The sequence below is a fragment of the Hymenobacter tenuis genome (assembly GCF_054780495.1).
Genome location: NZ_BAAGWF010000008.1, coordinates 56,953 through 156,631, shown reverse-complemented (window position 1 = coordinate 156,631; position 99,679 = coordinate 56,953). Strand labels below are relative to the sequence as shown.

Genomic DNA, 99,679 nt, shown 5'->3' with positions numbered 1-99,679 from the left:
GGCAGCCGCCAAGCAAACCGGCGTAGGGCCGAGTCGGAGGTTTTACCCTATTTGTTTAACAACACCCTTACTACCGTAGTGGCGCCGGGCTACTGCTACCACCCTCTGCAGCCCTGTTGCGGAAGGAGGCCACCCCTTACATGCCCATTAAAACCGTTATGGCGGACTTAAACAAGAACGATTACCTAGGTTGCGTGCACCGCTCCTACGGCATCAACCTGGAAGAAGACCTGGTTGAGGATAACGAAAGCCTGGCTGACCGCTACCGCAAAAAGCGCGACAAGGTGCAGGCCGCGCTGGAAAACAAATTCGGTAGCAACATCCGCTGCATTCAGCATTCGGGCTCCTACGCCAAGCACACGGCCATCAACATCAAGTTTGACATGGACTTGTGCGTGAACTTTAAGCGCAGCGCCTTCACCACCCTGCGGGTGATGTACGACGACGTGTTGGAATACCTCGAAAGCGACGAGTTCAGCGACGAAGTAGGCGACCTTACCGAAGTGCGGGCCCAAAAGGTCTCGGTCGGCTTGTTCTTCTTGGTCGACGACGAGGTACTCAACTTCGACATCACGCCTGGCCGGCGCATCAGCGACGATGACACGAGCTGCTTCGACCTGAACTTATGCCTCAACGACGAGGACTCGTCGGGCCGCATGAAAACCAACATCGCCAAGCAAATCGACCACATCAAGGGCCGGAAGAAAGAGCGCGAAACGGTCAAGCTATTGAAGGCTTGGAAATTCGAGCACTTCACCAAGCTAAAGTCGTTTCTGTTGGAATTGCTTACCATCAAGTCGTTCGACGATAAGGGGGAAGCCAACGTGCCCAGCGGCCGGTGGGACCGGCTGAAGCTTACGATGGAGTTCATCAGGGACAACATCGAAACCATCAACCTGCTTGACCCCGGCAACTCCGGCAACAACGTCACCAACAGCCTCACCGACCGTCAGAAAAAGAAGCTGGCCAAGGAAATGAAGCGGGCACTGAAACAGATTGAGGCCGACAGTAATAAGCTCAAATTCTATTTCCCGGTCAATCCCAAGTTCCCCTGCGAGGATAAGCCCAAGGACAAGGAACCCGCAAAGGCATCCAGCCGCTACGAGCAAAACGCGGCCGTGAAGCAGACCACCTATCCCGCTACTACCTATGGTTGATAACGTTGCGGATACACGGTTCTTCAACACGTTCTTCGCAGCTGAACCCAACGTAACCTTGCTGGAGCCCTTCGTATTCGAAGCGGCTCCAGCCCGGCACGTCGGTGGCATCAGGGTAGAAACGGCCAAAGGCCCCGTGCATTTCACCGTGCACGTGCCCGAAGCCTACCCGCAGGGAGAAGTATTGTTTTGGCCCAAAGAAATAGTGGGCTACGCGCACCAAGGCGTTGCCAAGCTCCCGCTGCACGGCGGTTTTCTCTGTCTGACCACTCCCACCATCAACCATCTGCCTACTCGCCTGGCGCAGGAAATACAGCAGCTGCACGGCTGGCTGACGCGGTATTACGTGCAGGAGGAAATTGACGAGCACTACGAGTATATTCCCATTCGCGGAGCCAAATGCGGCCATCTCCTGTTCGACGAGGAACCCACGGACAATACTGCGGACCGTTTCGCCACCCAGCAAAGCGGCACGTTTGCTTATTCACTGCTTCGCCCCGCCAATACCGCCGTTGACCTGCCCACACAAGCGCCTGCTTTTCTTGGTTCCGGCTTAGGCAATGTTGCAGCTCGGTGGGCTGCCAACGCTCAGCAGGCCCGTTACGCTGGCATGTGGACATTGCTGAGCCAGGAGCCCGTCCTGCGGCACAAGCTGCGTGTCGAACACTGGAAGGACCTATTGCCGTTGCTACCGGAAGACTTCTACACGCAGTTGCGTCAGCTAGGATTGGACCACGGGTTTCGTCGTCAGTCGCCAATTACCTTGGGCAACCGATTCATGCTCGCTGTCGGCTACCCAATACCGGGCAGCGGTGGGCAGGAAATAACGTGGGACACTTTGTTTCTCCCCCTCAGTCTGCTTCGGCGGGACTCATCGACCTTCGCCGTTCGAAGCCGTTTTGAGGCTTTGAGCAAGCAAAGACTGGTCTGGGGTGAAGCTAGCAATGCCGCCTACTCTCGCTTCTTTGGGCGTGGGCAACTGACGGAAGCGCTTGTTGGTAGTCGAGTTCTAATTATTGGTGTTGGCGCAATAGGCAGCTGCATAGCAGAAACCTTGGTGAGGGGTGGCCAGCGAAAACTAGATTTTGCTGAATCAGACTTGGTTGCGCCAGGTAACATTTGCCGAAGCCGCTACCGGTTCCGGGATGCCGGCGCGGCCAAAAGCTTGGCCCTGCAGCAGCACCTGCAAGCTCTTTCTCCCTACGTCTCAGTCCAAATACACGACAGCATACCGAACACCGCGCCCGGGGCCCACAACTGGGCGAAAACCACCGCATGGCTGGATAAATACGACCTGATATTCGACTGCTCCGCCAACAATGAGGTGCTCACCACGCTCCATCACGCCGTGCCAGCTACCCGGGTCGTTCATATCTCCGTCACGGAAGGAGCCGAAGAATTGATTGCAGTAGCTGGGGGTGACGAATGCTCTCTGCAGGAGCGGCGCGAGCAGTTATTGGCTCATGTGGGCCGACCCGCCTATCCTGAGTTTCGCGAAGGGGCAGGGTGTTGGCATCCTACGTTCCGGGCGGCCGGCGCCAATATCGAAGCAATGGTTGGACTTGCTGTTAGTGAATTAGCCGAAATGGCCCGTCAAAGAAAATCATTCCGCACCTTCAGCTTGCACCATGTGCCGGGTCGTGGCATCCAGGTTAGCGCCGACCAGCATTACACTCAAAATCAGCTAGGTCTGCGGCTGGTTATCACCGGCGAGTGCCTAGAGCAAATTAAACAACTAACCCTGCTGCATCATCCGAAAGAGTTTGGAGGGGTGCTGGTAGGAAATTATTCGGAAGACGGTGGTTGCGCCATCGTCAGCCGAATTATTATTCCGACCAAATTCAAGAATTCCCCTGCCTCATTCGCTCCTGACCCGGCCTGCATTAACCGGCAGTTGCAAGCACTACCCGAGCAACTGCAATACCTCGGCGATTGGCACTCGCACCCGGATGGTCCTTCCCAGCCTAGCTCAACGGATAAAGCCACCATTGCCCGACTGGCGGCCCACCCTCAGGTGCGAGCCAGTACCCCACTGCTACTCATCGCCCAAACCAAACAGCATCAGGTGGTGCCCCATTTTTTCGTCCAACACAAAGGCAAGCTCCACAATTATAGTCAGTCCCCAGCATGAACCATTTCGACTTAAAAGCTGCCTTCAATAGTCTGCAGAAGCAGATGTCTCTCAAACTAACCACCAACCGCCAACTCGTTGCCCATGCACCCTCAATGGGCGACGTAACTGAAGAGAGTTGGCGCTCCTGGCTCCAGGAGTACCTGCCGAAACGGTACTGTGTCAGTAAGGCATTCGTGGTAGACCATAATGGCTTCATGAGTCACCAGATAGATTTAGTGATTCATGACCGGCAGTACTCCCCTTTCGTGTGGACCGTGAATGGCATGGACCACATTCCAGCGGAAAGCGTGTATGCTGTGTTTGAAGTCAAACAAAACTTCGATAAGAAGACGCTGGAATATGCGGGTGAGAAGATAAAATCAGTACGATTGCTCACCCGTACTAATGCCCCCGTATATCACGCTGATGGTTGTATCCAAGAGCCGCGCGAGCATTTCAATATCATCGGCGGCATGCTAAGCTTGGATTCAACATGGAGTGAGGCATTTGGTGAACCGTTCATTAATGTAATTGATAGTCTTGACTCCCGTAGTCACATTGATATCGGGTGTGTGCTGGATAAAGGAGGCTTTAACATCCATTATAATGCGGATGCGGACAACATTAGGGAAATCAGCACTCCTGAAGAAGCGTTAATTTATTTCTTCCTAAAGCTCTTGTCCAGGCTTCAAAAACTAGGCACCGTTCCTGCAATTGATATCGAGAAATATGCTCGGGCCCTCGAGTCGATGTAGCAATTTTCAAGTAGCAACTACCACGTCTGGGCTATACAATACTTCCTTCCACCGGTGGGGATGTACTAGTGTCTGAACTATTAGCTAGTGTTAATTTGAGAATTACAGACCTAACTTTTGAGCGGCATTGTGTTGGCGCACATTATCGAGGCGTGTATAACGGCGAATCATTTCACTCGTCTTGTGCTTTGTCTGGTTCATCACCTCGCTATCGTCGGCGCCGTTGAGCTTGGCCACCGTCACGAAGGAAGCCCGTAGCGAGTGAGCTGTAAACTTCGGGCCCAGGTGCCGCTGCACAATTTTGTTGAGGTGCACATCGGTCAGCCGCCGGTCTGTGAGCCGGCTGCCCTTGCGGAATGAGACCAGAATCGGTCCCGACGTGCGTTCTAGCAACCGTAGCCAAGCCTGCAGCGTGCGAATGGGGCACAGGGTGGGGTCCGGCGAGTAGAAAATGGCCTTTTCTTCCGCTTCCCCCAGCTGGTTGGTCTTGCTGCGTTTGAGGTTGATGGTGAGCCCGTCCTCGGAAAACGTCAAGTCGTCCAGGTCTAGCGCCGACAGCTCCGACCGCCGGAAGGCGCCGGTGAAGCCCAGCAGCAAAATCACCTTATCGCGCAAGCCCGCTGGCGTGGTCGCGTCGAGGTGCTTGAGGGTGCGCTTGAAGCTGGCCAGCGAGAACGCCGGGGCCTGCTTTTGCCGGACGCCTTTCACCCGGCTGATGCCGTCCATGAGCACCTTGAATTTCTTGTCATCCGTAGGCGAGGCCAGGTCCCGGAGCGCATGGGCCTTGCTGATGGCCGCGCAGCTGCGCTGAATGGTCGACACCTTATTGCCCGCTTCGGCCAGGTGGGTCACAAAACCCGCGAGCGTATCCACCGACGCCGGCAGCGCCACCTGCCCATGGGCGGTGCACCACTCGGTGAAGCGGCGCCAGTCACCAGCATAAGCCCGGGCCGTGTTTGGTGCTCCTTGCAGGCCGGCTTCGACATACCGAGTCGTGTGTTCGGTCAGGTGCGCCAGACCGGCGGAAGCGGGCAATGAGGGAATGACGGGGACGGAGCTCACGGCAGCCTATATATAAGGTGTGAAAACACGAAAACGGAGCGTTTCCCAAAAGTAGTAAATAAGGTATGATAACTAAGACTTATCATACCTTATTGATGGCCTATGCCGAGCGGCCTGGTTCACCTAGAATAGTCTTGAGCTGTCGCAGGTCTGCTTTGATGCGTGGGCCAATACTTTTGCCGTGACAGTTTCTGTAGCGGTCAGGTCCTTTGCACAGACAATGCTTCTTGGGCGTACCGCCCATGTAAATGAATCCCTGCAAGACATTTTTCAACGCGTCGTAGTATTGGTGAAGCTCCATGGCAGCGTCAGGAAGTTGCATGTACATGTCATCTGCTCGCGTACCGTAGGCGTGAATCTTGGAAAGCGTTTCGTTAACTCGAATGAAATCGTCTACCACTGGGTTGCCGGTGATGTTGATTCGCACATTGTCCGTGTCTTGGCCGGTATACTCGAACCCTTCGTGGTCTGAAACGAAAAGCGTGTGTTCGGCCTGCACTTCAGTTGGGGTGATGTCCGTGAACTCTTCCTGCTCATCTTCCCAGACCGCATGCCTTTCCGCTTCGCACAGGATAGTTGTTTTGTGGATAGCCCATCCGTAGTGAATTCGCCCGCCATCCCGCTTCACCTTTTCCATAACATTGGCAAAGCAGTTTAGCGATTTGGCATAAGGCTCCGGCCGTATAGGTACCAACTCGGGTTCGAACTCAGCCTTCAACTTATCAAGTAGCTTGGTAACGAAAGCATCATTCTTGTCTGGAGGGGTAGTAGCGTGTAGCATGAGCGCAAGTAAAGGGTAATAGGGGGTGGAATTAGCCTACCAAAATACGTGGCCAGCTACTGACCATTTTATTGGGCGGCATTAATTAGTGTAAAAGCATCTAGTTAGTACTTTTACCGACCGCCCTTCCGCTTATTCTAATAGCAAAGTCTCTATGGCAAAACTTTACATTCTTCAATTTCTACTTCTGATTGTCAGCATTCCCACGCTCGCCCAGCGACCCAAGCCCGCCGCGGTTTCGCTGCCGCCCGCCGATACAGTATACTTCGACCGGGACTGGGAACGCACCGAAACGCTGGAGGAAGTGGCCTACGCCCGCATTGCCCGGCACGACGACGCTGGCAAAACCATTGGCACGGTGCGGGACTACTTTTATCCGTCCTGGAAAAAGCAGTGGGAAGGCAAGATGGCCAGCGAAGCCCCCGACAAGCCCACCGGACTGTGTTGCGGCTGGCACGAAAACGGCCAGGTTAGCTTTAAGGGCACGTACGTCAACGGCGTGCAGCAATCCGACTTTCGCAGCTGGCGCGACGATGGACGGGAAATCAAGTGCAAGTCGGTCATGCAGGAGGCGTTGCCGCTGAGTACCGCCTCCATTCACTGCAGCAACTGCATGCACATCAGCCGCAAGGTCTTCACCGTGGATATTCCCGAAGGCACGGTGGGCATCGTCTACAAGCTGGATGTGCGCGACGAAGGCCAGCCCCCGGTGTCGTGGTCCACGGCCCTGGCCCTGGCGGGCGTCGTCGGGACGGGCGGCATGTCCGCGCCCGCCCTACTAACCACGGCGGCTACGGCCCTCACGAAGCAGGGCAACAATGCGCCGCCCACCGTGAGCACCAAATGCCACTGGTACATCACGCCCGACGAAGCGTCGGCGCAGCAGTTTCTAGACACGAAAGGCTACATCAAGGACGTGAAGAACTGCCTGCGCGTGGCGTCCAACACCCCCCAGGAAACCCGTCCCATCAGCCTGCCGCCCGGCATCCGCCGGCTCTACGTGTGCGTGAACAACGATAACTACACCACCGACGCCACGGCGACGTTGAGCGTGACGGCGCTGGTGCAAACCTGCAAGTAGGAAGCCGGCTGCCCGTTAATAGTGGAGCGTCAGGCCGGCGCCCCACTTGTAGTCGCTGTCGTAGTTGGTGCTCAAGGACACGTACTTGCTGACCATGTAGCGAAAGGCCACGTTGTACTCGCGGTCGGTGTTCACCAGTAGGTCGGCGAAGAAGTTGTTGCTCAGGGGCAGGTCCGTGCGCTCCAGCTGCAGGCGCACCTTGCCGTTGCTGTCCAGGCGCAGCTCCGAGCGCACGAGCAGCGGCAGCAGGTAGTACAGGCCCACGTCGAACACCCGCCGGTTGTTTTTGGTGTTCCGCTCCCCTTCCGCCAGCAGCGTGCGGTTGTTGCGGTAGTCAAAGCCGACGAAGGCAGCGAGAAACTGCCGGTTGTCGAGGTAGCGCAGCAGGTGGGTTTCGGTTTCGAAGTTGCCCTGGTAGTTCACGCGGCCCTCAAATTCCAGCGCGTTGCGGTTGTTGGAGAGGGTGGTTTCCAGAAAAGCGCCCTGCGAGTGCGCCATCAGGTCGGCCCAGAGGTAGGGCCGGTTATCTTCCTTTTTCAGCTCCTTGTAGTCGGTGCGGGCGTACTGGTTCTGCGGGGTGCCCTCGTAGCTCACGATGCGGGCCATGCCGGCCATCATGTGGTAGAGGATGTGGCAGTGGAAAAACCAGTCCTGCTCCTCGTTGGCGTCGAACTCGATGGTGACCTTGCCCATGGACTGAATGTCGAAGGTGTGCTTCATCGGCGAGTAGGCGCCCTGGGCATTGACGAGCCGGAAAAAGTGCCCGTGCAGGTGCAGGGGGTGGCGCATCATGGTGGTGTTGGTGAAGGTCATGCGCACGTTCTCGCCCTTGCGGATGGGAATCTTGTCGGCCTCGGACAGGGTCTTGTTGTCGAACGACCACACGTAGCGCAGCATGTTGCCGGTCAGGGTCAGGTTTATTTCCCGCCACTGCTTGGTCGAGTCCAGCGTGGTGGGGTTCAGGGCCCGCAGCATGTTGTAGTTGAAGTCGCCGGCGCTGCCGCCCATGCTGCCCATCCCGGCCATGCCCCCCATGTCCATGCCCGACATGCCGCTCATGTCCTGCATGGTGCCCATGCTTTTGCCGGCTTTTTCCTGGGCATTCGCGGGCCGGTTCTGCGGCGAGGGGGCCGTGGTAGCGGGCGCCGTGCCGTGCTGCATGTCCATGCCCGGCATCGGCGAGCCACTGGCCGGCTTCTGGTCCGACATGTCCATGCCGTTCATTTCCCCACCGCCCTGCTGCTTGGTCATGCCGGCCCCGCCCATGTCCATGCCGCTCATGTTGCCCATGCTGCCCATTTCGCGCATCATCTGGAAGTAGTTGATGCGGGGCAAGTCCGGCGCTTTCATCGGCTCACCCTCCCCGATGTAGGTGGAGGTGTAGCCCGTGATGTCGTTGGCCGTGGCCCGAAACTCGGCCGCGCCCATGGCGGGCACCGTGACCAGCAGGTCGTAGGTTTCGGCCGTGGCAATTTCGAGCTTGTTGACCGGGAAGGGTTCCACGTTGATGCCGTCGGCGGCGATGACCTGCATGGGGCCGCCGGCGTACTGCAGGAAAAAGTACGAGGAGGCGCTGCCGTTGATGACGCGCAGCCGCACCACCTCCCCGGGCTTAGCGTCTTTGAAATAGCCCTTTTCCTGCCCGTTGGTGAGGAATTTGTTGTAGTAGATGTCGGTCAGGTCCATGGCCGGCATGCGGCCCCACTCCTGCTTGAGCTTGTCCTTGAAGTAGCCGGCGGCCAGGGCCTCCCCGTAGCTCTGGGTGGCGCCCTTCTGTACGGCAAACCACTCGCCCGTGCGCTTGAGGTAGCGCAGCACTTCCTTGGATTGGTGGTCGGTCCAGTCGGAGAGCACCAGCACGTACTCCTTCATCTCGTAGGGAATCCGCTTGGGGTGGATGACGATGGAGCCGTACACGCCGTCCTGCTCCTGCAGCATGGTGTGGGAGTGGTACCAGTAAGTGCCGCTCTGAATCAGGGGGAACACGAACGTGTGGGTGCCGCCGGGCTCGACCGGGGCCGTGTTGAGGTAGGGCACGCCGTCCTGCTCGTTGGGCAGCAGGATGCCGTGCCAGTGAATGGAAGTTTCCATGTGCATCTGGTTGTGCACCCGAATCACCGCGGTGTCGCCCTCGTTGAAGGTGAGCGTGGGGGCCGGAATCTGGCCGTTGATGCCGATGGCCCGGCGGGTGCGACCGGTGAAGTTGACCAGGCGCTCGTCGACGTATAAGTCGTACTCCACCCTTTTGCCCACGTAGCCGGAGCGGGGCGTCACGATTTTGCCCTGCAACTCGGCGGCCGGGGGCGCGGACTGGGTTAGGTGAGGCTCGGTGCCCTTGCCCATGCGCATGCCCGGCATGCTCTGGGCCCAGGCGGGCAGGGTGGCCAGCAGCGCAGCCAGCAGAAAGATTACTCGCATCGTCACTTAGTTATTGCTTTTGGGTTGGGTGCGCGCCGGGTTGTTGTCCTCGAAGCGGTACTTGTCCATCGGGCTGGGCATAGCCATGCCCGGCATTGTCCCGGCGCCTTTCATATCCATGCCTTTTCCATCCTTGCTTTTCATGTCCATCCCCTTCATATCGCCCATGCCGGGCATGGACTCGCCCTTTTTCATGCCCGGCATTCCCGACATGTCGTTCGGTTGTTGGCGAGTTGCGCCGGGCTTTTGACCGCCGGCGGGCTGCATGCCGGGCATGTTCTCCATGCCCTTCATCGTGCCCATATTGCCCATGGCAGGCTGATTCCGGGACGTGTTTTTCGGGCGGGTGGGCCCCATGTCCATGCCCGGCATGTTGCCCATGTCCATTGGAGCGGGCTGCGCTTTGCGGCCGGGCGTTTGGGCAGAGGAGCGCGGCGTGCCCATGCCGGGCATGTTCATCCCCGGCATATCCGCCATGGTCCCCGGCCGCGCGGCCCTACCGGCCGGTGCCGGCTGCGATTGGCCGCCCCGCGGTTGATTGGGCATGTTCATACCTTCCATCTGACCCTGGGGTTGACGGCGCTGGCCTGGCTGAACAGCCTTGGGGTCCATGTTCATGCCCTCCATTCCGGATTCGGCGTTGTCCGGCATCGTGCCCGCTGGTTGGCGAGTACCGTCGGTTGTGCTGGGCTCCTCATTATGAGCATCCGCATCGGAAGGTGGCATGTCCATGCCGGGCATCTCTTCTTCCCCGCCGTGGCCGTGGCTTTTGTCGAGTAGGTTGCCCTTAGGCCCCACGCCCTCCACATACACCAGCTGCGCGCCCCGGTGCCCGGCCACGGAAAGCGCGCCGGCCGCCGCCACCGCCGCCACCAGCACCAGCACCTCGTAGGCCCGGCGCTGCACTTTGAAGTAAAACCCGATGCCGGCCAACAGCAGCGTGATGCCCGAGAGCCAGGTGGTGTAGCTGGCAAACTGTTCGTGAGCCGCGAATACCGCCGCTGCCTGGGGTGACAAGCCCAGGGGCATGGCATGAAACACCGTGCTGGCCGCCACCGCCCCGGCGAAGCCCCCGGCCATTACCGCCAGCGCAATCCAGCGCACCTGGGGCCAGTCCTTGAATACCAGCAGGGCCTGCAATGCCGCGGCCAGCATAATAAGGACGATGGGAAGGTGCACCACCAGGGGGTGCAGATTGGGAAAATCTGAAAACATAGAGCCGAATTGAATAAGGCCGGTACACGGAAAAACCCCGGCTCACCGCAAGCAGCAGCGCCAGGGCAAATCCCAATGGGTAATGGAGAGGCCGCGCCAACCACTGGTCCTAGCCAAGTGGTCAATGCTTTCCCTGTTGGGTACCATACGTAGTCAAACCGCGACAATGTTTATACGCAAAGGGCCGCACGGTTGCATAATTTCAAGCACCACGGTAGCTGAGTAGGTGCCTCAGTCCTGGCTGCAGGCCGCTCAAGGGGTGCCTAAACGAAAAACGCCCGGCCACAGGGCCAGGCGTTTTATAGCAGCATCGGGTAGCTTACTTAGCGGCGCAGCAGCTAGGAGCTCCCGCCGTGCAGGCCGGAGTGCCGGCCTGGGCACAGTTTTGCACCAGCGGGCAATCGGGGGTTCCCTTCAGTGGGCAGTCAGCCGCGGTGGCTGTGGGGCTGGTGAAGCCAAACAGGGCGCCGCCGGAGAGCAGCGCCGCGGCGCCGAACATCATCATCTTGCGTTTCATCGGTTCTACTGGTTAAGATGGGCCCGCCGGTACGGCCGCGGGGTCGTTCAAGAAGCCACGGTCCGTACGTCGTGGGTAGCACTCAAAAGAGAAGTTAGGCCTTGGTAGCCTTGAAGCCGGCATCCTCCACCAGGGCTAACACCTGCTCTTCGGTCACGTCACCGGTCACGGTCAGCACTTTGTTGGGGTTGGCCGTGTCGACCTGCCAGGAAGTGATGCCCTTCTCGCCATTGAGGGTGGGCGTTACGGCTTTGATGCAGCCGCCGCAGTTAATGTTGGTGTTGAAATGGAGCGTTTTCATGGGAGTAAATGCGTGGCGCCCTTGGTGGGCGGGTTCGGGATTAAAACACCCAAAAGTAGCGGCACGTGCCCGGGAAGGGGTACAGAATTAGGCTTCAGGCTTGCATGATTTGTAGCTGCTATTCCACCGACAGCCCTCGTTGCAACGGCGCAGGCCGCGCTTTAATGGTGACCCATGCCCCCGTTTAACAGGTGTTTGCCTACGACAAAGAGCAGCAACAGTACCAGCCCGGCGACGAGCAAATAGCGGCCCCAAGGCATCGGCAGCGCAGTTGCGTGGCCCGCGGCCACAGCCTGGGCGTGAGCCTGCTGTTGCTGCCGCCACTTGCCAATGCGCCCCCAGGGCTTGTACACTGAAATGGCCGTAGCCGCCAGCAGGACCACCAGCGCGGCAGCTGCATCGGCCAGTAGCTGCAGGCGCAGCCCCCGCAGGTCGTTTGCCGAGAGGTTGGTTTTCGCGGCTACCTCGGCCAGGTAGGTAACGGGCTGCATGTGCAGCAGCAACAGCAGCGTGGCGCCCACCGTGAGCACCAGCTTGACCAGGACCCAGTAGTGCTTGAACAAGCCCCAGGGTGTGCCCAATGCCTGCACCACGCCGGTGGCCAATGAGCCCAGGCTGGAGGGCACGATGACAAACCAGCCGCTCAGCCCCATGGCCAGGTAAGCCGTGCGCACCAGCAGCGCGTCGGAACTGGTCAGGCCGGTGATGGCCAGGGCCAGAAACACGGCCACCGCACCCAGCCAGCCCACCGAAAAGGTGATGTGAGCGGTGAGCATGAATTTGCGCAGGGCGGGAGCCATCGTCATCAGCAGGGCGGTTGAGGGGGTAAACGACCCCGTAAAAGTAGGGGCGTCGCTCAGGACAGGCGTACAGAATTAGGCCGCGAAACAGCATAATTTCCCGCCGTTGCCCACGAAAAAGCCAGCCCGTACGTGACGGGCTGGCTTCACATGGTTTCCGGAATAATTAAGCGGCAATGCCCTGACGGCAGGCCTGCTCGCAGCGGCGGCACGCCTCAGCGCACTCGCGGCAGTGCTCGGAATGAGCTCCGTGCTTCTCGCACTCGTCGGCGCAGGCTTTGCAGATTTCAGCGCACTCGCGCAGCAGATGGGCGGCGTGCTCCGAGCCGCGGGCGGTGAAGCGGGCCGTGAGGGCGCAGATGTCGGCGCAGTCGCGGTCCAACAGCACGCAGCGGGCCATCATCTTCACGTTGTCTTCCTGCAGGCAGGCCGTGGCGCAATGCTCACAGGCGGCGATACAGGCATTGAGGGCGTCGAGCAGGCTTTGGTTTTGGGTATGCATGGGAAATGGGTGTAGGTGAACGAACCAGACAACCCAACCGGGTCGCTGCCTAAGTATACCTGCTCTGTGGCCTACGGTTTTACATATTACTCTCCTTCCCTTGCATGATTTGGGGCCTCCTCGCTCACTACTGGAATCATTTCGGCCCGCAGCAGGCGGCGATACGCGGAAGGCGAGCAGCGGGCCAGGCGCCGGAACTGGCCGGAGAAGTGCGCAAGGCTGGCGTACCCCAGGCGCCGGGAAATGCGGCCCACGCTCAGGGAAGACGAAGTCAGTAGCTCCTGCGCATAGGCCAGGCGCTGGCTGAGGATGTAGGCCGCCAGCGTCTTATCGCCCACCAAGCGGGCATAGGCCGCACTCAGCTGCCCGTACGTCAGGCCCAGTTCCTGGGCTACTGCCGCCCCAAAGGCCCGGTGACGCAGGCTTTCGCCGGGCTCGCGCAGCAGGCGGTTCACCGCCACACTGACCCGTTCCACCAGGGTTTGGTGGAAGGTTTCGAGCAGCGCAAACCGGGCCGCTTCCAGCGTGGCCCGCAGGCGGGGCCAGTCGAGCTCTTCGGCCGTGCCCGCTACCGTGGCGGCGCCCAGGCGCACGTCGAGTACCTGCAAGCCCAGCCCTTCCAGCTCCTGCCGCACTACCCGAATACCGCGCGCGCACACCATGTGCTTGATGTAAAGCACGGTGGTGGGCAAAGCAGAATCGGGGCTATTGGGCATTAGCAAGAAAGATTAAGGCAGGTAAATGCCGCGCTGCCAGCATTCGGTGTAGTCCAGCACCATGTGCAGCAGAAAGCCCACGGCCCAGATGCGCGTGCGGGCGGGCAGCAAGAGCAGCGCGTAGCCGCCGATGGCCCAGTAGGTGTGAAAGGTGTGGAAGTTGATGCTGCAGCGGTTCGGGTCATAGAAGGGCGTGGCCCATAAGTGGTCCAGGTCCAGCAGCAGGGCAGCGGCCAGCACCGCCCAAATCCGCCGCCAGTGGGGGCGGTGAAAGGCCAGGGCATACAGCCCGGGCACCGTGATGTGCAAAAAGGCGTGCATCATGGCCTAGCGGGTGGGCAGCACCGGATTCAAATCCGAGGGCGGCGTCAGCGGCTGCGCGTCGAGCTCCTGCGGGTGGTCGTCCAAACCCGTTTCCTGGTGCGAGGCGAAGTATTGCGCGAGGGCCTTCTCCCCTACCAGCCAGAACACCACCGGCGTCACGATGATATCGAGGAAGGTGGAGGAAAGCAGGCCGCCGAGGATGACGGTGGCTACCGGGTAGAGGATTTCCTTGCCCGGCGCGTCCTTGGCCAGCGTGAGCGGCACCAGGGCCAGGGCCGCTACCAGGGCCGTCATCAGCACGGGCACCAGCCGCTCCAAGGAGCCGCGGATAATCATCGGGATGCCGAACTTCTCCCCTTCGTGCTCCACGAGGTGGATATAGTGCGAAATCATCATGATGCCGTTGCGCGAGGCAATGCCGGTGAGGGTAATGAAGCCCACCAGCGAGGCAATGCTGAACGTGCCGCCGGTGAGCAGCACCGCCACCACCGAGCCGATGAGGGCCAGCGGAATGTTGAGCATAATCTGTCCCACCATGTAGCTGGACTTGAAGTGCGAGAACAGCACCAGGAAAATGCCGGCCAGCGAAAACAAGCTCAGCCAGAGAATCTTCTGCGAGGCCGACTGCTGGCTCTCGAACTGCCCGCCGTAGGTGAGGTAGTAGCCGGGTGGCAGCTTCACCTGCGAATTCACCTTAGCCTGAATTTCCTTGACCGTGGAGCCCAGGTCGCGCTCGGCCACGTTCAGCGAGATGGTAATCCGGCGTTGGGTGTTTTCGTGGTTGACGGTGTTCGGGCCCGGTTCGTAGACGATGTCGGCCACCTGGCTCACGGGAATCATGGCGCCGCTGGGCGTTTCGATGCGGGTCTGGCCGATGGCGGCAATGTCGTTGCGCTGCTGCTCGGGCAGCTTCACCACCAAGTCGAAGCGCTTCTGCCCGTCGAGCATCTGCGATACTACTGCCCCCTGAAACAGGGTTTCGAGGTCGCGCACCACTTCGCCGCGGGCCATGCCGTAGGCGCGCAGGGCGTCGTCCTTGGGGCGGATGAGCAGCTGCGGAATCTGCACCTGCTTTTCGACCTGCAGGTCCACCACGCCGGGCACGGTGCCGGCGGCCGTGCGCACCTCGTTGGCGTAGCGGCGCAACTCCAGTAGGTCGTTGCCGAACACCTTGATGGCCACCTGGGCCCGCACGCCCGAGAGCAGGTGGTCGAGGCGGTGGGAAATGGGCTGACCAATGTTGACGTTCACGCCGGTAATCAGGCTGAGCTTCTCCCGCATATCAGCCAGGATTTCGTCGCGGCTACGCATGGTTTTGCCCTCTTTTTCCAGCTCCTCCTCGGTTTTGAAAGCCACCTCAATTTCCGAGTTGTTTACCGACTCGGCGTGCTCGTCCAGCTCGGCGCGGCCGGTGCGGCGGGCGGTGTAGGCCACCTCCGGTATCTTGAGCATCTGCGCTTCGCCCAGGCTACCCAGGCGGTTGGATTCCGTCAAGGAGGTGCCGGCGGGGGCCGAGAAGTTGACCGTCAATGACCCTTCATTGAAAGGTGGTAGGAACTCCGTGCCAAAGAAGGGAATCAGCGCCATAGCCGCCACGAACATCACCCCGGTCACCCCAAGTACGGCTTTAGGGTGCTTGAGCCCCCAGCCCAGCAGGCGGGTGTCCTTTTTCTTCAGCCAGCGCACCAATCCCCCATCCGTTTCGGGGTGGTCCATCTGCTTCATCTTGGGCAGCAGGTAGTAGCACAGTACCGGGGTCACGGTCAGCGAGACGAACAGCGAGGCCACAATGCTGGTGATGTAGGCAATGCCCAGCGGCGCGAAAATGCGGCCCTCCATGCCTTCCAGCGCAAACAGCGGCAGGAACACCAGCACCACGATGATGGTGGCGTACACAATGGAGTTGCGCACCTCGGAGCTGGCCGCGTAAATGACTTTCAGAACCGGCTGTGGGTTCGCCCTCTGCTTATTTTCGCGCAGGCGGCGGTACACGTTTTCCACGTCCACGATGGCGTCGTCGACCAGCTCGCCGATGGCAATGGCCAGGCCGCCGAGCGTCATGGTGTTGATGCTAATGCCGGCAAAGCGAAACACCAGCGCCGTGACCAGCAAGGACAGCGGAATGGCCACCAGCGAGATGAACGTAGTGCGCACGTTCAGCAGAAAGGCAAACAGCACGATGACGACCAGAATGGCCCCGTCGCGCAGGGCTTCCTCCACATTGCTGATAGAGGACTCGATAAACTCCGACTGCTTGAACAGGCGCGTGTTCACTTGCACGTCCTTCGGCAGGGAGGGCTTGAGCTCCACCAGGGCTTTTTCTACGGCTTCAGTCAAGCCCACGGTAGCGGCGCCGGGCTGCTTCTCGATGCTCAGAATCACGGCCGGCTTTCCATTCACGCTGCCGTCGCCGCGCTTGAAGCGGGCCCCGAACTCTACCTTGGCAACGTCCGCTACGCGGATAGGCGACTGCTCGCGGTAGCCGACGATGATGTTCTCGATATCGGTGACCGAGCGCAGGCGGCCCAGGTTGCGAATCAGCACTTCCGAGCCGTTGCGGTCGAAGAAGTTGCCGGTGGTGTTCAGGTTGGACTGGCGCAGGGCTTCTTCCACCTGGTTCACGGTCAAGCCGGTGGCGTTCAGGCGGGGCATATCCAGCAGCACCTGGTACTGCAGGTTGTCGCCGCCGATGGGAATGACCTGGGCCACGCCGGGGATGGAGAGCAGGCGCTGGCGCACGGTGTAGTTGGCCAGGGTGCGCAGGTCAGCGGCGTTCGTCTCCTTTCCACCCGACAGCCCGACCAGCATTATTTGCCCCATGACCGAGGAAATGGGGCCCAGTACCGGCGTAACGCCCTGGGGCAGTTGCTCGCCAGTGGTTTGCAGCTTCTCGCTAACTATCTGGCGGGCGGTGAAGATGTCGGTGCCGTAGTCGAATTCCACGAACACCATGCCCAAGCCGATGGCCGAGTTGGAGCGCACGGCCGACACGCCCGTGGCCCCGTTCAGGGCCGTTTCCACGGGCAGCGTCACCAAGGCTTCCACTTCTTCGGGGGCCATGCCCGGCGCTTCCAGGAAAACCGTCACGCGGGGGCGGTCCAGGTCGGGCAGCACGTCCACGGGTAGTTGATTTGCGGTGTAGCTACCCGCAATGAGCAGTCCCACGGCAAAAGCCAGCATGAGCAGGCGGTTCTGCAGGGCAAAGCGAATTATCTTGTCTAGCATCGGTGGTTAGCGCAAAGAGGAAGAAGCGAGAGCGGCCGGGTGGGGCCCCTCTCCTCCCGGAATAGGCAGCGAACCGGGCAGTCGCCCAGGCCCGCCGAACAGCTTATTTTTTGACGCGGGGAGTGCGGGCCGAGGTATGAGTGCTCATGATTTGCCACTGACCGGCGGCGTTTTTGCGCAGCACGGACGTGGCCACCCCGCGGCGCACGATGGGCGCCTTGGCCTCTTTCTCCTTGGGGTCTTTCTTGAGGTTGATGGTGTAGGTGTAGGTTTCCGTCGCGAAGGCGTAGGGACCGTCTACCTGCACAGCGGCTTTGTAATCGCTGAAGGTGAAAGCACTGAACTCGCTCAGCTCCGGGGCCAGGTGGTGCTCGGCGTAGTGCCGGTAGGTGCCTTCCACCCCACCCGACTCGAACACCTGGGAGTTGGCCGTGAACAGGCGGGCGGTGCCCGTGGTATCGAGCTTTTGCACGGCCTGCTGGTACTTGGTCAGCACCGCTTTCACGGCGGCCTCGTCGGCGGAGCTGGCGGCCGGGGCCGTCTGAGCTTGCACGCTGGCAGTGGCAAGTGAAAGCGTGGCGGTCAGCACCACGGGAGCAAAGAGGTTTTTCATGGGGAGGGAGGAAGCAGTCACCGCGGAGCGGTACCTATTGATTGAGGTAAATGGATTTGAGCTGGTAGGTGCCGGTGGTCACCACCCGGTCGTTTTCGTTGACTTGGCCCTGCACCAGCACCGTTTGCTGGCCATTGACGGCGCCGGGCTGCACGAAGCGAATCTTGAACCGCTCGGGCTCGGTGTGCACGAACACCACCGGTTTGCCATTCAAATCGGTAATGGCCGAAGTGGGCACCACCAGCTGCGGGGTGCCGCCGCCGGTCTGCCCCACTACCTGCACATTTACAGCCTGACCGGCCCGGTAGGCGCTGCCCTCCTGGGCGTCGAGCTCCAGTACCAGCTGGCGGGCCTGGTTGACGGGGTTGACCACGTTCGAGAATACCACGAGACTGGCGGGTACCCCGGCCTGGCCCTGCAAGCCTTCGACCCGAAACCGGGCCCCGGGCGTCACTTTGGCCAAATCCTGGGCGAACACCTGAGCTTCCACCCGCAGCTTGCCGGGGTTGATGACCCGGAACAGCTCGTCGCCCTGGTTGACCTGTTGGCCTACGGCGAGATTGAACACGTCCACGGTGCCGCTCACCGGTGAGGTGATGGACACGCGGCGCTGGCCGGCCTGGCCGTTCTGGATACTGGCGTTTTGGCGGGCCTGGCGCAGGCGCAGCTCGGCGGCCACCACGTCCTTGCGGGCGGCGATGTCGGCGATGCTTTGCAGGCGGGCGTAGTCCTGCTGAGCCGCCCGCAGCTCGGCCTGGGCATTAGCCCGCTCGGTGCTGAGCCCGATTTGCTGGGTGGCGTCGAGCGTTTGCTCGATGACGGCCAGCGTCTGCCCGGCGCGTACGGTCTTGCCCACCTGGGCAGCGAGACTCACGATGCGCCCGGTTTGGGGCACCACCACGCGGCCTTCGCCACCAGCCGCGGCCGATACCGTGCCGTAGAGCGTGGCCCGGCTGTAGGTGGTGGAGAAAGCGGCCAGCGAAGTGCGGACCTCGAACAGGAACTGGCTTTCCTTGGGCAGCAGCACCTCGTCGGTGGAAGCCACGCCGGTGCTGGCCTTGGCCTCGCCGCCGTGGTCCTCGCCCCCGTGGGCCTGCACCAGGCCGGGGGGCGGGAGTAGTACCGTCAGGACCAGTCCCGCGGCGGCCGTGGCCGCCAGGAATTTATGCTTGGTTTTCATATCGGAGTAGCATTAAGGAAAGGGGGTGCGGCGGCTGGCGGTCAACGCCTGCTCCGAGGTCTGCAGCGCGGGCTCCGCGGGCTGGCGCCGGCGCCGCATGAGCAGGGCCGTCAGGCCGATGCCCAGCACAAAGGCGCCGACCAGAGCCAAAATGGTCTTCCAGGACGAGAAAAGCGACGTGGCGGCGGCGGGGGCCGTAGCTGCTACGGGCAGCTTCTCGCCTACCTTGATGCCTTCGAGCAGCAGCAGGTCGGCCGTCTCGCCGGCCACGACGTTCAGGGCGAAGCTGTAGGCCTTGTTGGCGGGGAACTGGCCTTCCACCAAGTACACGCCCGGCTCCTGCTCGGTCACCGCCCACTTCAGGTTGGCGTCTTCCGGGGTGGTGAGCGTAAGCTTTGCCCCTTTGATGGGGGCGTTGGTGGCGTAGTCGGAGAGGAACAGGCGCAAATCGGCGGGCTGCCCCCCTTCCAGCGGCTCGTAGCGCAGCAGCGCCTCGAACTGTTCCGAGAGCGCAGCCACCGAAAACGACGTCGCGCCCGCGGCCGTGCCCGCTTTGGGTCCGTCGCCGTGGTCCTCGCCCCCGTGGGCGTAGGCCGTGCCGCCCAGCAGCAGGCCCAGCAGCAAAATCAGGAGTTGTTTCATGATGGTTGACGGTTATTCGCCCCGCAGGTAGTTAAGCTCGACCAAAGCCTGGCGGTAGTCGCGGATGGTGGTCAGGTAGGTATTCTGGATGGCAAAGGCCTGGTTTAGGCTCAAAATGAGCTGCAGGTAACTCACTTCCCCCGCCCGGAACAGGCGCTGGGACTGGCTGATGATGGCCCGCGACTGGGGCAGGCCGGTTTGCTCGTAGTAGCCCAGCGAGGCCGAAAACTTGCGCGTATCGGCCAGCGCCTGCTGGTACTGGGAACTGAGCTCCAGGCGCTGGGCCTGCAGCTGGTAGCTGGCGGCCTGGGAGCGGGCCGTGGCGGCCTGCAGCTGGGAACGGTAGGTCCAGAACCAGATGGGCACCGACAACCCGAACTGAAAGCGGTACTTGATGGCAGAGTTCTCAAAGGCCTGGTTCTGATAGCCCACCGTGAGCGCCGGGGTGCGGCGGGCCCGAACTAGGCTGATGCCCGACTGGCTCAGGGCCACGTTCTGGGCGGCGGCGGCCAGCGTGGGGCTGCGCACCAGGGCCGAGCTGTCTTCGGCGGGCAGGCCCGCGAGCAGGGCTGTGCCCGTCTGGGCCAGCTCCGCGCCGGTGCGGCCCAAGTCGGTGCTGGTAGCCAGGGCTTCGTTGGGCCGTCCTAGCAGGAGCCCCAGGCGGCGCTGGGCGGCCTGCCGGTCGGCGGTGGCTTGCTGCAGCTGCACACTCACCTGCCGGGCTTCGGCGTCGGTGCTGATGCGCTGCAGCGAGGTGACTTCGCCGGCCGTGAACAGGCGCTCGGTGGCCAGGCGCAGCACCCGAAACAGGCTGTCCTGGTAGGTGAGCTGCCGCACCTGGGCCTCAGCGAATTGCAAGGAGAGATACGCCAGGCGGGTGTCGCGCAATACGCTGGCCCGGCTCACGTCGCGGTTGCGCTCGGCCAGGGTGATGCCCGCCTGTGCCACGCGGGACTGCTGGCGATACACATTGGGCAGGTCGATGGTCTGCACCACGCCCGGGGCCCACATCTCGCCCGTGGGGGCTGAGAATAGAAGGTCCGGGTTGGCGGGGGCAAACGAGCCGCGCTTGAGGGCGCGCTGCTCCTCAATCTCCCGGTCCGACTGCCGCAGCCGGGGGTGGCGGCGCAGGGTCTGGGTTTCGGCGCTGTCCAGGCTCACGACCGTTTGCGCGCGCACTGCGTCCGGGCTCAGGCCGCGCAGCACCAGAGCGAGCACCAGCAGCCAACGCCCGCCATTTGTCATTTTCAGATACTTCATATAATCAGGTTAATGCCAGCCAAAGGGCCGCCCGCCGTTGCAGCAGCAGACGACCCAAGACGGAGAAGGGCCCGGACGCACGGCGTCCGAAAAACAGGCTCCGCCTAGGCTTTTTTGACCAGGGCCATGCCGCACTTGGGGCAGCTGCCGGGCTTGTCGCTGGCCGAGCCTTCGCAGTTCATGGGGCAGGTGTAGGCAGCCGACACGGACTTACCGGCTTTGGCGGCCGTGTCCAGCTTGTCGAAGCGCACGTTCAGCGCCTGCTCGCCGTTTTTCAGGCTCACGATGGCGGTGCGGGCTTTGGCGCCGGCGGGCAGCTTGGCCACCACGTAGTCGGTGCCGCCAGCCGTCAGCGGCACGGTGGCCGTCTTGTTGTCGGTGGTTTGCACCATCACCGAGCCGGTGAGGGTCTTGTTTGGTACGGCGGCCATCTTGTCGCCCAGCAGGTAGATGCGCAGCTCGGTAGGCTGCTGCACCAGCTCCATGTGGTAAGGCTTGGCCGAACGCACCATGCCGCCGTGCGGCGAGGCGTGGGCGTGGGTTTCGCCGGGGGCGATGTGCTTGTCCGCGGCGCCCGCGCCGTGGGCGTGCTGGGCCTGCGAGGCCAGGGGAGCGAGGGCGAAAAGCGCAGCGGCAACAAACGAAATCTTTACAATCTTCATGGGAAACGAGAAAACGGGTTAGGGAGAATGGGTGTAAAGGGGCAGGACGTTACCGCCAGCCGGCGGCGTGGCCTGCCCCATAGGGAATTACATCTTGTCGGTGTTCTTGTCGTGCCAGGCCTTGAAATCCGCGATTTCCTTCTCCTGGGCTGTAATCATCATCTGCGCCATTTCCTTGAGCTTGGTGTCCTTGCCGTGGGCCAGCTCGGCTTTGGCCATGTCCACGGCGCTTTGGTGGTGCACCGTCATGAGCATGTTGAAGTTCATGTCCGGGTTAGCCACGGGCTTGGGCATGTTCTGCATCATGCCGTCCATCGAGGCCTTCATCTTGCTGGTGAAGGGGTCGGCGGGGTCGTTGGGCTTGTAGTTGGTGGGGGCGCTGTCCAGGCGGGTGGCCACGGCTTCGAGCTCGGTGATTTCCTTGAGCTGGTCGGCCTTGATTTTCTCGGCCATCTGGCGCATGGTGGCGTCTTTGCCGTCACGCAGCTGGATGTCGGCCATGGCCACGGCGCCCTTGTGGTGCTCCAGCATGTGGTGGGCAAAGTCGTGGTCAGTGTTGCCTTTCATTTTCATGGCGCTCATCTTGCCCATCATGTCGTTCATCGAGGCCATCAGCGGCGAGTCACCGGCCATGCTGCCATCGGCCATTTTGGAATGGTCCATGCCGGCCATGTCGCCGGAAGCATTGGCGTCTGGAGTGGTCGTTTCGGTGGTCGTCACCGTGGTATCAGCGGTTTTGTCGCTGCTGCACGAGGCTACCAGCAGGGAGCCCGAGCAGAGGGCGGCGAGGAAAAAAGCGGACTTTTTCATGGGTTTGGTTGGGGTTAGTGGAAAAAATGAAAGAAGGAAACAGGGGCGGAATTAGGCCTTCACGTTGACAGTGAAGTCCCCGGTGTGAATCTTGCCGGCGTGGTTAAACTGCAGGAAGACGCGGTAGAGGCCGGGCTTTTCGAAGTTGGTGTTGAAGCCGATGTTGGGGCCCTTGTCGGCCTGGTCGTTGGGGTGCACGTGCAGGTACTGCTCGGTGTCCTCGCTGATGACCACCACGTGGCCCAAGGCCCCGAGGTAGTTGGCCAGGTCCGTGACCGGCTGGCCGCCTTTGCTGATGGTGATTTTCATGCCCAGCAGCTGGCCCACCTTCAAATCTTTATCAAAGGCAAGCGTGGCCTTGTAGCCGTCCTTTTCCCACTGCATGTCGTCGTTTTTAAACCTGACCGGGGCATAGGCCGCGCCCTTTACCGTGAGGGGCTGGCGCCCCAGCTGGTGGCCCGCGCCGGTGGGCGTATAGTCCTGAAACAGCACGTACTTGCCGCCCTTGGGGAAGGTGTACTGCACCTTGTAGTCGCCGGCCGCCGTGTACTCGGGGTGCTCGTGGTAGAACTGGCCCAGGTCTTTAGAAACGATGATGAGGTGAATCTTCTTCTCGTGCACCACGTCCAGCGGCACAGGGGCTGAGCCCTTGCCCGTTTCCACGGGGGTGAAGGCCAGGGTGGTGGGCTGCCCGGCCGTCACCTGCGTGGGCGTGGGCACGAGCTTCATCTCGTAGGTTTTGCCGTTGGCCACCTTGTCGTTGTGCTCCAGGTTCATGCCGCACTTGGGGCACTTTTCGCCCTCCTTGGTGCTGGTGACCTCGGGGTGCATGGGGCAGGCGTAGGTGTGCCCGCCGCCGTGCTCGGCGGTGCCTTCGGCCGGGCCGTTGGTGGGCGTGGTGACGGTGTCGGTGGTTTTGCTGGACTCCGATTCGGACGAGCAGCTGGTGACGGTAAGGATGCTGGCCAAGGCCAGCAGGGAAAGCGGTATGCGGTACATAAAAAGGGAATAGGGTTGAACAGGTAAGGGCGCTGGAATCAGCTGGCCCGGGGGCTCTCGGCGCGGCGTTAGGCCTGCCACTGCTGCCAGAGCACGAAGCCCAGCACGGCGGCGACCACGGCGTAGAGCAGGTAGGAAAGCAGGCGGCGAACCGGTCCTTTGCGAGCGGGGGCGCCGGCTTCTTCGCAACAACTCTTCATTGTTGGGCGGGGTAAAACCAGGAAGATGAGGGAGGGGGGCGCAACCGGGCGCCGGGCGGACACGACAACGCAAAGGCCCGCCCCGGACATAGCAGCGCTATGCCAGGGCGAGCCTTGGGCACGTCAAATCAATCAGACCGTCAGGGACTGAATAAAGATTCGGATGTCGGGTATTTTGGGGGGCAGGTGCTCGCGGAGCACCAGAACGACCGAGTGCGTGCGGTCCCACTCGCCGGCCGCGGGCCGGAAAAAGAAGTCACTGCTGGCTGGCAGCAGGGCCGGCGCGGACGCCAGCAGCTGTTTTTCGCCGGGCGTCGCCAGCGACTTAAGAATAGCGGCCGAGTTGTCCTTGCAGCAGTCATCCTGGCCCGCGGGCTTGGAGCTGTGCCGGGCATGGTCGTGCTTGGCCTTCGTTGACTTCTGCGGGGCCGTGGCTTTGCCGTGGCCATGACAGCCCGGGTGGGCGGGCTTCTCAACGGCAAGGGCTTTCGCCACCGGGGCCGCCACCGGGTTGATGGTCGCGCAGTAGCACTGGCCCACGAACACGTTGACGAAGACGAGCAGGAAGCTCGTCGCCAGCAAACGGCGGAAAGGGAACAGGCTACGGAACATGAGAGGCGCTAAGCAACCGCAAAAGTAGACTTCTCCACGAAAAGGCGGTACCGCCTATTTACCCCATTTCTAAATAAAGAGTTTCCGGGCCGTCCCGGCGGGTGGCCGCTTAACCTGAAAAAAAGGGCCGCAAAGGGCCACCAGGGTGTTTTAAGTGGCGATTAGCCGAAACGGTCCCATTCGGCCAGCGCAAAATTATGCAAGCCTGCGGCCGGATTATGTAAATCCATTACCGGCCCGCCACGTGCAAATTATGCAAGTTTCAAGTGAGATTCCGTACCAACCCCGCCGCGGGAGCGCCGTTCCTTTGTACTGTGCTTTCTAACCCGGACAACAGCGCGTTGCCCGGCCCACTGCAGCACCACAGCTGCTTATTTCTATGGAACCAACTACCAAAACCGAAACCCTGGACATCGAAGGCATGACCTGCGCCTCTTGCGCGTCCTTCGTCGAGAAGTCCCTTTCCCGCACGCCCGGCGTGCAGCGGGCCATGGTGAACTTCGCCACCGAAAAAGCCACCATCGACTACCTGCCGACGCAGGCCTCTCCAGCAACTTTAAAAGAGGCCGTGGTCAAGGCCGGCTACGGCGTCACCGAGCGGGCCCCCGATACGTCAGCCGCCGACCGGCAGGCGGAAATCGACCAGCAAAAGGCTCTCGCTTATACCAAACTTAAGCGCCGCTTCTGGGTGGCCACGGGGCTGGCCATACTCATCATGCCGCTGAGCATGCTCATGCTCTGGCCGGCGATGATGGCCCGCGTGAACATGCAGTGGCTCAACTACGGCCTGCTTCTGCTCACGCTGCCCGTGCTGCTCTACAGCGGGCGCGAGTTCTTTACCTCGGCCTGGAACGGTTTCAAGCACCGGGCCGCCAACATGGACACCCTCATTGCCGTGGGCACCGGCGCCGCGTTTCTCTACAGCCTGGCGGCCACGGTGGTGCCGGGCTGGTTTATGCGCCGGGGCATCATGCCCGAGGTGTACTACGACACCACGGCTACCATCATTGCGCTTATTCTGCTGGGCAAAGTGCTGGAGCTGCGGGCCAAAACCCAGACCTCGGCGGCCATCAAGGCCCTGATGGGCTTGCAGGCCAAGACGGCCCGGGTAGTGCGGCCCGATGGCCAGGAAGTAGACGTGCCCATTGAGCAAGTGCAGCTGGGCGACCTCATCGTGGTGCGCCCCGGTGAAAAGGTGGCCACCGACGGCGTTATCGAGGAAGGCAATTCTGCGGTGGATGAGGCCATGCTGACGGGCGAGAGTCTGCCAGTAGAGAAGAAAACCGGGGACCCCGTATTCGGAGCCACGCTCAACAAGACCGGCTCCTTCCGCTTTCAGGTCACGAAGGTGGGCGCCGATACCATGCTGTCCCAAATCGTGAAGCTAGTGGAGGACGCCCAGGGCAGCCGGGCCCCCATTCAGCGACTGGCCGACAAGGTCAGCGCCATCTTCGTGCCCACGGTAGTCGTCATTGCCATCCTGACGTTTGTGCTCTGGTTTGATTTGGCGCCCGTGGAAGCCCGTCTGCCGCTGGCCCTGGTCAACTTCGTGGCCGTGCTCATCATTGCCTGTCCCTGCGCGCTGGGGCTGGCCACGCCCACGGCCATCATGGTCAGCACCGGCAAGGGGGCCGAGCACGGAGTGCTCATCCGCAACGCTGAGGCGCTGGAAAAAGCCCACCAGGTAAACACCGTGCTGCTCGACAAAACCGGCACCATCACCCGCGGCGAGCCAGCCGTTACCGACTTTGTCCCCGCCGAGGGACAGGATGCGGGCCAGCTGCTGCAGGTTGTGGCGGCCGTGGAACGGCAGAGTGAGCACCCACTGGCCGAAGCCGTGGTGCGCTACGCCGATGCCCAGCAGGCCATGGCGATTCCCGCCACCGGTTTTCAGGCCATCGAAGGCAAGGGGGCGCAGGCGTCCGTGAATGGGCAGGCAGTGCTCATCGGCAACTTCCGCCTGCTCGATGAGGCCGGCATCACTCTTTCTCCCACCGTGCGCCGGCAAGCCGACGAGCTGCTAGGCCAGGCCAAGACCGTGCTGTACGTCGCCGTCAATAAGCAGGCCGTGGGCCTCATCGGCGTGGCCGATACCGTGCGCGACACCTCCGCCGCCGCCATTAAACGGCTGCAGGCCATGGGCATTGAGGTCGTGATGATGACCGGCGACAACCCCCAGACGGCGGCCCAGGTGGCCGGGCAAGTGGGCATCAAGCGCTACTTCGCCGAGGTGCTGCCCAGCGGCAAAGCGGGTAAGGTGAAAGAGCTGCAGGCCGAGGGCCGCATCGTGGCCATGGTAGGCGACGGCATCAACGACGCCCCAGCCCTGGCCCAGGCCGACATCGGCCTGGCCATGGGCGGCGGCACCGACGTCGCCATGGAAGCGGCCGGCATCACGCTCATGCGCTCGGATTTGCAAGGCGTGGTCACGGCCATTGAGCTCTCGCGCCAAACCATTCGCACCATCAAGCAGAACCTGTTTTTTGCCTTCATCTACAACACGCTGGGCATCCCCATCGCGGCCGGACTTCTGTACCCCTTCTTCGGGCTACTGCTGTCGCCCATGCTCGCGGCCGGGGCCATGGCCCTGAGCTCGGTGTCGGTGCTTACCAACTCGCTGCGCCTGCGCAGCTTCTCCCCCGCTAAAAACTAAGTTATGGACAGCTCTGAAATCATCGTGACCTTGACGGGGCTGGCCTTGTCGGCCTTCGTCATCTGGTACTTCTTCTTTTCCGCCCGCCAGACGGCTGCGGCCGTTTCCACGTCAAGCGGCGTACAGGAAGTGGACATCACCGTCAAGGGGGGCTACTCGCCCGACGTGATTGAGGTGGAACGGGGCAAGCCCGTGCAGCTGAGCTTCTACCGGGACGAGGAAAACTCTTGCTCGGAGGAATTGCTGATGCCTGACTTCAGCATCCGCCGCGACCTGCCGGCTTTCAAGACCACGCTGGTGGAGCTGCTGCCCCAGCAGGCGGGTACCTTTACGTTCACCTGCGGCATGGGCATGCTGCGCGGTAGCTTAGTCGTAAAATAGATGCCGCTCATGAACTCCCAACTCCGCTCCGGCTTCACCCTGCCTGCCCCCGGCACCCACCGGCTGCTGATTAAAAACATGGTGTGCCCCCAGTGCATCCGGGTGGTGACGGAAGACCTAACCGCCCTGGGCCTGAAGGTGCACCGCGTGGTGCTGGGCGAAGCCGACGTGAGCACCGCCGACGGCCAGGAGCCGGACCTGGAGCCCGTGCGAACTAGCCTGCAGGCGGCGGGCTTTGCCCTGCTCGAAGACCCCCGGGCCCAGCTCGTGGAGCAGATTAAGACCCTGCTGGTGACGCTCATTCATTATCCCGAGCCCGGCCCGCGCCTGCTGACCTACTCGGATTACCTGATCCAGCATTTGGGGCGCGACTATCACTACCTGTCGCACCTGTTTTCGTCGGAGGAAGGCCTGACCATCGAGAAGTTCATCATCCGCCAGAAAGTGGAGCGGGCCAAGGAGCTCATCGGCTACGGCGAGTTGAGCATTGCCCAGGTGGCCGGGCAGCTGGGCTATAGCTCCCCGGCCCACCTCTCGCGGCAGTTCGGGCAGGTCACGGGCCTGACGCCCTCGGAATTTCAGCGGCTTGGGCCTGCCAGCCACGCCCGACGCAGCCTGGACTCGCTGCTGTAGCCTCAGAAATTATGCAAGGAAAAAGGCCAACGGTGTAAAAACCGGACCAGTAGGCAGGGCGTTTATAATGCTCACCATCAGACCCCACCGACTGTGCGCATGAACCGCTTATTCCGTTTGCCTATTTACTCCCTGCTTGTGCTCGTTTCCCTGTTTTCGGCCTGTAAAATGGACCACGACATGGACGACATGAAGCACGACACTCCGCTGATGAAAATCATGATGGACATGATGACGCAGATGGACGCGCAGGCCAAGACCCAGGACCCCGACCACGACTTTGCCGCCCAGATGGTGCTGCACCACGACGCGGCCATTAAGATGAGCGAGGAAGAACTTCGCGCGGGCAGCAACCAGGAGATGAAAACCATCGCTCAGGACGTCATTACCAAGCAGCGCGCCGAAATCACCCAGTTCAACACGTTCCTGGGTGGGCACCAGCCCATGCAGCCGCTGGTGCCGCAGTTCAACCAAATCCAGAAAACCAACATGGACCGCATGATGGCCGCGAGCAACGCCCGCACCATGACCATGCGCACCGACGTGGACTACGCAGCAATGATGATAGACCACCACCAGGCGGCCATCGACAACTCGGAGGCGCTGCTCCAGCACGGCCGCAACGCCACAATGCGCCAGCTAGCGCAGGCCATCATCACCGACCAGCGCCAGGAGATTGCCACGCTGCAAAACTGGCTGACGCGCAACCGCTAGTGGGTGGCTGAACCCCGATAAAAGGCAGCTCTTGCGGGGCTGCCTTTTTGCATTCAGGGAAAGTGAGTGGCTGGGCGGACTATCTGGCGGCCTGTTCCCTATTATATGTTCACCCTGGCCGGCCCCGTGGCAACATCGCCCCTTATGCTTCCACTGCCTGTCTCACGCTTCATTCTATCCCTTTGCCTCGCCGCCGGCCCGGTTTTAACCGGGTGCCGCTCATCTGCCATCGCCCCAAGGTTTCGCCCGGCTCCCGGGTACCGCCACCCGCGGCCGGCCAAGCGCGTTGACACGGCGACGGTCGTCACTGCCCCGGCGCCTTCCACTACTCCGCCGCTGATAGGGGAAAAAGCGCGCCCCCCCGTTACGAACCCGCGGGACCAGGTACCCCAGGAGGAAAAGGAGCCAGTAGGCAAACCGGGCCGGAGGTATGCCCAAGCAATGCCTAGGGATTCCGTGCGCCGCCCAACCCCGCCGAAGGTTCCACGCGGGCTGCGCCGGCAATTCCCGACCAAACTGTTCAGCGCCCAGACGCTGGTGCATTACAGCCTGCACTTTCTTTTCCCGGCTGTGCTGGCGCTGGTGTTTTTCCCCGCGATGTGGCAGGCCGCCTACCTGATGATGTTGGCCACGATGCTCATGGACTTAGACCACCTGCTGGCCAAACCCATTTTCGACCCGCTGCGCTGCAGCGTGGGCTATCATCCGCTGCACTCGTTTTACGCCTTCCCGGTGTATGCGCTGCTCCTGCTGCTGCCGGCCTTGCAACCGGTCGCCGTGGGCTTGCTTTTCCACCTGTTCACCGATACGGTGGACTGCCTGTGGAACTTCAGCCACTGCAACGAGTGCTACCTCAGCTCCCGGATTTACGCCTTGCGCAACTGGGTGAAAAAGATACTGGGCCGTGAGGTAGTCGAGTAAGGTGAGGCAGTTGAGCGTAGTAAAACCTTGCTGCTTGAAATTATGAAAGCGAAGGTTAACTCACCTTCCAAATTAGGCGAATTACCTCTGTCCCTTTGTGTCAAACAAAGAACTCAATCTGGGATTAGCAGTGCTTAAAGCATTGAAAAATGGCGTTTGAGCCTCATGAAAGCATTATGATAGGGAACGGGAGCTGGGGGGATGGTCAGCATAAAAGCTACTAAAACATGGTGTGAAGCAGTTGCCGTTGATGACGAAGGGTGGTTGTTTAAAATCTGTCTAAGTAAAAAACTCTGCCACTATCTGTAATCATTCCAAATAAGAAATTACCTTTGCCCTGTCATCACTCTAACCCCCGTTTCATGTCCTTTAAATACGCTTCGCTCGCGCTGGTTGCCCTTGCCTTTGGTTTCTCTTCCTGTGACAAGAACGACAACGAAACAGCCCCAGCCCTGCGCACCAAGATGGATGCCAGCACGCTGACGGCTACTTCGCGCTACACCGAGTCGTTTAAAGATGCCAGCGGCCAGAGCACCGTTGACCTGGTGACTTCGAACCAGCGGCTGGACATGTTCACCGAGTTTAACACCTACATGTCCCTGGTAGCCGTTGCGCCGCCGGCTGCACCGCAGACGCTGGATGTAGCCAAATTGCGGGGTATGTACGCCAACACGGGCAGCTACTTCACCGGGGCCGGCCTGAACGCTTCGGGCTTGTCGCTGCGCGCCACCACGGCTGCGTCAATGAGCGGCACGCAGGCCGAAGCTGTTCGTACCTACATGGACCAGCAGATTACCAAGCTGGCCACCGCCAGCCAGTCGGTCAACCAAGTGGCTGCCCCCGGCGTTGCCGGTCGCATTGGCCGCTACCTGGTCGACGAGAAAGGTGTCGAAGTGAATCAAGTGATTCAGAAGGCCCTGCTCGGCGCGCTGCTGCTCGACCAGATTGGCAACGTAATGCTGACCGACAACGCCCTGAAAGCCAACAACAGCAAAGTGGTGGACGGCAAGGCTTACTCGGAGCTGGAGCACAACTGGGACCTGGCTTACGGCTACCTGACCAGCAACGCCATCATGACCACCGACATCAACCTGACGCCCCGCGAGCGGTTCCTGGCCGGCTACCTGAATGAGAAGAACGGCCCGGCGTCGCCCGGCGTGTACATGGCTTTCCTGAAAGGCCGCGCCGCCATCGTTAACAACGACGCCGCCGGCGTGCAGGCCCAGGCCGCCATCATCCGCACCGAGCTGGAAAAGACCATTGCCCTCTCGGCCGTGTCGTACCTGAGCAACTGGAAGGCCGCCTCCGACCCGGCCGTGAAGGCCCACGCTTTGGGCGAAGGCCTCGGCTTCATCTACTCGCTGCGCTTCTGCACCAAGTACGGCGCCGACGCGGCCTTCTCCGATGGGGTTCTCAATCCCCTGACCGCCGGCACCAACGGGGCCTGGAGCCTGACCAATGCCCAGGCCGACGTGGCCATTAACGCCATCAAGACCAAGTTTAACCTGCAGTAATCCGGAACCGCCTACCCGGCGAAACCGTTAGGCCAACCCGTTTGTCAGCGCTGCTGCCAGGCGGGTTGGCCTTCGCTACGAAATCAGCTTTCCATGAAAAAGTCCCTGCTGTTTGCCCTCACGCTGCTGTTGCTGGCCGTTGGTATCATTAGCTGCCAGAAAGACCCCGGCGCTACGCCCGAGCCCAGCACGGGCCCGGACCGCAAGGCCCTGCTCACGCACTGGGCTGACAGCCTGGTGAAGCCCGGCTACCAGCGCTTCAACGAGAAGCTGGTGGCGCTGAAGGCCAAGACCTCCGCCTTCACGGCGGCGCCTACCACGGCAACGCTGGTCGACGTGCGCCAGGCCTGGCAGGCGGCGTACGTGGAGTGGCAGAAGGTGGAACTCTACGAGTTTGGTCCCGCCGAGCAGGTCAGCCTGCGCAACCACTTCAACATCTACCCGGCCGACGTGACGGGTATCAACCGCAACATCAGCACGGGCACCTACGACTTTGAGTTGTCGACGGCCATTCCCCAGCAGGGCTTCCCCACGCTGGATTACCTGCTCAACGGCGTGGCCACCGGCGACGCGGCCATCGCGCAGCAGTACGCTTCCTCGGCCAGCCACCGCCGCTACCTGACTGACGTGGTGGCCAAGATGGAGCAAACCTTCGGCACGGTGTACGCGCAGTGGAACGGCTCCTACCGGGATACCTTCATCAACAACACCGGCACTGACGCCAGCTCGTCCCTGTCGCGGGTCATCAACGCCTACTCCCTGTACTTTGAGCGCTACCTGCGCGCGGGCAAAATCGGTATTCCGGCCGGCGCCATGACCGGGGCGCCACTGCCCGCCAAAATCGAAGCCTACTACCAGCGGGGCGCCCTGCCCCTGCAGCTGGCCACCACGGCCCACGCCACGGTGCAGCAATTCTTTAACGGCCGCACGGGTCAGCCCTCGCTGAAAAGCTACCTGGATGCGGTCGGCGCCAAGGACAGCCGCACGGGTCAGAGTTTGACCAGCATCATCAACACCCAGTTCGGCGTCTCGGCGCAGCAGCTAGCCGCGCTGGGCCCTGACTTGTACGCCACCATTACCGCCCGCAACGCCGACGCCGTGGCCTCTTACAACGAGATGCAAAAAGCGGTGCGCCTGCTCAAGGTGGACATGACCTCGGCCCTGAGCGTCACGGTAACCTACGTGGACAACGACGGCGACTAATGCAGAGCAGCCGGCTGCAACGCTACCTCCACGCCTACACCCCAGCCGCCCCGCTGGCTACGTTCCGGATGGCCTTTGGCCTGCTGGTACTGGCCAGCGTGGTGCGTTTTTGGGCCAAGGGCTGGATAGCCGAACTCTACCTGCAGCCCAAGTTCTTTTTCCCCTACTACGGCTTTGAGTGGGTGCGGCCACTAGGCGTCTACACCTACGGGCTGTTTGCCTTGTGCGGGCTGTGCGCCCTGCTCATGGCCGTGGGCTACTGGTACCGCACGGCCGCGCTGGGGGTGTTTCTGAGCTTCACCTACATCGAGCTCATGGACAAAAGCACCTACCTGAACCACTACTACTTCGTGAGTTTGGCGGCGCTGCTGCTGGCCTTGTTGCCGGCCGGGCGCTACTTCGCCCTCGACACCCACCTGAACCCGGCCCGTTGGCGCAGCGAGGTGCCGCGCTGGACGGTGGACGCGCTGCGCCTGCTCATGGGCATCGTCTACGTGTACGCGGGTTTGGCCAAGCTCAACTCCGACTGGCTCCTGGAAGCCATGCCGCTGCGCATCTGGCTGCCGGCCAAAAACGACTTGCCCCTGATTGGCCCGCTGCTGGGGCAGGTTTGGGTGGCCTACGCCTTTAGCTGGTTTGGTGCCTTCTACGATTTGACGGTGCCGTTCTTCCTGCTCAACCGGCGCACCCGGCCCTGGGCCTACGCCACCGTGGTGGTGTTTCACGTGCTGACGGCCGTGCTATTTCCCATCGGCATGTTTCCCTACGTGATGATGGTGGCCGCCCTGGTTTTCTTTCCGGCCGACTGGCACGAGCGGGTGCTGCAGCGCGTGCGCGGGCTGTTGCGCTTTTTCCCCACTGCCCCCTTGCCCCCCACGCCGCTGCGCTACGGTCCGGCCCGCCGGCAGTTGCTGCTGTTGACCCTGGGCGTGTTCTTCGTGGTGCAGCTGGTCTTGCCCTTTCGCTACCTGCTTTACCCCCACGAACTGTTCTGGACCGAGGAAGGGTACCGGTTTTCCTGGCGGGTGATGCTGATGGAGAAGATGGGCTACGTGCAGTTCAAGGTCGTGGATGGCGCCACAGGCCGCATCCGGCAGGTGGACAATCGCGCCCACCTGAGCGTGCTGCAGGAAAAGATGATGAGCACCCAGCCCGACATGCTGGTGCAGTTTGCCCACTACCTGCGTGACTACTACGCCGGCCAGGGGGTTACGAATCCTAAAATATACGCTGATGCCTACGTGAGCCTGAACGGGCGGCTGGGCAAAAGCTTTATCGACCCCACCGTGGATTTGGCCCGCGTCGAAGACGACCTGCGGCCCAAGCCCTGGATTTTACCTTTCGACGATGAGATTACCGGTTTATAGCGCCGTGCTGGCGGTAGGAGTGCTTTCCGGCTTCACGGCCGTAGCCCAGCAGGTGAGCCTGCAGGGCCGCGTGCGCGAAGCGGGCACGGACCGCCCCGTAGTGGGCTGCGAGGTGTACGTGCGCGGCTCCCGCCAGATTGCCCGCACCGATTCGGCCGGCCTGTTTACGCTCACGAAGCTGGCCCAGGGCCGGCAGCAGCTGCAGTTCTCCTCCATCGGCCACGAGCCCTTTAAAGCCGTGGTCGAGGTACCTGAGGACGGCAGCGTGCAGGAATTCACGCTGACCCGCCGCGAGCGGCAGCTCCAAGAGGTGGTGGTGGCCGCGCCCCAGTCGCGCTTCGGGCAGCAGCGCCTGCGCGAGGTGGAGGGCACGGCTATCTTCGCGGCCAAGAAAACCGAGGTCATTGTGCCCGACAACCTGGTAGCCAACCTGGCCACTAATAACGCCCGGCAGGTGTATTCGAGGGTGGCGGGGCTCAACATCTGGGAAAGCGACCAGGGTGGCCTGCAGCTTAGCATCGGGGGGCGCGGCCTCGACCCCAACCGCACCAGCAACTTCAACGTGCGGCAGAACGGCTACGACATCTCAGCCGACGCGCTGGGCTACCCCGAAAGCTACTACACCCCGCCCGTGGAGGCCGTCAAGCGCATCCAGCTCGTGCGTGGGGCCGCCTCGCTGCAGTACGGCACCCAGTTCGGCGGCCTGCTCAACTTCGAGCTGCGCGCACCCGAGCCCGACAAGACCGTATCGGTGGTGTCGCGGCAAACGGCGGGCTCGTTCGGCTTTTTCAACTCCTTTAACAGCGTCAGCGGCACGGTTAAGAAGTTGAGCTACTATGCCTTTGCCCAGTACAAGCGCGGCGACGGGTGGCGGCCCAACTCGAATTTCGACAGCAAAACCGCCTACGCCGATGTACGCTACCAGTTCACGGAGAACTTCAAGGTCGGTGCCCAGGTCACCCACATGGACTACCTGGCCCAGCAGCCGGGCGGGCTCAGCGACCGGCAGTTTGCCGACGACCCCCGGCAGAGTAACCGGGCCCGCAACTGGTTTGAAGTGGATTGGAACCTGTTTAACCTCTCGGCCGACTGGAAGCTGAGCCCCCGGTCCAACCTTAATGTGACGACGTTCGGGCTGCTGGCTTCGCGCAATGCCCTGGGCTTTCGCACCAACTTCGTCGAGCGGCCTGACGCCGACACCCAGCAGCGCGAGCTCATCACTGGCGACTTCCGCAACGTGGGCGCCGAAGCCCGCTACCTGACTCGCTACGACCTAGGCGAAACCAAAAGTGGGGTCTTGCTGGTGGGCACGCGCCTTTATCGGGGCTACAACCACAGCATCCAGGGCGCCGGCCCGGCCGGCCGCCGGGCGGAATTCCGATTTGAGGAGCCGGCGGCGGGCCTCAACGCTCCATCGGCCTCATCGGATTACCGCTTCCCGAATTACAACGCGGCCGTCTTTGCGGAGAACATCTTCTACTTCGGTGAGCATTTCTCGCTCACGCCCGGCGCGCGTGTGGAGTACATCCGCACCCGCGCCGACGGCTCCTACCAGACGGTGTCACGGGATTTGGCCGGCAACATCACGGATGTTCGAACCACCGACGAGCAGCGTATCAGCCCCCGCTCCTTTGTCATTGGCGGGCTGGGGGCCTCCTACAAGCCGGTGGAGCAGCGTGAGTTCTACGCCAACGTGTCGCAGAACTACCGCTCCATCACCTTTGGCGATATGCAGATTGTCAACAGCGCGCTGGTCATCAACCCGGACTTGGAGGATGAGCAGGGCTATTCCGCCGACCTGGGACTGCGCGGCGAACAAGGCCAGTGGCTGACCTACGACTTGAGCTTGTTTGCGCTTTTTTATAACAACCGCATCGGTGAGGTGGGCACCTCCGACCGTTTTGACCGCCCCTATCGCTACCGCGACAACATCGGCCGGGCTCTGATTCTAGGGGTCGAGTCCTACGCCGAAGCCGACATGCTGCGGGTGCTGCGTCCGAGCGCCGAGCCCGGCCGCTGGCGCTGGTCCACCTTCGGCAACGTGTCAGTGATTCGCAGCCGCTACACCCAAAGTCAGAACCGGGAGGTAGTGGGCAAGCAAGTAGAGTTTGTTCCCAACGTCAACTTAAAGGCCGGCATGCAGGGCGGCTTTGGCCCCGTGAAGGCTTCGGTGCAGTTTACCTACCTCTCCGACCAGTTTTCGGAAGCCACCAACGCCCCCAATAGTCCGAACGATGCCCGCCCGGACCCCAGCTTGGCAGTCGTTGGCTTGGTACCGGCCTACCAACTACTCGACGCTTCCGTATCGTGGGAGCGGCGCTGGCTGAAGCTGGAAGGCAGCGTAAATAACCTGACCGATACCCGCTACTTTACGCGCCGCGCCACGGGCTACCCTGGCCCAGGTATCCTGCCTTCGGATGGCCGTAGCTATTTTCTGACGGTGGCGGTCAAATGGTAGTGACGGTTTAGCCTTAAACGCCATGCAAACCAAACAATCCCTTCCCCAATACGAACAGTTGCTTCGGGCCTGGCCGCAGCTGCGGGGCCATTTCCTGGGCCGTGCACAGGTTGCGGAAGCCGAGCTGCAGGCCTTCTTTGACCGGGCCCTGCCCGCACTAACGCCCGAGGTGTGGCCTACTATCCGTCAAGGGCTGGTTCGCAGCCAGTTGCTGCACCCGGTAGCACCCGGCTTGGTGGCGTTTGGCGGTGCCCAGGCCCCGGCCGCTTTCAAGCCCGAGGTGGCGCCGCAACATGTTGCGTTGTGGCAACTGCTGCAAGAGCGGTTAGTCCTGCCGCTCGGCAGTCTCTGGTCCACGCAGTGGCTGCGGCCGGCGATGCCTGAGATTCCGGCGCGTCTAGTAGTGGAGGTCAACTGGGCCGAGGTGCAGTGGGCCACGCGGCTTATCCGTGATTCCGCCGAATTTCAGCTAACCGATGAAAGTAGCCCAGTAGATTCCGATGGCCGGGAATTTGTGCTGCTGCGGCCCGTGCAACGGGCCTCACTCGTGCGCCGGGTGGGCGGCGTGACGACGGCGCGCCTGGAAAAAATGCTCGTAGACGTCGCCGAAACGCCCGGCTTGGTGCCTTCGGATGAAGCGCTGGCCCGGGCCGTTGCCGTGCTAGGCATCCGCTACCACCTGCACACCGAGCAATTGTTGCAATACGCCACGCGCCGCAACACAGGCCCGCGGTGGCAAGCCCTGCTGGCCACGGCCGCGTGAGTTAAGTGGGTTCTGGCCCGCGTGAGCCGCCAAATTATGCAAGCCGGGGCAGGATTGTCGTAAATCTACGCTTATGCTTTGCCGTTTTTAAGGGTAGCTGCTTTTCACCAACAACCGCTACCCATGAACAAGATATTTCGAATGCCCCTGCTCGCACTGTGCCTGCTCGGGGCCACCCTTTCTTTCACCAGCTGCGACAAGGACGACGATAACGGCCTGGAGCTTATCGGCCACGATGAGAGCGTGTTTATGCGCAACATGCACGAGGGGATGGCCATGATGGAGTCCATGCCCAAAACGCAGGACCCGGACAACGACTACTCCACCATGATGATTATGCACCACCAGATAGCCATCAAAAACAGCCAGGAGGAGATTAAAAGCGGCAAAAGCGCCGAGATGAAGGCCATGGCTCAGTCGATTATCGACAAGCAGCAGGCCGAAATCGCCCAGTTCAACGCCTTCCTGGCCGGCCACCCGGCGCACGCCCCGGCTGTGCCCGAGTTCAACGCCCTGCAGATGATGAACATGATGCAGATGATGAAGGCCGTGGATTTGCGCCCCCTCACCGGCGACCCGGACTTCGACTTTGCCCAGCTGATGATTGACCACCACCAAGCTGCCATTGAGAATTCGGACGCCCTGCTCAAGTTCGGCCGCGACAACGCCACCAAGGTGCTGGCCCAGCAAATCATCACCGACCAGAAGATGGAAATCAAGATGCTGCAGGACTTTCTGCTGGCCAACAAAAAATACTAGCGCTTCCCTTGCTCGTATCCCTAAGTAGTGGACCCTCGGGTTCGCTGCTTTTTTACTTTAATTCCCGCCCCCTATGGAAATGCACAATACCCCCTGGGCGCCGGACTGGGCGCTCTGGCTCTGGTTTGGCCTGACGCTGCTTTCGGTGCTCTACGTGGCCTGGGACCTGTTCACCCGCACCCCGGAGATGAAGGTCATGAAGTGGGGCTGGGTGCTGGTCACGCTTTACACCGGCCCGGTGGGCCTGCTCATCTACTGGTTTTCCTGCCGCGAACCTTCGCCCGGCACCCACGAGGCCTTTATTGCGCCGCTCTGGAAGCAGGCCGTGGGCTCGACTATTCACTGCGCGGCGGGCGACGCAACGGGCATCATCGTAGCCGCCGCCATCACCGGCTACTTTGGGCTGAGCATGGGCGTGGACATCTGGATAGAGTACGCTGCTGGCTTTGTCTTTGGTCTGTTCATCTTCCAGGCCCTGTTCATGAAGGACATGATGGGCCTGAGCTACTGGGAGGCCCTGCGCCAATCCTTTCTGCCGGAGTGGATGTCGATGAACGCCATGATGGCGGGCATGCTGCCCACCATGGTGATTCTGATGACCCGCGACATGCGGGCCATGGAAGCCACCTCGCCCTGGTTCTGGGCGGCCATGTCGGCCGCGACACTGGTGGGCGTGGTGGTCTCCTACCCCGTCAACTACTGGCTGGTTAAAAACCAGCTCAAGCACGGCATGGGCACCGAGCGCGCGTTGGGCAAAGGCGGCGCAGCACGGGAAGAAGTCAGCACTTCGGCGCATGCCGGCCATTCCATGGGTGGCATGTCGCACGCGGTGCCCCCAGCAGCGGCGCACGCCGGGCACGCCATGGCCGCGATGCCCATGAACATGGAAGGCGGCGCCCATGTGTCGGGCTTGCGCAAAGCGGTGGTTACCCTGATAACGCTGGTGATGCTCGCCGTCGGCTACTGGCTGGCGGCCCGCTACGGCGACCTGTCCATGCGGCCCGGTGAGCCGATGGAGGCCATGCCTGGCATGGACATGCCGGGCCACCGAATGTAAATAGCCAGCGCGGCCCCATGACTCGTTTGGGGCCGCGCTGGCTAAATCAGAAGGCAGGCGGTGGCCTGCGGCGATTAAAAAGCCTTTAGGCTTTTTTGACCAGGGCCATGCCGCACTTGGGGCAACTGCCGGGCTTGTCGCTGGCACTGCCTTCGCACTTCATCGGGCATTCATAAGCTGTGCCAGCCATTTTGCCGGCTTTGGCAGCCGCGTCCAGCTTTTCAAACCGGGCGCTGAGCGAACTGCCGTTGGCTTTCACGCTCACGATGGCCGTGCGCAGCATCGAGCCGGCGGGCAGGGCGGCCACTAAATGGTCGCCGGCGGGTGAGAGCTTTACCGAGCTGGTTTTACCCGTCGTGCTGAGCAGCATGACGGAGCCGGTGGTGCGGTTAACGTCTAGGGTATTCTCCTTGCCGTCGAGCAGGTACACGTGCACCTCGTTGGCGTGCTGCACCAGCTCAATGTGGTACTTGCCCGCGGTGCGCACCGTGCCCCCGTGGGGAGACTTATGCGAGTGGGTTTCACCCGCGGCCTTATGGCCGTGGGCCGCGGCGCCGGGCTTGTGGCTGTGCTGTGCCGAAACTGAAAGCGGAGCGGCGAGCAGTGTAGCGGCCAGCAGGAAGTGCGAAAATTTCATGAGGGAAAGTTTAGGTGGTGGAAGACTTGGGAGCCGGTAGGGTAGCCGGTGGCCAATAGCGAGAATACTATCGGCACGGAATTGCCAAGGCCGGCTGGGCCGTAATCATCATTTGTGCCAGTTTCGTCGATAACGCGGCACCGGGACTAAATATCTCCCCAACAGGTCTTCCCTGCGGAGCATGCGAGTGTCGTGCGGCTAGGCCTTAAATAACGCGCTTGGTTGAAGCTGAACGCTATTGCGCGCTTCTGTGCATCTTAGCCGCTTTATTGACCTTACGCTCCTTTATGTCCGCCGCTCTACCGCCCCTTATCCAGCAATACAAGGCCGATTCCGAGTCCGTTTACAACACCTGGTTTATCAACAACGAGGAGCGACTGAAGGCCTTTCGCTCCATCCGGCGCGGGGTGCAGCAGGTGGTCAAGGACATCAAGGCCGGGAGCTTCGGCAACGACTTTAAGGGCACCTCGCTCGAATTCGTGCTCAGCGTCATCAGCGAGCAAAAGCAGGTGTTTCAGGGCGCGGCCCACCCCTTCTACTGGAAGCCCAAGCTGCGCATCCCCGACATCTACGAGCACGAGGACAACAAGCGCGCCTTCGGCCAATTCCTGGAAAGCTGCCTGGCCGCCACAACCGAGCAGCAGCTGCTCAAGCAAATAGACATTCTGGACCGCCGCAAAATCAAGGGCCTGGGCCCGGCCGTGGCCAGCATCCTCTACTTCCTGCACCCGACCTTGATGCCGCCCTGCAACACGGCCATCGTCAACGGCTTCAACGCCTTGTTCGGGGAGAAAATCAAGCTCGGCTCCTGGTCCGAGTACCTGCGCATGCGCGACCGATTGCGCGACCTCAATCAGGAACACCGCCAGCACCTGAGCCTCGACTACGGCGCGCTGAGCGGCCTGCTCTTCGACGTGGGCGTAAAAAAGATGATTGCCGGCGACCAGCAGTTCGCCACCGACGAGGAGCGCGACAAGTACCAGCAGCAGGCCCAGAAGCGCCACAAAGAGGTGCAATCCGAAGCGCAAGAGGAAAACCAGCACACCGAGATGCAGCACCATTTGCTGCGCATCGGCAAGGCGCTGGGCTGCGACGTGACCACGGCCATCAACGACCGCAACCGCCTATGCGGCGGGCAGAAGCTCTCGTTTCTTTGCCTCGACCAGCACCCCGAGTTGCCGGTGCCCGCCGACGTGGCCAGCACCATCCGGCTCATCGACATCGTGTGGTTTGCGCCCGGTACGAGCCGTGTAGTGGCCGCTTTCGAGGTGGAAAAGAGCACCAGCATCTACAGTGGCATCCTGCGCCTGACGGACCTGGCGTTTTCCATGCCCGAGAACGAGACGGCGTTGTACCTGGTTGTGCCCGATGCCCGCGAGAAGGAAGTGCAGGCTCAACTCTCGCGGCCGGCCATCCGCGCCGCCGGCGCGACCATCCACTACATCCTGTTCTCGGAGTTACGCCAGCACTGCGAGGCGCTGTGCAAGTTTGGCGACTCGCCGGCCGCCATGCGCAAGATTGCGCGTTCCGTTAGCTAAGGTCTTTACCAAATGAGCATTGCCAAACTCTTCCTGTTTGCAAAAAATACCGATGCCAGCGCCTCGATGCGTGGCTATCAATATCAGGTGTTCAAAACCGTAGAAACGTGGCTTGAAAACTATCTAGACCACGTTGACGAAGCGATATATTGCGACTATGAAGAGGATATCTTTCAGCACAACGAGCTTACGCAGGCGGCTACGTTCCGCCAGCTGAAGCTGTACTCAACCCCTTTTTCCTTTCGTAGCGAGGAGATACAGAAGGCGGTGGCGCACTTCTTCATGCTGCACGTGAAAACGGATTATGCGGCCAAGGACAAGGAGTTTGTTTTTGAAGCCAACAGCCGCGTTGCAGAGCATCGCGAGGGCAATGAGTCGGATTTACTGCGCCGCTGGGTGGCCAGCCAAGGAGCCCTTCCGGATGCCCTGCTCACCGAATGTGCCACAAAAGTAAAGGCACTTGTCACATCTTATGTGGAGGAGCGTGCCACGCAATTAGCTGACCAGCTTGCCGAAAAGCTGAAGAAGAAAGCGGAGGACGCTCAGGCCGTCTTGGTGATAGCGGCCGAAGAGCAGGTATTACAAGAAGCAGTGGCTGTTTTTCAGAAGCTTACTGACCAAGACTGGGACGATTTTACGCGCCGAATCAAATGGCGTTTTGATGGCCTGAGCCCGGACGAGGCCTTCAAGGGCACCATTGCCCGCCTCGAAGAACTGGTGGCGCAGCTGCCAGACATGCCTAGGGAGCGGCGCAAGGGCTTTTTGGGCATGTTGTGCATGCGGGTAGACATTAAAGCTTCCGAGCAGGCACCCGAGGACCGCAAGCTGGTGAATGGGGAACTCACGAACCTGCTGCTCCAGGCGGGCACCTTGGAAGACCTATGGTACCACGAGGTATTTACCAAGTGGCAGGAAATCGGTCAGCCGGCAGATTTTCGCCTCGGTGAATTTTACGAGGTGCTGCAAGCTGTTTCCTACTGCCGTGCTGCCAAGAATCTGCAGTCCCACGACGCGTTCTGGATTGGCTTGCTCACTTGGTACATTTCGGAGTTGCAACAGCAGCCCGAATTTCGAAAAAAGGGGCTCTACGAGCTAATCTGGCTCCGGATGCGGCCCACGGAGTATTTGGCGCCTGCCCTTGGCGATTTGTTCGGGCTGGAAGACCACATCCGGGAATATTTCAGCAACTTCTCCGCCTTCACCGCCGCCGGAGATTTCGAAGATATTCAAAGCCTGCTTTTCCTAGTGATGGCCTCGGCTTTGAACGAAAAATCCGCGCTCACTACCGAAGAAACCGCCGGTTGGATGCAACAATTCAAGCTGCAACTGGACCAGCTCCTGAGTCAAACGAGCAATCCTTCGGACCTGTGTCGGTTACTGGAGTGCTCCGCTAATCTGCACTTTTTTGCGGGGAGCCAAGACCGGAGCGAGGAGAACGTCGCCAAAATTATGGCGCCTTTGGAGCAGCTGCTGGCATATGTAGACCAGGCCCGGCTCTACAATGCCACGCAGTTGAGCAACCGTCTCCACACTCACATTCGCCTGTTGATACAGGTGGATGAGGAGGGAAACGAAGTCCTGATTGATGCTTTCAGAGAGTTTGTCGGCCGACTTGATGCCATGGTCGAAAAGAAGCGGGGTGCGCATGAGCGGGCCCGCCGGCTAGTGGTTTCAGGCGCCGCTTACTTGGAGACTAAAAACCCCACTGCCCTACTCAAAGCACTCCGGGATTTTCACGAGGCCAAAGCGTTGTGGCTACAGGATGAAACGTTCGAGGGCTATACCCTGGCCTTACTTAATATCGCTCAGGTCTACGGCGCCTTGGACATGCACTTCGCGGCAAAGTACTATGGGCTGTGGGCCACGTGGGTCAGCTGGCAGAAAGGCAGCCGTAAGCTAGTTAAGCGAATTGCTCAGGGAATCGGCATGGTTTTCCACGCTGATTTCGTCCAAGGCGCTTGGTTTAGCGCCCTGCTGGACTTTGAGCTTTACATGATGTCGCGACACGAGTTCGACCCCGAACCTATCGACGCGGAGGGGGCCGAGATGCCCCAGAAAAGCATCATGAATTATGGCTTTCTGTTGTATGCCGCGCCCCTTCTGGCCCCGGAATTACAGGTCATGACGCAAGCCAAATTATCTGAGGCCGGGTACTTAAAAGAAGAGTACCTGGATGAGTTGCTGGCCGTACTTCAGGCTGACTTACCAGAGCCTAAATTACGAGCTGGCCTTATCAAGAATTTTGCGGATGCGCCGCTGAACGACATGGGCCCCGAGCGTACCGTTCGGTTTCACGCTTTGGGAATAGAATGGCACGTGCGCTTTGCCAACTCGTACGAAATGACTGCCCTGGGCGAGGACTTCTGCGCCATGCTTCAGGTGTTGCTGGTGGAAATAGCGCTTTCCAAGGTTGACTTTCATTTGCCCAGCGGCCTTGTTGACCTCACCCTAGAAATTACCGATACCCCACGCGAGCCCGAACAGTTGCCGGATAATGGAAAAGCAAAGTGGAAGGCCTTTGTGCATCGGGTTGACAGCTCTGACTATGAAGAAGTAAAACTGGGGGTTGCATTCGTCAGCGTCGCGCTCAAAGCCATTCTGCAGGACATCAGCTTACTGCCAGTGGCCGAGTATAACGAGGCGTTTTGGGGTCTCTTTACCGAGAGTAACCTGGGTGCAAAATCAATGCAGGCAACCTCCTACCAGCGCATGTACCGGTCGATGTTTTCCGAAAAAGCGTTCGGGGCGTTTGGTCGCGATACGTTTTCTGCTTTGCCGGCTGTACCCGACTTCCCGTTGATTAACCTGTTCATGCAGCCGAAAGCAGGTCCCAGCAAGAAATACAATCCTTCAACCGCTGTCCAAAACATTGGAAACCGGTTTCAGAAAGCAGTTCGCAACATCCATCAGACACTTGCCCGCCTAAAGCTGGATGCCGGCTATGGCTCCTGGCTGCAAACACTGCGGGAAGAAGGCTGGCCAGACTGGCAGATTGTTGTGGCCATGATGAACTTCATGCTCTCCTACAAAGCCAACCGACTACTTGAAGGGCGGAAGTTTGCGACGCCAGCGGAACACCAAGCTGCCTTGAAAGTAGAGTTTCAGCGCATCTTGGAGCGAGACGAAGTAGAACTGCAGATGGAGTTTCCTCTGCAGGCATTCCAATCGGCTGAGTTTAGAATCAGCTTGGAGCAAATGCCCATAATTTCTTTAAGCGCCTTCGGTTTGGAGAACCACGCCCGCTTTCCTAATCCTAGTGCAGTGAGGGAATTCATGAATGAGCGGTTTAATGTGCAGACCGATGTCAACGACGAGCACAATCCCTTGTTGTAACTACTTGCTCCTACCTTTCAGCCGAAGCAAATAAAGGAACTCAGATTGTATTCTGATTTCCTTATCCCCTTACAGTGAAGGGTTTCCGTTAAATAAATGAAAACAAGTTTTATAATGCGACTTTTACGTATCATTAAGTAGTAAATAAGCCTTTAATGAGAAGCATGCGTATCATTATTGAATAGCTAGCTCCTTTGCTATTGACTTCGTTAATGGTACCTTTACGTTGCATTAACAAGGGTAGTGGCAGTTAATGCTATTTAAAAGTGTCTTTATGGACTGGTACGCTTTGTCAGACGTAGCTGCGGTTAAAGAAATTGGCCGCAACCTGCAGCTTATTCGGCTGAATCAAGACATCTCGCAGCAGGAGATGGCAATACAAACAGGCTTGAGCCGACGGACCATCAGCCAGGTCGAAAACGGCCGGCCGGCCTCTACGCTCACGCTGGTGCAGCTGCTGCGCGCTTTGGGGCGCCTCGATGTGCTCGAAGTGCTGGAAGAATCGGCCACCATCAGCCCCTTGCAAGCGGCGCGCCTGGCACGCCAGCAGAGGCAGCGGGCCAGCCGCCGCAACGAGGACTCTTCAATAATGGGATTATGAGTACGCTGATAACGGCCACGGTTTCTATTTGGGGCCAGCGCGTCGGGTACGTGCTATGGGAGGAAAAACGTCGGATTGGCGTCTTTGAATACGAGCCTGCCTTTGTTCGCACGGGACTGGAGCTGGCGCCGATTATCATGCCGCTGCCAGTAGGGCGTAAGTCGCGCAAATTTGACTTTGCCACCCTTAACCGGGAAACCTACCAGGGACTGCCCGGCCTGCTGGCCGACAGTCTGCCCGACCGGTACGGGCGTCAGCTTATTGACGCTTGGCTGGCCTCCAAAGGGCGGGACGCATCTTCATTTACGCCCGTGGAGCATCTGTGCTACCTCGGCCACCGGGGGATGGGCGCGCTGGTGTACGAGCCGGCCTCGCAGCCCGCGCTGGAAAAAGGAGCCTCGCTGGAAGTTGGGGAACTCGTGAAATTCGCCCGGCAGGTGCTGACCAACCGGGAAAGCCTGCACACGTCGCTGGGCACCAACGCCACCGAGGGGCTGGCCGAAATCATCAGCGTGGGCACTTCCGCCGGTGGTGCCCGCGCCAAGGCCGTAATTGCCTATAACGCCACCACCAAGGAAGTACGCTCGGGACAGGTCGATGCCCCCGAGGGCTTTGCGCACTGGCTGCTCAAGCTCGATGGGGTGACCAATGCCAGCTTGGGCGACCCGGCCGGATACGGCCGCATTGAGTACGCTTACCACCTGATGGCCCGGCAGGCGGGCCTGCAGATGACCGACTGCCAGCTACTGGAAGAGAACGGCCGGGCGCACTTCATGACGCGGCGATTTGACCGGGTGGCCGGCAGCCAGCGGCTGCACATGCAAACACTCTGTGGGCTGGCACACTTTGATTACAACAAGCCCGGTCTCTATACATATGAGCAGGCGTTTCAGGTCCTGCGGAAGCTCCAATTGCCGCACCCGGCCGTAGAGGAGCTTTACCGGCGCATGGTGTTCAACGTGGTGGCGCGCAACCAGGACGACCACACCAAGAACATCTCCTTCTTGATGAATCCGGCGGGCAAGTGGAGCTTGTCCCCAGCGTACGACGTGACGTATTCCTACAACCCCACGGGCGAATGGTCCAGCCACCACCAGATGTCGCTGGCGGGTAAGGTCGATGATTTTACGGAAGAAGATTTTCTGCACCTGGCCAAGAGCGTGCAGGTGAAAAAGGCCCGGGAGATAATTCAGCAGGTAGTCGACGCGGTAGCCAGTTGGTCTACTTTTGCGGCCAAAGCCGGCGTGCCGAAGAAACAGCAACAGGCTATTGCCAAAACGCACCGCCTGCAGCTCTTCAAAGGCCTTAATCAGCTGAGCCCTTCGGCATCCTAGCAGTATCGATACCACTGGGACGCCGAAGGGCTCAAGGGAAATTCTTTCGGACTACTGCATGCCCCTTGCCTCGCGCACACTGTGCCAAGGAGGCGGCATTTTTCAAGGGGGCAAGTAGCGGAAAATTACCTCCCCTACTCCCCAATGACATACACGGGAACGGCCTGCGCGTCGACGCCCCGCCCCGTTGCCTTTTTCACCTCTTTGCCATCCAGTAGGATAGCGCAGGTTATCTCCGAGGCTGCCGTGCCCCCATCGATGCTGGCAAGGATAGTAAGGTTATCCCCTTGCTTCATGGTGCGCTTAAAGCGGTAGGTGGTCGGCAGCGCCGTAGTGCCCAGCGTCGTGGTGCCGCCACTTTCGTTGGTATAGCTCACATAGTCCGATTCCATGGCATTGGAGGTGACCTTGTATTCCACCTGATACTCTTTCGGCCCCGAGGGCGTAGCATCGTTGTCTTTCGAGCAGCTCGTGGCCAGGGCCGTGCAGCTCAGCAGTAGAAAGGCAAGTCGTTTCATAGTTCAGAAAGTAGAATTAGCGAAAATGGTAGCGCAGACCAACGCCGGCCATGCCAGGCCATTGGTCTACCAGTGGATTATTGAAGAGGTAGCCTTTGGTACCGGTGGCGACCAGCGAGAGCCGGTTGCCCAAGAAGAAATCGGCTTCCAGGCCAGCTTGAGTGCCATAGGTGAAGCGTTGCGGTTCATTTGAGTCATTGGCCGCCTCACCCGTGCCATTCTGATTGGTCCACTCGTAGCCGGCTCCCGCGCCGAGCAGCAGATGCACGTAGGCGAACTCCCCGAGACGAAACAGCTGGGGGGAAAGGAGCACCCGACCCTGATATACCGAGTATTCCCCGCGAGTGGCCAGATGGCCGGCTTCATAACCACCGCTTAGGCGCAAGGCCAGGCGATTGGTGAGCATGGGCGTGTAGCTCAACTCGTAGTAGTCACCCTTTTCGGAGCGGCCGACGTGGGCACCCCAGCTTGCAATGTGTTTAACGTGGCGCTGACCGGAGGCCGGCAATATGCCAGCCCCCGTCAAGAAGAGCACCACTAGAAGTAGGTTTTTCATATGAAGCTAGCGGGGCCGGTTACGGTCCATTTTGATGAGTGCGTTCCGGCTCAGCGTTGAGGCGTACACCGCTTCCGCCGCTTGGTGAGCCGGTCCCGCCTGCGAGGCTTCCATGAACAGGCGGTCGCCCTGCTCACGCAGCTGCATGGCCTTGATCATATTGTCATTCGAGGAGTTGAGCGCGGCCATCCGCTCCCCTTCCGTCATGGCGTAGCGGCCCGGGTTTTTCAAAGTGGCCTGCATCTCCACGCTTTGCGCGGTCATCTCGTCGGCAATCTTGTAGTAGTTCACGGCCATGGCCAGCTTGCGCTTGGCCATCATCTCCTCGGCCGCGAACAGCGAAACCGTCGATTCCTCGCGCTTGGCCTGGTACTGGTCGCTGGTCATGTTGCCACTAGGGTCGGTTGAGCTGGACCCAAAGCGCGAAAACACGTCGTACATGGTGTTCACGTCCTGCGCGGGGTTGGTCAGCTGCAGGGCCTGCCGCAGGCGCTGGGCTTTGGCATAAACCGGCATCATCTGGTTGGTTTGGCTCCGGCCCGACATGGCCAGGGCCCGCGCAAACAGCTCCTGCGGGTTGGAGAGGCGCAAATCCTGGATGCTTTGCACCTTGCGCAAGTCCGCCTGCACCTGCTTCTGCAAGTCCAGGGCTTCCTGCGTCAGGCTGCGGACCTCACTGGTAATGTCCTTGGTGACGCCGGCAATCTGGCGGGCATCCTTGACGACCTGGTAGTTTTTGACTGTTTCAGTCCACTGCGCGAGGCGCTTGGCGAAGTCCCCAATGTGCACGCCCATGTGCACGGGGTCGTTAACGACCATCTGCGCCCGGGCTTGTCCAGCCGGGGCAAGTAGCAACGCGACGGCCACGAGGGCCGGAAAAAGAGTCTTTTTCATGGTTGTAGAATGAGTGAATGGAAAGGGTTAGCGTCCCGACGCCGTAGCCGGCCCCAGCTGGCCGGCGGCGGCCGTGGTAATCAGGATGGGGTAGCCGTCGGGCAGCAGAACTTCCCGCAGCTTGGTGCGGGTTTTCGGGCGGCTGAGCACGTTCATGGCCACGCGCCCGCCCACGCCCACCACCGAGTTGGCGGCCGAGGCCGAGCGGTCGATGGCGGTACTCACTTCCTGCATAGACTGCTGCTGCAGGTCCTGGCCGGCGAGGCTGGCATCCTTGGCGACCCGCTTGACCGGGTCAATCATGATGCCCGGTAGGTAGTTGTAGTCGTATATGCTGGCCGCGACCCGGGTGGGACCGAGGCGGTTGACTTCCAGCATCACGTTGTTGGTGCCCACGCTGGCAATGCCGGCAAAAACAGAATTCTTGGGGAAGGTCACGCCCGACACCACGGCGTCTTCCTGCAGGCGCAGCAGGACCACCGAGCCGGTGCGCACCTTCTGCTCTCCGTTGATGACGCACTTGAAGAACACGTCCGGCGTGAGCTCGGCCTGGCTGCCCTGGGCCATCATCCGGGCCGAGTTGCCCACCTTGACGGTGTTGAAGCCATCCCGGCCGGCAGCGTTGGCGCGGTTGGCCAGAGTCTGCGCAGCCGCTTTGGGGTCGCGAAACCGTTTGCCGGTCATGCGCTCGTAGGCGGCGCGGGTTTCGGGTGGCGAGGAACCCAGCATGGCCAGCACGTCCGGGTCCGTTTCAAACGGGGTGCCGTCAATATCGGTCGCGGGCAGCAGCCCGGCCCGCAGGCCCCGCCCAGCCCGGTAGCTCGCCCGGCGGGCCGAAGCGCCTACCGCTTGGCCGGGTCGACGCCGAGGGACCACCAGCGTTTGCGCGTGGTACGAACCCGTCGTGGGGTCTTGCAGGGTCGTTTCAATCGTGTCCACGTCGGCCGCGGCTAAGCGGGCCTCCTCCTGCCGGCGTCGGGCGGTGAGGGTAGCCGCCGCGGCCCGCCGTTTGCGGCGCAGGGCCTGGCCCAGAGTGTCAGCTACAAACGCTTCTACTACTTCGTCGGTGTTGGGGCGAACCGGCGTGCTCTGGGCCTCCTGCTCCAGCCGCCGCTGCTGCTCGATTTGCGCCGAGGGCGAAACAGGGGCGGTGGGCTCAGTGGGCGCGGCTTTGATTTCGGGCTCGATGTTTTCCGAAGCCGCTGCCACGACTTCCTTCTGCTGCTGGGCGGCCTGCGTGGCCGAGCGCAGCCAGAGAAACAGCCCCCCGGCGACCAGCAAAACCAGCAGGCCGGTCAGAGGTATCCAGTTGTTGCGCAGCAGCTCCAGCGGAGTTGCTTTCGGCTTGTCAGCAGTAGGCCGGTCCACTGCTAGGCGCTCCTGGCTGTCGTGCTCGGCCGAGCCTGTGGAATGAGATTGAGTATGTTGGTTTGCAGGTTCCATAAGTGGGGCTGGGTTAGATGGTGGAAGCCCGATTAATGACCCGCGACGGCACCGGCAGCACCAGCACCCGGGCCCCGTTCAGCTCGCGCAGTGTCACTTCCAGGTAGCCCCGGTCGGTGGCCGCGTAGAGCGGAATGGCGTAGGTCAGGTAGCCGGTGGTGCGGCCCGATACCACCTGGTTGGTCCCGCCACCCGAGGGGGCCAGCGGACGGCGCGCTTCGTTCTTTTTCTTGGCCAGAAACTTCTTTTGGGCGTTTTCCACCAGCTGGAAGTCGGTGAAATCGACGTTGTAGTCGATGGCCGAGTGGTTGATGACTTTGAAGCGCAGGTAGGTAAAATCCCGGTCGTTGCGCACGTTGGCCAGCGAAAGCACCAGGTCGTTGTCGACCACGGCCACCGCTTGGTGTTCCTCCTTGGACTTGCGCAGCGCGGAGAGCTTGCCCTCCACCGCGGCTTTCTTTTCCCGCTCTTTGTCCAGCGCCAGCTCATTCTCCGGCGCCGAGCCCGTCACGGAGCCCGCGCCATTGCTCAGGCCCAGAGCCCCGTCTTTTTGGAAGTCGTAGAGCTGCAGCACGGGCCGGTTCACGTACACCAGCCGCCCCATCCAGTACTTGCTGCCGAAGCGGATGAGCATGGGGGTCGGCGGCGCTGACTTGCGGCGGGCGCGCACAAACACGGCGTTGGCTTCAATCTTGACCAGGTAGTTGTTGGCCATGCCCACGTCGACCAGCGACACGGGGCCGCTGAACACGAGGTAGGTGGTGGAGCTGTCCGACACGGCCACGTCCAGCAGCGTGGGCGCGGCGGGCACTGCGGAGGAGGACGGCCGCAGCAGGGCCGACGTGGCAGAAGTGGTTTGAGCTGAGCTGGCCGAAGCCAGCAGCACCGGCAGGCCCAGGGCCAGCAGAAGTTTAGACAACATAGAAATATGCTTTAGGAAGGGAGAGACTTATTTGCCGGGCGATACCGGAGAGGCTTGACCAGGGGCCACGGGGGAGACCGGAGCGATGCCGGCGTCGGGAGCCCCGACTCCCGCGCTGCGCTGGGCTTCCTGCAGGGCCCGCTGCCGGTCGGCTTCCTGCTCTTTCAGGGCTTGCAGCTCCTCCCGCGACACCTGTGGGTTGTAGGGGATGTAGTCGAAGTTGGTAATCAGCAGGCCGTAGGGGTTGGCATCCGAGCGGTTGGTTTCGGCCAGGTTGAACTTAGCAGCCAGCGGCAGGGGCTCTTTTTGCTCGCCCCCAATGAAAATGCGCTGCTTGATGTAGACCCGGCCCGACCAGGGGCGGTGGTTCATGTCCACGCTTACGCTGTCCACCGTCACCACATTGCGGGCGGCGTAGCGCTCGTAGTTCTGCAGCACCTGCCCGCGGGTGAACCCGTCGTAGATGCGCCGGCCGCCGCGGCCTTCGATAAGCGGCAGGGCGGCGTCCAGGTTGGTTTTGTAGGTGTACTGGTCGTGCCCAAACATGGTCAGCATGAAGTTGCGCACCAGGTTGCGGGCTTCGTAGGCGGTGTGCGTTTCGGTGGTGGGCGCCGAGAGTGCGGCCACCGAGCCGGTTTGGCCGACCACGTACACGCGGCGGCCGCTGTTCTCGTAGGCGCGGTACACCAGAAAGCCGGCGGCTAAGGCCACGAGCAGCAGGGCCAGCACGCTCCCCATGGCCAGGTTGCGCATGGTGGAGAAAGAGGTACTTAGGTTTTTGGCAGAATCCATTGCAAATGCGGGTTAAGTCATCAAGAGGGGATGTAGGAGGCCGGGATTTTCTTCCCCACCGCCCCTTATTTGGCCAGGGGCAGGGAGATTTGCAGGCCCCGGTAGGGATAGGTTAGCAAGCCGGCGTCTTCACCGCCATCCGGGCTGGCGTAGGCGTAGAGCACCCCCTGAACCGTGACGGGCTGCGCGGGCCGCATCGGCACCACTTGGCCGCCCCGGTCGATGTCGCTGATGAAAAAGCCACGCAGCGAATCCTGGGCAGAGGGCAGCTGCAGCTTGCCGATGCCAGGCTTGCTCTTGCCAAAGCCCATCGGCTTCCAGCGCAGCACGGCCGCAAAGGGGATGCGGTAGCCCGGCCCTACTTTGGGGTAGCCCCGTTGGGCGCTCCGCAAGCCGGCCGGCAGGGCGAGGATGGCCGCGACCGGGGCCTGGCTGGTGACTGAAATCAGCTCCAGGTAGCCTTCTTCGGGCAGCATCTGGGCCACCCCAGGCGCTACGTTCACTGCCGACGCGGGCAGGGCCGGAGGCAGGGTAGTGGCGGCTTTCCAGGCATTCGCTTTGGCTTGCTCAGCGGGACTGCTGGCGTTGGTTTGCAGGGCGTCGACAAGGTGCGTGGCCGCCTTCTCCTCTTGGGATTGGCAGGCGCTGGCCAGGCCCAGGGCTAACAGGGACAGGTAACGGGTTGAATGGTTCATCGAAAAAAAGAGGATTGGTTAAACCGTCCACAGCCCGGAGGGGCGTTGCCGGTAGGAAGGATTCAGCGCGTCCGACATGGTGATGGTGGGCAGGCCCGCCGAAGCCGAGCTGCCGCCACTTGGCGCGGGCGTCCCGCCGCCGGAGCTGCCACCACCATCACCACCTCCGCCGCCCGCGCTGCCGCCGGCTGCTTTGCTGCCGCCGCCCATGGCGCGGCCGATGGCGCCGGATACGCCGTGCCCGCCGCCATTCATGCCTGCCGAGACGCCGGCGCCCGCCGCGGCCGCCGATGCGGCCATGCCCACCACCGAGCCCACGAAGCTTTGGGCGGCCGAGGAGCCGATGATGAGGCTGGTCAGGTAGGGCACCATGAGGTAGAGCATGATGAAGGCGACCGACACCACCAGTTGCTTGGTGTCTTGCTCGACGGCGGCCGGCCCCGCGAACACCCCGCCGAACGTGGTATTGGAGGACGTGTAGTAGGTGTAGAGCAGGTCCAGCAGGGCAAACGACAGCCCCCAGAACTGCACGGCCAGGAAGTTTTGCAGCCACTTCATCGCCAGTTGGCCGAAGGAAGGAATAACCGACAGGCAGATGGAAATGGGGCCGCAGACAAACAGAAACCCGAGAATGAACTGCTGGATGAACTGCATGATTTGCCGAATCAGCAGCACCACTTCCCCGGTCACCAGCTGCAGCAGGATGTTGGTTAAGCTGAATGAGGTGATGGTTTTCAGCAGGTTACTGATTTCGTCCACTCCTTGCTCGACCACCGTTTTCTGCGAGAGGGTGTCAGCGCTGCTGATGGTGGCGCCCAGCGCCGAAGCGGCCGTCGAACCGTCCGGGGTGGCAAAGAGCCGGGTGAAATTGGCGACCCCCGAGCTGAGCGTGTCAATCAGCTCCTGGTAGAAAAAGAGCAGGAAGAATATCCACACCGCCTTGAGGATGGGACCCCAGTCCATGGAGAGCCCGTGGCCCGAGAGGAAGCCCCGCCCGACGGTGTAGAGCAGGGCGATGAGCATGAAGGTGGGCGTGATGAAGCGGCAGGCGCGCAGCACGATTTGCAGGGTCTGGTCGCAGGCGCTCAGAAACGTCGGGTCGGCCCCGTAGGCGACCATCAGGTAGAGGCCGCTCATTTGGCCAGCACGCCCGTGCGGGCCTGTTTATCTTCGACAAACTGGTCCACCGCGTAGTCCAGGCGCTGCACCTTGACGGGCTCGTACTGCGGGTTGCCCTCGGCGTCCAGCTGCAGCCGGCCGCTTTTATCGAGCACCGGCTTGCGGTTGGTCTGCTGGTAGAACTTGACCAGCTTGTTAAGATAGTTGCGCTCCACGGGCTTGGAGGTCAGAATAGCATCGAGCTGGGGCGAGGCTTCCACCCCGAATATTTTGCCCTTGGCGCCCTGCTTGATAAAGATTTCGCGCAGCGCATCCGTGGACCGCACCGATTTAATCAAATCCATCTCGTGCCCCGTGAGACCCAGCGGGGGCTGCAGCTGGGCCAGGGAGTCGGGGTTGACGTGGCGCAGAATAATCTTGGTGGCCGAGTTGTTGATGATGGCCGGCCCGATTTTGCTGCTGGTGATTTCGGTGATGCCCTGGGTGATGATGGTGACCGAGCCGTTGGTTTTGCGGATGGTGCGGTACATCGACTCGATGAACTCGGACAGCACCCCCGAAAGCATGGTCCAGGCTTCGTCCAGGGCGATGTACTTGACGTCGTCGGGAAACTTGCGGAACAGGTCCAGGCTCAGCTCGGTGATGAGCATGGCCACCACGGGGTAGAGGTCCGGGTCGGCCTGCACTTTGGCCAGGTCAAAGCAGATGAGCCGGTACTCGCTCAAGTCCACGTCGCGCCGGGCGTTGAGCACCCGCTCGTAGCGGCCGCCGGTGATGTACTGGCCCAGCACCAGGAAGAACTGGTGCATGTCGATGTACTTCAGGTTTTTCTGGTACTGGCGCCGCGCTCCGTCCAGTGGGTCAGCTTCTTGCCCTTCACCAGGCACAGCCACGGGCTTCTGCATTTCGTGGTCGAACTGCTCGACGAACTTATAAAAGCTTTCCATTCCCGGAAACTCCTCGTCCTTCTGGTTGAGCCGGTCGCTCTCGTTCAGGCAGGCGTAGTACTCAATCAGGAAGCGGCTCAGAATGGTCCGTTCAGATTTATCAAGTCCGGTATCCTTGCCGCCCTTCCAGAGGGCCGCGAGCAACGCCAGGTGAAAGTTGGTTTTCTCGTCGTTGTAAAGCCACTTGCCCGAAGCGTCGCGGGGCACGATGAAGGGGTTGAACTCGATGGGCCGCTGCGGGTCGTACTCGAAGTAGGTGTGGTCGAAGTCCTCGCCGTTGAGCGACTGCAGCACGTTGCGGTAGGTGCCGCCCACGTCCATGATAATCTGGCGGGCGCCCTTCTCGAAGCGCTGCACAATCAAATTGCCGAAGGTGTAGCTCTTGCCCGAGCCCGAGGGGCCGATGACAATGGCGTTCTGGTTGTCCAGGGCCGTGTTGAACAGGTTTACCTGCACCAGGTTGCGAAACCTATCGGTGAGGTACTCCCCTACCGGGTCCGTTTTGTAAGTAGCCGTCCAGTGGGTGTAGCACGCGCCCCGGTCGGAAGAGCAGGTCAGCCAGCGGTCCGGCACCTGCCAGGCGTTGCCGGGCAGTAGGCCAAAGAACACGGGCAAAGCCAGGTAGCTTTCCACCACGCTCTCGGTGCCGAACATGTAGCGGAAGGCCGCCGTGGCCTTTTCGACGTTTTCGCGCCGGCTGTTGTCATTGGTATCCCAGAGCAGCAGCGAAAGGTGCAGGCCCACAATCTGCTTGTTTTCAGCCCGCACCTCGGCGGTGAACTCCTCGACTTCCGCCGCTCGCAGCGCATTGTCCTGCGTGGAAAGAAACGAGAGCGAGGCGTTGAGCTTGCGGTCGGTATCGAGGCTGCTGAGCTCGGCGCGGGTGTCCTGCACGAGCATGGCTTGCGTCAGCACGTGGGGGCACTGCAGCACGTGGGTGAGTGGGTAGAGCATGGGCGCGGTGACCCCGTAGCTGTTCTTTACCGCCGCGTGGGCCTCGCTGCCCTGGCCCACCATCGAGAGGATGTTGACCTTGTGCTCGCCCACGCTGAGCGTGCCCAGGTCGTTGCCGATTTCGCGCTCCTGCCGGGTCGGCTGGCCGTCGAAGTTCAGGTTGAAGTACTGCAGGTAGAGCTGGTGCATCTCGCGGCTGCTCATGCGCTCAAACGCCACGCCGCCCAGGTTTTTGAGGCCTTGGACCAATTCCACGGCGCTGGCTTCGGCCATTTCCAGCGTGTGCACGAGCTGTGCAAAGGGATTCTTGATGATGGCTTCCCCGGCCCGGGCCACCAGGGCATTTACGGCATTGGTCCGGGTGGTTTTCACCGCGACCGGCGCGAACGAGAGAAACAGGTAAGACTTCTGGAACAGCACCAGCCGCTCGAAGAAGTGCTTGTTCATCTTGCCCTCGAAGTAGGTCTGCTGCGTCTTGTCCTCGCGGTAGGGCCGGTCGTAGTAGACGTCGGTTTTCTGCACGATGGTGCCCACGGGCAGCGGGCGCAGCACGCCCACGAGCGCGGTTTGGAAGGCGTCGTAGTCTTCGACCGTCCAGCTTTCCATTTCGGCCGGCTCAATCACGAAGCCCACGGCGACGCGGCCATCCTTGAAGACCACCTTGTTCTCTTCAAAGGAATGCACCGGCATCACCGCGTTAAACGCGGTTGTTTTGGGTGTTTTTGCCATGAGCGGGAAGGGGTAATGGCCCCACCGCCAGGCGGCGGGGCTGAATGAAGGTGTAGGAGAGCCACCCCATCAGGAAGCCGGGAGCCTGGGTCCGGGTGAGGTAGCGCAAACCCAGGAGGAGGCCGATTTCCGACAGGATGACCAGCAGGTAGACCATGCGCGGAATTTTGACCGCCATGCCCAGAAAGCCGAGCAGCAGCACCGAGCCGATGAACAGGCCCACCAGCAGGCCCAGGTCCTGCAGGTTCATGCCCAGCACCTGGGCAGGCCGCTCAATGGATTTATAGGAGCGCATCGTGGCAGCGGCTTAGTTGGTCAAGCCCCCGCCTTCGCTGCCGCCCACGGCACTCACCAGGTCGTCCTTGAAGAGCTGGAAGCCGAACCAGAGCAGCACCCCGCCCACGAGCCAGCCCAGGGAGCCCAGCGCGTCGGGGGAGCCTTGGATAAACTTCATCACCACCCGAATCAGGCCGATGATGAGGATGATGGCAAAAATGACCTGCACGATGCCAATGACCTTTTCCTTGACCTGGGTGAGGGCCGCTTCGGCGCTTTGGGCCCGGGCCGCGCTGGTCGAGAGGGCCAGCACTGTAAGCAGCGCGTAGCCGCGCTGCTCCAACTTAGAGGGTTGGTAGGTCTGGCCGGCGGCCAGCAGATTCAGGCCGTGGGCGGCGGCAGTAGTCGCGCCACGGCGCAAAGAGGTGAACAGGGGTGTTTGCATGGAAAAAGTAGGAGGGTGAAAAGGTGAATAGGGTGAGCGTAAAGGCCCGCGCCTCAGGCAGTGGCGGGTGCAGCGCGTTGGTTTTCCAGCGCCTCGTTCATCACCAGGCGCATTTTGGCCCGCCGCTCGGCGGCGGTCAACTCCACGCCGCGGTTGTGCGCGTCGGTCGCCGTGGGCGCTGGGGCCGTGATGTAGTTGTGCTTGGCGCCTTCAGGCAGCTGACCTGCTTCTGGCGTAGCCGTGGGAGCCTGGTTTTCGGCCTGACCTTCAGCTGCGACTGCCGCGGCCGCTTCCGTCGGGGCGTCCGTTGGGGCTGCTTCCGCTTCTGCCTCCGTCACGGCGGCCGCCGCGTCCGCCACGGGAGTCGCTTGCGGCGGCGCCTCCTGGAAGTCGGCCAGCCGATAGTGCCGGGTGCGCAGCGAGGCGTGGTTACCGTCGAGCGCGGGTGGGGCCAGGGCGCTGCCGGTGCCAGTTGGCATGGCGTAGCGCCACCAAAGCCCGCCCAGGGCCACTAGGAGCAGAAAGAGCACCAACCACAGCATGGGTTTCAAGCAACAGGTCGAAGTTTTTTATGAGCAATTGCGGCAACTATACGGAGCACTTCCGTATAAGTTCTGCTTTAGGAGAAGTTTTGAAGCAGCTACGCCGAAGCTTTGCGGGTGTTATTGCCCCGGAGCCGACGTGGTTAAATGCCCGCAGCACTTGCGGTAGTGCAGACGGCCGGCTGGTTTGCTACCTTGCGCGCCCTCCAATTGCTGCTGCATGAACACTTCTATTCCCACTCCCCCGGCTACCACCCCAGTAGAGCCGGTCAATGCGGGCTTTCCTGACCCCGCGCTCATCGTTTCCTATGCCACCGTTCTGCGCTACATCCGCCACCGCCTCAACACGCTACTGCACGGGCAGCTCAAGCCCTGGGCCCAGCAGCACAAGTTCAACTACGCCCGGCTGATTGAAATCAAAAAGCTGGAGGAGGAAACCCAGGCCGTGCTCTTGCAGCGGCTGATGACCCACTTCCAGTTCCCCACCGAGCTGCTGCGCATCATCGTGCACCAGTCGCGCCGCCACTTTTTCCTGTTCACCTCGCCCGACAGCCTGACCCGCTTCAAGGCCGAGCTCAACCTCTTCGACAACCCACCCTTCGACGCCCCGGCGCCACCTACTACGCCCACTTCATCCCCTAACTAGCGGAAAGGCCCTGGAGCCCGACCGCTCCACGTTGCTCTTTTCCCTATGCCTGCTTCCGTTGCTTCCCGCCGCCCGGCCAGCAAACCTGCGACTACCCCGGCCGCCTTGGGCCCCCAACTGCCCAATCCGGCTCTGGCCATAGCCTATGATGAAGCCCGGCGCTACGTGCAGCTGCGACTGCGCAGCCTGCCCCACGGGGGCCTGCGGGCCACCTGCACCGCCTATGGCTTTCCCTACACGACCAGCGTGGGCCTGAAAACCGGTAGCCTGCAGCGCGAAGAGTACCGCCTGGTGCAGAAGCACCTGCGCGTGTTCGGCTTCGAGACCGAACTGGTGCGCCTGTACGTGAGCGGCCAGCTCTGCGAGCACTACCTTTTTGCCGACGCGGCGCTGCTGGCCACGCTGCGCGAGCAGCTGGCCGCCCACGAGGAGCTGGTCAGCTAGCTGCCCCTCCCCTACTGCTTTTTGGTTTTGATTCCCGCCCCGGATTCCGGCGGCGCGGCTGGTTTGTACCCCTTCCATTCTACTTCTATGCCCGCAACTTCTCCCCCGCGCGACAACGACCCGCAGGAGCTCGACCGCTTCAAGCAATCCATTGACCTGGTGGACTACGCCACCCGGCGCCACGGCTACGACGTGAAAAAGGCCGGCCCCCGTGGTCACTGGCACCAGCTGGAAAAGGACGGCGAGATGCTCATCGTCTCCCGCAAGGGCGACCACCAGGTGTACCTGAACCCCGGCGACGACCGGGACTCCGGCTCCATCATCGACTTCGTGAAAACCCGCGAAAACCAGACCCTGGGCCAGGTGCGGCAGACCCTGCGCCAGTACTTGGGCGAGCCCGAGCAAGGCTGGCAGGCGGCCACCTCTCCCCCACTGCCCGCCCCGGCGGCGTACGCACCCACGCCCACCGGGCCGACCGAGATGGAATCGGAGGCCGAGCGCCGGGCCCGTCTCGTGGCGGCGGTGATGGGCACCCACGCCACGCTAACCGACCGCAGCTACCTGCATAATCGCCATCTCTCCGATGAGACCATCGACAGCCCGGCTTTTCAGGGGCGGGTCTTCACCAGCCAGCAGGGCAACTTCCGCAACACGGCTTTTCCCCTCTACAACGAGCACGGCATTGCCACCGTGGAGCAGCGCAACAACGAGTACAAGCACTTGCTGCAGCTGCCCAAAACCGGGGTGTGGGTGTCGCACCCCACCGAGGGCAAGGACACGCCCGTGCAGCGTATGGTGGTGTCGGAGAGCCCCGTGGATGCCATGAGCTACCACCAGCTCCACCACCGCGGCGCGCAAGGGCAGCCCAACACGCTTTACGTGGCCACCAGCGGCACCGTCACCGAGCGGCAGGTGGAACTCATTCAAAAGCTCATTGACAAGCAGGAGCCGAAGGAAGTGGTGCTGGCCAACGACAACGACGCCGCCGGCCGCCGCTTCAACATCAATTACCTCAACGAGCTGCAGGTGCCGCGCCGGGCCCGGGAAGTAGCCGATGGCCAGGTGGCCTACGACGAAGCCCCCCGCCCGGTAGAGTGGCACGCCACAGCCGCCGGCAAGTACCACACCGCCCTGCGGGTGGAGTATCACCACGCCACTCGTGCCGAGGGTACCGAGCAGCTGAGCCAGCTCACCGCGCAGGTGCAGCAGCTACGGCCGGCGGCGGACGAAACGGTGGTCCTGGAGGTGCAGCGGGCCACCCGGCAGGAAACCGTCGTGCGCCTGGTTGTTCCCAATGCTGACAGCCACGCCCTCGAAGACCTGGCCCGCACCCTGCACGCCCAGCGCGAAACGCAGCGCGAGCAGCTTGAGCGCCAGCCCCAGGAGCCGGGCCGGCAGCCCGAGAACTTTATTCGCACCGAGTACGCCATCAGCAAGGACTTTAACCGCGACCTGGAGCTGCTAAGCCAGGGCCTCAGCCGCGAGCAAATTGCACAGCAAGCCCGCACCGACGAACTGGCCAAGGAGCAGCTACGCCAGGAAAAAGCCCGTCAGGAACAGGAGCAGCGCCAGCAGGCTCAGCAGCGCGAAGCCGAGCGTGAGCAGGCAGCCAGCTCACCGGAGGCTCAGCACCGGGATGCCGAGCACCGGCGTCAGGCTGCTGGGCTCGTAGTCGCAGCGGCCAGCGGCGACCCAGCCCTGCAGCGGGCCGTGCAGCTGACGGTAACCGAGCCCACTCCGGCGGATGAGGCCACACCCAGCCAGGCCCAGCAGATGCGGGAGCTGCTGCGCAAGGCCGGCGCCCAAATAGAGTTGCGAGCGGAAACGGACCCCACCAGCGGACAGCTGCGCAGTGAGCTCGACGTACGCTACCAGCCCCACGGTACGCCCGGCGGCCTGCGCCAGCTCAGCCAGACGCTCGATGCGCTGGATAAGTCGCCGTTGGTGACGCTCACCGAACCCGTTGACGAGCAGGCTGAGCGTCGGCGGTTAGCCGCCGCTCCCCCGGAGCAGCAATCGGTGACGAAAACGGCCATCATTCGCATCGACGAGCCGGAGCCGCAGCCGGGGGCTAACGGTCAGGCGGAAGCCGTAGCGGAGCAGCTGCGCGCCGCGGGCCTGAACACCGGCTCGCTGCGCAGCGCCACCGACCCAGCCACTCACCAGCGCCACAGTGAAATCGAAGTCAGCTACCGGCTCGACCAGCCGAACCTGGCGCGGGTTAGTGCGGCGCTCGATGACGTGGCCCGCCAGCCCGGCGCCCACCTGCACGAGCACGCTGCCGACCGGGCTGAGCGGCACCGTCTAGCTCCTAGCGGTATTAGTGCCAGCACCCTAGCCGAGCGTACTGCCGGGCCCGAGCGGTAAGCGGATTCTGCTTCTGAGTCAAAGACCCAGAAAATGTGCGCTGATTCTTTAGTTTTGCAGGAATAGCAAGCTGCCCACCATGCTGGCAAAAACAGGTTCTACTACTCATGCTCCGTTTGGCCTGCTCCTGGCAGACCAGACCCTGGCACCCGCTGCTCTGCGGCCGCTGCCTATTTCCGAGCGCCCGGCCCTGTTTGTGGGTCCGCATCGAGGCTAATCCAACTTCCTGGTAAACGTCCCGCCGCAATTATGCGGCTGCCCGCGGCTTGCTTACTGCCCGCGGGCTGGGCTGTTTTTTTTCCGGCCCTTGCTATTGCGGGCAGGCCGGAACCCTCTTTGCATTCCCTTCCACGCTAGTACCCTCCGTTATGATATCTACCGGTCACCGGCCATTTTCCAACTTCTGCCCGGCCATGAAAGGCCTGATTTTACAGCTTATCCGGGACGAATACCAACCCCTGCTGCAACTACCATCGACCCTGTCGGCCGAGGCCTGGTCCGAGGCCGTTACCAAGGCCAACCCCATCCTGTTTTACCTTAACGACGGCGCCCCCCTGATTCAAATTGGGGAAGCTTCCCGCCAAAGCCTGCTCAAATTTCTCAAGCAGCAATTTGGCCCCGCGCAGTAGGTCGCGGCTCGGCTCGCTGAAACGCCCGGTTGGTTATCCAATCGGGCGTTTTCGTTTTAAACCCTAACCGCCGGTCTCCTAAGCAAACGCTCGGGGAAGCGCCATTCCACCGTCCCCAGGTTACAGATGCGACCACTACCCAGGGTAGTTCAGACGCCAAGGGGCAGTGGGGGAGAAATGTTTTACGAAGGGCAAATAAATCAATAATTGTTGTTAAAAAAGCAACAAATGACGCTAAAAATGCGTTTAATAAGTAAGGAAACGGTTTTAGAAACAGTCACTTAGCCCTTACTCAGCGATGAAAAAGCAAGCCCGCCCCGCCGCTCAAAACACTGCCCGCCCCGATGTGTACCAGCTTGTAACCGACCGGGTAATTGAGGCCCTCGAAGCCGGTCAGATTGCCTGGCGCAAGCCCTGGCACGCGGCCTACGGTCTGCCCCGCAACTACGTGAGCGGCCGGGCTTACACCGGCATCAATGCCTTTCTGCTGCACCTGGTCGGCGGCACGCCGTTCTTTCTAACGTTCCGGCAGGCCAAGGAGCTGGGCGGCAACATCCGCAAGGGTGCCAAGGGCATGCCCGTGATTTACTACAACGTCACGACTCGCACCGACAAGCAAACCGGCGAGGAAGAGAAAACGCCATTTATCAAGTACTACACGGTCTTTTCCGTGGACGACGTGGAAGGCGTGGAAATCGTCCTGCCCGAGCAGCCCCAAGACCGGAACCACGAGCCCTTGGCAGCCGCCGAGGCCCTGGTAACGAATTGGGCTACCTGCCCCCGGATTGAGCACGGCGGTACGCAGGCCTTCTATGCTCCGGGTCCTGACTTTGTACAAGTACCCCGCCCGGAAACCTTCATCAGTGGCGAGGCCTATTACTCGACCCTATTTCACGAGCTGACCCACGCCACCGGCCACGCCAGCCGCCTGGACCGTCCCGACCTGGCCGAAGCCCTGCGCCCGAGTGGCCGCGCCGGCTACGCCCGCGAGGAGCTGACGGCGGAAATGGGCGCCGCTTTTCTGTGCGGCCACGCTGGCCTAAACCCCAGCGCCACGCTGGAAAACACGGCCGCCTACCTACAGTTTTGGCTGGAGCAGCTGCGCGGGGATAAAAAGCTGGTGGTGCAGGCCGCCAGCCGGGCCCAGCGCGCGGCAGAGCTGATACTGGGCCGCCCGGCTCCCGAGGATACCGAGCCCGACCCGCAGCCGACCCCCGCCAGCCCCGCCCCTGCGGCTGTGGTCGTGGCCTCTGAGCATGCGCAGCCAGCATGCTGCGGGGAAACCGGGGCCATACCGTCCCGCCCGGTGCTGCCCACGCTGCCACCGGTGATTTTGGGGCAGGAAACCCTGCCTTCGCTGACCACGGTCGTGGTCGCCACGCAGCGCATCGAGCTGACCCGCCTGCTGGAGCATCCCGCCTTTACCGATGAGCAGCGCCGCACGGCCACCGGCCGCATCCTGGCCGAAACCGACCCCGCCCGGCTGGGCCGCTGGCTGACCAACATCATGCAGCGGGTGGCCGAGTGGGAAGACCAAACCCTGGCTGAGGAGGCGCGCCAGAACCCGCGCCCCTATCCGTTGGACGAGTGCTGACCCTTAGCCGTCGCTTACATCTTCTTTCATCGGCGGGACCGGGGGCAGTGGGGTACCGTTCCACCGTCCCCGGTCTGCCGGCTTGCTTCCTTAACGTTTTTTATGCCTACCCCCCCTCCCCTACCGCCCCGCGTTGCCACCGCGCCGGCCCGGCGGTTTACCGACCTGCTGCGCCACGGCCGCTTCAGCTTCACCGAGCGCGAGCTGATGGAGCACCTGCGCATGACTTACCGCACCATCAAGCAGCGCGAGGCCGACCCGTCCACGCTCACCATCGCCGAGCTGCTGCGGGTTGCGGATTTGCTCAACGAGCCCGTGCAGGACATAATCGCCGTGGTCCTGGCTGAGGTGCAGTCCGGGGTTAGCTCGCCGGCTGGAACTCCCTCTACTTCCCTTTAGCGGGCGGGCCGTGCTGGAGGTAGTAGTTAACCGCTTCGTCGACCAACTCTTTTAAGTACACCCGCCGGCTGTGGTGCATAAGCTCCTCGTGGATGTAAGCCAGGGCGGCCCGCTGGGTTTCCCCCTCCAGGCGAATTAAGGAAGGCTGCAGCCCCACAGCCCCACTTTCCGCCTGAGCTGGTGCTTGTACCTTGGGGGGGCGCCCCCTCCCCTTGCGGGCTTCCGGCGCTACAGCGGCCTGCTGCGGCTTGGTTACGGGCTGAGCGGCTGGCGCTGGTGCTGCTGCCGCTGCTGCCGGAGCTTTCGTTACTGGCGGAGCGGCCACCGGTGCTGGTACTGGTGCTGGTACTGGTGCTGGTACTGGTGCTGGTACTGGTGCTGGTGCTGGTGCTGGTGGTGCAACGGGCGCTGCGGCCGCTGGCTCCGTGGCGGCTGGGGCTGCCGGCATGTGGCCGGGCTGTCCGCGCAGCATGGACATTTTCTCGTCCGTGGAGATTTTCAGGCGTTGAATCTTGGCCATTACGATACGAGTTCAGAGGTGAGCCCAGCGCGGGCAATCAGTTCGTCGCACAGGGCGCGCACTTCCGTTTCCACGGCAGCATCGGCCCCCACCGCCCGCCGGTAGGCCGGGTTGAGGTAGCTGTAGCGGGTTGAGAGGCGCTTGTAACAGCCGAGCTGGCGCAGCGAGGCCTGCAGGCGCGGCAAGCCCAAGGCGTCGGTGAATTCGTCCATGTCCTTTTCCTCTTTCAGGTTGGTGCGGTGCGAGTGCACGCCGAAGAATTGGAAGTCCAGCCCCTGCTCCCGCGAGAGCCGGGAAATCTCCTGCAGCAGCTGCATAAAGGAAATCGTGGCCAGGCGCTCGGCGTCCGAGGCCCCCACGGGCACGAGCACCACGTTGGCGCCGCTGAGCACGTCAATCATGGCCGTATCATCCGAGCGGCCCGGCACATCGATGAATACCACGTCGTAGTCGTCGCCCACCTCGTCGAGCCGGTCGTACACCTGGCCCATGCCCACGGATTCCAGCGCGTAGGGAAATGCGGGCTCCGCGAGCGTGCCGGCGAGTCGCTCCTGCTCCACGCTGGGCTGGTCGTTGGTCAGGCGCACCCCGGCCAGGGTTTGCTGGGAGTCGGCATCGACTACCAACACGCGGTAGCCATAGTCGGCCGAGAGTGCGCCGGCCAGTACGGTGATGAGGGTACTCTTACCAATGCCACCCTTCTGGTTGGCAACGCAGATGATTTTCATAGAACGAGGGAACTAACGGGTAAAGCCGCAACGGGCATTGGCTGGTTGCAAAATAAGCAGCTTATTTCTCAGTTTTCAAACTTACTTGTAAACTTGTTTTTTTGTTTCCTAGAAAATAAAGCAATCATATTACGAGAAAATAAGATGCTTGACTTCTTGGATTACTTATTTCTTAGAAAACATAAAACAAAGGAAACAAAAATCATTGTTTACAAACTTCTCAGTAAACATTTATCAAAAGCTCTTAAGAAACTTATTTCCTAAAATCCTAAGAAACAAACCCGAATACGGGCCGTAAAGCGGCAGGGATGCAGTTAGAGTTTCTAAATTCCTTGTTTCCTAGGAAATAATAAAAAGATGTCATCACCTTCCGACTGGGCATTGCCGGTACGGCAGGGCATTCCGAATAAGCAGCAGACTTAACCTCTCACCAGCAGAACAGCATGCTCCAACCCAAAGCAGCAACACCACGGGCTACGGGGGGAGGAAGCGATATCCGCACCCGACTTAGTCAGCTAGCCCCTAGTCTCGCAAATGTCAATAGAAATGGCAGCAGGGTAGTTAGCAAGAAGACTACCCTTTAATTGCGCTAACGCGCTGATTAAAGGGTAGTTATTTATCAACAGAGTTGATAAAGTGTAAAATGAAACTCTAAAGCATTAACAGACAGCAGCTAGCAGTTAAAAATTGGCTATGCAGGACCAAAAACCATCATCGTTGTCCCCGGCAGGCACGGGCCCGGTCGTGAAGCACCTTACGGTCAGCGGCCCGGCGCACCGACTGGTGGGAGCGGAGTCGGCCCGGTTGGGCCTTACCCGCACAGAATACGCCGACGCGGCCATCCGCTACTTCGCGGAGAGGAGCTTGAACCCGGTGGAAGCCCAGGCCCGGGAAGGACAGCTCATCATGGCGGAAGTGAAGCGGCTGGGCGACCGGGTATTCTCCTACCTGCAGGAGCAGGAGCGGGGCTTGCTGCTGGAAATGGTGCGTTCCCAGCTGCGACAGCAGGCCGTGCAGGAGCAAACGCTGCGAGTCGTAGAGAATTTATTGGCCCCGGAAGGAGGGGAGGCTCTGCATAAAATTCAGCGCAAAAATCAGGAGCGTATCGCGGAAGCCACCGCCGCCGGCGTAGCGGCTCTGAACATAAAGTCGCTGAATAAACAGCCTGGTAACGGGAAATAAAGCCATGCACGCCAAGCTAATTAACCCCAAAGCCAACGGCAAAAAAGCCTATAATAATCAGGGCAGTGCGGCGCAGGCCTTGAATTACCTGACCCACGAGGCCCGGCAAAACGGCCAGGAAGCGCACTTCTTTGACGGGCAGCGGGAGGCGCTGGACCGGGAATCCGTACTGGCGGCGCTCGATAACAACGTGAAGGGGCTACGGGCCAACGAGGCCAAGTTCTACTCCCTGGTTCTTAGTCCCAGCCCGGAAGAGCTGGCCCACATCGGAGGCGGTGATGAGGCGAAGCTGCGCGCCTACACCCGGGAGGTGATGGCGGCTTATGCGGCGGGCTTTCGTCTGAAAGACGGCGGGGCGGTGGGGAAGGATGACTTGGTGTGGGGCGCCATCATTCATCAGGAGCGCACCCACCGCGGCACCGACCCGGCCGTGAGGGAAGGGGGTGCCAGAGCGGGCCAGGCGCGCCCCGGTCTGCAGGCGCATATCCACGTGGTGGTCTCCGCCCGGGACCGGAAGCAGCGCGTCACGCTCAACCCCGGCGGGCGCGTGAGCCGGTTCAGTCTGCGCGACTGGCAGGACGAGGCCCGGGTGCAATTCGAGCGGCAGTTTCAGTACCAGGGTCCGGCTCCAAAACGAAAGCAGGCCCCCACCGTTTCCGCGCCCAACCCGAAACGCAACGCGCGGATTGCGGAGCGCGTCGGGCAATTAAACCGGCAGGCGGACCCGAGCCAGCGCCTGGAGGCGGAGCGGGTGCAGCGCATCGCGCAGGCCCGGGGCTACGACCCCATTTTCTACGACCGGCTGCGACGACTGGAAGGCCGGGCCCGGCAGGGGCAGTCGCTGGACAACGCCTACCACCTGCTGGCCACGGGGCGCGAGGAGCCGGCCCGCTCCGGTACCGGGCACCAGGTGCGGCAGGCCCTGCACAGCCTGCAGCAAGTCCTGCGTGCCAACAGGAGCCCCGAGCACGTGATAACCGAGGACATTGGCGAACCGCGTCGGCGCGGACAGTGGGAAGCCGAGCTGTGATTTAATCAAATAGCACCCTTTAGCTAAACTCTGCATGAGCATGATGAGCGCCCCCCGGCAGCCGGGCAACCACCGCCTGACCGGTTTCTACGTCGCCTTGACTTTTCTTCTGATAGTGCTGGCCGGCGGCGAGTACTACTTGCTGACCCACCCGGACCTGATGGCGGGGGCCGCGCCTTCACCGGGCCCGAAAGCGGGCTTGGGCGCTTCGATTACCACCCGGCTGCTGGCCGGTCTGGGAAGCTTTTACCAGCGCTACGGCCTACTGATTCGCGGTGCAGTACTGGTAGGAGGGGGGCTGCTGGCCGTACTTATGAAAATGCCCCCTGCCCGTCCCGGGCAGCGGCGCTGGCAGCCCACGCAGCTGCAGCTGCGGCGCGTGCAGCTGGGGGCCGCGGGGGTGGGCTCACTCAGCGGGGCGCTGCTGCTGGCCCTGGCCCCGTTTTCGGCGGGCGTCATTGCCTGGCTCTACCCCACGGCCGCCGGGCTGGTACTAGGCGCGGGCCTGGTTGCGGGTGTGGTGCGGGCCCTGCACAAGACCGAGCGGTTTGGGCTGCGCACCGAGCGCCAGCAGCAGCAGTCGGAGCACGGCTTTAGTTTGGCCACAACCGACGGGGGCTGGATTAACATTCCCAACCCGTTTCGGGGCACGCTGGTGCTGGGCGGCGCCGGGGCAGGTAAGTCGTATTCCATCGGCGAGCCTTTGATTGAGCAATTCACCGAGAAGGGCTTTGCCGGCCTCATCTACGACTTTAAGTTTCCAGTGCTGGCCGAAGCCGCGCAGAAAGCTTTTGTGCTGGCCGACGCCAAAGCCCGGGCAGCCGGGAAGCAGCCCGCTCAAGTGCAGCTGCACATCATCAACTTTAAAGACCTGGAACGCAGCGAGCGAGTGAACCCGCTGCGGGCCGATAAGATGCCGGTGGTGGCGTACGCCAACGAGTACGCCCGCGCCATCATGGCCAACCTGAACCCGGAGAGCATCAAAAAGATGGACTTCTTCGACACCAGCGCCAACGCCTTTCTGACGGCCATCATCTGGTTTTACAAGAAGAACTTCCCCACGTTCTGCACCCTGCCCCACGTGGTGAACACGGCCCTGCACCCGGACTTTACCCACGTGCTGAGCATGCTCGACTCGGACCCCGAGTGCGGCGACATGGTGCGCTCCATCACGACGGCCGTCAAGCAGCGGGCCGAGAAGCAGGTGGCCGGCGTCATTGCCTCGCTGCAGATTGTGCTCACCCGCATCAACTCGCCAGAAATTGCCTGGGTACTCACGCCGGACGAGGCGAGAGGGGAGGGGTTCAGCCTGGAGCTGAACGACAAGAAAGCCCCCAAGGTGCTGGTCGTGGGCAATGACCCCACGCTCAAGGAAACCTTCTCACCGGTCATCAGCTGCATCGTGGCCGTGGCCCTGAAGCTGATGAACCAGCAGCACAAGCACCCGAGCTACGTGTTTCTCGACGAGGCCGCCACCATCTACGTGCCCAACCTGGAGGTGATACCGGCCACGGCGCGCAGCAACAAGGTGGCCATGATTTACATGACCCAGGATTTGAGCCAGATGATTGACGCCTACGGCCGGGAGAAGATGCAGGTGATGGTGAGCAACCTCAACAACCAGTTTTTCGGCAAGGTCAACTCGCTGGAGACGGCCAAGTTTGTGTCGGAACTCGTGGGCAAGGAAGACCGGGAGATGGTGTCGGCCAGTCTGGGCCGCAGCCAGAGCGGCGGCAGCCGGGGCGCGGGCAGCAGCAGCAACCAGAGCGTGAGCTGGCAGGAGCGCAACCTGGTGCGCCTGCAGGATACCATCACGCTCGAAACCGGCGAGTTCATCGGGCAGACCGTGGAGACGGAGCAGCCCTTTTTCCAGGGGAAAGTGGCGCGGCAGGCCACGCCGGGCACTTACCCGCTCCACCCCTTGGCCACGTTCGAGGGTGGGCCGGCGCCGGTGCTGGAAGCGGCACTGGCAGGGGAGGAGCCGAGCCGGGACTGGCTGAGCCAGCGACGGGCGGCGCGGCAGGCCGGGAGCCAGCCCGCCGCCGAATCGATTGGCGCCCTGCAGGCCGTCATTCAGGCCAACTTTGCCTTGATACGCGAGGACGTGGCTGGCATTGTCGGGCAGTACGCCAACACCCTTAAGCCAGGCCAGATGCCGGATAATGAGCCCATGCTTTAGGCGGCATTTGAGGCACCTTCAGTACCGGTTTTTTGTTAATTAAATGCCTCTATTTCCTCCCATTTACGTATTTTGCATGATGGAAACGCCCGCCTATCCGACCCCACAGTTTGGCCCCCGCGAGCAGACCCGCGAGCAGCGGCAGTTCATCATCAGCCAGTCGCTTGGCATCACCCGCAGCCAGGGTCCCTACGAAGTGCCGGAGTGGCAAGCCACGCTGCACGAGCAGTACATAGCTGGGCTCGTTGACCTGGACTACGTGGGGGCGCGCCACGACGAATACCGCGCTCAGCTCATTGCGAGCCAGGCGCCTGCTGCAGCGGTAATTAAGTAATTCTCTTTCGCGACCCCTTAGCCCGGCCACCAGCGCCGCGCGGTTTTGCCCCGGCGTTTCTCGGTTGCCGAGCGCCGGGCACTGCACGCCTATGACTGACCGCTTCACCAATCCGGAAACCGGCGTTTTCTACAACCGGCTCGGCCTCACCGATGCCGACGAGCTGGACCGGGAAACCAAGCGCCTTTCCCTGCGCCGGCTTTCGGAGCTGGCCGCCGGCCGCGGCCCGCAGGGCGACAGCTTCGATGCCGCGCAGCTGCGCGCTACCCACCAGTACCTGTTCCGGGATACGTTTGAGTGGGCCGGACAGACCCGCCGGGAGGGTGCTTTTCAAGGGGTCAAAGCAGCCGATTTGCCGGGCATGGAGCGGCCCATGCACTTTGCGCCCTACGAGCGCATCGACGAGCGCCTCAACGCGCTGGGTGAGCAGCTCAAGCAGGAAAACAACCTTAGAGGCTTGCCCACTTCGGCCGCGTTTGCCGAGCGCGCGGCCTATTACTTTGACCACTACAACCACGTGCACGCCTTCCGGGAAGGCAACGGGCGCACGCTGCAGGCCGCTTTCAGTGAGCTGGCGCAGCAGGCAGGCTATCGGGTTGACTTTGGCCGGGAGCACGAACTGCTCAACCCCGCCCGGGACCAGGGCATTGTGAGTTTGCACGGGGCACCGCACCGCGAGAACGATTTGCAGGCGCTACGTGACCTGTTTGCCCGCAACACCACGCCGCTGCCCGGACCGGACGCCGAAGCGGCCCGGCACCCCAGCCAGGCCCGCCCCCTGCCCGACGGACCGACCCCCGCGGTCCAGCAGATAGAGCAGCTGCGCGAGCTGGTGGCCGCTACCCCGGCCCTGCAGCAGCTGGTAGCCGGCGTGGACTACCGGCGCAACCAGCGCGCGGACGCCCTACTAAGCCAGGTGCTTGACATTGACCGCAACCCGCAGGCTGGCGTAACTCAGCACGGAGCCGGCCTCCAGCAACTGCTGCAGGAGGTGGTGCAGGACAAACGCTTTCAGGACCCGGCATCGCAGCGCGAGGCCGCCCGTTTTGGGGCCGCGCTGGCAGTCATGCAGCCCCCAGTGCATAGCAAGGACGTTGCTTCCACGCCGGCTTTACCGGTTACCAGCCCAGCGCCCGCGGGGACGGCCGCTTTTGTGCAGGCCGCTAAACAGTTGGTGGAGGGATTGGAAGAACAGGGCTACCCCGGGCCGGCGGATTCCTTATCGCGGGCCGCCAAGGCCGTGGAGAAATCATCTTACCTGGGTGGGGCCAACCTACAGGCAGTGGCCGAGGCATTGACTAGGGCCGAGAAGATACCGGCATTGGCCGACGATGCCGCCACCCTGCGGGGGGCTGGGCGCAGTTTGCAGGAAGCGCAGCGCATCGCCGCGCCACCGCAGCCGGGCCGGGAAAACGAAGGTCCAGAACGGTAAGCACCCGGCATCTCCGCACGGAACCCCAAACCAGACCCATGGATTTATACATAGAAGCCGAGTATGAAGCGGCCAGCTGGGAGCTGGAGCAATTGCTGGACCAGTGGCCCCGAAACGCGGAGCGCACGCTCACGCTGCTGGCAGCAATTGAAGAATTCTTTCGGCAGGGCGCTTGCCACTGGGCCGCGCCAGTGCCCCCGCGCCTGCCCGAAGGGCCAATTGAGGAAGCGCGTCGGGCCAGGGCGTGGGCCCACCGCGAAAATCCCGCGCTGGCCCGGCAGTACCTTTTCAACTTAACCCAGGCCAAAGAGACCTTAGCCGCCCGGGAAAGCCAGGCGAAGAATTAGTAGGCCTCAACCGACTGCAGCTAATTGCTACCTTGCCACCGATGAAGGACGATGAATTAGAGTTCCTGCAGGAACAGATGGAGGCGACTGAGTTGCTGCCCTGTGCCACCTGCCGGCAGGAAACGCTACACGCCCACGTTGAGGTGCTGGAGAGCTATGCCCACGCCACGGAGCTGTTGATGGAGTGCACTGCCTGTGGTACGCGCCGTACCTGGATGCAACTTGAAACGCCTAAGTAGCAATCAGGCCGGCAGCAACGCCTGTCGCTCTATTACACATTTAACACCCTTGCTTTTTCGGATGGTACTCGGGTATTACTAACCCTACCTCTAGCAAAGTCACTGTAAATGTTGGGTACTATCCCAGTTACTATCAGGTCAATGTCTCAATGAGCTAAGCAGGTAAAAACAAGGACAGGCAAATACTCATTGAGGGCCTAATCGGGAATACTTACTTTAGCGTTTGCTTAAATAAGAAAACACTACCTTTGCTAAAATTTAAGATATGTCCTCTTCCTCTTGCATCCGGGTTTTCGCTGATACGGCCCACATCGAACAGAGCAAGCACCGCCTGGCTGCCGCTGAGCCGGAGTTGCAGTCGCTGGCGGCCGTGTTGGCGCTGGCCGGCAACGAGGTACGCCTGAAGATGCTGTTTCTGCTGCTGGACAAGCAGCAGCTGTGTGTGTGCGACCTGGCCGACGTGCTGCAGATGAACGTTTCGGCCATCTCCCAGCACCTGCGCAAGCTCAAGGACGGCGGGGTAATACAGGCCCGCAAAGTTGGGCAAACGGTGTTCTACTCGCTGTCGGCGGCACATCTGGCTGTGCTGCAGCCCCTGCTAACCCCGGCATCCACTTCTGCTTCCCTCACCCCCGCCCGATGAATCCTACACCCGCCACCCCCACCAAGTCCCTGGCTGGCACGGGCCTACTGGCCGCCCTCGCCGCTTCGCTGTGCTGCATTACGCCTTTGTTGGCCATTGTGGGCGGGCTGGGCGGCGTGGCCAGCACGTTTGCCTGGCTGGAACCGTTGCGCCCCTATCTCATTGCCCTGACCGTCGGCGTGCTGGGCTTCGCCTGGTATCAGCAGCTGCGACCCCGGCTTGCCGCGGCCGATGACTGCGGCTGCGCCGTGCCGGCCAAGCCCTCGCTGATGCAGTCGCGGGGCTTTCTGGCCACTATCACCGTGCTGGCTGGCCTGCTGCTGACTTTCCCCTACTACGGGGCCCGACTCTATCCCACGGCAGCGCTTAGGCCCGTGGTGGCCACCAGCGCGGCCCCGGTGCTGCAAACCAGCTCCTACCGCATCGGCGGCATGACCTGCGAGGCCTGCGCCCGCCACGTCGAGCACGACGTGCAGCAGTTGCCGGGCGTGCAAAGCGTGCAGGTGTCCTACGAACAGGGCACGGCCCAGGTCCGCTTCAATGCCGCCGTCACGACCGTGGCCCAGGTAGAGGGCGCCATCAACGGCACCGGCTACTCGGTGCTGAACCCTTCCGTTACCCGCTAATTGCCCTGCTATGATTTCCCTCACGCCAGCTACCCCCACCCCGCCAGTGACGCTGACCTCGGTGCTTACCTGCCCGGTCTGCCAGCACGCGCAGGCCGAGCAGATGCCGACCGATGCCTGCCAGTGGTTTTACGAATGCACCAGCTGCCACACCGTGCTCAAGCCCCTAGCCGGCGACTGCTGCGTGTACTGCTCGTACGGAACCGTGCCCTGCCCGCCCATCCAGGAGCAGGGCCAAGGAGCCTGCGGCTGCTGCTAGTTATTCTCTTGTTGATTTTCACTTTTTTAACTCCCACCTCATGAAAAACCTCCTGCTTGCCCTGACCCTGCTGGCCACCATCGGCAGTGCTAGCGCCAACGACGGCAAACCCGGCAAAAAGAACAAAAAGGCGGCCAAGGAAGCCGCCATGCAGTGCGCCAAGGACGAGAAGCCCGGCGCCAGCTGCTGCGCCAAGAAGCCGGCCACGGCCGCCGTGGTAGCGCCGGCGACCACGGAAGTCGTCAAAAAATAAGCACTCCACCAAGCGGCCGGCCAAGCCGCCGCTTGGAAGGCGAAAAGCGCCGGACTATTGTAGTCCGGCGCTTTTTTGTTACATCAGTTGACCACTAAGGCGGGATTGGCTCGGGCTGCGGGTACCGGCCAGGCCGACGCCAGCGTCCACCCCGCATCCAGTAGCTTCACGCTAGCGCACGCCGGCCCGCCGTCCCCGGCCCGGCCCAGGATGCGGGCCTGCAGCGTCAAGTCCGGCCGGGCCAAGGCTTGTTCTACCAGTTCCCGGGTCAGCACCGGCAGGGGCACCTTGGCCCGGCGGGCCCAGCCGGAATCGGCCTGACCGGCATAGGTGCCGGCGTTCACGTAAAGAAAGCGCCCCTGCACCGGGCCGTGGAAGGCGGGCCCACCTAAGCGCGGCACCGCTTCGCCCTTGGGATAGGATACGGTTGCTTGCAACTCAAAAAGCAACACGCCCGCAACAGCATTGACCGGCGGAACCAGCTCATGGGTGCCGCGTTGCAGCATCAGCGTAACACCGGACGGGGCATCGAGGACCTGTAGTTGGAGGCGCAGCAGCTGTTTCATAGCGGAAAAATACGGGCCCGGGGCGGAGAGCAAGCATCGTCATTTGGCAGACAGGGCATCTGTGTTGCCGCCGTACCAACGGCGCCGAAACCAGAAGGCCACGTTCACCAGCGCAATCAGCGCCGGCACCTCAATCAGCGGGCCGATGACGCCTGCAAAGGCCTGCCCCGAATTCAGCCCAAACACGCCGATGGCCACGGCAATGGCCAGTTCGAAGTTATTGCCCGTGGCCGTGAAGGCAATGCTGGCATTCTCGGCGTAATCCGCCCCAAGCCACTTGCCCGCCGCGAAGCTGAGCACGAACATGATGCCGAAGTACAGCGCCAGCGGCAGGGCAATGCGCAACACGTCCAACGGTATGCGCACAATGGTTTCGCCCTTCAAGCTGAACATGACCACGATGGTGAGCAGCAGCGCTATCAGGGTAATGGGGCTAATGGCCGGGAGGTACACCTGCTCGTACCACTCGTTGCCTTTCAGCCGGCGCAGGACGGTGCGCGAGAGAAAGCCCGCCGCAAACGGAATGCCTAGGTAAATGAGCACGCTCTGCGCAATGTCCCCAATGCCAATGTTGACCGCGTAGCCTTTCAGCCCAAAGTAGGGCGGCAGCACGGTGATTAACAGCCAGGCCAGCACCGAGTAAAACAGCACCTGAAAGATGGAGTTGAGCGCCACCAGCCCGGCGGCATACTCGCGGCTGCCATCGGCTAGGTCGTTCCAAACCAGCACCATGGCAATGCACCGCGCAATACCAATCAGAATCAGGCCCATCATATACTCCGGTTTGTCGGGCAGCAGCCAGATCGCCAGCAGGAACATGAGCAGCGGCCCGAGTATCCAGTTCAGAAACAAGGACAGCCCGATGATGCGCGTGTTGTTGAATACCGTGGGCAACTGCTCGTACTTCACCTTGGCCAGCGGCGGGTACATCATCAGAATCAGGCCGATGGCCAGCGGCACGTTCACCGTGCCCACCGAGAAGTAGTTGATGGCCCCGTTGATGCCCGGCACCAGGTAGCCCAGGGCCACGCCCAGCGCCATGGCCAAAAATATCCACAGCGTGAGGCCCCGGTCGAGGCCGGAAAGTTTCTTTTCCGCCAGCGCAGCGGGGGCCGGAGCCGCAGGCAGGGGTTGGTTAAGGGTGGTCATTACAAGTAAGAATTAATCGATGCCGACGGCCGGGCTACGCCGTTCCATTTGCACCGTGTTGCGCCACACGCCGTGGTGCTGGCCGATGCGCTCGCGGTGCCCAATGACTCGGAACCCGGCCTGCATGTGCAGGGCTATGCTGGCCGTGTTTTCTTCAAACGTGCCGGCTTGCAGCGTCCAGATGCCGTGCGCTTCCGAATCCGCAATCAGGGCCTGTAGCAGCTGCCGGCCCACACCCTGGCCCCGGGCTTCGGCCGCGATATACACGCTGATTTCGGCCACCCCACCGTACACGCAGCGGCTCGATACCGGCGAGAGCGCCGCCCAGCCCTGTACCGTGCCGGCCTCGTCCACCGCCACCAGCCGGCTGTGGCCCAGGTGGGCCCGGTTCCAGGCCTCCCAGGCGGGCGCCTGCGTTTCAAACGTGGCATTGCCCGTGGCAATGCCCGCTTCGTAAATGGCCTTAACCGCCGGCCAGTGGGCTTCGGTCATCGGAAGAATCGTCATGGCAGAAATGAGTTAATAGGCCTTGCGGAGCATGTCGGCGTATTCGTTGGGCAGCGGCGAGGCCTCTACCGCCTGCGCGGCTTTTTCCACGTCGTATTCCACGCGCACCAGCTCCGAGCGCACGCTAGTAGGGTCCGTCAGCTTCGTGTGCTCGTCCAGGTGCAGCAGCTGGTAGGCAGCCCGCGGGTCACCGTCCTTGGGCTTGCCGACCGAGCCAATGTTGAGTGCGTGCCGGTAGCGGGTTTCGCCCTCGTGCTCGTAAGCAAAGGTGCGGTGGTAGGGCTTGTGCGTGTGGCCGAAGAGCAGGATGTCGGCATTGGCCTCTTGCAGGATGCGCAGGAAGCTGGCCTCGGGCCGGTCCTCGAACAGGTACTCGTTGATTTTGCGGGGCGAGCCGTGTACCATCAGCAGGCTGAGCGTGCAGGGCTCCTCCTGAAAGTCCAGGCGCAGGTGCTTAGGCAGGTAGCGCAGGTAGCGCCGCTCGTTCGGGCCCATCACCTGATTGGTGAAGGCAATGCTCTGCGCGCCCAGGTTCTTCTCCGTGTCGGTTTTGTAGGCGCAGCCGCAGTTCTCGCTGGCCAGCCCAATGCCCTGGTCGTAGTTGCCGGCCAGCGTGGGAATGCCGCGCCGCCGCACTTCGTTGACTACTTCGTTGGGCCAGGGCGCGTAGCCCACTAGGTCGCCCAAACAGAAAATCAGGTCCGGGCGGCGCTGCTCCATATCGGCCAGCACCGCTTCCAGGGCCGGCAGGTTGCCGTGCACGTCGGAGAAAAAAGCAATTGTCATTAGCCGGTAAAAGAAGGTAGGGTAGGACACGGGGTAGCAAAACGGCGCCACCCGGGGAGGGCAGCGCCGTTTCGTTGGGCGTTTAGCAGCACCCGCCGCCGGGCGTGCAGGCCATCTGCAGCTGCGGCAGGGCGAACGGCTGCGCGTCGGGAATGCCGCAGGCATCCTGCGCCAGGCAGGCCGTCTGCTTCGGAGTCAGCACGAAGTCGGTGCCATCGAACAGCAACCCAAACTTGCCAATCGTGGCTTGCTGGTACTCCACTTCAATGTCCAGGTCCTCGCTGCCCAAAATGCGCTCCGACAGGTTGAGGATGTGCAGGAATTTCTGCGGGGCCAGGCGGTGGTCGTAGTCGCCGGCCTCCCAGAGTTGGAAGTTGGCCACGGTCTCGCGACGCTCGGTGCCGCCGCAGTCTATAAAGTGCTTGCTGACCAGGCCCACTTCGGTCACGTGGAAATGGGAAGGGAGGTGCTCCCCGCTGGGCAGGCGGAAGTTGACGGCTTCCAGGCCGGCCAGGGTCTGCTTCATTTCGGAGATTTTCATGGGGCAGGGGATTAGGTAAAAAAGGGAATTAGCAGCCGCAGGCCTCATCCGGCCCACAGGCCGCGCCGGCCGTCGCCTCAATAAAGAAGCCGGTGAATTGCTGGTGCACCTGTTTGAGCAGTTCGGTATTGAGGCAGTAGCACACCTTCACGCCCTCGATTTCCCCGCGTATCAGGTCCAGCGCCTTGAGCTCCTGCAGGTGTTGAAACACCGTGGTGCGCGAGAGCGGCAGCTCGGCGGCGATGTCCCCGGAGATGCAGGTCTGCTTGCTGGCCAGAAACTGAATGATGGCCACCCGCGCCGGGTGCGCCAGGGCCTTGGCCACGCGGGCCAGTTGCTGTTGCTCCTGCGTGAAAGCGGCGGTTTTGGCGTAGGTCATAACGAAGGGCGGAGATGTGTCGCAAATATACGGCATTAAATGTCGTAAGTTTGCGACATAGATTCTTTTTCTCCTGGGCCGTCCCTTTCCAACCGCTTGGCCGCCATGAAAAGCTGCTTGCTGTTTATGCTCGCGTCGCTGTGCAGCGTGCCCCTGCTCGCGCAGCCAGCCGCGTCGGTGCCGTTTCAGGGCCCAACCCCGGGCTTTCACCAGACGCACCCCGGGCAGATACTCTTCAGCCCCACCGCGGTTTCCGTGGCTGGCTTCCCGGGCGCGGGGTACATTGGCCTGAGCACGTATGCCTTGGGGCCCCACAGCAGGCTGTACTTCACTGCTTTTCTGGGTTCGTCCCTCACCCAGGCCCTGCACCGCCTGGCGCCCCATCTACCCGTGCAGGAGTTGGCTCGCACCGGCACCTACCAGTTCAGCTTTTACGTCGACAAGCAACTAGTATACCTCGCCAACCTGCCCGTAGAGGCCGTTTCCGCGGACAGCCGGAAACACGATACGGTGCTGCACCAAGCGTTGGTGAACCCCGGGGCGTCCACGGTTGGTTGGGGGCAACAGCTGTGGTACCGGTTTCTGTCCAACGGCGGCGTAAGAGCCCTGGCGAAAGGGCAGCACCTGCTGCGACTGGAAATCCGGCCCTACTTCCAAGACCGGGCCGTACGGGACGCGCCGGTGCTCGCCGCCGGTCAGGTCGCCCTCGATGTAACTGCTCCCGTTGCTGCCAAACTGTCCCATTAGCCCCACCTGTGCCCGGGCATGGGAGCCGGTAGATTTTAAGAAATAAAGCAGACACTTGTAAGGTCCGTCGGGGCCCCCATGCTTTTTCTTTCGGTTGATGCTAAGCGCTACCGCCGGAAAGTGTAGCGGGTGCAGAGGCCCCCAGCGCCACGTGGCACTGCTCAAACCAGGTGCCGGCCGTGTGTCCGGCCACCAGCGCCCGGGCGTGGGCTACGGCCTCCAGGGTCAGCTGCTGCAACAGCGCTTCCGGGACGTCCACCACGGGCAGCCCCGTGTCGGGGTGCTCCAGGCGCGTCATGCCCGCCACCCGGTACACCGTCCGGCAGGAGGCGCTGAGCAGAAAGCGGGAAGTTTCTTCTTCCAGGTAGCGGATGCCAACGGTAATGTCCAGGGTTTGGCCATCCTCCGGCACGCGGTTGAGCACTTCGAGCTGAAAGTGAATCGGAACCGCTTCCGGAGCGACGTACTCCGGGTTGTAGTTGAAGTCGTTGAGCCGGATGGATTGGACTTGCGCGTGGACCATAACAGAAAGCTTAGGGGAAAAGAACCTTGACAGGGCCGGCAGCTACATTTTCATGTTGGGGTCCATGCCCGCCATGGGGTCAGTGCCCTGGTACAGCGCGTACTCGCTTTCCAGCAGGTAGGCGCCGCTGACTACCACCTGCGCGCCCGCCTCCACCCCGCCGGTGATGGCCACGGTCTCGTCGGTTTCGGTGCCCGTGCTGACTTTTAGGCGGCGGAAGCGCCCGGTCGCGTCCACCTGCTGCCAGACGTAGCTGCCGCGGCTGTCGCGCAGCACCGCGTCCTGGGGCAGCGTGAGGGATTGCGCCGTTGCGGTGGGGCTCCGACTTGGTAGGCGCACGTTGGCCTGCATGCCCGGCTGCAGCCGTCCGCCGGGGTTGGCTAGCTGCACGCGCAGCAGCGTCACCTTGCTGTTGGCTTGCCGCTCGGGGCTGAGAAAGACCACCCGGCCGGAGTAGGTGTCGGGCAGCCCAACGACCTGTACCTGTACCGACTGGCCCGTCGCGACGCCGGCCACTTCTTCGGGGTAGAGCTGGGCCTCGACCCAGACCGAGGACAGGTTGGTGAGCGAAACCAGTAACGTACCCTCGCCCACGTACTGGCCTTCCGTGACGCCCACGGCCTGCACCAGGCCCGCCTGCGGGCTATAGAAGGTCAGCGACGCAGTCGGCCGGCCCGAAGCGGCCAGGGCGCGCAGCTGGCCCTCGGTCATGCCCAGCAGCCGCAGCCGCTGGCGGGCACTGGCCACTAGGCGGCCGTACTGGTTCCCGCCCGGGCCCCCGGCCCGCTGCTGAGCCAGGCTGAGCACGTATTCCTGCTGCAGGGCCTGCAGCAGCTCGCTGTAGATGGACACCAGCGGGGCGCCCGCCTGGATAGATTCGCCGGTCTGGCGCACAAACAGCCGCTCGACGCGTCCGGCCACCCGGCTGCTCACCGTGCGGGTTTGGTTGGCATCGGCGGTAATAGTGCCCGTGAGCACGGTGCTGCCAGTGCTGCTGCCAGCTCCACCCAGCGAGGCCACGCGGATGCCCGCGAGCTGTTGCTGTTGCGCACTCAGCATCACCTCCGGCGCGGCGGCTACCGTACCGGCAGGAGCTTTTGTCGCTGGAGCGGCTTTGGTCGCTTTCACGAGGTCCATGCTGCAAATGGGGCACTTGCCGGGCTGCTCCCAGCTAATCTGGGGGTGCATCGGGCAGGTGTAGTGCGTGAGGGCTGCCGAGCCGGCCTTGGCCGCTACGGGCTGAGCGGGCGCCCCCTGCTTGGTCGCTTTGACCAAATCCATCGTGCAGATGGGGCACTTTCCCGGCTCGTCGCGCACGATTTGCGGGTGCATGGGGCAGGTGAAGTAGCTGCTGGTGCCATCATGGGCATGGGCGTCCTCGGGCGCGGCTTTCTGGCAGGCACTGGCCCCGAGGGTCAGCAAACCGGCCAGCAGCGCGAAGGGCAGCAGCCGTCCCCGGGTCCAGCGAGTGAGCAGGTTAAACAACTTATTCATCGCGGTAGTCGGTTTTGGTTGAGGTCGAGGTGGGAGCCTGGCTGGGCGTCGGGGTTCGGGCGGTTTGCACAAACCCTTCGCTGTCCACCAGAAACTGGGCGTTGGTGGCCACGGCATCCTGCGCGCTCACGCCCTGCAGGATTTGCACCCGCTCGGCACTGCGGCGGCCAGTCTGCACCGGCATGGCCTGGAAGGCCCCGTTGCGGCGCACGAAGGCCACCTCGCGGTTGCCCAGGTCCACCACCGCGGCCCGGGGCAGCCACAGCCCGCCCGTAGCTGGCTCGCTGACGGTGCCCGTGAGCAGGGCGCCGCTGCGCAGCCGCCCGTCGGCATTGTTGAGGTGCACCCGCACGGCCCCGGTGCGGGCCCCTTCGCGGAAGGAGGGCTCGATGAGGTCGATGCGCGCCGATACTGCCCGGGCTGGGTTGTTTTCGGGCCGCACCCGGATGGTTTGCCCCACTTGCAGGGCGGCCAGCTCGTCGGGCCGGGGCTCGAACACGCCCCACACCTGCCGGGTGTTAACCACCCGAAACAAGGTCTGGCCGGCCGTGACGTAGGCACCTTCGGTCAAGGCCAGCCCGGCTTCGACTGGCATGGGTGCCGCGGCGGCCGGAGCACTGCTGGCAGCGCCGCCCCCGCCCATGGGGTCGCCACCGCTACCGCCCATGCCGCCCCCAGCCGGAGCTGGGACCGGTGGCAAGGCGGTCCCTGGCTGTGCGGGCTGCTCCACCACGTACCCGGAATAGGGACTGTAGATGGCCACGCTATAGATGGGTTTGCCGGTGGCAGTGGTGCGGTTGATTTGCGCATCTGTCAGGCCCAACAGGCGCAGCTTCTGGCGGGCGCCCCGCAGCAGGGAGGTGTTCTGCGCGTCGTGGGTGCGAATGAACAGCAGCTCCTGCTGGGCCGTCACCAGCTCGGGGCTGTAGACTTCGAGCAGCTTCTGGCCCTTGGTGACGGGCTGGTAGTTGTAGCGCACGAGCAACTTTTCGACGCGCCCGCCGAAACGGGCGGCAATGACTTCGGCGCGGCGCGTGTCGTACTCCACCCGGCCGTTCAGCGTGAGCGTGAGGTTGGGCGCGCCGGCGGTGGGGTACACGGTGGCCTGAGTGGAAACCACCGTGGCGTCGGGCGAGCGCAGCAGGTTCTGCAAGCTCGCGCTGGCCGGGGCCTGGGCGCCGCCCGCCGTGGGCTTTTTCACCAGGGCCATGCCGCAAACGGGGCAGTCGCCCGGCTTATCCCGAATGATTTGCGGGTGCATGGGGCAGGTATACACGTCCCCGGCGGATTCGTGGTTGTGCGTGTCCACAGCCGCGGCCTCCGCCGTGTTGCCAGCGTCCGCCGAGGTTTTGTCTGACTGGCAAGCACCCAGCAGTAAAGCCAGTGGCAGGGCCACCAGCCCGAGCCGCGCCCGCCGCGGGCTATTGTTCCAGCTCTTTTTCATATGCAATTTGCTGGGTGAGTTGTTGTTGCAGGTTGTCGAGGTATTCGAGTCGGGTGCGCTTGAGCGTGGTCCAGGCTTCGAGCACCTGAAACAGCTGGCCGGTATTCTGCTCGTAGGCCAGCATGGTGGCCTGGTAGCTGCGGCGCAGGGCCGGCAGGATGCGCCGCTCGTAGGCGCGGGTCTGCTCCTGACGCAGCGCCAGGTCGGTTTGCAGGCTGGCCAGCCGGCCGCTGGCTTCGTTGAGCACTTCTTCGCGCTGCTTGCGCAGGGCCTGGGCCTCGAAGCCCAGCGCAGCCGTGTTGGCCTTGTACTCACGAGCGGCCCACGGGGCCAGCGGAATGGTGACCATGCCCATCACGCTGAACTGATTGGGCGTTGTTCCGATGCCGCGCATGTGGTCGTAGCGCACGCCGAAGTCGGGCCGGCGGCGGCTGGCCTCCAGGTCCTGGCTCAGGCGCACGGTGGTCAGGGCCCGGTCCAGGCTGCGAACGTCGCTGCGCCGGCCGGCCAGCGCGGCCGTATCGGCCGGGGCCAGGGCGAGCGAGGTGGCGGTTAAAACCGTCGTGTCCACGGCAAAGGCTTCGCCGCGGGGCCGGTTCATGAGCGTGTTGAGGGCAATCTGGTTTTGCGTGGCCCGGGCATCGGCCTGCCGGTGGTCGTTGAGGTGCATTTCCAGCCGGGCCTTGGCGTCGTAGATGTTAGGTAGCGTGGCCTGGTTGTAGGGGTAGCGCGCTTCGGCCAGCTTGATGAGGAAGCGCAGCAGCGCTTCGTTTTCGTCGAGCACGGCCAGCTTTTTGGTAAGCACGGCCTGTTCCACGTACAGGGTTTTGGCCTGGGCGCGCAGCTGCACCACGGCGTTTTGCTGGTCGGCCTGCACCACGGCCGCCTGGCTGCTCAGGTAGGCCCGGCGGGCGCGCTGCTTGGCCGGGTTGGGCAGCATCTGCTCCACCGACACCATCTGCATGCCCTCGCCCTGCCCGTTGTTCATTTCCTTGATGGGGCGCTGGTTGTAGGGCGTCATCCAGTAGCCGGCGCTGAGCTTGGGCGCTTCCCAGCTGCTGGCGCCGGCCACGGCGGCCTGCTTGGCCTGGGCTTGGTAGGCGTACTGCTGCACGGCGGGGTTGCCGCGCTCCACGCGCTGCAGAACCGAATCGAGCGGCAGCACCGGGCCGCTGGGGGCCGCCAGGTGCATGTCCTTGGTCATCTTTTGGCCGTGGGCCAATTGTGGAACCGCTGCCAGCAGGCCGGCGGCCAACGAGAAATTAAGCCAGTGTTTCATGGGATGAAGGGGCCGGAACCACTGCCCGGCACGGGGGCTAGTGGGAGACTTCGAGAACATCAATTTTTCCGAATTTGCGCAGCTCGTATTCCTTGGTGTACAAGAAGATGAGCGGCGTGACGAGCAGAATGTGGGTGGCCGAAGTGAACACCCCGCCTATCATGGGCAGCACGATGGGCAGCATCACGTCCGAGCCCGTGCCCGTGGCCCAGAGCACCGGCACCAGCCCGAACAAGGACACCGACACGGTCATCAGCTTGGGCCGCAGGCGCTTGGCCGCGCCGTGAAACACGGCCTCCTGCAGGTCCTCTTTGGTAATTGTTTCGGCTGAGTTGCCCTTCTCGGCCACCAGCCGCTGCATGGCGTCGTTGAGGTAGATGACCATGATGACGCCCGTTTCCACGGCCAGCCCGAACAGGGCGATAAAACCCACGGCCACCGCCACCGACAGGTTCACCCCGTAGAAATACACCATGTAGGCCCCGCCAATCAGGGCGAAGGGAATGGTGATAAGGCTCATGAACGCCTCCCGCACGGAATGAAAGGCGAAGTACAGCGCCCCAAAAATCACAATGAGCACCAGCGGCAGAATCAGCTTGAGCGTGCGCTGCGAGCTAATCAGGTTTTCGTACTGCCCGCTCCACTCCAGGTAGTAGCCCTGGGGCAGCTGCTTTTCCAGGCTTTGCAGCTTTTGCATGGCGTCGTTCACGGTGCTGCCCAGGTCGCGGCCCCGCACGTTGAAGAGCACGGCGCCCCGCAGCTGCGCGTTTTCCGAGCTTATCATCGGCGGCCCCTCGGCGTAGCGGATGGTGGTGACGGCCGAGAGCGGCACCGGGCCGAAGCCCGCGCTCTGGATGGGGATGCGCCGGAGGTCGGCCAGGCTGTTGCGGTAATCCTGGGCCAGGCGCACGTTGATGGCGAAGCGGCGCCGGCCCTCCACGGTGCTGGCGATGGGCGCCCCGCCGATGGCCGATTCCACCACCTCGTTCACCTGGTCCACGGTCAGGCCGTAGCGGGCTAGCTCCGGGCGGTTCATCTCGATTTCAAGGTACTTGCCGCCCGTCACGGGCTCCACGTACAGGTCTTCCACGCCGGGCACGCCTTTGAGGGCCGCATTGACCTGGTTGGACACCTGGTTGATGGTGCCCAGGTTCTGGCCGTAAACCTTCACGCCCACGTCGGTGCGGATGCCGGTGCTCAGCATGTTGATGCGGTTGATGATGGGCTGGGTCCAGCCGTTGACCACGCCCGGAATCTGGAGCTTGCCGTTCATCTCGTCAATGAGCTTGGCCTTGGTCATGCCGTCGCGCCACTGGTCGCGGGGCTTGAGCAGGATGATGGTTTCAATCATGTTGATGGGCGAGTTGTCGGTGGCCGTGCTGGCCCGGCCGGCCTTGCCGAGCACGCTCAGCACCTCGGGCACCTGCTTGATGATTTTGTCCTGCACCTGCAGGATGCGCTTCATCTCCGTGTTCGACACATCGGGCTGGGCCACGGGCATGAACAGGATGGAGCCTTCGTTGAGCGGGGGCATGAACTCGGTGCCCAGACTCATGACCAGGGGAATGCTGACGAGCAGCGCCAGCACGTTGATGGCCAGCGTAGTTTTGCGCCAGCGCATCACCCAGTGCAGCATCGGCGAGTAGATGCGCTCCAGGAAGCGGTTGAGCGGGTTCTGGTCCTCGGTTTTGAACTTGCCTTTCAAAAAAATGGAGATGAGCACCGGCGCCAGCGTCACGGCCAGGATGGCGTCGATGATGAGGATGAAGCTCTTGGTCCAGGCCAGCGGGTGAAAGAGCTTGCCCTCCTGCCCGGTGAGCAGGAACACCGGGAAAAAGGAGGTGACGATGATGATGGTCGAGAAGAAAATGCCCCGCGACACCTGCTTGCTGGAGGACTCGATGATTTCGAGCCGCTTTTGGTTATCCATGGGAAACGGGGGTTGAGGGTGAAGAGTCGCCGGCAGCTTGCGTTGGCGTGGCCGTACCGGTATCCGGCGGGCCGCCAGCGACCTCGCTGGCCTGGTACTCGGCCAGGTTACGGTAGGCGTTTTCGGTCATCACGATGCCGTTGTCGACGATGACGCCGATGGCCAGGGCAATGCCGGTGAGCGACATGATGTTGGAGGAAATGTCGAAGGCGTTGAGCAGGATGAAGCTCGTGGCGATGGTAATCGGAATCTGAATCAGGATGCTCAGGGCGCTGCGCCAGTGGAACAGAAACAGCAGCACGACCAGCGACACCACCACCATTTCCTCGATGAGCGTGTGCTTGATGGAGTCCACCGAGTCCTGAATCAGCCCGCTGCGGTCGTACACCAGCTGGAACGAGACGCCCGGGGGCAGGCCGGCCCGGATTTGCTCCATCTTGGCTTTCACCCGCGTTATCAGGACGTCGGCGTTTTCGCCGTAGCGCATCACCACGATGCCGCCCACGGCCTCGCCCTCGCCGTTCAGGTCCATGATGCCCAGGCGGGCCTCACCGGTCATCTGCACCGTGGCCACGTCCTTGATGCGCACCGGCGTGGTGCCCCGGGTGATGACGGGCACGTTTTCCAGCGTGGCCATATCCTGGATGTAGCCCGTCGTTTTGATGATGTAGCCCACGCCCGACTGCTCGAACTTGCGCCCGCCGGCCTCGTTGTTGTTGCTGCGCACCGCCGCCAGCACCTGCGGCAGCGTGAGGCCGTAGTAGGTCATTTTGGTGGGGTCCACCGTCACCTGGTACTGCTTCTGGAAGCCGCCGAAGGAAGCTACCTCGCTCACGCCGGGCACGTTTTGCAGGCCAAACTTCACGTACCAGTCCTGCAGGGCGCGCTGCTCTCCCAAATCCAGGCCGGGGGCTTTCAAAGTGTACCAGAGCACGTGGCCCACGCCGGTGCCGTCGGGCCCCAACGTGGGCGTTACGCCGGCCGGCAGCAGGCGCTGGGCGTAGTTGAGGCGCTCCAGAACCCGCTCGCGGGCCCAGTAGATGTCGGCGTCGTCCTCGAAAATGAGGAACACGAAGCTCATGCCAAACATGGACGTACCGCGCACGGACTTGACCTTGGGCAGCCCTTGCATGTTGGTCACCAGCGGGTAGGTCACCTGGTCTTCCAGGATTTGGGGGCTGCGGCCCATCCACTCGGTGAACACGATGACCTGATTTTCGGACAGGTCAGGGATGGCGTCGATTTTACTCGTGCGCACCGAGTAGGCGCCCCAGGCAAATAGGCCGGCCGCGAGCAGCAGCACAAGCCAGCGGTTCCGCAGGGAAAGGGTTATGAGTCGCTCAATCATAATCTGATTAGCAGCAAGAGGATAGAAGGGCGGCGCCAGGCCGGAAACCCTTAACAGGGACGTCGGCGGGGCGGACAGCCTGGATACGAGGGCCTGCCGCTCGGCAGCGGGCAAGCCAAAAAGCCCCGCGGCCAACTGGCTAGGGGAAACGGGGAGCAACCCGAACGCTAAATCAGAAAGGCGTGCCCTCGCACGTAGGCCGGGCAATCGGGCGGCGGGGCCGCGTGGGCCACGAGTTTGCTCGCGGGCTCATCAGCCGGGTAAGCAAGCTGCGTCAGCTGCCACACCAGCGGCAACAGGCCCGCTTCGGGCGCCACGGCGGGTGCCTGCAGCAGGAAGTGGGTAGTCGTGAGCTTGAGGTCCTTGGCCGCGCTGACCACTTCCTGGTCGTGGCAGCAGCCGCAGTCCGGCGCGCCCGTGTCCTGGCAGCAGCAGTGCTTGTCGGCATCGGCCGTGACCGTTACCGCCGTCAGGGCCTGCCCGCAGAAGTGCATGCTGTACACCAGCCCGGGGCTGGACAGCAGGTAGCTAAAGAGCAGAAACAGGCTGACGTAGCGTTTCAAAGGAGGAATGGGTGGGCCGGGCCCGTAGCAACAACAAAGGTACGCGGCCCGGTGAGCGGGAGTTTTACAGAATCCGGCCCAGGGGTTGCATAATTTCTCGTTTGCTCAGGCTATAGGTTCTCTGCATTGCAAAGCCTGCTCCTGTTTGTGGAAGGCAGCTTTTAGTGGAAAGAAAGCGAGTTTCAAGCGTTGTGATGCGCACCGGGAACCCAAAGGCAGGAGTAAGCGCGTAGGTTACCCATCCCACTAGCATTCCACATGGTTTTCAGAGCCTGCCCGACATTGCTTTGCGTGCTTGCCCTGGGCAGCGCCTCCGCCCAAAACCAATCCGACAGCGTCCGGGTCAGCACCGACCACCTCATCGGCTACTCGTTTGCCAACGACGCCTTTCTGCGCACGGATTATTACTTCACCCAGGGCATGACGCTGCTGCTGGTCAGCCCCGCGTTGCGGCACTCCCCAGCCAACCGCCTCCTCGGGCCCGTACCGGCGGGGAGCCTGCTGCACCACGGTATCCAGCTGCACTACGACGGATTCACCCCGCTGCGCATCCAAGATGCCTTCATTCGCCGGAGCGACCGGCCCTACGCCTCCTACCTCTACGCCGACCTGCTGCGCGTGGCCACGCACCCCGGCCGCCGGCTGCGGGTAACCACGGCCCTGAACGTGGGCGTTCTGGGGCCGGCGGCCGGGGCCAAAGGCTTTCAAACCAAGTTTCACGAGCTGCTGGGAGCTCCTACGCCGCGCGGCTGGGACTACCAAGTGCAAACCGACGTGGTGCTGGGCTACGAAGCGCGGCTGGAAAAGCAGCTGCTGGCCCTGGGGCAGGTAGCTGAGCTTAACGGGGCCGCCACCGCCTCGCTAGGGACGTTGCAAACCTATGCGGCTGCGGGCACGACCCTGCGCGTGGGGTTGCGCCCGCCCACGTACGGGAGCCTGGGCGTTGCCAACCGGGCCAATCGAACGAGCCAGCGGCGCGTGCAGGCCTACGGGCAGGTGCAGGTGGAGGGGCGCCTGGTGGGCTACAACGCCACGCTGCAGGGCGGCCTGCTCAACCGCCGCAGCCCTTACGTGCTGCCGGCTTCGGCCGTGCGTCGGACGGTGGCCCGGAGCACGGGCACGGTGGGACTGGGCTACGCGGGAGTACGCGTGGAATCGGCGCTGACCTTGATTTCGCCGGAGTTCACGGGCGCCCGCACCCACCGGTGGAACACCATCAGCATCCTCGTGGCCTTTTAAATTCCCTGACGCTATCGGAAGCAAGCGGGGCAGCTTTTGCGAGGGGTGACTCCCTACGACACGCCGCCCAATGCCGCACTGGCCGCCTGTTCGTCCAGGTACGGAGAGGCATAGCCCGCATCCGACTTGTTGATGAACAGGGCCGCGCCGCCTTGCAGGCTGTCGATGATGGGCAGGTACTGGTCCAGGGGCAGGGCCGGGCAGCCCTGGCTGCGCCCTAGCCGCCCGGTTTGCTTGATGACCGCCTCGCTGACGTACTCGGCCCCGTGCACCACGATGGCGCGGGCGGCGGCGTTGGAGTTGAAACCCTCGTCCAGGCCCTGGAGCCGCAGCGAGCGGCCGTGCTTGCCCACGTAGGTGCTGCCCGTGACGTAAAAGCCCAGGCTGCTCATGTGGCTGTCCGGGGTGTTGGAGAACTGGGTGGCTTCCCGCTGGCCGGTTTTGTTGCCGTGGGCCACCAGCGTGCGAAACAGCACCTTGTTGGCAGCCAAATCCAGCACCCAAAGCCGCTTTTCGGTGGAGGGCAGGTCAAAATCAATCACCGCCAGGCGCTCTGACGCGGCCGGGGCCTTGCCTTGTTGGCGCAGGTTGAGGTAGCCGGTCAGGGCCTGCTCAAACACGGCAAACCGCAAGCCTTGCTGCTGCGCGCCCAGGGCTTTGTAGCGCCGGCGAACCAGCGTATCAAATGCAGCTACGTGGCCCGGGGATGAAACCGAATCTGCCGCGGGAGCGGCAACGGGCGCACTCACCCGCAGGGGCGCCGTGGCCTGACCGGGCCCCGCCACCGACGGGGTGATGGGGGCCGAGCAGGACGTCGTCAGCAGCAGGCCAGTTAAAGCGGGCAGGGTCAGCCCGACCCAGCCGGACCGTTGCCGCCAACGATGACGATTGAAGTTGATTTTCATGCTGGAGGTAGTGAAAGCAGACAGAGCGGTTAGCTCTAATCCAAAAAGCACACCAGGTTTTGCGTGGGAAGCGTCGAAATGATGCGTTTCTTTACCACACGCGTCCCGTTTTATCGCGGCCCATGACCACCTCCAACTCTGCCCGTGTGAGCAAGCTTCCCCTGGAAAAGACGCCCACCCAGCTCTTCGATTTGCTGGTGGAACTGCTGCTGGCCGAGGAAATGCCGCAACCCGTCGTGGCCCGGCGCCTCCAACCCTTTATTGCGGCGGCGCGCCTGGTCCCCGAGCAGCTGGGCCGCACGTACTACATCATGCAGGGGCCTTATGGCCAGCTGACGGCCACGTTTGAAAAGCCGTCGTTCCGGCTCTACCAGGTGACGGCTCGCCTGGTGCCGGCGGCCTATGCTCAGATAAAGGAGCATGCCCAGGCCCTGCCGGCTGGCCCCGCTTGGGCGAGCCGCTGGGAAAACAAGTGGCTGGGGCTGTGGCCGCGGCTGGTGGTCAGCTCGAACGGCACGGTTCGGAAAAGCGTCAAGGCCCGCTTTCTAGGGCTGCTGCCGAAGCAAAAATTCATCGTGCTGACCCGCGGATAGCCCGCACCGGTCCCGGGCTATTGCCCGTAAAACTGGCCCAGCAGGACCAGCACGCCGACGAAGAGGTAGATGCCCAGGCGTTGCAGCTTCAGGGCGGGCTTATGGTGTTCACACATGCCGGCCTAACAGCGCGGGGCGGGCTTCCGTTGCATACCGGGCCGCTCCCTTTCGTTTATTCCCGCAAAAAAGCTTACCGGGCCTTGGCGGGATGCTGCTGGAGCCACGCCCGAACCTGGTCTATCTCCCGCTGCTGGTCAATCAGGATGAGGTAGGCAGTTTTTTTGAGCGCTTCGTCGCGGCCCAGCTCCAACTCGGCCCGGGCCAGGGTAATGGAGTTTTCGTGGTGCGGAATCAACAAGGTCGCGTAGTCACGGTCGATGTCGCCCGTACCGGCGTCCTGCCGCTGCCCCTCGCTTTTTACCGGCAGCCCCGGCCGGCTGGTGTCGTCGGCGAGGGAGCGGTGCGCCGCCGGGTGCAGGCCCTTGGTGGCCGCTTCCAGCAGTTCGGCCAGCTGGTGGGACTGGGAGGTATGTTCGGGGTAGGTGGGCGGCTGGCTGAGAATGCGCTCAATGGCCGAGTCCAAGCCGGGAATCAGCCGCTGGTGCGCTTGGTGAATGTCGCGGGCCAGGGCGCGCAGCGTGGCGTCCCGCCCGTGCTGCAATTCCAGGGCCGACATGGACACCGCAGCCTGGTGGTTTTCCCGCATGAGCCGGGCAAAGTACACGTCCAGGTTGTCGGTGCGCGGCAGGGCTTGGGAGTGCTCATCCATGGTGTGCAGGGCCTGCATCATGGTGGAGGGCACCTGCGCCATGTGCGCGTCCTGCGTCTCGTCGGTTTTGCGGCCGCAGCCACTCAGCAGCAGTCCTAGGAGCGACAGGACCGCGGCGAGTTTGAAAACAGACAAAGCGGGGGCAAACATGGCCGGAAGATAAGCTGGGGAAAGGCTGGAAATGAGGGAAAGGCAGTTTGGGCCGGGTTTAGTTGGTCACCCCGGCGGGGTTGCTTTTCAGCCAGCGCTGAAATTGCTTGATTTCCTGCTGCTGGTCGCGCACGATGCGCCGGGCCGCATCACGCAGCTCGGCGTTGCGGCCAAACGCCAGCTCCGCCTGGGCCAGGGCTACGCCGCTGCGGTGGTGCAGCTCCATCAGAGTGGCAAAGTCGGCGTCGGGGCTGCCGGGCAGAGTCGGCACCTGGCGCAGGGGGGCCAAGGCCGCCGCAATGCGGCGCACGAACGGGTCTTTGGCGTTGCCCGGCCGGTACTCCTGCCCGGCGGGCGGCTCGCGTTTGAGAGCCAAGGCGAGCACGTGGGTGTCTTTTTCGTGGCTTTTCACCACGTGCTGGGCCATGGCCCGCAGGGTAGAGTCCTTGCCCCGCGAGATTTGCACGGCCGCCAGGCGCTGGGCCCCGGCGTGGTGCACAATCATCAGGCTGGCAAAGTCTTCGTCCCAGCAGCCGATGCGCCGCACGGCATCCAACTGGCGGACCATGAGCTGCAGGGAGTCGGCCAGATTCGGAGGCGCGACCGGGACCGGAGCAGGCCGGGGCTTGTCGTGTATGTCGGCTTCGTGGGCCGCTGAGTCGGTGGGCTCGGAGTTGCAGCCGCTCACGGCCAGGGCCACGAGCAGGGCCGCGAGCAAACGCGCCCCGTCGCACTGGAAGCGGCGGAGCAGGGTGCCGGGGAATGGGGCAAGCAGGTTGGAAGGCATGGCAAGCGGGAGTTACATGTTTAAGGCCCCGATGCCCGCCGCGTTCAGGCTCGCTTCTTTGAAGGCTTCGGCGTAGGTGGGGTGGGCGTGCGACATGATGCCCACGTCCTCGGCCGACCCGCGGAAGCTCATCACGGCTACGGCTTCGGCAATAATGTCGGCGATGCGGGCGCCTATCATGTGCACGCCCAGGATTTCGTCGGTGCCGGCGGCGGTGAGCACCTTCACCAGCCCCTCCGTATCGGCCCCGGCCAAAGCCCGCCCCGAGGCGGAGTAGGGAAAGGTGCCCACCTTGTAGGCGGTGCCACTTTCCTTGAGCTGCTCTTCGGTGTAGCCCACGCCGGCTACTTCGGGCCAGGTGTAGACCACCCCCGGAATGAGCAGGTAGTTGACGTGGGGCTGGTGGCCGGCAATGCGCTCGGCCACGAACACGCCCTCGTCGGAGGCTTTGTGGGCCAGCATGGCACCGCGCACCACATCGCCTAGGGCCCAGATGCCGGGCACGTTGGTTTGCAGCTCGTCGTTGACTTTTACGCGGCCCTTCTCGTCCAGCTCCACGCCGGCCGCGGCCAGGTTCAGGCCGTCGGTGTAGGGCCGGCGACCCACCGACACCAAGCAGTAGTCGCCTGCCAGCTGCAAGTCGGCGCCGCCGGCCGCCGGGGTAGCTGTCAGCTTCACCGTCTCTCCTTCCCGCGTCACGGCCGTGACCTTGTGGGAGAGGTAAAACGCCAGCCCCTGCTTTTTAAGGGAACGCAGCAGCTCCTTGCCCAGGGTGCGGTCCATGGTCGGGATGATGGCGTCGGTGTATTCCACCACCGACACCTGGCTGCCCAGCCGGGCGTACACCGACCCGAGCTCCAGGCCAATAACGCCGCCGCCCACGATAATCAGGTGCTTCGGCAGCTCACGCAGCGCCAGCGCCTCGGTGCTGGTGATGATGCGCTCCTTGTCCAGGGTGATGAAGGGCAGGGTGCTGGGTTTGGAGCCGGTGGCAATGATAATGTTCTTGGCCGTCAGCTGCTGCCCTTCCCCACCGCCCCCGTCGCTGGGCGCCACCTGCACGGTGGTAGCGTCGACAAACGAGGCCACGCCTTGAATGACGTCCACCTTGTTTTTCTTCATCAGGTACACCACGCCGTCGCACACCTTGCTTACTATCTGGTCCTTGCGCGCCATCAGGCGAGGTAAATCGGCGCGCAGGTTGTCGGCGTCGATGCCGTGCTCGGCAAACTGGTGGGTGGCTTTCTGGTAGAGCTCGGTGGATTCGAGCACGGCTTTGCTGGGGATGCATCCCACGTTGAGGCAGGTGCCGCCCAGGGTGGGGTACTTCTCGATAATGGCCGTTTTCAGGCCTAGCTGGCCGCAACGGACGGCCGCGATGTAGCCGCCGGGGCCGGAGCCGATGATGAGAACGTCGTAGGAAGCTGCGGACATGAGCGGAGTTGGAGCGAGTGAAGGGTGGGAAAGCAGTGGTAGTGTTCTACAGGTGAGTTTCGTGTTGGGCGAAGTCGCCGCGTTCCACCTGAATGGTAGCGTGCTGCACGGCGTGCTTACCGGTCACGTAGGCGTGGGCGCGGGCCAGCACGTCGTCGTGGGTGGCACCCTCGGCCAGCACCACGTGGGCGCTGAGGGCGTTGACGCCCGAGGTGAGCGACCAGGCGTGCAGGTCGTGCACAGCCGCCACGCCCGGCTCGGCCAGCAGGCCCTGGCGCAGGGCTTCCAGGTTCACCTCGGCCGGGGTGCCTTCCAGCAGCACGCCCACGGCCTCCTTGAGCAGGGTCCAGGTGCGCGGCAGAATGAACAGGCCGATAAGGGCCGAGAGCAGCGGGTCGGCGTAGTACCAGCCGGTGGTGAGCATGATGATGCCCGCCGCGATGACGCCGATGGAGGTGAGCATGTCCGAGAGTACCTCGAAGTAGGCGCCTTTCATGTTCAGGCTCTCGTCTTTGCCCTGGCGCAGCAGGTACATGCAGTACAGGTTGATTACTAACCCCGCCCCGGCAATCCAGAGCATGGAGGTGCTTTCGACCTTGGGCGGGTCCAGAAAGCGGAAATAGGCCTCGTAGAGAATGTAGAGCGAAATCAGGATGAGCACCACCGCGTTGGTGAGGGCCGCCAGGATTTCAAAGCGGTAGTAGCCGTAGGTTTTCTCCGGGGTGGCCGGCTTTTCGGCGAAACGGATGGCCAGCAGGGCCAGCCCCACGCCGGCCACGTCGGTGAGCATGTGGCCGGCGTCGGCCAGCAGGGCCAGGCTGCCAGTGAGGTAGCCGCCGATGACTTCGGCCACCAGGTAGGCCAGCGTTAGGAAAAACACGATGGTCAGCTGGCGCTTGTTGCGCGAAGCGGCACTGCCGCTCATGCCGTGGGCCCCGCTCATGCTGATGGACCGGAATGATGGTGCGGGCCTTCGCGCAGCTCGCGGGGCATGGACTCAACGACCGACAGGTTTTTCTGGGCCAGTGGGGCAGCAGGCGCAGCCGGTGGCGTACCGCCCGTGCCAGGCGTGGCGTAGTCCATGCGCTGGATGCGCACGGCGTTGAGAATGGCCAGCAAGGCCACGCCTACGTCGGCAAACACGGCTTCCCACATGGTGGCCAGGCCGCCGGCGCCGAGGATGAGCACGATGCCCTTCACGATAAAGGCCAGCCAGATGTTCTGCCACACCACCGAGTGGGTGGCGCGGGCAATGCGCCGGGCGGTGGCAATCTTGCTGGGGTGGTCGGTCTGAATGACGACGTCGGCCGTTTCGATGGTGGCGTCGGAGCCCAGGCCGCCCATGGCAATGCCCACGTCGGCCAGCGCTACCACGGGGGCATCGTTCACCCCATCGCCCACGAAGGCCAGCTTGCGGCCCGCGTCCTTGTATTCCTGCACGTAGCGGGCCTTGTCTTCGGGCAGCAGCCCGCCGTGGGCCTCGTCAATGCCCAGCTCCTTGGCCACGCGCTGGGTGATGCTGTCCTTGTCGCCGGAGAGCATCACGATTTTGGTGATGCCGTCGGCGCGCAGCTCCTGAACCGTGCGGGCGGCGTCCTCTTTGGGTGAGTCGGCCACGGTGACGTAGCCGGCGTACTTGCCATCCACAGCCGCCACCACGATGCTGTCCAGAATCTGGTCAACTTCAGTAGGATAAGGCACGCTGAATTTGGTCAGCAGCTTGGTGTTGCCGGCCAGCACGTCTTTGCCGTCCACTTTACCGCGCATGCCGTGGCCGGAAATCTCTTCCACGTTCTCCACCGAAACGCCCTGCACCGCCGCGCCCACGTGCAGCACCACGGCCTTGGCGATGGGGTGGGTGGATTTGGTTTCCAGCGCGCCCACCAGCCGCAGCAGCTGCGCGGACTCCAGGCCCGGCGCGGGCTGCACCTGCTGCACGGCAAATACACCCTGGGTGAGCGTGCCGGTCTTGTCCATGACTACCGTGTCGAGCTCGCGCATCACGTCCAGGAAGTTGGAGCCTTTGAAGAGAATGCCCGCTTTGGACGCGGCGCCGATGCCGCCGAAGTAGCCCAGCGGAATGCTGATGACCAGCGCGCAGGGGCAGGAGATGACCAGGAACACCAGGGCCCGGTAGAGCCAGGTGCGGAACACGTAATCGTCCACCACGAAGTAGGGCACCAGCACCAGCAGCACGGCCAGGGCCACCACGATGGGCGTGTAGACCTTGGCGAACTTGGTAATGAACTGCTGGGTCTTGGCCTTGCGGCCCACCGCGTCCTGCACCATGGCCAAAATGCGGGCCAGCTTGGTGTCCTTATAGCCGGCCGTCACGGCCACCTGAATCAGGCTCTCCAGGTTGACCATGCCGGCCAGCACGGCCTCGCCGGCCTGCTTGGTCTGGGGCACGGACTCCCCGGTCAGGGCGGCGGTGTTGAAAGAAGCCGGGCCCTTGGTCAGCGTGCCGTCCAGGGCCACTTTTTCGCCCGGCTTCACCTCGATGGTGTCGCCGACTACTACCTCCTTGGGGTCGAGCACCAGCGGCTGCCCGTTGCGGATGACGGTGACTTCGGTGGCCTGGATTTCGAGCAGGGCCCGGATGCTGCGCTTGGCGCGGTTCACGGCCGCGTCCTGAAACAGCTCGCCCACGGTGTAAAACAGCATCACGGCCACGCCCTCCGGGTACTCCCCGATGGCAAAGGCCCCGAGCGTGGCGATGCTCATGAGCAGAAACTCGTTGAACACGTTGCCCGAGGGGATGCTGAGCACGGCGGCTTTCATCACCTTCCAGCCCACAAGCAGAAAGGCCACCCCGTACCAGGCCAGGCGCACGTATTTAGTAAACCAGGTTACGTCGTAGTAGTCCAGGGCCAGGCCGCCCAGCAGCAGGGCCAGGGCCACGCCGGGCCACAGGTAGGGGTTGGCACCCACCGGGCCGTGGTCGTGGTCGTCGCCGCTGGCGTGGTCGTGGCCGGCGTGCTCGTCGGCAGCCTGGCCGGCCAGGTCCACGACCTTTTTGCCGGCGGGGTGGTCGTGGCCTTCGTGGTCGCTGTGGTCGTGGCCGGGCACGTCGTGGCCTTCGGGCGCGGCGGCGGCTTCGGGCGTGAGCTGGTCGCGGCTCAGGGCGCCCACGTTTTCGAGCTTCGCCTGCTTGGCGGTGTTGAGCTCTTCGTCGGTGTTGGGGGAGGTTGGGTCAGGCATGGGAATAAGAATGTCAGGGGTAAGAGTAAGGCGGCGGGCAGCCCGGGGCTACCAGTCCACGAAAAAGCCGGCCACGCCCACCAGCACGAGCACCGCGCCGGTCAGGCGCCGCTCGTGTTGGGCGAGCCCGTCCACGTTGAGGCGGCCCAGGCCGCGGTGGGCCAGCGCTACCAGCGCGCACATGGCCGACACGGAGGCCAGCAGGTACACGCTCATGAGCAGGGCCAGCGCGGCCGGGCCGTGGGTGCCGGCGGCCAGAAAGAAGGTCTGGATTTCCAGGCAGGGGGCCAGGAACATGGTGGCGGCCAGCCCCAGCACCACCCGCCGGCGCGGCGTGCGCTGGCGCACCGGCCGCGGGTCGGGGTGGGTGTGGCCGGGCCCGGAAAAGGCGTACAGCACGCCAATAACGATGAGCAGCAGCGGCGCCACCCAACCGGCAAACTGCTCGAAGCGGGCCGAAAGGCGCCAGCCGAGCAGCCCCAGGGCCAGCCCGATGCCCACGGTGCTGAGCACGTGGGCCAGCCCGGCCACCATCGTCACCCCCACCGCCCGCCGCAGGGGCCAGCCCTCGGCGCGCGCCACGGCCAGCACGGGCGCCCAGTGGTTGGGAATGGCGGCGTGCAGCAAGCTGAGCACCAAAGCACCGGTGAGGAGTTCCAACATACGAGTTACGAACGGGGCCAGAACAGGATAACGGCCAGGCCGAGCATGATAACCGTCCCGCCCAACACATCGAACCGGTCGGGCCGGAAGCCGTCGAAGTACCAGGCCCAGGCAATTGACATGACGACGAACACGCCGCCGTACACGGCGTAGGTCTTGCCGAAAGAAGTGGATTGCCACGTGGCCACCCAGCCGTACGCGACGAGCAGCCCGGCCCCCAGCAATCCTACCCAGGCCGGACGGTCCGCTTTGAGCCACTGCCACATCAGGTAGCCGCCCCCGATTTCGCAGAGGCCGGCGAGAAAAAACAGGAACAGGGGCTGCAGGTAGCTCATCGGTTGGGATAAGGTGGATTGAACGCGTTTGCCGGCCGCGCGGCTATTCTTCCTCTTCGGCGTTTTTCATCTTGGCCAGCAGCGAGTAGGCGCCGTCCGTGACGAAGGTGGTCGTGGCCGCCACTCCTTCGGGCAGGGTGACTTCGGTGAAGTTGTCCTCGCTGCGGCCCAGGGTTACCGGCACCAGGCGGTAGCGGCCGGCGGCTTCCACGGCAAAGGCGTAGTTCTTGCCCTCGAAGCGGACCAGGGCCGCGTCGGGCAAGGTCGGGGCCTGGGTGCGGCCGGTTTCAATCAGGGCCCGCACGTAGAGGCCGGGCAGCAGGGCGGGGTCGTTTTCCTGGTCCAAATGGCCGTGCACGCGCACCGTGCGGTCCTCGCCAATGGCCTTACCGACCAGGTAGACGCGGGCCGTGCGCTCGCGGCGCGAGCCGGCGGAGTCGCTGGCCAGCGTAAAGCGAATGAGTTGGTTCTTCTGCACCCGGGCCACGTCGCGCTCGAAGACGGTAAGCTCCACGTGCAGGTGCTCAGGGTCCACGATTTCAAACAGGGCATCGGTGGCCGTCACGGCCTGCCCCACCGTGACGTTGACCGTGCGCACGAAGCCCGCCCGCGGGGCACGGAGGCTGGCCGTGGTGACGATGCGCCCACCCACGGGTAGGCCGGCCAACCGCAGCCGGGCCGCCTGGGCGTTGGTTTGCACCTGCAGGGCCCGATAATCGGCCTGGGCGCGCTGGTAGTTTTTCTGGGGGGCTACTTCCTGCTCGTAGAGTTCTTTTTGGCGGGCCAGCTCGGTGCGGGCGTAGTCGAGGCGGGCGCGGGTTTCGAGGTAGTCTTGCTGCAGGGTCACGAACTCGGGGTTGCGGATGGTGGCCAGCACCTCGCCCTTGCGCACGCGGGCCCCCTGCAGCAGCTCCGTATTCTCCACGAAGCCGCCCAGTGGGGCCGTGATGTTGACGGTGCTTTCTGGGGGCACGTCCAGGGTGCCGGTCACGGCCAGCCCTGCGCCCATGGGCCGATCGGTCAGGCGGGCGGTTTTCAGGCCCGCGGCCTGCTGTTCGGCCGCGGAGAGGGTCACCATATCGGAAGCTTCTTCGGCTTCACCGGCTTCACCGGATTCCTGGCCTTTGGCAGCGGGTTCGGCCTCCGCGGTTTCTTTCTTGTCAGCACCGCAGCCGGCCAGGGTTAGGCTGAGCAGCAGGAGTAGGGATGCAATCTTATTCATGGAAATCGGGTCAAGTCAAAGAGTGGATGAGACTTTACTGGGCGGCAGTGCCGAGCAGGTAGTCCAGGTCGATGGCGGTTTGGTTGTGCTGGAGCAGGGCGTCGAGGTAGGCCGTGCGCACGCTCAGGGCACGCTCCAGGTTGAGCAGCAGCTCGGAGTAAGTGGTCTCGCCGGCCTTGTAGGCCCGCTGGCTCAGGCGCACGATGACGGCGGCCTGGGGCAGGCCGGTCTGCTCGTAGAACTGCACCCGGCGCTGCTGCTCCGCCAGGCGCAGGCGCAGCTCATCGAGCTGGGCGGCGGCTTCGGCCTGGTAGCGCTGATAAGCGGTGGTGGCGACTTGCTCCTGCAGCTTGGCGGCCTGCACGCGGGCTTTCTGAGGGCCGCGCAGCAGTGGGATGGCCACGCCGGCCTGCACGCTCTGGAACCGGTCGCCGGTGCCGTAGGTCTGCGCGCGCCCGTCCACCTCGTAGGTGCCCCGCAGCGACTGGTTGGTGTAGCCCACCGTCACCTGGGGCAGCCCTTGGGCTTGCTCCACCCGGGTTTCGGCGCGGCGCTCGGCAATCTGCTGCTGCAGCACCCGCGCCTGCGGGGTGGCTGCTAACGTTGCCGTATCCACGGTTCCCCCGGGGGCGGGCAGCAAGCGCAGAACGCTGTCGGCAATGGCGACGGGCCCGTTGGTTTGCAGTAGGGCCTGCAGCTGGCGCTGGGCCACGGCGTAGTCGGCCCGGGCCTGGGCCAATAGGTTCTGCGTCTCGCCTTGTTGAATCAGGGCGTTGGCGGGCTCCAGGCGGGCCACCTCTCCGGTTTTGAAGCGCAGCTGGGCCGCGCGCAGAAACTCGGTATAGATGCTGTCCTGCCCGCGCAGGGTGCGCAGGCGGTGCCGGGCGTGCACGGCCCGCTCGTAGCTCAGGCGCACCTGCCGGCGCAGTTCAGCCTGCACCTGGGCCAGTTGCTGCTCCCGGCCCCCAATCTGGGCCTGGCTCAAACCAGCCTGGGCCCGGTAGTAGCCGGGCAGGGCCAGCGACTGGCCGATGCTCAGCACGTTGTCGGAGAGCGGGGAGTTCACCTGGCCATAGGTACCCAGGATGGTGGTGCGGCCCACGTCGAAGGCCGTACGGCGTAAGGCCTGCTGGGCTTCCAGGGCGCGCTGGGCTCCCTGCACCGTGCCGTTGGCCTGCAAGGCTTGACCCACGGCCTGGGTGGAGGTCAGTGGACCCTGCGCCCGGGCGGGCGCGGCGGCCAGCAATCCACCCAGCACGAGCAACACCAGCGACACCGGCACGGCCGGCGTGCGCTGCGGCTGCTCTTCTTCCTTGGCTTTGCTGTTGCGCTCGGACAGGGCGTAGAGCACCGGTAAGACCAGCAGGGTCAGCAGCGTGGCCGTGACCAGCCCGCCGATGACGACGGTGGCCAGTGGCCGTTGCACTTCGGCCCCCGCCGACTGTGACAAGGCCATGGGCAAAAAGCCCAGCGAGGCCACGGTGGCCGTCATCAGCACCGGCCGCAGGCGCACCTGGGTGCCTTCCAGAATGCGGGCAAACACGTCGGTGCGCCCTTCCTCTTTGAGCTGGTTGAAGTAGCCGATGAGCACGATGCCGTTGAGCACGGCCACGCCGAACAGCGCAATGAAGCCCACGCCGGCCGAGATGCTGAAGGGCATGCCCCGCAGCCAGAGCGCCAGCACCCCGCCGATGGCCGAGAGCGGAATGGCCGTGAAAATGAGGATGGACTGCTTGAACGATTTGAACGTGAAGAACAAGAGCACGAAAATCAGCAGCAAGGCTACCGGCACAGCGATGCTGAGCCGCTCGGAGGCCTTGCGCAGGTTTTCGAACTGGCCGCCGTAGGTGGTGTAGTACCCTGGCGCGAGCTGCAGTTGCTGGTCCACTTTGCCCTGCAGCTCGGTCACCACGCTTTCCACGTCGCGGCCCCGCACGTTGAAGGCCACGGTGATGCGGCGCTTGGCGTCATCCCGCTGAATCTGGTTGGGGCCTTCCAACAAGTCCACCGCGGCTACCTGCTCCAGCGGAATCTGCTCGCCGCCGGGGGTGGCCACCAGCAGCTGACGCACGTTGCCGATATTCTGGCGCAGTTCGGGGGCCAGGCGCAGCACCACGTCGAAGCGGCGCTCCTGCTCGAAGAGCTGGCCGGCGGTCTGGCCTGCAAAGGCGGTTTGCACCGTGCGGTTCACGTCTTCGGCGTTGAGGCCGAAGCGAGCCAGGCGGTTGCGGTCGAGCTTGACCACGATTTGGGGCAAGCCGGTGACCTGCTCCACGTATACGTCCTCAGCCCCTTCGACCTGGCGTACCAGGCGGGCGGCCCGCTCGGCGTAGGAGGCCAGCTGCTGCAGGTCCTCGCCGTAAATCTTCAGCACCACGTCCTGCTTGGCGCCGCTGATAAGCTCGTTGAAGCGCATCTGAATGGGCTGCTGGAAACCGAAGGTTACGCCGGGAATCACGCTCAACGCCTCGGCCATCTTGCCGGCCAGCTCCTCCTGGGTTTTGGCGGAGGTCCACTTGTCCTGGTCTTTTTCCAGAATCACCATCACGTCGGCCGCCTCCACGGGCATGGGGTCGGTGGGAATCTCGGCCGCGCCGATTTTGGCCACGACCTCCTTGACTTCGGGAAACT

Annotated in this window: 99 protein-coding genes (1 of these 99 cut by a window edge); 41 read left to right on the top strand and 58 right to left on the bottom strand. The window is 62.6% G+C overall.

The genetic code is table 11. The annotated features are described in order from the left end of the window. Positions 1–140: 140 nt before the first annotated feature. From ACYVGU_RS20810 to ACYVGU_RS20800, 3 genes are read left to right on the top strand one after another with little or no spacing between them, the layout of a single operon-like run. A complete protein-coding gene (locus ACYVGU_RS20810) occupies positions 141–1,157 on the top strand; it encodes a nucleotidyltransferase family protein (RefSeq protein WP_460623644.1) in 1,017 nt (338 codons plus the stop codon). Then, positions 1,150–3,288, top strand: a complete 2,139-nt coding sequence (locus ACYVGU_RS20805) for a ThiF family adenylyltransferase (RefSeq protein ID WP_187317290.1) — start codon at positions 1,150–1,152, stop codon at positions 3,286–3,288. The genes ACYVGU_RS20810 and ACYVGU_RS20805 overlap by 8 nt, the downstream gene beginning before the upstream one ends. After that, positions 3,285–4,025, top strand: coding sequence for a DUF6602 domain-containing protein (locus tag ACYVGU_RS20800; RefSeq protein ID WP_187317289.1), 741 nt, complete (start codon positions 3,285–3,287; stop codon positions 4,023–4,025). Before ACYVGU_RS20805 ends, ACYVGU_RS20800 begins: the two co-directional genes overlap by 4 nt. A gap of 102 nt (positions 4,026–4,127) precedes the next feature. Here the strand turns inward: ACYVGU_RS20800 and ACYVGU_RS20795 are convergent, their stop codons facing one another. Together ACYVGU_RS20795 and ACYVGU_RS20790 are read right to left on the bottom strand one after the other, a co-directional pair. Then, a complete protein-coding gene (locus ACYVGU_RS20795; RefSeq protein ID WP_460623643.1) occupies positions 4,128–5,087 on the bottom strand; it encodes a site-specific integrase in 960 nt (319 codons plus the stop codon). A 100-nt stretch (positions 5,088–5,187) separates the two neighbouring features. Then, positions 5,188–5,868: a hypothetical protein gene (locus ACYVGU_RS20790; RefSeq protein WP_460623642.1), complete on the bottom strand. Its 681-nt coding sequence runs from the start codon at positions 5,866–5,868 to the stop codon at positions 5,188–5,190. 154 nt (positions 5,869–6,022) lie between these two features. Here ACYVGU_RS20790 and ACYVGU_RS20785 point away from each other — a divergent pair, with 154 nt between their 5' ends. Further along, on the top strand, positions 6,023–6,949 hold the full coding sequence (locus ACYVGU_RS20785; RefSeq protein WP_460623641.1) for a toxin-antitoxin system YwqK family antitoxin: 927 nt from the start codon (positions 6,023–6,025) through the stop codon (positions 6,947–6,949). A 15-nt stretch (positions 6,950–6,964) separates the two neighbouring features. Here ACYVGU_RS20785 and ACYVGU_RS20780 read toward each other — a convergent pair whose 3' ends face one another. From ACYVGU_RS20780 to ACYVGU_RS20695, 18 genes are all read right to left on the bottom strand, one after another. After that, a complete protein-coding gene (locus ACYVGU_RS20780) occupies positions 6,965–9,367 on the bottom strand; it encodes a copper resistance system multicopper oxidase (protein ID WP_460623640.1) in 2,403 nt (800 codons plus the stop codon). Between the two features lie 6 nt (positions 9,368–9,373). Next, positions 9,374–10,582, bottom strand: coding sequence for a DUF2231 domain-containing protein (locus ACYVGU_RS20775; RefSeq protein ID WP_460623639.1), 1,209 nt, complete (start codon positions 10,580–10,582; stop codon positions 9,374–9,376). A gap of 319 nt (positions 10,583–10,901) precedes the next feature. Further along, positions 10,902–11,099 carry a hypothetical protein gene (locus tag ACYVGU_RS20770; protein ID WP_187317284.1) on the bottom strand — a complete coding sequence of 66 codons (198 nt, stop codon included), beginning with the start codon at positions 11,097–11,099 and terminating at the stop codon, positions 10,902–10,904. A 94-nt stretch (positions 11,100–11,193) separates the two neighbouring features. Continuing rightward, on the bottom strand, positions 11,194–11,400 hold the full coding sequence (locus tag ACYVGU_RS20765; protein WP_187317283.1) for a heavy-metal-associated domain-containing protein: 207 nt from the start codon (positions 11,398–11,400) through the stop codon (positions 11,194–11,196). A 161-nt stretch (positions 11,401–11,561) separates the two neighbouring features. Then, on the bottom strand, positions 11,562–12,206 hold the full coding sequence (locus ACYVGU_RS20760; RefSeq protein WP_227610306.1) for a hypothetical protein: 645 nt from the start codon (positions 12,204–12,206) through the stop codon (positions 11,562–11,564). 160 nt (positions 12,207–12,366) lie between these two features. Beyond that, entirely contained in the window at positions 12,367–12,702 is a 336-nt protein-coding gene (locus ACYVGU_RS20755) for a four-helix bundle copper-binding protein (RefSeq protein ID WP_187317282.1), read from the bottom strand. An 86-nt stretch (positions 12,703–12,788) separates the two neighbouring features. Further along, complete coding sequence (locus ACYVGU_RS20750; RefSeq protein ID WP_227610305.1) at positions 12,789–13,418, bottom strand: helix-turn-helix transcriptional regulator; 630 nt, start codon at positions 13,416–13,418, stop codon at positions 12,789–12,791. A gap of 12 nt (positions 13,419–13,430) precedes the next feature. Next, on the bottom strand, positions 13,431–13,742 hold the full coding sequence (locus tag ACYVGU_RS20745) for a DUF6122 family protein (protein ID WP_227610304.1): 312 nt from the start codon (positions 13,740–13,742) through the stop codon (positions 13,431–13,433). A 3-nt stretch (positions 13,743–13,745) separates the two neighbouring features. After that, on the bottom strand, positions 13,746–16,967 hold the full coding sequence (locus ACYVGU_RS20740; RefSeq protein ID WP_227610303.1) for an efflux RND transporter permease subunit: 3,222 nt from the start codon (positions 16,965–16,967) through the stop codon (positions 13,746–13,748). A 103-nt stretch (positions 16,968–17,070) separates the two neighbouring features. Further along, positions 17,071–17,580, bottom strand: coding sequence for a YybH family protein (locus ACYVGU_RS20735; protein ID WP_187317278.1), 510 nt, complete (start codon positions 17,578–17,580; stop codon positions 17,071–17,073). Positions 17,581–17,614: 34 nt separating this feature from the next. Further along, a complete protein-coding gene (locus ACYVGU_RS20730) occupies positions 17,615–18,760 on the bottom strand; it encodes an efflux RND transporter periplasmic adaptor subunit (RefSeq protein ID WP_460623637.1) in 1,146 nt (381 codons plus the stop codon). Positions 18,761–18,772: 12 nt separating this feature from the next. Beyond that, positions 18,773–19,402: a hypothetical protein gene (locus ACYVGU_RS20725; protein WP_460623636.1), complete on the bottom strand. Its 630-nt coding sequence runs from the start codon at positions 19,400–19,402 to the stop codon at positions 18,773–18,775. Positions 19,403–19,414: 12 nt separating this feature from the next. Continuing rightward, positions 19,415–20,662 (bottom strand): TolC family protein, encoded by a 1,248-nt coding sequence (locus ACYVGU_RS20720; protein WP_460623635.1) that lies wholly within the window; start codon positions 20,660–20,662, stop codon positions 19,415–19,417. Between the two features lie 104 nt (positions 20,663–20,766). Then, positions 20,767–21,324 carry a heavy metal-binding domain-containing protein gene (locus tag ACYVGU_RS20715; protein WP_460623634.1) on the bottom strand — a complete coding sequence of 186 codons (558 nt, stop codon included), beginning with the start codon at positions 21,322–21,324 and terminating at the stop codon, positions 20,767–20,769. Positions 21,325–21,411: 87 nt separating this feature from the next. Then, the gene (locus ACYVGU_RS20710) at positions 21,412–22,134 is read right to left on the bottom strand and encodes a DUF305 domain-containing protein (RefSeq protein ID WP_460623633.1); all 723 of its coding nucleotides are present in this window, start codon (positions 22,132–22,134) and stop codon (positions 21,412–21,414) included. A 51-nt stretch (positions 22,135–22,185) separates the two neighbouring features. Next, positions 22,186–23,133, bottom strand: coding sequence for a heavy metal-binding domain-containing protein (locus tag ACYVGU_RS20705; RefSeq protein WP_460623632.1), 948 nt, complete (start codon positions 23,131–23,133; stop codon positions 22,186–22,188). 68 nt (positions 23,134–23,201) lie between these two features. Continuing rightward, positions 23,202–23,333 carry a hypothetical protein gene (locus ACYVGU_RS20700; protein WP_261990102.1) on the bottom strand — a complete coding sequence of 44 codons (132 nt, stop codon included), beginning with the start codon at positions 23,331–23,333 and terminating at the stop codon, positions 23,202–23,204. Between the two features lie 132 nt (positions 23,334–23,465). After that, the gene (locus ACYVGU_RS20695; protein ID WP_460623631.1) at positions 23,466–23,945 is read right to left on the bottom strand and encodes a hypothetical protein; all 480 of its coding nucleotides are present in this window, start codon (positions 23,943–23,945) and stop codon (positions 23,466–23,468) included. A gap of 379 nt (positions 23,946–24,324) precedes the next feature. Between ACYVGU_RS20695 and ACYVGU_RS20690 the strand changes: the two genes are divergently transcribed. The 12 genes from ACYVGU_RS20690 to ACYVGU_RS20635 all read left to right on the top strand — a co-directional run bounded on the left by ACYVGU_RS20690 (position 24,325) and on the right by ACYVGU_RS20635 (position 38,368). Further along, complete coding sequence (locus ACYVGU_RS20690; protein WP_460623630.1) at positions 24,325–26,598, top strand: heavy metal translocating P-type ATPase; 2,274 nt, start codon at positions 24,325–24,327, stop codon at positions 26,596–26,598. Positions 26,599–26,601: 3 nt separating this feature from the next. Then, positions 26,602–26,979 carry a cupredoxin domain-containing protein gene (locus tag ACYVGU_RS20685; protein WP_187317270.1) on the top strand — a complete coding sequence of 126 codons (378 nt, stop codon included), beginning with the start codon at positions 26,602–26,604 and terminating at the stop codon, positions 26,977–26,979. Positions 26,980–26,988: 9 nt separating this feature from the next. Further along, positions 26,989–27,612, top strand: a complete 624-nt coding sequence (locus tag ACYVGU_RS20680; protein WP_460623629.1) for a helix-turn-helix domain-containing protein — start codon at positions 26,989–26,991, stop codon at positions 27,610–27,612. A 99-nt stretch (positions 27,613–27,711) separates the two neighbouring features. After that, positions 27,712–28,326, top strand: a complete 615-nt coding sequence (locus tag ACYVGU_RS20675; protein ID WP_460623628.1) for a DUF305 domain-containing protein — start codon at positions 27,712–27,714, stop codon at positions 28,324–28,326. 441 nt (positions 28,327–28,767) lie between these two features. Next, on the top strand, positions 28,768–29,247 hold the full coding sequence (locus tag ACYVGU_RS20670) for a DUF6122 family protein (RefSeq protein ID WP_460623627.1): 480 nt from the start codon (positions 28,768–28,770) through the stop codon (positions 29,245–29,247). Positions 29,248–29,609: 362 nt separating this feature from the next. Then, on the top strand, positions 29,610–30,761 hold the full coding sequence (locus ACYVGU_RS20665) for a DUF4856 domain-containing protein (RefSeq protein ID WP_187317267.1): 1,152 nt from the start codon (positions 29,610–29,612) through the stop codon (positions 30,759–30,761). A 93-nt stretch (positions 30,762–30,854) separates the two neighbouring features. Next, complete coding sequence (locus tag ACYVGU_RS20660; RefSeq protein WP_460623626.1) at positions 30,855–31,964, top strand: imelysin family protein; 1,110 nt, start codon at positions 30,855–30,857, stop codon at positions 31,962–31,964. Then, a complete protein-coding gene (locus ACYVGU_RS20655; RefSeq protein WP_460623625.1) occupies positions 31,964–33,331 on the top strand; it encodes an HTTM domain-containing protein in 1,368 nt (455 codons plus the stop codon). Before ACYVGU_RS20660 ends, ACYVGU_RS20655 begins: the two co-directional genes overlap by 1 nt. Next, entirely contained in the window at positions 33,312–35,789 is a 2,478-nt protein-coding gene (locus ACYVGU_RS20650) for a TonB-dependent receptor domain-containing protein (protein ID WP_460623624.1), read from the top strand. The genes ACYVGU_RS20655 and ACYVGU_RS20650 overlap by 20 nt, the downstream gene beginning before the upstream one ends. A 22-nt stretch (positions 35,790–35,811) precedes the next feature. Beyond that, positions 35,812–36,552 carry a DUF6577 family protein gene (locus tag ACYVGU_RS20645; RefSeq protein WP_187317263.1) on the top strand — a complete coding sequence of 247 codons (741 nt, stop codon included), beginning with the start codon at positions 35,812–35,814 and terminating at the stop codon, positions 36,550–36,552. Between the two features lie 123 nt (positions 36,553–36,675). After that, positions 36,676–37,311: a DUF305 domain-containing protein gene (locus tag ACYVGU_RS20640; protein ID WP_460623623.1), complete on the top strand. Its 636-nt coding sequence runs from the start codon at positions 36,676–36,678 to the stop codon at positions 37,309–37,311. A gap of 73 nt (positions 37,312–37,384) precedes the next feature. Then, positions 37,385–38,368, top strand: coding sequence for a DUF4396 domain-containing protein (locus ACYVGU_RS20635; RefSeq protein ID WP_460623622.1), 984 nt, complete (start codon positions 37,385–37,387; stop codon positions 38,366–38,368). Between the two features lie 85 nt (positions 38,369–38,453). Here the strand turns inward: ACYVGU_RS20635 and ACYVGU_RS20630 are convergent, their stop codons facing one another. Continuing rightward, complete coding sequence (locus tag ACYVGU_RS20630; RefSeq protein WP_460623621.1) at positions 38,454–39,005, bottom strand: heavy metal-binding domain-containing protein; 552 nt, start codon at positions 39,003–39,005, stop codon at positions 38,454–38,456. A gap of 287 nt (positions 39,006–39,292) precedes the next feature. Here ACYVGU_RS20630 and ACYVGU_RS20625 point away from each other — a divergent pair, with 287 nt between their 5' ends. From ACYVGU_RS20625 to ACYVGU_RS20610, 4 genes are all read left to right on the top strand, one after another. Further along, positions 39,293–40,543 (top strand): hypothetical protein, encoded by a 1,251-nt coding sequence (locus tag ACYVGU_RS20625; protein WP_460623620.1) that lies wholly within the window; start codon positions 39,293–39,295, stop codon positions 40,541–40,543. Between the two features lie 12 nt (positions 40,544–40,555). After that, positions 40,556–43,876, top strand: coding sequence for a dsDNA nuclease domain-containing protein (locus tag ACYVGU_RS20620; RefSeq protein ID WP_460623619.1), 3,321 nt, complete (start codon positions 40,556–40,558; stop codon positions 43,874–43,876). A 274-nt stretch (positions 43,877–44,150) separates the two neighbouring features. Further along, positions 44,151–44,477, top strand: coding sequence for a helix-turn-helix domain-containing protein (locus ACYVGU_RS20615; RefSeq protein ID WP_227610284.1), 327 nt, complete (start codon positions 44,151–44,153; stop codon positions 44,475–44,477). After that, positions 44,474–45,811: a type II toxin-antitoxin system HipA family toxin gene (locus ACYVGU_RS20610; RefSeq protein ID WP_227610283.1), complete on the top strand. Its 1,338-nt coding sequence runs from the start codon at positions 44,474–44,476 to the stop codon at positions 45,809–45,811. Before ACYVGU_RS20615 ends, ACYVGU_RS20610 begins: the two co-directional genes overlap by 4 nt. Positions 45,812–45,945: 134 nt before the next feature. Here the strand turns inward: ACYVGU_RS20610 and ACYVGU_RS20605 are convergent, their stop codons facing one another. From ACYVGU_RS20605 to ACYVGU_RS20550, 12 genes are all read right to left on the bottom strand, one after another. Continuing rightward, a complete protein-coding gene (locus tag ACYVGU_RS20605; protein ID WP_227610282.1) occupies positions 45,946–46,329 on the bottom strand; it encodes a hypothetical protein in 384 nt (127 codons plus the stop codon). A gap of 16 nt (positions 46,330–46,345) precedes the next feature. After that, positions 46,346–46,885: a hypothetical protein gene (locus ACYVGU_RS20600; RefSeq protein ID WP_460623618.1), complete on the bottom strand. Its 540-nt coding sequence runs from the start codon at positions 46,883–46,885 to the stop codon at positions 46,346–46,348. A gap of 6 nt (positions 46,886–46,891) precedes the next feature. Next, a complete protein-coding gene (locus tag ACYVGU_RS20595) occupies positions 46,892–47,779 on the bottom strand; it encodes a hypothetical protein (RefSeq protein ID WP_227610280.1) in 888 nt (295 codons plus the stop codon). A 27-nt stretch (positions 47,780–47,806) separates the two neighbouring features. Beyond that, a complete protein-coding gene (traM, locus tag ACYVGU_RS20590) occupies positions 47,807–49,222 on the bottom strand; it encodes a conjugative transposon protein TraM (protein WP_227610279.1) in 1,416 nt (471 codons plus the stop codon). 13 nt (positions 49,223–49,235) lie between these two features. Then, positions 49,236–50,144, bottom strand: a complete 909-nt coding sequence (locus ACYVGU_RS20585) for a DUF4138 domain-containing protein (RefSeq protein WP_460623617.1) — start codon at positions 50,142–50,144, stop codon at positions 49,236–49,238. A 27-nt stretch (positions 50,145–50,171) separates the two neighbouring features. Continuing rightward, entirely contained in the window at positions 50,172–50,936 is a 765-nt protein-coding gene (locus ACYVGU_RS20580; RefSeq protein WP_460623616.1) for a conjugal transfer protein TraK, read from the bottom strand. A gap of 65 nt (positions 50,937–51,001) precedes the next feature. Beyond that, positions 51,002–51,631, bottom strand: a complete 630-nt coding sequence (locus tag ACYVGU_RS20575; protein ID WP_257873691.1) for a hypothetical protein — start codon at positions 51,629–51,631, stop codon at positions 51,002–51,004. 18 nt (positions 51,632–51,649) lie between these two features. Continuing rightward, positions 51,650–52,768, bottom strand: a complete 1,119-nt coding sequence (locus ACYVGU_RS20570) for a hypothetical protein (protein ID WP_460623615.1) — start codon at positions 52,766–52,768, stop codon at positions 51,650–51,652. Next, entirely contained in the window at positions 52,765–55,380 is a 2,616-nt protein-coding gene (locus ACYVGU_RS20565) for a VirB4 family type IV secretion system protein (RefSeq protein ID WP_460623614.1), read from the bottom strand. Before ACYVGU_RS20565 ends, ACYVGU_RS20570 begins: the two co-directional genes overlap by 4 nt. Further along, a complete protein-coding gene (locus tag ACYVGU_RS20560) occupies positions 55,349–55,675 on the bottom strand; it encodes a hypothetical protein (protein WP_460623613.1) in 327 nt (108 codons plus the stop codon). The genes ACYVGU_RS20565 and ACYVGU_RS20560 overlap by 32 nt, the downstream gene beginning before the upstream one ends. Before the next feature lie 12 nt (positions 55,676–55,687). Beyond that, positions 55,688–56,101 (bottom strand): hypothetical protein, encoded by a 414-nt coding sequence (locus ACYVGU_RS20555; RefSeq protein ID WP_196956827.1) that lies wholly within the window; start codon positions 56,099–56,101, stop codon positions 55,688–55,690. 53 nt (positions 56,102–56,154) lie between these two features. Then, complete coding sequence (locus tag ACYVGU_RS20550) at positions 56,155–56,643, bottom strand: hypothetical protein (RefSeq protein ID WP_460623612.1); 489 nt, start codon at positions 56,641–56,643, stop codon at positions 56,155–56,157. A 220-nt stretch (positions 56,644–56,863) separates the two neighbouring features. On the opposite strand from ACYVGU_RS20550, the gene ACYVGU_RS20545 reads away from it, so the two are divergent. The 7 genes from ACYVGU_RS20545 (at position 56,864) to ACYVGU_RS20515 (ending at position 62,722) form a co-directional block, all read left to right on the top strand. After that, the gene (locus tag ACYVGU_RS20545; protein WP_187317336.1) at positions 56,864–57,289 is read left to right on the top strand and encodes a hypothetical protein; all 426 of its coding nucleotides are present in this window, start codon (positions 56,864–56,866) and stop codon (positions 57,287–57,289) included. A 45-nt stretch (positions 57,290–57,334) separates the two neighbouring features. Further along, on the top strand, positions 57,335–57,733 hold the full coding sequence (locus ACYVGU_RS20540; protein ID WP_187317335.1) for a hypothetical protein: 399 nt from the start codon (positions 57,335–57,337) through the stop codon (positions 57,731–57,733). An 87-nt stretch (positions 57,734–57,820) separates the two neighbouring features. Next, entirely contained in the window at positions 57,821–60,100 is a 2,280-nt protein-coding gene (locus ACYVGU_RS20535) for a toprim domain-containing protein (RefSeq protein ID WP_460623611.1), read from the top strand. Between the two features lie 79 nt (positions 60,101–60,179). Then, positions 60,180–60,317, top strand: coding sequence for a hypothetical protein (locus tag ACYVGU_RS20530; protein WP_257873631.1), 138 nt, complete (start codon positions 60,180–60,182; stop codon positions 60,315–60,317). A 151-nt stretch (positions 60,318–60,468) separates the two neighbouring features. After that, on the top strand, positions 60,469–60,729 hold the full coding sequence (locus ACYVGU_RS20525; RefSeq protein ID WP_187317333.1) for a hypothetical protein: 261 nt from the start codon (positions 60,469–60,471) through the stop codon (positions 60,727–60,729). Positions 60,730–61,027: 298 nt separating this feature from the next. Next, on the top strand, positions 61,028–62,323 hold the full coding sequence (locus ACYVGU_RS20520; protein WP_187317332.1) for an ArdC family protein: 1,296 nt from the start codon (positions 61,028–61,030) through the stop codon (positions 62,321–62,323). A 102-nt stretch (positions 62,324–62,425) separates the two neighbouring features. Then, positions 62,426–62,722 carry a hypothetical protein gene (locus tag ACYVGU_RS20515; protein WP_187317331.1) on the top strand — a complete coding sequence of 99 codons (297 nt, stop codon included), beginning with the start codon at positions 62,426–62,428 and terminating at the stop codon, positions 62,720–62,722. Here ACYVGU_RS20515 and ACYVGU_RS20510 read toward each other — a convergent pair. Both ACYVGU_RS20510 and ACYVGU_RS20505 read right to left on the bottom strand, forming a co-directional pair. Further along, complete coding sequence (locus tag ACYVGU_RS20510; protein WP_257873698.1) at positions 62,709–63,242, bottom strand: hypothetical protein; 534 nt, start codon at positions 63,240–63,242, stop codon at positions 62,709–62,711. The two genes, ACYVGU_RS20515 and ACYVGU_RS20510, sit on opposite strands and share 14 nt — an antisense overlap. After that, complete coding sequence (locus ACYVGU_RS20505; RefSeq protein ID WP_227610267.1) at positions 63,242–63,970, bottom strand: ParA family protein; 729 nt, start codon at positions 63,968–63,970, stop codon at positions 63,242–63,244. Before ACYVGU_RS20505 ends, ACYVGU_RS20510 begins: the two co-directional genes overlap by 1 nt. 693 nt (positions 63,971–64,663) lie before the next feature. Here ACYVGU_RS20505 and ACYVGU_RS20500 point away from each other — a divergent pair. The 11 genes from ACYVGU_RS20500 (at position 64,664) to ACYVGU_RS20450 (ending at position 72,494) form a co-directional block, all read left to right on the top strand. Continuing rightward, positions 64,664–65,152, top strand: a complete 489-nt coding sequence (locus ACYVGU_RS20500; RefSeq protein ID WP_460623610.1) for a hypothetical protein — start codon at positions 64,664–64,666, stop codon at positions 65,150–65,152. 4 nt (positions 65,153–65,156) lie between these two features. Further along, complete coding sequence (locus tag ACYVGU_RS20495) at positions 65,157–66,182, top strand: DUF5712 family protein (protein ID WP_460623609.1); 1,026 nt, start codon at positions 65,157–65,159, stop codon at positions 66,180–66,182. 40 nt (positions 66,183–66,222) lie between these two features. Then, entirely contained in the window at positions 66,223–68,361 is a 2,139-nt protein-coding gene (locus ACYVGU_RS20490; protein ID WP_460623608.1) for a TraM recognition domain-containing protein, read from the top strand. Between the two features lie 76 nt (positions 68,362–68,437). Next, the gene (locus ACYVGU_RS20485; RefSeq protein ID WP_460623607.1) at positions 68,438–68,695 is read left to right on the top strand and encodes a hypothetical protein; all 258 of its coding nucleotides are present in this window, start codon (positions 68,438–68,440) and stop codon (positions 68,693–68,695) included. A 91-nt stretch (positions 68,696–68,786) separates the two neighbouring features. Further along, positions 68,787–70,127, top strand: coding sequence for a Fic/DOC family protein (locus tag ACYVGU_RS20480; RefSeq protein ID WP_460623606.1), 1,341 nt, complete (start codon positions 68,787–68,789; stop codon positions 70,125–70,127). A gap of 38 nt (positions 70,128–70,165) precedes the next feature. Then, on the top strand, positions 70,166–70,474 hold the full coding sequence (locus tag ACYVGU_RS20475; RefSeq protein ID WP_460623605.1) for a hypothetical protein: 309 nt from the start codon (positions 70,166–70,168) through the stop codon (positions 70,472–70,474). A gap of 41 nt (positions 70,475–70,515) precedes the next feature. Beyond that, positions 70,516–70,713, top strand: coding sequence for a hypothetical protein (locus tag ACYVGU_RS20470; RefSeq protein WP_460623604.1), 198 nt, complete (start codon positions 70,516–70,518; stop codon positions 70,711–70,713). A 265-nt stretch (positions 70,714–70,978) separates the two neighbouring features. Then, a complete protein-coding gene (locus ACYVGU_RS20465; protein WP_227610259.1) occupies positions 70,979–71,356 on the top strand; it encodes an ArsR/SmtB family transcription factor in 378 nt (125 codons plus the stop codon). Further along, positions 71,353–71,982: a mercuric transport protein MerTP gene (merTP, locus tag ACYVGU_RS20460; RefSeq protein WP_460623603.1), complete on the top strand. Its 630-nt coding sequence runs from the start codon at positions 71,353–71,355 to the stop codon at positions 71,980–71,982. The genes ACYVGU_RS20465 and merTP overlap by 4 nt, the downstream gene beginning before the upstream one ends. A gap of 10 nt (positions 71,983–71,992) precedes the next feature. Then, positions 71,993–72,241, top strand: a complete 249-nt coding sequence (locus ACYVGU_RS20455) for a GDCCVxC domain-containing (seleno)protein (protein ID WP_460623602.1) — start codon at positions 71,993–71,995, stop codon at positions 72,239–72,241. Positions 72,242–72,281: 40 nt separating this feature from the next. Continuing rightward, positions 72,282–72,494 carry a hypothetical protein gene (locus ACYVGU_RS20450; RefSeq protein WP_227610256.1) on the top strand — a complete coding sequence of 71 codons (213 nt, stop codon included), beginning with the start codon at positions 72,282–72,284 and terminating at the stop codon, positions 72,492–72,494. An 83-nt stretch (positions 72,495–72,577) separates the two neighbouring features. Here the strand turns inward: ACYVGU_RS20450 and ACYVGU_RS20445 are convergent, their stop codons facing one another. The 6 genes from ACYVGU_RS20445 to ACYVGU_RS20420 form a co-directional block, all read right to left on the bottom strand. After that, positions 72,578–73,093: a DUF5990 family protein gene (locus ACYVGU_RS20445; protein WP_460623601.1), complete on the bottom strand. Its 516-nt coding sequence runs from the start codon at positions 73,091–73,093 to the stop codon at positions 72,578–72,580. A gap of 6 nt (positions 73,094–73,099) precedes the next feature. Further along, positions 73,100–74,209: an arsenic resistance protein gene (arsB, locus tag ACYVGU_RS20440; protein ID WP_460623600.1), complete on the bottom strand. Its 1,110-nt coding sequence runs from the start codon at positions 74,207–74,209 to the stop codon at positions 73,100–73,102. Between the two features lie 12 nt (positions 74,210–74,221). Beyond that, positions 74,222–74,716, bottom strand: a complete 495-nt coding sequence (locus ACYVGU_RS20435) for a GNAT family N-acetyltransferase (protein WP_460623599.1) — start codon at positions 74,714–74,716, stop codon at positions 74,222–74,224. A 12-nt stretch (positions 74,717–74,728) separates the two neighbouring features. Continuing rightward, the gene (locus ACYVGU_RS20430) at positions 74,729–75,502 is read right to left on the bottom strand and encodes a metallophosphoesterase family protein (RefSeq protein ID WP_460623598.1); all 774 of its coding nucleotides are present in this window, start codon (positions 75,500–75,502) and stop codon (positions 74,729–74,731) included. 82 nt (positions 75,503–75,584) lie between these two features. Next, positions 75,585–76,043 (bottom strand): DUF6428 family protein, encoded by a 459-nt coding sequence (locus tag ACYVGU_RS20425; RefSeq protein ID WP_227610251.1) that lies wholly within the window; start codon positions 76,041–76,043, stop codon positions 75,585–75,587. Between the two features lie 28 nt (positions 76,044–76,071). After that, positions 76,072–76,422 (bottom strand): ArsR/SmtB family transcription factor, encoded by a 351-nt coding sequence (locus ACYVGU_RS20420; RefSeq protein ID WP_460623596.1) that lies wholly within the window; start codon positions 76,420–76,422, stop codon positions 76,072–76,074. 105 nt (positions 76,423–76,527) lie between these two features. Between ACYVGU_RS20420 and ACYVGU_RS20415 the strand changes: the two genes are divergently transcribed. Further along, positions 76,528–77,169 (top strand): hypothetical protein, encoded by a 642-nt coding sequence (locus ACYVGU_RS20415; protein WP_460623595.1) that lies wholly within the window; start codon positions 76,528–76,530, stop codon positions 77,167–77,169. Positions 77,170–77,269: 100 nt separating this feature from the next. Here the strand turns inward: ACYVGU_RS20415 and ACYVGU_RS20410 are convergent, their stop codons facing one another. From ACYVGU_RS20410 to ACYVGU_RS20380, 7 genes are all read right to left on the bottom strand, one after another. Next, on the bottom strand, positions 77,270–77,692 hold the full coding sequence (locus tag ACYVGU_RS20410; protein ID WP_460623594.1) for a hypothetical protein: 423 nt from the start codon (positions 77,690–77,692) through the stop codon (positions 77,270–77,272). Between the two features lie 42 nt (positions 77,693–77,734). After that, positions 77,735–79,186: an efflux RND transporter periplasmic adaptor subunit gene (locus ACYVGU_RS20405; protein ID WP_460623593.1), complete on the bottom strand. Its 1,452-nt coding sequence runs from the start codon at positions 79,184–79,186 to the stop codon at positions 77,735–77,737. Next, positions 79,179–80,630, bottom strand: coding sequence for an efflux RND transporter periplasmic adaptor subunit (locus tag ACYVGU_RS20400; RefSeq protein WP_460623592.1), 1,452 nt, complete (start codon positions 80,628–80,630; stop codon positions 79,179–79,181). The genes ACYVGU_RS20405 and ACYVGU_RS20400 overlap by 8 nt, the downstream gene beginning before the upstream one ends. After that, positions 80,608–81,909 carry a TolC family protein gene (locus ACYVGU_RS20395; RefSeq protein ID WP_227610245.1) on the bottom strand — a complete coding sequence of 434 codons (1,302 nt, stop codon included), beginning with the start codon at positions 81,907–81,909 and terminating at the stop codon, positions 80,608–80,610. The genes ACYVGU_RS20400 and ACYVGU_RS20395 overlap by 23 nt, the downstream gene beginning before the upstream one ends. 37 nt (positions 81,910–81,946) lie before the next feature. Continuing rightward, positions 81,947–83,839 carry an efflux RND transporter permease subunit gene (locus tag ACYVGU_RS20390; RefSeq protein ID WP_460623591.1) on the bottom strand — a complete coding sequence of 631 codons (1,893 nt, stop codon included), beginning with the start codon at positions 83,837–83,839 and terminating at the stop codon, positions 81,947–81,949. Further along, the gene (locus tag ACYVGU_RS20385) at positions 83,832–85,187 is read right to left on the bottom strand and encodes an efflux RND transporter permease subunit (RefSeq protein ID WP_227610243.1); all 1,356 of its coding nucleotides are present in this window, start codon (positions 85,185–85,187) and stop codon (positions 83,832–83,834) included. The genes ACYVGU_RS20390 and ACYVGU_RS20385 overlap by 8 nt, the downstream gene beginning before the upstream one ends. A 167-nt stretch (positions 85,188–85,354) precedes the next feature. Continuing rightward, positions 85,355–85,750: an HYC_CC_PP family protein gene (locus tag ACYVGU_RS20380; protein ID WP_227610242.1), complete on the bottom strand. Its 396-nt coding sequence runs from the start codon at positions 85,748–85,750 to the stop codon at positions 85,355–85,357. A gap of 258 nt (positions 85,751–86,008) precedes the next feature. Here ACYVGU_RS20380 and ACYVGU_RS20375 point away from each other — a divergent pair, with 258 nt between their 5' ends. Further along, positions 86,009–86,989 carry a lipid A deacylase LpxR family protein gene (locus tag ACYVGU_RS20375; protein ID WP_460623590.1) on the top strand — a complete coding sequence of 327 codons (981 nt, stop codon included), beginning with the start codon at positions 86,009–86,011 and terminating at the stop codon, positions 86,987–86,989. A 53-nt stretch (positions 86,990–87,042) separates the two neighbouring features. On the opposite strand, the gene ACYVGU_RS20370 is transcribed toward ACYVGU_RS20375, so the two are convergent. Then, positions 87,043–87,894: a murein L,D-transpeptidase catalytic domain family protein gene (locus ACYVGU_RS20370; RefSeq protein WP_227610240.1), complete on the bottom strand. Its 852-nt coding sequence runs from the start codon at positions 87,892–87,894 to the stop codon at positions 87,043–87,045. 146 nt (positions 87,895–88,040) lie between these two features. Here ACYVGU_RS20370 and ACYVGU_RS20365 point away from each other — a divergent pair, with 146 nt between their 5' ends. Beyond that, positions 88,041–88,487 carry a hypothetical protein gene (locus tag ACYVGU_RS20365; protein WP_460623589.1) on the top strand — a complete coding sequence of 149 codons (447 nt, stop codon included), beginning with the start codon at positions 88,041–88,043 and terminating at the stop codon, positions 88,485–88,487. Between the two features lie 190 nt (positions 88,488–88,677). Here the strand turns inward: ACYVGU_RS20365 and ACYVGU_RS20360 are convergent, their stop codons facing one another. The 9 genes in view from ACYVGU_RS20360 to ACYVGU_RS20320 are tightly spaced (at most 58 nt apart) and all read right to left on the bottom strand, a layout consistent with a single transcriptional unit that may run on beyond the window. Beyond that, the gene (locus ACYVGU_RS20360) at positions 88,678–89,406 is read right to left on the bottom strand and encodes a DUF305 domain-containing protein (protein ID WP_460623588.1); all 729 of its coding nucleotides are present in this window, start codon (positions 89,404–89,406) and stop codon (positions 88,678–88,680) included. A 58-nt stretch (positions 89,407–89,464) separates the two neighbouring features. Continuing rightward, a complete protein-coding gene (locus tag ACYVGU_RS20355) occupies positions 89,465–90,193 on the bottom strand; it encodes a DUF305 domain-containing protein (RefSeq protein WP_227610237.1) in 729 nt (242 codons plus the stop codon). Between the two features lie 12 nt (positions 90,194–90,205). Continuing rightward, on the bottom strand, positions 90,206–91,627 hold the full coding sequence (gene lpdA, locus ACYVGU_RS20350; protein WP_187317313.1) for a dihydrolipoyl dehydrogenase: 1,422 nt from the start codon (positions 91,625–91,627) through the stop codon (positions 90,206–90,208). Positions 91,628–91,673: 46 nt separating this feature from the next. Beyond that, on the bottom strand, positions 91,674–92,570 hold the full coding sequence (locus ACYVGU_RS20345) for a cation diffusion facilitator family transporter (protein ID WP_187317312.1): 897 nt from the start codon (positions 92,568–92,570) through the stop codon (positions 91,674–91,676). Next, a complete protein-coding gene (locus ACYVGU_RS20340; protein ID WP_187317311.1) occupies positions 92,567–94,828 on the bottom strand; it encodes a heavy metal translocating P-type ATPase in 2,262 nt (753 codons plus the stop codon). Before ACYVGU_RS20340 ends, ACYVGU_RS20345 begins: the two co-directional genes overlap by 4 nt. A 48-nt stretch (positions 94,829–94,876) precedes the next feature. Continuing rightward, the gene (locus tag ACYVGU_RS20335) at positions 94,877–95,491 is read right to left on the bottom strand and encodes a hypothetical protein (RefSeq protein WP_187317310.1); all 615 of its coding nucleotides are present in this window, start codon (positions 95,489–95,491) and stop codon (positions 94,877–94,879) included. A 5-nt stretch (positions 95,492–95,496) separates the two neighbouring features. Further along, entirely contained in the window at positions 95,497–95,826 is a 330-nt protein-coding gene (locus tag ACYVGU_RS20330) for a YnfA family protein (protein ID WP_187317309.1), read from the bottom strand. Positions 95,827–95,869: 43 nt separating this feature from the next. Further along, entirely contained in the window at positions 95,870–97,048 is a 1,179-nt protein-coding gene (locus ACYVGU_RS20325) for an efflux RND transporter periplasmic adaptor subunit (RefSeq protein ID WP_187317308.1), read from the bottom strand. Between the two features lie 34 nt (positions 97,049–97,082). Then, positions 97,083–99,679, bottom strand: the 3' portion of a protein-coding gene (locus ACYVGU_RS20320; RefSeq protein WP_187317307.1) for a CusA/CzcA family heavy metal efflux RND transporter. The gene runs 1,807 nt beyond the window's last position; only the last 2,597 of its 4,404 coding nucleotides appear in the window; the start codon falls outside the window, past its right edge; the stop codon is at positions 97,083–97,085.

Coding starts and splice junctions, on each gene's coding strand:
- ACYVGU_RS20810 (WP_460623644.1), top strand. CDS start 141: ATGCCCATTAAAACCGTTATGGCGGACTTAAACAAGAACGATTACCTA.
- ACYVGU_RS20805 (WP_187317290.1), top strand. CDS start 1,150: ATGGTTGATAACGTTGCGGATACACGGTTCTTCAACACGTTCTTCGCA.
- ACYVGU_RS20800 (WP_187317289.1), top strand. CDS start 3,285: ATGAACCATTTCGACTTAAAAGCTGCCTTCAATAGTCTGCAGAAGCAG.
- ACYVGU_RS20790 (WP_460623642.1), bottom strand. CDS start 5,868: ATGCTACACGCTACTACCCCTCCAGACAAGAATGATGCTTTCGTTACC.
- ACYVGU_RS20785 (WP_460623641.1), top strand. CDS start 6,023: ATGGCAAAACTTTACATTCTTCAATTTCTACTTCTGATTGTCAGCATT.
- ACYVGU_RS20780 (WP_460623640.1), bottom strand. CDS start 9,367: ATGCGAGTAATCTTTCTGCTGGCTGCGCTGCTGGCCACCCTGCCCGCC.
- ACYVGU_RS20775 (WP_460623639.1), bottom strand. CDS start 10,582: ATGTTTTCAGATTTTCCCAATCTGCACCCCCTGGTGGTGCACCTTCCC.
- ACYVGU_RS20770 (WP_187317284.1), bottom strand. CDS start 11,099: ATGAAACGCAAGATGATGATGTTCGGCGCCGCGGCGCTGCTCTCCGGC.
- ACYVGU_RS20765 (WP_187317283.1), bottom strand. CDS start 11,400: ATGAAAACGCTCCATTTCAACACCAACATTAACTGCGGCGGCTGCATC.
- ACYVGU_RS20760 (WP_227610306.1), bottom strand. CDS start 12,206: ATGACGATGGCTCCCGCCCTGCGCAAATTCATGCTCACCGCTCACATC.
- ACYVGU_RS20755 (WP_187317282.1), bottom strand. CDS start 12,702: ATGCATACCCAAAACCAAAGCCTGCTCGACGCCCTCAATGCCTGTATC.
- ACYVGU_RS20750 (WP_227610305.1), bottom strand. CDS start 13,418: ATGCCCAATAGCCCCGATTCTGCTTTGCCCACCACCGTGCTTTACATC.
- ACYVGU_RS20745 (WP_227610304.1), bottom strand. CDS start 13,742: ATGATGCACGCCTTTTTGCACATCACGGTGCCCGGGCTGTATGCCCTG.
- ACYVGU_RS20740 (WP_227610303.1), bottom strand. CDS start 16,967: ATGCTAGACAAGATAATTCGCTTTGCCCTGCAGAACCGCCTGCTCATG.
- ACYVGU_RS20735 (WP_187317278.1), bottom strand. CDS start 17,580: ATGAAAAACCTCTTTGCTCCCGTGGTGCTGACCGCCACGCTTTCACTT.
- ACYVGU_RS20730 (WP_460623637.1), bottom strand. CDS start 18,760: ATGAAAACCAAGCATAAATTCCTGGCGGCCACGGCCGCCGCGGGACTG.
- ACYVGU_RS20725 (WP_460623636.1), bottom strand. CDS start 19,402: ATGAAACAACTCCTGATTTTGCTGCTGGGCCTGCTGCTGGGCGGCACG.
- ACYVGU_RS20720 (WP_460623635.1), bottom strand. CDS start 20,662: ATGAAGTATCTGAAAATGACAAATGGCGGGCGTTGGCTGCTGGTGCTC.
- ACYVGU_RS20715 (WP_460623634.1), bottom strand. CDS start 21,324: ATGAAGATTGTAAAGATTTCGTTTGTTGCCGCTGCGCTTTTCGCCCTC.
- ACYVGU_RS20710 (WP_460623633.1), bottom strand. CDS start 22,134: ATGAAAAAGTCCGCTTTTTTCCTCGCCGCCCTCTGCTCGGGCTCCCTG.
- ACYVGU_RS20705 (WP_460623632.1), bottom strand. CDS start 23,133: ATGTACCGCATACCGCTTTCCCTGCTGGCCTTGGCCAGCATCCTTACC.
- ACYVGU_RS20700 (WP_261990102.1), bottom strand. CDS start 23,333: ATGAAGAGTTGTTGCGAAGAAGCCGGCGCCCCCGCTCGCAAAGGACCG.
- ACYVGU_RS20695 (WP_460623631.1), bottom strand. CDS start 23,945: ATGTTCCGTAGCCTGTTCCCTTTCCGCCGTTTGCTGGCGACGAGCTTC.
- ACYVGU_RS20690 (WP_460623630.1), top strand. CDS start 24,325: ATGGAACCAACTACCAAAACCGAAACCCTGGACATCGAAGGCATGACC.
- ACYVGU_RS20685 (WP_187317270.1), top strand. CDS start 26,602: ATGGACAGCTCTGAAATCATCGTGACCTTGACGGGGCTGGCCTTGTCG.
- ACYVGU_RS20680 (WP_460623629.1), top strand. CDS start 26,989: ATGAACTCCCAACTCCGCTCCGGCTTCACCCTGCCTGCCCCCGGCACC.
- ACYVGU_RS20675 (WP_460623628.1), top strand. CDS start 27,712: ATGAACCGCTTATTCCGTTTGCCTATTTACTCCCTGCTTGTGCTCGTT.
- ACYVGU_RS20670 (WP_460623627.1), top strand. CDS start 28,768: ATGCCTAGGGATTCCGTGCGCCGCCCAACCCCGCCGAAGGTTCCACGC.
- ACYVGU_RS20665 (WP_187317267.1), top strand. CDS start 29,610: ATGTCCTTTAAATACGCTTCGCTCGCGCTGGTTGCCCTTGCCTTTGGT.
- ACYVGU_RS20660 (WP_460623626.1), top strand. CDS start 30,855: ATGAAAAAGTCCCTGCTGTTTGCCCTCACGCTGCTGTTGCTGGCCGTT.
- ACYVGU_RS20655 (WP_460623625.1), top strand. CDS start 31,964: ATGCAGAGCAGCCGGCTGCAACGCTACCTCCACGCCTACACCCCAGCC.
- ACYVGU_RS20650 (WP_460623624.1), top strand. CDS start 33,312: ATGAGATTACCGGTTTATAGCGCCGTGCTGGCGGTAGGAGTGCTTTCC.
- ACYVGU_RS20645 (WP_187317263.1), top strand. CDS start 35,812: ATGCAAACCAAACAATCCCTTCCCCAATACGAACAGTTGCTTCGGGCC.
- ACYVGU_RS20640 (WP_460623623.1), top strand. CDS start 36,676: ATGAACAAGATATTTCGAATGCCCCTGCTCGCACTGTGCCTGCTCGGG.
- ACYVGU_RS20635 (WP_460623622.1), top strand. CDS start 37,385: ATGGAAATGCACAATACCCCCTGGGCGCCGGACTGGGCGCTCTGGCTC.
- ACYVGU_RS20630 (WP_460623621.1), bottom strand. CDS start 39,005: ATGAAATTTTCGCACTTCCTGCTGGCCGCTACACTGCTCGCCGCTCCG.
- ACYVGU_RS20625 (WP_460623620.1), top strand. CDS start 39,293: ATGTCCGCCGCTCTACCGCCCCTTATCCAGCAATACAAGGCCGATTCC.
- ACYVGU_RS20620 (WP_460623619.1), top strand. CDS start 40,556: ATGAGCATTGCCAAACTCTTCCTGTTTGCAAAAAATACCGATGCCAGC.
- ACYVGU_RS20615 (WP_227610284.1), top strand. CDS start 44,151: ATGGACTGGTACGCTTTGTCAGACGTAGCTGCGGTTAAAGAAATTGGC.
- ACYVGU_RS20610 (WP_227610283.1), top strand. CDS start 44,474: ATGAGTACGCTGATAACGGCCACGGTTTCTATTTGGGGCCAGCGCGTC.
- ACYVGU_RS20605 (WP_227610282.1), bottom strand. CDS start 46,329: ATGAAACGACTTGCCTTTCTACTGCTGAGCTGCACGGCCCTGGCCACG.
- ACYVGU_RS20600 (WP_460623618.1), bottom strand. CDS start 46,885: ATGAAAAACCTACTTCTAGTGGTGCTCTTCTTGACGGGGGCTGGCATA.
- ACYVGU_RS20595 (WP_227610280.1), bottom strand. CDS start 47,779: ATGAAAAAGACTCTTTTTCCGGCCCTCGTGGCCGTCGCGTTGCTACTT.
- traM (WP_227610279.1), bottom strand. CDS start 49,222: ATGGAACCTGCAAACCAACATACTCAATCTCATTCCACAGGCTCGGCC.
- ACYVGU_RS20585 (WP_460623617.1), bottom strand. CDS start 50,144: ATGTTGTCTAAACTTCTGCTGGCCCTGGGCCTGCCGGTGCTGCTGGCT.
- ACYVGU_RS20580 (WP_460623616.1), bottom strand. CDS start 50,936: ATGGATTCTGCCAAAAACCTAAGTACCTCTTTCTCCACCATGCGCAAC.
- ACYVGU_RS20575 (WP_257873691.1), bottom strand. CDS start 51,631: ATGAACCATTCAACCCGTTACCTGTCCCTGTTAGCCCTGGGCCTGGCC.
- ACYVGU_RS20570 (WP_460623615.1), bottom strand. CDS start 52,768: ATGAGCGGCCTCTACCTGATGGTCGCCTACGGGGCCGACCCGACGTTT.
- ACYVGU_RS20565 (WP_460623614.1), bottom strand. CDS start 55,380: ATGGCAAAAACACCCAAAACAACCGCGTTTAACGCGGTGATGCCGGTG.
- ACYVGU_RS20560 (WP_460623613.1), bottom strand. CDS start 55,675: ATGCGCTCCTATAAATCCATTGAGCGGCCTGCCCAGGTGCTGGGCATG.
- ACYVGU_RS20555 (WP_196956827.1), bottom strand. CDS start 56,101: ATGCAAACACCCCTGTTCACCTCTTTGCGCCGTGGCGCGACTACTGCC.
- ACYVGU_RS20550 (WP_460623612.1), bottom strand. CDS start 56,643: ATGCTGTGGTTGGTGCTCTTTCTGCTCCTAGTGGCCCTGGGCGGGCTT.
- ACYVGU_RS20545 (WP_187317336.1), top strand. CDS start 56,864: ATGAACACTTCTATTCCCACTCCCCCGGCTACCACCCCAGTAGAGCCG.
- ACYVGU_RS20540 (WP_187317335.1), top strand. CDS start 57,335: ATGCCTGCTTCCGTTGCTTCCCGCCGCCCGGCCAGCAAACCTGCGACT.
- ACYVGU_RS20535 (WP_460623611.1), top strand. CDS start 57,821: ATGCCCGCAACTTCTCCCCCGCGCGACAACGACCCGCAGGAGCTCGAC.
- ACYVGU_RS20530 (WP_257873631.1), top strand. CDS start 60,180: ATGCTGGCAAAAACAGGTTCTACTACTCATGCTCCGTTTGGCCTGCTC.
- ACYVGU_RS20525 (WP_187317333.1), top strand. CDS start 60,469: ATGATATCTACCGGTCACCGGCCATTTTCCAACTTCTGCCCGGCCATG.
- ACYVGU_RS20520 (WP_187317332.1), top strand. CDS start 61,028: ATGAAAAAGCAAGCCCGCCCCGCCGCTCAAAACACTGCCCGCCCCGAT.
- ACYVGU_RS20515 (WP_187317331.1), top strand. CDS start 62,426: ATGCCTACCCCCCCTCCCCTACCGCCCCGCGTTGCCACCGCGCCGGCC.
- ACYVGU_RS20510 (WP_257873698.1), bottom strand. CDS start 63,242: ATGGCCAAGATTCAACGCCTGAAAATCTCCACGGACGAGAAAATGTCC.
- ACYVGU_RS20505 (WP_227610267.1), bottom strand. CDS start 63,970: ATGAAAATCATCTGCGTTGCCAACCAGAAGGGTGGCATTGGTAAGAGT.
- ACYVGU_RS20500 (WP_460623610.1), top strand. CDS start 64,664: ATGCAGGACCAAAAACCATCATCGTTGTCCCCGGCAGGCACGGGCCCG.
- ACYVGU_RS20495 (WP_460623609.1), top strand. CDS start 65,157: ATGCACGCCAAGCTAATTAACCCCAAAGCCAACGGCAAAAAAGCCTAT.
- ACYVGU_RS20490 (WP_460623608.1), top strand. CDS start 66,223: ATGATGAGCGCCCCCCGGCAGCCGGGCAACCACCGCCTGACCGGTTTC.
- ACYVGU_RS20485 (WP_460623607.1), top strand. CDS start 68,438: ATGATGGAAACGCCCGCCTATCCGACCCCACAGTTTGGCCCCCGCGAG.
- ACYVGU_RS20480 (WP_460623606.1), top strand. CDS start 68,787: ATGACTGACCGCTTCACCAATCCGGAAACCGGCGTTTTCTACAACCGG.
- ACYVGU_RS20475 (WP_460623605.1), top strand. CDS start 70,166: ATGGATTTATACATAGAAGCCGAGTATGAAGCGGCCAGCTGGGAGCTG.
- ACYVGU_RS20470 (WP_460623604.1), top strand. CDS start 70,516: ATGAAGGACGATGAATTAGAGTTCCTGCAGGAACAGATGGAGGCGACT.
- ACYVGU_RS20465 (WP_227610259.1), top strand. CDS start 70,979: ATGTCCTCTTCCTCTTGCATCCGGGTTTTCGCTGATACGGCCCACATC.
- merTP (WP_460623603.1), top strand. CDS start 71,353: ATGAATCCTACACCCGCCACCCCCACCAAGTCCCTGGCTGGCACGGGC.
- ACYVGU_RS20455 (WP_460623602.1), top strand. CDS start 71,993: ATGATTTCCCTCACGCCAGCTACCCCCACCCCGCCAGTGACGCTGACC.
- ACYVGU_RS20450 (WP_227610256.1), top strand. CDS start 72,282: ATGAAAAACCTCCTGCTTGCCCTGACCCTGCTGGCCACCATCGGCAGT.
- arsB (WP_460623600.1), bottom strand. CDS start 74,209: ATGACCACCCTTAACCAACCCCTGCCTGCGGCTCCGGCCCCCGCTGCG.
- ACYVGU_RS20435 (WP_460623599.1), bottom strand. CDS start 74,716: ATGACGATTCTTCCGATGACCGAAGCCCACTGGCCGGCGGTTAAGGCC.
- ACYVGU_RS20430 (WP_460623598.1), bottom strand. CDS start 75,502: ATGACAATTGCTTTTTTCTCCGACGTGCACGGCAACCTGCCGGCCCTG.
- ACYVGU_RS20425 (WP_227610251.1), bottom strand. CDS start 76,043: ATGAAAATCTCCGAAATGAAGCAGACCCTGGCCGGCCTGGAAGCCGTC.
- ACYVGU_RS20420 (WP_460623596.1), bottom strand. CDS start 76,422: ATGACCTACGCCAAAACCGCCGCTTTCACGCAGGAGCAACAGCAACTG.
- ACYVGU_RS20415 (WP_460623595.1), top strand. CDS start 76,528: ATGAAAAGCTGCTTGCTGTTTATGCTCGCGTCGCTGTGCAGCGTGCCC.
- ACYVGU_RS20410 (WP_460623594.1), bottom strand. CDS start 77,692: ATGGTCCACGCGCAAGTCCAATCCATCCGGCTCAACGACTTCAACTAC.
- ACYVGU_RS20405 (WP_460623593.1), bottom strand. CDS start 79,186: ATGAATAAGTTGTTTAACCTGCTCACTCGCTGGACCCGGGGACGGCTG.
- ACYVGU_RS20400 (WP_460623592.1), bottom strand. CDS start 80,630: ATGAAAAAGAGCTGGAACAATAGCCCGCGGCGGGCGCGGCTCGGGCTG.
- ACYVGU_RS20395 (WP_227610245.1), bottom strand. CDS start 81,909: ATGAAACACTGGCTTAATTTCTCGTTGGCCGCCGGCCTGCTGGCAGCG.
- ACYVGU_RS20390 (WP_460623591.1), bottom strand. CDS start 83,839: ATGGATAACCAAAAGCGGCTCGAAATCATCGAGTCCTCCAGCAAGCAG.
- ACYVGU_RS20385 (WP_227610243.1), bottom strand. CDS start 85,187: ATGATTGAGCGACTCATAACCCTTTCCCTGCGGAACCGCTGGCTTGTG.
- ACYVGU_RS20375 (WP_460623590.1), top strand. CDS start 86,009: ATGGTTTTCAGAGCCTGCCCGACATTGCTTTGCGTGCTTGCCCTGGGC.
- ACYVGU_RS20370 (WP_227610240.1), bottom strand. CDS start 87,894: ATGAAAATCAACTTCAATCGTCATCGTTGGCGGCAACGGTCCGGCTGG.
- ACYVGU_RS20360 (WP_460623588.1), bottom strand. CDS start 89,406: ATGTTTGCCCCCGCTTTGTCTGTTTTCAAACTCGCCGCGGTCCTGTCG.
- ACYVGU_RS20355 (WP_227610237.1), bottom strand. CDS start 90,193: ATGCCTTCCAACCTGCTTGCCCCATTCCCCGGCACCCTGCTCCGCCGC.
- lpdA (WP_187317313.1), bottom strand. CDS start 91,627: ATGTCCGCAGCTTCCTACGACGTTCTCATCATCGGCTCCGGCCCCGGC.
- ACYVGU_RS20345 (WP_187317312.1), bottom strand. CDS start 92,570: ATGAGCGGGGCCCACGGCATGAGCGGCAGTGCCGCTTCGCGCAACAAG.
- ACYVGU_RS20340 (WP_187317311.1), bottom strand. CDS start 94,828: ATGCCTGACCCAACCTCCCCCAACACCGACGAAGAGCTCAACACCGCC.
- ACYVGU_RS20335 (WP_187317310.1), bottom strand. CDS start 95,491: ATGTTGGAACTCCTCACCGGTGCTTTGGTGCTCAGCTTGCTGCACGCC.
- ACYVGU_RS20330 (WP_187317309.1), bottom strand. CDS start 95,826: ATGAGCTACCTGCAGCCCCTGTTCCTGTTTTTTCTCGCCGGCCTCTGC.
- ACYVGU_RS20325 (WP_187317308.1), bottom strand. CDS start 97,048: ATGAATAAGATTGCATCCCTACTCCTGCTGCTCAGCCTAACCCTGGCC.